This window comes from Rothia sp. P7208 (genome assembly GCF_048512915.1).
In the GTDB taxonomy this organism is placed as follows: Bacteria; Actinomycetota; Actinomycetes; order Actinomycetales; family Micrococcaceae; genus Rothia.
Genome location: NZ_JBLXXW010000005.1, coordinates 1 through 110611, shown reverse-complemented (window position 1 = coordinate 110611; position 110611 = coordinate 1). Strand labels below are relative to the sequence as shown.

Sequence of the window (110611 nt, the reverse complement as noted above, 5' to 3'; positions counted from 1 at the left end):
GCTCTGTTTCTCTCATCCTTGAGGAACAGTGCTAATTTTTAGAAGTCGTAGACGCTTACCTGTAGGGGCTCTGCGAGGTATTCTTCCCACTCACCAACAGCTGTGGTGAAGTGCTCTTTGCCCATGTGCTCTTTGAGTGCGTCATGAGATTCCCAGCGTTCGATGAAGGCGTATTCGCCTTCGGTGCCTTCTTCTGAGAGAGTTCCAAAGTCGTAGCTGATGAGTCCTTCATCGTTGGAGCGTGTTGCTTCTACGAGGGTGTGTGCAGATTTTTCGAATGCTTCGATAGATTCTGCTTTGATGGATACTTTGGCAAAAACACCAATCATGGTTTTGCTCCTAACATGAGAATGGTTGGGATGTGGCTCATATTATGTGGTGTATTTAGAGCCTAACAGCAGTTAGGACGCTGTGGGAAGCTCATAGATGGTAATTTGCATGGGAGATGCTAGAAGGCGCTGGCATTGTTGGTCAGCTTTTTTGAAATGCTCAGTATCCATATGAGTTTCGAGGTCTTCGATGGACTCCCATCGTTCGATGAATGCGTATTCTCGGTGTTCTGCCGGTTGTTCTTCGGTGGCTAGTGACCCAAAGTTATAGCTGACCATACCTTGTTCTTCTTGAGCTTTGTCAACAAGGTGCTGCGCTATTTTTTCAAACTCTTGGGCATGGGTGGTTTTAATGATTGCTTGTGCGTACACGCCGATCATGATGCTCCTTAAAGTATATGGGTGTTTGGTTCCTTGTGTGTGGGGTATCAACCTATCACCGCTTGAGGCTGATGACGAGGGGCGTATCAGCACGTGGGACATTCCATGATAGCTGTCTGCGGATATTCTGTCTTTTTGCTCTTGCAGAGAAAAAGTGTTGATTCGTTCACATAGAAAAGATATAAAAGATATATATGGGATAACTGTTTTAAAGAACGTAAGGGGGTAGAAATTGGTTATATGCTTTGTCGTATCTCGAGGACAAGCTACTGCTCTAAGTTCTCATAAGAGCGGTTCACGCGATGTTCTGTTCGCTGTTTTTTAGACCTCATGATACAAGCGCCTGTTTTGAATACACGCGCAACGCTGAGGAAACACCTGATAGCAATATTACGTAGCTAGGTGTGGATATATGTGCAAACGATAGTGCGATGACTCAACAACCATACGTAAAGCCTTAAGAATGAGGCACCTCTACTAGTCTTTACCCTAAATATTGAATAATTTTCTTGCACCTGCGTAGTGTTTTATCAGTAAAAATCTTAACGATTTATCAGCGCATCATAAGGAGCGGGTTAGCCGCTCGACAGATGGCATCACGCCACATATTTAATGATGGAACATTCCAACTTAAGGAGGTGGAGAAGATGAAAATATCACCAGCACATATTAAAAAAACTACGCTTACATGGGAAGCCCCAGACTATACATCCTCGTATCCAGAAGGGTTTATAGACTTAGGAGTAGCTGTTATCGCGCTCTTAATGGAATCAATTCAAGAAAAAGGACGATGTTATACAGGGCTGTCATGTTTGATATTTATTTCCCGTGAGAACGGTGATCGAGAAATACTTGAGATTGAGCCGGTGACGGACTCTTGTTCTCATTCACTTTTAGAGCCATGCGATGAGGCACATGTTCGCATGATTGGCAGAGCGATTCTTAAATGTTGGGAGTATATCCCAGCGCTCTATAAGAATAATTTGGTGACGGTTACTGCTCATGTGCGCTATTTGAAGCTTCTTTTTCAGCAGTTTCCAACGTTACGCACCATTATGCAGTATCGTCCTATCGACAAATTATTGAATCCTCAAGACTCATATTCTTTGGGGGAATTACATATCCGGTTAACGAGTGATTGTGACCGAAAAATTCTGGATGAGCATATTCAGCGTGCTGCCGAGATAGCTCGTCAGGAGAAAGAAGAAGACCAACGTGAACGTCCTGTAGAAGAATTACCCGTATATGAGGTTTTTACAGACTGTTCTTTCCGCGCTTCAAAGAACAAGCAGTATTCTCGCGGCGGTCGTATGGGTATCGGTGGTGTCAGCGAAGAAGGCTTCTACTTCCATTTGCATTATGATGCGACGAATATTATGACTGGTGAGCTTTCTGCCATGTTGGCAGCATTTAATATTTTTTATCACCCTGGGCGTCAGCTAGTGATTCATACTGATTCTTTGGGGGCTTTGACGTTTGTCTTGCGTCTTGCCCATAACCGTTGCTCTTTTGAAAAATGGGTAAATGAGGGTGTTCAAGATCATTTAGTTGTTGCTGAGATGATGAAACTCACTGAAGCGATTCGTGATTATCGTGTGATTGTTAAACATATTCCGGGACATTCTGGGCATGGTCTTCAAGAGTCCTCGGATTCTGTGTCGAAGATGCATCGTCATTTTCCGGGGCAGGTGGTTGCTAAGGGGTATGTTCACGCTTTCAACCAACGGTGTGAGTCGATTATTGTGGCGTTGACTGATTGTGAAAGGGCTGTGCGTTTGCAGTGTCCTTCGTGGGTTCAGATTCGTCCTTCTGCTATTCACGCGCGGAACCGTTTTTGGCGCTGAGGTTGGCAATAAAAAATTAATACTTTTGGAGGAATATATTTTTTGCCCATAAAAAACGCATTTGACAAGTAGAAATAATATTCGTAACAATTGCGTCATAAAAACTCGTCAATTTGACTGCTGAGGATATAGGCTTGTTCTCACAACGATAACGCACGCCTACACCTCAGGAGAAAACATGGCAGGGTTCACCACACGAGCAATACATGCCGTACATAACCTCGAAAAAAATGCCATAGTTCCTCCTATCTATCTAGCCTCCACCTTCACACAACCTAGCGACGGAACACCCGGAGAATACGAATACCAACGCGGTTCAAACCCCACCAGAACCGCCGTAGAAACCACATTGGCGCAACTTGAAAACGCACAATACAGCTACGTGTACTCCTCTGGAATGGGAGCAAGCTCCGCCGCACTAGGACTCGTACGCAACGGCGAAACACTTCTGATGGGAATGCCCAGCTACGGCGGAAACTACCGCTTTGCCACCATAGAACTTCCCAAACGCGGAGCACACGTCAAATTTATTGCAGACTTCACGACCCTCTCCGATGAAGACTTTTCAGATAACGTCACCATGGTGTTCCTCGAAACGCCCACAAACCCCACCCTCAAAGTCAGCGACATTACACGTATCAGCCAGATTGCACACCGAAACGGGGCCATCGTCGTCGTCGACAACACCTTCTTAACCCCATACCTGCAACGACCCCTCGAACTCGGCGCCGACATCACCGTACAATCAGCCACAAAATACCTAGCTGGACATGCTGACCTCCTCGGCGGAGTCGCCTCAACAAATAACCCTGAGCTAGCTGAAGAACTTCACAAAGCACAACTCATTCTCGGTGGAATACTCCCACCTGCAGACTCCTACCGTCTACTCCAAAACGTTAAAACTCTCGGCCTACGCCTAGAGCGCCAACAAGAGAACGCACAACGCCTCATTCAAGCCATCAAGAAACACCCCGCAGTAGACTGTATCCTTTACCCCGGCTCTGCAAGCGCAGAAGAAACAAAAATTCAATCTCAACAAGCACAAGGCCAAGGCGCAGTATTCTCCTTCATCCTTGCAGAAGGACACGATATCCAAAAATTCATCGAAGCCCTCAACATCTTCAGCTTTGCTGTAAGCCTTGGCGGTATTGAATCTCTTGTATGTCTACCTGCAACAATGACTCAAGGCGCTTACACCCAAGAACACCTTGACATGTTTGGAGTGCACCCACGGCTTATCCGAGTAGCCGTAGGAATCGAAGATTACGAAGACCTGCTCGAAGACTTCACCACAGCACTCAACGCATCCTAAAAATTTCTATCCCATATAAAAATCAACAACACCGTGAGGAATAACCCATGAAAAACACCCTGAACAGACGCTCTGCCATCGCCCTGACCGGAGCCCTCAGCCTAGCCGGATTACTCTCCGCATGCTCATCCTCCCAACCGGCGCAAAAAACCAACCGTCTGGAACAGATTAAAGAACGAGGCACTATCCGCATCGGCATGGAAGGAACTTACCGCCCCTGGAATTACCACGATGAATCCGGAAACCTCGTCGGCATGGAAAAAGAAATCGGAGACCTCATCGCCCAAGACCTAGGTGTTAAAGCAGAATATGTTGAATCGCTCTGGGACTCGCTCATCGCAGGAGTAGACGCAGACCGCTACGACATCGTCATCAACAATGTTTCCCCAACAGAAGAACGACAGAAAAAATACGACTTTTCTACCACCTATGTTCGTTCAGAAGGCAAAGTAGCTGTTCTTGACTCTTCAGAATTGCGCAACATCTCTGACATCCCAGGGCATACCGCAGCCTCATCTGAAACCTCAAACTTCCGTACACTCCTAGAAACTGCCGGAGCGCGCATCGTCACCGTCACCGGCTTTGACGAGGCTATCGAACAAGTCCTCTCCGGACGTGTAGACTGCTGCGGTAATGATGCTGTCACCTTCCAAATCTACAAACAACAGCACCCCGAAGCACCTATTCGACTTCTTGACGGGCAACTCGGCGGAACCTCAGAAGCTGCAATTCTCATGCCTAAGGATCAACCAGAACTCAAAAAAGCTATCGACGACTCCTTAGAACGTCACCTCACCAACGGCGACATCAAAGCCATCTACGAAAAATACGTGGGTATAGACCTCACCCCTAAAAACTCATAAATTATGGACCACTTTTTAAACCTCTGGACAGAATCCTTACCTCAACTACTCATCGCAACCATTCAAGTCACCATCCCATTAGCAGTTGTTTCCTTCATCCTTGCACTGCTGATTGGGCTGGTGGCAACCGCCCTAAGAACACATCGTTTCTTCCTTCTCCAATGGATGTCACGAGGATATGTATGGTTCTTTCGAGGGACACCGCTGCTTGTTCAGCTATTCCTCATCTTTTATGGTCTACCTAAAATAGGAATCACTTTTGACCCGTGGACGGCAGCCATCGTTGCCTTAAGTCTAAATACTGGTGCCTATGTTGCAGAAACATTTAGAGCAGCGGTGGCATCTATCCCACGTGGACAATTTGAAGCAGCACAAACGCTGAACTTCACACGTCAACAAACATTACGACATGTTGTTATTCCTCAAGCTACACGTATTGCTTTACCACCATTAGGTAATGACCTCATTGACTTAGTAAAAGGTACTTCACTTGTTTCAACCATCTCTTTGATTGACCTTTTCCAAGCAGGAAAACAAGTAGCGGCACGAACCTTTGAACCATTAGCAATGTATGTTGAGGTTGCACTGATATATCTCATAATCTTTACCGCTCTTTCTGCGGTGCAAAGAGTCCTCGAAAAACGTAGTAGCCGGTACATTAGGAGTTCCCATGCTTAGTGTCAAAAACATCTCAAAAAGTTTCGGGGAACAGACCATCCTCAAAAACCTCTCTTTCGATGTGCATGATGGTGAAACTACCGTAATTCTTGGCCCCTCTGGATCTGGTAAATCAACATTGCTACGCTGCTTAAATCTTCTTGAAACACCAGAAGAAGGAACGCTAACAATCGGTTCTGATACGGTCAGCCTGAGCAAAAATCTTGAGACGGAAGACATTCGCCGAATTCGGTCACACTCTGCGATGGTCTTTCAACAATTCAACCTTTTTGCTCATTACACCGCACTCAAAAATGTGGCTTTAGCTCCCGTGCTCAACGGCACCCTGAGCGCTGAAAAAGCTGAAGCTCTTGCTAGTGAACTACTCGACAAAGTAGGAATGAAACATCGCGCGGACGCGTACCCAGACCACCTTTCAGGAGGTCAGCAGCAACGTGTCGCCATTGCTCGTGCCTTAGCCGTAAATCCGGATTATCTACTTTTTGACGAACCAACAAGTGCACTAGATCCCGAACTAGAAGCCGAAGTGATTAGAGTCCTGATTGCTTTGGCGAGAGAGAACCGCTCTTTAGTTGTGGTCACCCATAATATGGCGTTCGCTCAGAAAGTTGCGGACCGTATTATTTTCTTAGACCAAGGAGAAATAGTGTACGAGGGAGCCCCATCTGGGTTCTTCAACTCAAGTTCGGAGCGTATTCAAAAGTTCTTGAATATCTATGACACTACGGACTATCACATCTAGATGATGTTCCTGTGTGAGGTTATAACGTAACTTTTAACGATAAAAACTCAATAAAACGCAATATCAGCAATGTGCCGTCACGATGGTGCATTGCTGATGTGCATCAGCCAAGATAGGGGTACGTCTTGTGACGGGTTGACCCGTCAGTACTACATCATTTGAGGAGATACCGTGGCTGAACATACCTTTGGTTTTCGCACTCGTGCCCTCCACGCCGGAGCTACCCCTGACGCGATCCACGGGGCGCGCGCCGTCCCGATTTATCAGACAAGCTCTTTTGTTTTTGACGACGCACAAGATGCCGCCAACCTTTTTTCTCTCCAAAAATACGGCAACATCTATTCACGTCTTGGAAACCCTACTGTCGCTGCTTTAGAAGAACGTATCGCTTCTCTTGAAGGTGGTCTTGGAGCTGTCGCCACAGCTTCCGGAATGGCCGCCGAGTTCATTACCTTTGCGGCTCTTTGCCAAAGTGGAGACCATATTGTTGCCTCTTCTCAACTATATGGTGGGACGATTACCCAGCTTGATGTCTCTTTGCGAAGATTCGGTATTGATACGACTTTTGTGTCAGGAACTGACCCCCAAGATTTTGAGAATGCAATTCGCCCTGAAACGAAGGCTCTCTACACCGAAGTTGTTGCTAATCCTTCTGGAGAAATAGCCGACCTTGAAGGTCTTGCCGCTATTGCACACTCTCACAACATTCCTTTGGTGGTGGATGCGACGCTCTCAACGCCGTATCTAATTCGTCCACTAGAACATGGTGCAGATATTGTGATTCATTCGATGACGAAATTCCTTGGTGGTCACGGGACAACTCTGGGCGGTATTGTGGTGGAATCTGGCCGCTTCAACTGGGCTAATGGAAAATTTCCTACAATGACAGAACCAATTCCCTCTTATAACAACATCTCATGGTGGGGCAACTTTGGGGAATATGGATTCTTAACGAAGCTGCGTTCTGAACAGTTACGTGACTTTGGCCCGTCTTTAAGTCCTCAAGCAGCATTTAACTTGCTTCAAGGCGTTGAAACTTTAGCTCAGCGGATGGACGCCCATCTGGAGAACACTCAAGGCCTTGTTCAATGGCTTGATGAAGATGCCCGTATTCGCTATATCAATTATGCTGGTCTTGCTCATCATCCTCATTATGAGAGGGCGCAGAAACTTCTGCCTTTAGGGGTTGGGTCTGTGTTTTCCTTTGGTGTTGTTGCAGGCGCTGAAGATTCTGCTCGTGAAGTTGGTGCGCGCTTTATTGAGAATCTTCAGTTAGCTTCACATTTAGCGAATATTGGCGATGCAAAAACGCTTGTATTGCATCCTGCATCAACAACTCATCAGCAGCTCAGCGCGGAGCAACTTGACGCTGCTGGGGTAGGGGAGGATTTGATTCGTATTTCTGTGGGGTTAGAAGACCTTGATGACATTGTATGGGACTTAGATCAGGCGCTGAGTGCCGCAACGGGTAAAGACCATTATGGGGCAAAGATTCTGCGAACCCAAGAATCATTATCACAGGGTAATTCTGCTCAGGAGGTGCGTTAATGTCTACGAAGCGTACGTGGGAAGCACCATCTGCTGTGCAACGTTTAGGGATTCTTCGTCGTAGTCACAGTGTCGCTATTGTCGGTATGAGCGATAAAGTTTCACGCTCATCATATTTTGTGGCAACGTATTTGAATTCTTCTGCCGATTACCAGCTCTTTTTTGTGAACCCCCTGTTAGCGCAGAAAGGGAAACAGGTGTTAGGGCAGAAAGTGTATGCTACTTTGGCGGATTTGCCTGAAGCTCCTGATATTGTTGATATTTTTCGCCGCCATGAGGATCTTCCTGATGTGGTGCGTGAAGCGATTGCGGTCGGCGCTCAAACCGTGTGGATGCAATTAGGTTTGTGGAATGAAGAAGCCGCCGAGATTGCCCAGCAGGCTGGATTGCATGTCGTGATGGACCGGTGTATCAAAATTGAGCATGCCCGTTTTCATGGGGGTTTGCATCTTGCCGGTTTTAATACTGGTGTGGTCAGTTCACGCCGTCAAATAACAGCATAGTTTTCTTGAGATACATAAAAGACTCATGTTCCTTCTTGCGTTGAGGAGCATGAGTCTTTTATGCTTGTTGTTTCTTACGCGGTGGAAGGTGCTGACATGACCTTCCCCAAAGTATGTCAGCACCTTCCTGCGTAGATGTGAACTACCGATTCTCTTCCCCAAGAAAACCTCTGAGAATAATTCTTATAATGATTCTCATACGTGGTATGTCCACAGATGATTACCGCAAGAAGCGGCCGCAAATATTTAAATATTTGACGTTAGAGATTATACGGTAATTGTTCTCTAGAGTATCTCGACACGATGACGAATATCATTATTAATTGAACTTTAAATCAATGACGTCGCAGGTCAGCTCAAAAATAAAGATTTTTAAAATAGTGAAACTTTTTTGCAGAGTGTTGTCTAAAGTATCTACGATGTATTATCGTGGTTTCAGTTTTGACAGCTTTCATGATCAACTCTAAAACTGAAAATTTTTCTTTGAAAACTATTGGTAAAATAAAAAAGTTTTGAGAATCAAATAAGCAACTCTGTGTTTTCCTCAAAAGAATCCTTGCCATAATCAGGGAAGAACCTGAACTAGAAAAACATCACGAGATAAAACTCATCAAGAACATTATCTGAGAGAATAATCTTTCCAGATACCGTATCTGGTAAAAACTAACTGACCACATTACCCTTATACCCAAGGGCCCTATAACCTCATATTTTAGAAAGTCTCCATGTCGATACCACAACATTCTCATGGCTTATCCCGTCGAACCGCACTCCGCTGGGTAGCCGGAGCCACCACAACACTCGGACTCAGCGCCGCCACAACAACAGCCTACGCAGAAGAACAGAACCACACCGCAGAAGAACAACCACAACCAACACTCGTTGAACAGTTCCTCTCACAAGAACAATTCGTCATAGCACACCGTGGGGCAGGAGACGTCAACCCTGAACACAGCGCCTACGCCTATCAACAAGCCATCCTCAAAGGCGCTCAAGCTGTAGAAATATCAGTGCGTACCACCGCCGACGGAGAACTCGTCTGTATGCACGACAACGCACTACGCCGCACCACCACCGAAAAAACAGGGTATGTCAGCACAAGTACCCTCGCCGAAGTTAAACGCCCTCTCATTGATATGAGAGACTTCCTCGGACCTAACACACCCCTCGTACACATCACCACCCTCGAAGAAGCCCTCGGCGTCATCCTCGCAACCGAAGCCGGCGGCCCCTACCAATCCGTAGGCGGCTCCGCTGTTCTCTTCATTGAAGCTAAAGACTCTGCCGGTCAACCCAAGCTGCTAGAACTCCTAACTGCCCGCGGTATGCAAGACCAAGTCGTCATTAAAATGTTCCGCAACGGTAAAGGCGAATTCGACGGCAACAACGGCTTCATTCGGTACGCAAAAGAAGCAGGCTTCACCACCTGGTGCTACTTCGACGCACACGATTCCTTCGAAGACATTGCGCAATTAGCATCATCAGATAACGTCGACATGCTGGGAGTGCCCTTCTTCGAAACCGTCATTGGACGTACTGAAAGCTCCATGAGCGACGAAAAAATATCACAAATTATCAATCTCGGAAAACCCGTTATCGTTTGGGAAACCCACCGTCGTTGGGTACAAGAACATTTTGCATCCCTAGGTGTTCGCGGATTCATGTCGCCAGACCCCTTCTGGCTCAGCGGAAGAACAACAAGCCCCAACCTTGCCCTAGAACAAGGCAGACGGCTACACGGCATGCTACCGGCTGGACAACAAGACGTTGTGAACCTACCCCGCTGGGAAAACGGTGAACTCGTCCATCAACAAGCCTATGACGACTCTATCCTTCTAGGCCCATTAGCTCACCGCACATCCACCGCTGATAGTTACGTCATCAACTTCACAATGCAGTGGAAAGACGCCCTCCCTCAAACAACATGGCAATACGGTTATCTTGCCTTCGGGCGAGAAGACGATTCAGCCTTTGGTATCGCCGCAAAATTCGATACCACAAACTCTCGTGGCGGCGGATACATCGTAGCTATTCGCCCCGGTGCATCCGTCATCGATGAAAACGGTGCATACGTTTCAGGAGATGTCGTTCAGCTGCTACGTGTTGACGCTGGATCAGCGCACCTAACACCACTAGTAACCTTGCGCCCTCGTACACCTTTTGTCGCAGGTGAGGATATTCGTGGCAAAATTATCGTCCGACCATCAAACATCATTATTGATGTTGCGGGGGCGCGTTCTACGCTCATCGCCGATACGACATATCGCGGAGCATACGTTCATTTTGGACGTTATCAAGATGCCGCACACGGCGGAGCTCTCGCTTTGAGTAACGTCGTCACCTACAAAATTTAGGTATATCGACGGTTAAAACCTCTTACCACCCACAACGCCTCAACCCTATGCAGAACCCCGCAGACTAGCTGCGGGGTTCTGCAATATATCACCGTTAAAAACAGGTATGTCATTACTTGTGTGATGTTCTTTTGACCTGGCTCATCGGAATAACTTCTAAATTCTCGGTAAGAGGATTCCCCGGCGTCCAGCCTTCACCAGCAATCGTATGAGTCTCAGGTTTTTTACGTCTGAAACGTGGTCGAGGAACAGAAAGCTTAACAGGCTCCGGCAACTGCCAACGCCTCGTGCGCGCAAGAAGCCCAAAAACTAGACACGAAATAATTGATATGCCCATCCCAATATTAGGAGAAGAAAAAAGTGTCGTACATAGAGCAGTCTCTGCTGCGCCAACAACCGCTACTGTCGCATAGAGAGAATTACCTCCCAAGATAGCTGGAACACGGTTGACCATCATATCTCGCAATACGCCACCGCCCACCGCGGTCACCACACCAAGGGCAATAGCCGGAAGCCAATGAAGCCCAATACCTAAAGATTTAATAGTTCCTGTAGCGGCCCAACAACCCATACCCAGAAAATCCACAACAACTAAAACACGGTTAGCCCAACGACTCCCCAAATCAATACAGTACGCTAACAATGCTGAGATGAGAGCACCCGCCCAATACGCAGAATCAGTCAATGCAACGGGTAAACCAGTGTTAAGAAGAACATCACGGATGAGCCCTCCACCCATACCAGAGAGCACCGCTAAGAGAATAAAACCTACAACATCAAAGCGGAATGCGCGAGCAACTGCGCCACCGAGCAAACCATTAGCAACAACTGCTGCTACATCGACCACTCTAAAGAGCACGCTTGGATCCCATACCTGCATACGCATGCCTCTTTCTGACGTTTCATATCGATAGAATGACTTCAATAAATACCGATACATGCTACAGCATGTACAGACCATCAGTACAGGTAGCATTGTCCGAAAGGGCGGCTTACCACACACGGTAAGCCGCCCTTTCACGAACATCGTTTTTAAAGCGGATAGTAAGGATATTCTTCTATGAGAGCATCTCTCATAGAGGTTCTTAGGATGAAAGACTCCAACCACGCAAATAATCATGTGATGTTAGTGAATTAGTACACTCACATCTCGATACTGTTGAAACAACCATGATTTTTGCCTGCCCTTATGAGCAAGACAAAACCTGAGCGATATCCCGCAACGCCTCATCATTTTGCAAAGACGACGTATCTCCTAGAGGTTTCCCCTCATACAACTGAGACAACAAACGACGAGTAATCTTCCCCGAACGAGTCTTAGGAATCTCAGCAACCGCCACCACATCTTTAGGCTTTGCAATAGGGCCAATCTCAGAACGAATATGCAACTCCAACACCTCACGTAGCTCAGAAGAAGACAACGCCTTACCCTCATCACTAAGTGTCACAAAAGCTACTGCTTGATGCCCCGTCAACTCATCCTCAACAGGACAAACACCAGCCTCAACCACAGCCTCATGACGCACTAAAGCTGACTCAATTTCAATTGTCGAAAGACGATGCCCCGAAATATTAATAACATCATCAATCCTGCCCAGAATATAAATATCCCCGTCCTCATCTTGCTTTGCGCCATCTCCAGCCAAAAACCAGCCACGCTCCCCATAATGTCTCCAATAAGAATCAAGATAACGCTGAGGATTTTTCCACACAGTACGAGCCATCGACGGGCCCACTTTATCAACCACAATGAACCCTTGAGCCCCCGTCTGAACCGGCTCACCATGCTCATCAACAACACGCACAGAAACCCCCGGAATAGCACGAGTAGCACAACCTGGTTTGACAGCTATACCTGGAGTACCCTGCTCAAAAGTCCCCTCAGGCGCAAACTGAGGATCATGCGGACGAGGAGAACAGATCGTTGAACCCGTCTCAGACTGCCACCACGTATCAATAAAGGAAGCACGACCAGAACCAATATGCTCACGTAACCAATACCAAGCTTGTGGATTAATCGACTCACCCACAGAACCCAAAAGACGAACCGACGAAAAATCATATTTTCCCGACTCTGGGCCATGCGGGAAAGCCCCCATCAACGAACGAATCAACGTTGGCGCCGTGTAATAGTTTGTGACACCATAGCGTTCAATCACTTCAAAATGCCGTTCAAAAGTAGGAGTATCAGGTGTACCTTCAAAAATTACTTGACTCACGCCATTGACCAACGGCCCATATATCTCATAAGTATGAGCTGTCACCCACGCCAAATCGGCTGTACACCAATGAACAGTATCCGCAACTTTTTGCCAATCATTACGAGTAGCTAACTCATCAGGACGAAGCACACCATCAGCATCAACAACATCAGGCAACAAATCATAAAGTAACGCATGAGAATACGCCGTCTGCGTCAAATACCCGCCCATAGTATGAACAAGACCCTTAGGTTGGCCCGTTGTCCCCGACGTATAAATAATAAATAACGGATCTTCAGCATCATGCAATGGGTAATCATGCGTATCTGGAACACCCTCAATCAAATCGTGATACCAAACATCTCGCCCCAAACACCACGGAACACTCTGTCTTTCCTGCTCGGTAGCTGAGGTACGGTTCACCACCACCACATGCTCAATATTATTCTCAGACGAACACGCCTCATCCGCTATCGACTTGACCGGAACAACCTTACCCCGACGATTCTGACCATCAGTTGTAATTAATACCTTGGCACCAGTATCCTCTACCCGAAACTTCAAAGCCTCCGCCGAAAAACCACCAAAAACAAGAGAATGAATCGCCCCAATACGCGCACAGGCAAGAGCAAAAATAATAGTTTCAGGAATCACCGGCAAATAAACAACAACACGATCACCCTTAACCACACCCAAACGCTCTAAACCATGTGCCGCCTGAGCCACACGGCGTTGCAACTGAGCATAAGTGATAGCTTCACGATCACCAGGTTCACCCTCAAAGAAAAGCGCAACCTTGTCGCCAAAACCTTGCTCTACATGCCTATCCACACAGTTATAGGCAACGTTGAGCTGACCACCCTCAAACCACTTAATCGTTGGAACAGAAAATTCTTGAACACCATCTTCACGAACGTCTACTAAACGAGGAGGAATAAACTCATGCGTTTTATCCTCATCCCATAGCTTCCCCCAACTAAGACGTTCTCGCGCCTGCCTTGCCCAAAAATCAATACGTTCTTGATCCGAAACATCTGCCGGATTCTGCACCTGATTTCGAGGGTCTGAATAAGAAAAAGACGAACAATACGACATCGATACTCCCATCGTTTCTGGCGTTAGCACCACCGCATAAGCGAGGTTGCTGCGACGTCTTAGAGCCAGGTCTCTCAGTCGCTCTGGATGGTTTAGACGAGTTCTACCGTAATACCTTCCGTACACATTCATCTAGACGTTACTTTCCATTGCCAGCAGATGAACACATGACGTTGCATAGAGTCATATTCCTTAGCGAACGTCACCCACCGCAATAAACACTGAAGCTCTTGGGTACCAAGAAGAACTTTTTATAAGCTAAACCCAGCGATCACGAGTTCCAACGTCAAGCTCTGGCTCGTTGGACGGCAACCCTCTTTCCGTAGCGGGGTGCCCCAGATGAAGATCCGGCTCAAAATAATCACAACGGCAAATACGGCGCCTATGCGTCGGGCATATCAACACCGAAAAATATGGTTTTCGACATGCCACGCCTCATAGAGGAGGGCTCTCTCCTCTAAGAACGCAAAGGAAAAAACTTATGGCAACTCATACCGCCACGACAGAACAACCCACTACGACACCGTCTTCTTCTAAAAAACGTATCGTTGTCAATGCGTTTGATATGACAACAACAAGCCACCAAAGCTTCGGCTTATGGCGTCACCCGCGCTCGCGAGCCGATGAATATAACACCATTAAATATTGGACAGATTTAGCTCAAGTGTGCGAAAAAGGGCTTTTTGACGCGGTCTTTATCGCTGATGTGGTGGGCGTATACGACGTATATAAGGATTCTGTTGCACCCGTACTTCGTGATGGTGCACAGGTACCGGTAGGTGACCCGTTCTTACAGATTTCGGCGATGGCAGCAGTCACGGAACATCTTGGTTTTGGAGTGACAGCTGCCGTGACGTATAACCAGCCTTATACTTTGGCTCGTTCTTATGCGACGTTAGATCATTTAACGGGTGGTCGTGTTGGTTTTAACGTGGTGACTTCTTATCTTCAATCTGCGGCAGAGAATCAGGGGCTTGCCGGTCAGATTGAGCATGATGAACGATACGAAATTGCCGACGAGTTTCTCGACGTCTGTTATAAGTTGTGGGAAGGCTCTTGGGAAGACGGAGCGGTGCTACGTGACCGTCAGCGCGGGATTTTCGCAGATCCTGAGAAAATTCATCCTATCTTGCATCAAGGCAAGTATTTTCAAGTTCCTGGAATTTCTTTGACGGAACCATCTACTCAACGTACTCCCGTTATTTTTCAGGCTGGTGCGTCTTCTCGCGGTCAGGCTTTTTCGGGGAAACATGCCGAAGCAATTTTTATTTCTGCGTTACGTCCAGATTTGACCAGACACGTGACCTCTCGTATCCGCGATGAGGCTGAACGTGCCGGTCGGCGTCGTGATGATGTGAAGATTCTTGCCATGCTTTCGGTGGTAGTCGACGAGACAGACGAGAAAGCACAGCAGAAGTATCAGGATTATTTAAAATATGTGGATGTAGAGTCTTCTCAAGGAATTATTGGTGGTTGGTCTGGTGTTGATCTTTCAGCATTTGATGAGGACGAGATTCTTGAGTATGTCAAGACGGAATCCATTCAATCCTTTTTGACACCTTTTACCTTGCAGTCTCAGACGACGAAGTGGACTCGTGCTGATATTGCTCGTCATTGCGCTATCGGTGGTATGGGTGATGTAATTGTTGGCTCTGCTCAGACTGTTGCCGATGAGTTGGAGCGCTGGATTGACGAGGGAGATTTAGATGGTATCAACCTTGCCTACCATGTATCTCCTGGCTCTTTTGAAGATTTTGTGGAGTTTGTTGTTCCTGAGCTTCAAAAGCGTGGCCGGTATCGCACAGAGTATGAGGGGAATACATTGCGTGAGAATCTTTTTGGTGTGGGGCATACACGTGTGAATGAGCGTCATCCTGCGGCAGCATATCGTGGCGCTTTTGCTGGTGGTCCTAATGCTGCTGACACTCCTGCCCGTCAGTTTTTGAGCTTGGCTCAGAATCAGGCAGAGCGTTTATAAGAGTTTTTCTTCTGGTAATGATTCGCAATGTTAGGGTTCTCTTTGGTGTAGGGGGTATATCAGAGAGAACCCTAATCTTTTAAAGGAGCGATGACCAGAGCCTACAGATATTTTCTACGACCTTGATACGGTTGGGGCGGGCAACCCATTCGTCGTATCGGAGGGTTTTGCATTGAGAGATGTATTCTTCAGAGATGCTTTCTAACTCTTTAACCATTCCTGTATCGACGATGAAGGTGGATACTTCGAGGTTGAGCGCAAATGAGCGCGGATCCATGTTTGATGATCCAATGAAGGTGAGATGGTCATCTACAAACATGTATTTTGAGTGCAATACGGTTGGCCCGGGATATTGTTTGATGTTGACTCCGGCGTGGAGAAGTTTCTCGTAGTAGGAGCGTTGAGCCATATTGGGTAGGAACTGGTCTCCTTTTTCGCAGACGATGAGGGTGACATCAATTTTTGATAGTGCTGCATTGGTGAGTGCTTGTAAGAGTGTTTCTTCTGGGACGAAGTAGGGGGAGCAGACGACGATGCGTCGTTCTGCATTGTAAATGAGGTAGTTGATGAGGCGTAGGTTGTTTTCCGTTTCGAATCCGGGGCCCGATGGAACAATTTGTGCCAACATTCCGCTGTGTACACGGGGAATAGCTGTTTCGATTTCGTTCAGTGGTAGTTCTCGTGTTTCGGAGTACCAGTCTGAGATGAAGACGGCGTTAAGTTCTTCAACAACGGGGCCGGTGCATGAGAACGTAAGGTCTTGCCAGACGAGTCCTTTTTTGAGGTTGGCAGGTAGATTGTAGGAACGGTCGATAGCGTTTTGTGAGCCGGAGAATGCGATGCGTCCGTCGACAATGACGATTTTGCGGTGGTTACGTAGGTCTGGTCGTTGCCATTTACCTTGGAATGGTTTCAGGGGCAACATGAGTTGCCAATTGATTCCGGAGTCGTCAAGGAGTTTGCAGAGTTTTTTCCAATTGGGGTATTTTCGAGAGCCCCAATGGTCGATCATGATTTTGACCAGTACTCCGCGTTGGTGTGCTGCAAGAAGCGCATCCCATAGCGGTTTGGTGGTGTTGTCGTAGGCGGCAATATAAAACTCGAAGTGTACGTATCGTTCTGCCCGATTGATTTCTTCTGTCATCTGTCGGATAGCTTGGTGGTTATCTTTGATGAGTGTGAAAGTGTTGCCACCGACGAGGGGGAGCGCTCCGAGCTTGTAGTTGAGGTTCGCTGCTACTCGTGCTGGTTCAGGGAGTTCTCCATGTGCTCCGAGGACGGAACGGGATTCTTCATCAGCATTTTTGGATGCGAGTATCTCTTTCATCATGTCGTTGATGGTGCGTTGTCGGATTCTTCGGTGTCGTGGTAGTCGGGAAGATCCAAAGAGCAAGAAGGCAACAAACCCGATATATGGGACGAGGAATATTGCCATGAGCCAGCCGAGAGCAACCACGGGTTTGCGGTTATAGGGTAGCCAACAGATTGCGATAATACGTAAGGTGATATCGAGGATGAAGAGTGTTAACGCTAACCACGTAGGTAGATGGGCTAGTCCAAAGATGTTAAGAGGGTCCACGAGAGTTATTCTATAGAAAGTTTTTCAGGTTAGAAGAGTGTATTTTCTTATATTTCTTCGGGGTATGTGTGTTGGTTGGGTGGATGTATTTGTCGTAACTTGGGTGTTGATATTTTTATTCTGTGTGCTCTAAGACATAATCTAAGAAGAGTGCCTTACGGCATGTTTAATTTTCTCGTGATATGGAAGATTTGATATGAAAATCCTTGCTCCTACCATTATTCCTTTGGACGCTCAGAAGCTTGGTCTTCAGGCAGAAGATACGCTAGTTTCTTATGACCCTACTGAGCTTTTACCTGCAGAGCACTATGATGCCGATGTCATGATTAGCTGGGGTAATACTAATGAACAGTTGCAAGATGCAGCGAAGAATTTATCTCAGGTGAAGTTGGTTCAGGCTCTTCTTGCTGGACCTGATCAGGCTCGTGCGGCTGGTTTCCGTGATGAAGCGGTTATCTGTTCTGGTATTGGCTTGCATTCTTTGACCGTTGCTGAGCATGCGCTGGCTTTGACATTAAATTTTGTGCGTTTCTTGCCGTTGCTTTCTGAGGAGCAAGATAATTCTCGTTGGGCGGGGGAGTTAGGTGGTCCTCAGGAGCTTCATCCTGCGGATAAGGTCACGACCCTTTTGGGTGCTCGTGTATTGATTTGGGGTTTTGGTTCTATTGGGCAAAGTACAGCCCGCTTATTTCAGGCCTTTGGTGCTCAGGTGCAGGGTGTGGCGCGTTCTGCTGGTGAGCGAGCTGGTTTTCCGGTAATTGCTGTTGATGATATTGAACAGTATTTGCCTCAGACCGATATTTTGGTGATGATTCTTCCGGCTGCTGCTGAGACGGAGAATGCGTTGAACGAACAGCGTTTGGAGTTGTTGCCTTCTCGCGCATTTGTGGTGAATGTTGGTCGCGGTGTCACTGTTGATGAGGATGCGTTGATTGCGGCGTTGGAGAGCGGTTCTATTGCTGGTGCTGCGGTTGATGTGGTGAAGCAAGAGCCTTTGCCTTCGGATTCTCCTCTATGGGGTACGAAGAATTTGGTGATTACTCCTCATTCGGCTGGTGGACGTCCTGTGAATCCTGAGGAGCTGATTGCGCATAATCTTTGTGCTGTGCGTGCTGAGGTTAGTGGCGAAACTGCTGATTATCGTAATAAGATGTAAGGCTTGCTGTATGAAGCCGGCGGGGTGTTTTCTCGCCGGCTTCTGTGTTTTAAGTGTCCACTATGTGTACACCACGCCTGTTTGTATGTTAATTCCATATTATTTTTTGGGCTTGGAGAGGGTGTTAAACGGCACTTAAAAAGAACATAAATCTTTTACGAAGAAAATAACTAATTATTGATGTAACCCATATAAAACCTAGTCAAATGATATTTATTGATTTGATTATTTGGGATTAAAGAGGGTTGCTTGTGTTTGGTAATAAAAATTTTACCTTTATTTAGCTTTTTCTCATCATATGAATAAAGATTCGTTTTAGGGTATCTTCATGTACAACTGGTTAAGTTTTGTTTACAATGAAACTTACATGTGTTTCCAGTCACTTAGGTTGCCTGTCGTTCATCTACGATGAGCTCTGGTAGTCGCACACAACATCTCATATTGAAAAAGGAGAAGGAATGCGCATTTCACGTAGATCCTCCATCATCGGCTTCGCAGCCGTATCCGCTCTTGCACTATCCTCTTGTGCAAGCACCGGAAACAATGCAAGCTCATCTTCTGGGGATAAGGGTTCAAAATCTGTCTCAATGGCAATCGTGAACACCTTCAGCTCCCTCAATAGCAATTCTGCTGACGGTAACGTCGACACCAACGGCATGATTACTAACATGACCACCTCCGGTTTCTACTCCATCAACAATAAGCTTGAGGTTGTACATAACGACTGGTTCGGAACCTACGAGGAATCCGATAAAGGCGACGGCATGGAAGTTAAGTACACCGTTAAAGACGACATGAAGTGGTCTGACGGCAATGAAATCGGTGAAGGTGACCTCCTCTTGGCATGGGCTGTTCTTTCCGGACACTTCGACGACGCCGAAAAAGACCTCACCTACTTCTCCTATGCTGGCGACACCGCTGGTCTAGGCAACGCTGGCGTTCCCGTTCTCTCTGACAACGGAAAGACCATTACCTTCACCTACCCACAGAAGTTTGCTGACTGGGAGGTTGCATACGACCTAATCGCTACCCCCGCTCACGTCGTAGCTAAGCTCGCAGGCATGGACGAAGATAAGCTCGTAGAGGTTATCAAGAACGCTAAGCCCGGCGAAGAAAACGCAGACCTACGTAAAATCGCAGACGCATGGAACACCGGCTTCAACACCACCACCATGCCAAGCGAAGACCTCATCGTATGCAACGGCCCATACAAGCTTGACGCTGTTGTCGAAAACCAGTCTGTTACTCTCGTTGCTAACGATAAGTATCAAGGCCCTAACAAGCCTAAGATTTCTGAAATTACCCTTAAAATTCTTCCTGATGCGGCAGCTCAGATTCAGGCATTGAAGAACGGCGACGTAGACGTCATTAATCCTCAGGCATCTATCGATACTGTTTCTCAGGCTAAGGCTTTGGACAACGCAGAAACTCACGTTGCACCAGACCTTTCCTACGATCACCTCGATTTGAACTTCCACTCTGAGGTCTTCAAAGATGAGAACGTTCGTAAAGCATTCTTGCTCACCATTCCTCGTCAGGATGTTGTCGACAAGCTCATCAAACCGATGCAGCCAGATGCAGTCGTTCTCAACTCTGAACTATTCGTTGTATCACAGGGTAAGGTCTATGAAGATGCTGTGAAGCAGAACAACTCCAGCGATTACCCCATTACTGACCCTGAAGCAAATATTGCTAAGGCTAAAGAACTTCTCAATGGTGCAACACCTACCGTGAAGATTCTTTACAACAACAAGAACAGCAACCGTGAAAATACCTTCCAGATGATTAAAGAAGCAGCTGGTAAGGCAGGCTTCAAGGTTGAATCTCTCGGCTCTGAGCAGTGGGCTAGCGAACTTTCCAAGGGTAAAGAAGGCTACTACGATGCTTCTATCTTCGGTTGGGTTTCCCCTGGCGTCGGACACGAATCCCTCGGACAGATTTTCGCAACCGACGGCGGATCTAACTTCACCGGTTACTCCAATGCAACCGTTGACGAAGATGCTAAGAAGGTTATGAGCACTGTTGATAAGGGCGAAATTGAAAAGGTTACTATCCAAGCTGATGGTGAGCTCTTCAAGGACGGTTACGGCCTACCTCTCTTCCAGAGCCCAAGCCTCGTTGCTTACAACAAGTCCATCACCGGTATTGAGCCTAAGCCAGGTCAGTACCCTGCTACCTGGAACGCAGCTGATTGGGACATCAAGTAACAACGGCTCATCTTATCTAGGTGCAGCGTTCTTTGTATAGCGCTTAGCACTGAGTGCTATACGCCAACGGCGGCGTGGATGCTCATCTTCTTGGGCATCCACGCCGTACGTTTATTTATTTTTTTAAAACTCTCCCCACATTGACTCACCCCTTCAGGAAATCATCATGTTGACCTATACCGTGAGGAGACTAATAACAGCGGTCTTTATCCTACTTGCCGCTTCCTTCCTAGTCTTTACACTCACTGCTCTGTCTGGCGATCCTCTGGCAGAGCTACGTACCAGCAATAGCCCTAATAAAGACCTTCTTATCGCTCAGCGCACTGAAGCGCTGAACTTAGATAAACCAATCCCCGTTCGTTACGTCCTATGGATTACTGGCGTCTCCAAGTGCCTGATCGGACAATGCGACTTTGGAACAAACCTCTCAGGTACGCCTGTTACACAGTTACTCTCAAACGCTATCTACCAAACACTGATTTTGGTTCTTGCTGCCACCGTTCTAGCAATTCTCATCGGTATTAGCCTAGGTATCGTTTCAGCATTACGTCAGTACTCAGGGCTTGACTACACCATCACTTTTGCAAGCTTCCTGTTCTTCTCCTTGCCATCTTTCTGGATTGCAGTATTGCTCAAAGAAATCCTCGCGATTGGCTTCAACGACTTCCTCGCCAATCCGCAAGTATCTTTGATGAGTAACCTGCTCATCTCTCTCGTTGCCGGACTCTTCTGGTACTCAGCTTCCTACGGAAAACCCAAAACACGAATCAGCCTCGGTCTTTTCGGCGCCGTACTGACTTTTGGCATTATTTTCTTCGTCTCCGTAACCGACTGGTTCTTACACCCCGGACTAGGCATTCCATTCCTAGCAGTACTTGGACTACTCTGCGCATACGTTATGACAATTCTTGTCTCCGGCATTAGAAACCGCCGTGCCCTCTATAGCGGTATTGCAGCAGTAGCACTAGGACTTATCGTTTACTTCCCGCTTCAGACACTTCTCAACCAAGCAACATTCTTGATGGTCTTCATCATCGCCGTGTGCTTTACCTTGCTCGGTGTCGGATTCGGCTTTGTCGCTGGCGGATACGACCGCGGACAAAATATGCGAGTCGGCGGACTAACCGCCTTCCTCATGGCACTGTTAATCTTCACAGACCGCTTCATGCAAGCATGGCCGGACTACATCAGTAACTCCCGTATCCGTGGACGCCCCATTCCCACCGCAAATGCGTCAACCGCAAACCTTACCGGTGACTTCTGGATTCTTAACCTTGACACCATGACGCACATCTTGCTTCCGACCGTTGCACTAACGCTCATCTCGTTAGCAAGCTACTCTCGCTACTCTCGTGCATCCATGCTCGAAATCATGAACCAAGACTACATTCGCACAGCACGTGCTAAAGGTGTCTCCGAACGTGGCGTTGTCATGAAGCACGCTTTCCGGAATGCGCTCATTCCTCTAGCAACCATCGTTGCCTTGGACTTCGGCTCTATCATCGGTGGCGCAGCAATTACCGAACGTATCTTCGCGTTCAAAGGTATGGGAACACTATTCCTTGACGGTCTTGCTCAAGTCGACCCTAACCCCGTCATGGGCGTATTCATCGTGACCGCAATTATGGCGCTTGTCTTCAACCTCATTGCAGACCTCGTCTACTCAATCCTCGACCCGCGAGTAAGGGTGAAAGCATGACAACTAAAAACGTTGATTTTAATGCTGGTAAAGAACCGACAACCGAAACTGCAGCACTACGCGAAGTTGAGGCAAGCATCGACATCACCCAGCGCGAAACCTTGGGAAAAACTCAGGGACAAATTGTTCGTAAACGCTTCTTCGGTAACACCGGCGCTGTCGTTTCACTCATCATCATTATCGGCATCTTGCTCCTTTCTTGGTCTTCACTTGGAATCGGGCCAATCCCCGGATGGTGGAATACCGGATACACCGACATGCACCCTATCGTCAATGGTGCAGCTCCTAGCTCCGAACATTGGTTCGGTCAGGACGCCACCGGTCGCGACCTTTTCGCAATGACGATGCGCGGCATCCAAAACACCTTCCTTGTTGTGATGATTATTAGCATCCTTGCTGGTGTTATCGGTGTAGTGCTTGGCGGACTCGCCGGCTACTATCGTGGTTGGGTTGAAGCCATTATCATGCGCTTTACCGACGTCATCATTATCATTCCGCTTCTGCTCATCAGCGCAGTGCTCGGTAAAATTGCAGGAACCCACTTCAATGGACGAACCGCAATCATCGCTTTAGGTGTGGTTGTCGGCTTCTTCTTCTGGAGTTCTCTTGCCCGTCTTGTCCGTGCAGAGTTTCTGTCCTTGCGAGAACGTGAGTTCGTGGATGCTGCACGTCTAGCAGGTGCTTCTGATACTCGTATTATCTTCAAACACATCCTGCCTAACACTGTCGGCGTTATTACCGTAAACATCTCCTTGCTGATGTCCTCAGCAATTCTGACCGAAACCGCTTTGAGCTTCTTGGGCTTCGGCGTTAAAGCACCTGACTGGTCCCTAGGTAGCCTTATCTCCGAGAACCAAACTGCTTTTGCAACCCGCCCATGGCTCTTCTGGTTCCCCGGCTTGTTTATTCTCGCAATTTCTTTGTGCATCAACTTCATTGGCGACGGCCTACGCGATGCCTTTGACCCGCGTCAAAAGAAATTCAATCCACGCAAAGCTAAAGAGCGTGTAGCGCACTCAGCTGAAAACGGTTTGGGTATCGCTGGAGAATCCTTGCAAATGCAATCAGGCGGATTCCAAGGTTCTGGTCCTCTCTCAGACGACGAGACCCGTGAACACGACCAAGAAGTTATCCGTAAAGAAACACGAGATAACTAGACGCCTCGTGGTTAGCTCAGATAAAAACACCTGAGCTAACCACCAACGGCGTGAGAATTGATAATTACAGAGTGAACAGCTGAATAAGCGTGAGACCCCCAAGAACACACATGATGATGATTCCGCGGGTATCACGAACGCTAGAAGCTACAGGTTCTACCTGTTCGAGCGCACCATCTTCGACAAGCTCTTGCCAATACCCACGAATCATACGTGCAGTAGCGCCAGAGAGAGTCGAAGGTAAGTCACTAGGACGAATCGCCCCGTCTTGTTGGGGAGTAATGGCGGGCAATCCTTGTGACTCCGAACGATGAGCTTTGAAAGAATGAGCCATTCCAGAACCACTTACGGCAAAGGAAGAGTAACTTTTTTCAGCGGTGACGAGAGTCAACGCATAGCGTGTAGAAACATCGATAAGGCAAGAGTAGTTAACGCGGTGAGTCACAAAGGGATTAACTACCACAACATCTTCCACATCGATAACCACTTTGGGGTAGTACATCACATACCAGGTAGCATAGACAGCAAAGAACAGAGGCAGGATAGAACGAACTAAAAGGTCTGTTCGTCCAGTCATTGTCCAAGCAGCTAAGATGCTCAACGCACCAAAAATAGCAATAGCTAGATAAACGTACGACATCTTAGAACGAATAACTACCGGTGGTTGGTGCAAATATTGTGAAGCCATACAGGCTATCTTCTCATTCTTATTCAGCTTTCGTTCTGATCTTTTTGATCTGCCGCTTTAGAACACCATAAATTTTTTTTACAGTTGGGATAGTACCAATGACTACACAGCCAGCTACAACACGTCAAGGCAGTGAGCCTGTCCTCGTCGTCCGAGACCTCTCCGTAGACTTCGGTGTCGATAAACAATGGGTTCCTGCTGCCATGAACCTCAACTATGAGGTTCACCCCGGAGAAGTCCTCGCCATCGTTGGTGAATCCGGCTCCGGTAAATCTGTTTCCTCAATGGGCATGATTGGGCTGCTCCCAAAAAATGCCAAAGTCACCGGTTCCGTTAAACTCAATGGTCGTGAACTCATTGGGCTGAGCAACGGTGAACTACTAAGCGTTCGCGGTAACGACATCGCCGTCATCTTCCAAGAACCGATGACAGCGATGAACCCCGTCATGACCGTCGGCGACCAAATCGTCGAAACTCTACGTCTTCACAAGGACATCTCTCCTGCTGAAGCAAAAGCTGAAGCACTCAAAATGCTTGAAATGGTAGAAATGCCAGACCCCGTCAAAGCATTTAACTCCTATCCTCACCAGATGTCTGGTGGTCAGCGTCAACGTGCCATGATTGCGCAATCGCTCTCGACCGACCCTAAACTTCTGATTGCAGATGAGCCGACAACTGCTCTTGACGTAACAGTCCAAGCAGAAATTCTTCAGCTCATGCGCAACCTGCAGAAAAAACTTCACTCAGCAATTATCTTGATTACTCACGATATGGGTGTTGTTGCAGACCTCGCTGACCGTGTTGCTGTGATGCGTCGTGGTGTCATCGTTGAGTCAGGCGAAATCCATGAGGTGTTCAATAACCCTCAACATGAATACACTCAGGCACTTTTAGATGCTGTGCTACACCTTGGCGGTAACGAAATCGACGTCAATGAAGCTATCGACGACGCCGCCGAACAGATTCGCCCAGCAACAGAGGTACTCGAAAAAGTCGCTCCTCAACCTACCGGTGAAGTCATCCTCAGCCTTGAGAACGTCTCTTTGGAATACCCAAAGCAAGGACGCGTTGGACCGTTCCGTGCGGTTTCTAACGCAAATCTTACCGTTCATGCTGGAGAAGTCGTCGGTCTTGTTGGTGAATCAGGCTCCGGCAAATCTACGATTGGTCGTGCAACCGTCGGATTCTTGGACGTTGCAGAAGGAAAACTTACCGTCAACGGTGAAGATATCACCAAACCAACCCGTGCTCAGCTTGCTAAGGTCCGTCGCGAAGTTGGTATGGTCTTCCAAGACCCTTCATCTTCTTTGAACCCACGTTTGCCCATTGGCGAATCCATCGGTGAACCCATGCAACTGGCAGGTGTTGCTAAAGGCGCTGAATTACAAAAACGTATTGAAGCGCTCCTCGACCGTGTTGAGTTGCCTCGTTCATACCGTAACCGTTACCCACACGAACTTTCTGGAGGTCAGAAACAGCGTGTTGGTATCGCGCGTGCACTCTCCTTAAAACCCAAACTGCTCATTGCAGATGAGCCGACTTCTGCTCTTGACGTTTCAGTTCAGGCACGCGTACTGGAGCTCTTCCAAGAACTTCAAGCAGAAATGGGCTTCGCCTGCCTATTCGTCACTCACGACCTTGCTGTCATTGACGCTCTTGCAGACCGTATTTGCGTTATGCGTCGTGGCGAAATCGTAGAGCAAGGTTCTCGTGAGCAGATTCTTCGTCACCCACGTGAAGCATACACTCAGCGTCTGCTGGCTGCTGTTCCTCTACCAGACCCTGACGCTCAAGCTCAACGTCGAGAGCTTCGTCAGCGTCTCTTAGAAGAAACTGGCGATACTATCTAACATTGCAGTGACACAAACGGGGGTGTGTATCTTTGATACGGTGCGCACCCCCGATTGCGTATTCTTTGAGCCATTACACACAATAGAGACTTAGGATAGTGTCTATGGTTGTGCGTAGTACAGAAAAAATCCTTATCGTTATCGGCTCCGGGTCACGTCATTCTGCTTCAGCGATGCTCGCAGAAAAAATACGTCAAGGCCTCACCACAGAACGCGAGCATCATGCTCGCTCACGAGAGTTTCATGAACTATACCTAGGCCAATATGCCATGGACATGGCAGACTTCATCTCAGATGGATTCCCCTCAGATGACCTAGCAGAAGCGCTTGAAAGAGTCCGCTCAGCCTCGGCTATTATCGCTATTACACCAGTCTTTAACGCCAGCTATTCCGGTCTTTTCAAAATGTTCTGGGATATGACCGAACTCGGTGACATTGCTCGAACCCCAACCATCGTTGCTGCGGTGGGAGGAAGCTGGAAACACTCACTCATGGTTGAGTACAGCCTCATACCGCTATTCAGATACCTTCAAGCTGACCTTGTACCTACCGGAATATACACAACGAACACTTCGCTTAACCCCTCAGCGGAAGACTCTCACCGCACAAATAGCCGTATTGAACGAGCCACCGCAGAACTCTCTGAAAAACTACGGTCATTGAACTCAACCTCCACCTCATAGAACACAAATAGCACTAAGTTTTAGCTATAGAATCATAGTCACTGCCTTCGCCACACTCTGTGCAGAGGCCACCAACAACGACCTATCTCAAGGAGATGAACAAACCTTATGACCATCAATAAAATCGACAGGATTACTGTTCTTGCCACCGGAGGAACCATTGACAAGGTGTATTCCCTCCAAGGCGAACTAGAGATCGGGGACCCTTCCGTCCCACAACTATTAGCGCCGGTACTGACCGACATCGAATTCACTCTTGAATCCGTACTCCGTCTTGACTCACTCGACATGGAAGACTCACATCGTGCAGTACTTGTGAACGCCCTTGAAAAAGTCAAGGACGACCATATCATCATTACTCATGGCACCGACACCATGCCAGAGACCGCACGATACATCCACCAATATGCGCAAAGAGAGAACAAAGTCATTGTCCTATGCGGTGCCATGCAACCAGCTTCTATGCGCAGCTCTGATGCAGGCTTTAACTTCGGTATGGCAGTGGGCGCAATGAATCTACTGAGCCCCGGAGTCTACATCTGCATGAGTGGAAAAGTCTTCTCCGCAGAAGAAGTACGCAAAGACCGCTCACGCGGAATCTTTGTTTCTGAATAGTAGACGTTAGGTATCTAAAAACTCATCAGTGCACACTGATACCAGCTGAGATAGTATGAGATAGACACAACAAATCTCTGTGAAGGGTAAGACAACGATGACAGACAATAACGGTTACACCCCTCGCACTGAGGGGAACTACCAAACACATCAATACACACCACAAACCTCCCAACCCTATGCTGGGCAACAACCCATCCCATACTCTCAATACATGGGGTATACCGGTGGGCAAGAACGAACAAAACCCGTAACTCCACAAACCATCAAAATTGCGGCATCCGCTATTTACGTTCTGGTGGGGTTCTATCTCATCTCCAATATCTACACTCTCTTCTTCACCTCAGCAGATACCGAAATTGGTGATGAAACGCTAGAGTTTGCTGCCAAACTTGTCGGAGTCGTCTTTAGCCTCGCAATTCTAGGTTTCTATATTCTTCTTGCTATTCTCATCGCTAAAGGCACTAGTTGGGCACGAATCGTCATGACGGTGATCTCTGGTCTTAGCATTTTTACGTCTCTGGTTGGACTATTCTTCTTAAGCATATTGCAACCGTTCCTATCAGAATTTCCCGACACAACAAGCGCCGGACCTTTCGACACCGTCATTCAGGTCTTAGTATTTATTACTTCTATCGTCATTATCGTTGCATTATGGATGCCTAAATCTCATGCTTTCTTTACAGAAACAGCCATCTATAAACGGCAGCAAATGTTTGCTAGATAGCTTCTACGATAGGACAGACATGGGTCAGACATGTCTGTCCTCTCTTTTGTCTTATAGGGTAACCTAAAGAGTAGCTAAAAATGTGGGCTCCCCAACTTATGCCTACAGACAGCGCAACACACATGAACATACTCCTTATCACGCACCACTATGAGCCAGAACTTGGCGCACCTCAGCGTCGCTGGTCTGCCCTTATCCAACGCTGGATGCAAGACGGTCACAGCGTCACTGTGTGTTGCCCACCTCCGCATTATCCCGATAAAACAAGTACTCAAAACCTACGCAAAAACAGTAGCCAGATATTTCGCCGTACCAGCGGAAGACACGGTGAAACCCTGATTCGCATGCCGTATCTTCTACACGGATACCACTCAATACCACGAACCCTAGACCAAATGATTACCGCCGCAGGAACGGTAGGTTATTGTGCCGTGCAACGAGTACAACACGTACTGCGTAGGTGGCGAAACTCAGAAAACAGTAGAGAGCACTCCTTTGACGTTGTTATTTCGACCGTTCCTGGTATCCCGAGTCTTTTTGCTGGGGTTGTCGTGTCCAAACTATGGGGTATTGAACATATTGCAGAGATGCGTGATGCTTGGCCAGACATCATTACCGGAGACATTACATCTCAGACCAGAAAACTTCCATGGTACCGTCACTTCATTAAACGCAGTATTCACGCCACCATCACATACTGCCAACGTCAAGCAGGGGCTGTTGTCGTCACTACTGAACATTTTAGTGACGTGCTTAAAGAACGTGGAATACACCCAGTATTTGTTGTTCCGAACGGGGCAGAACCTCAAGAATTTGAGCAGGCTCAACCTCTCCAACTAACAGAACGGCACCGTCATGAACTCCGTCTTCAATACCTTGGTACCGTGGGACGTAGTCAAGGTCTGAGAGTCGTCCTTGACGCTCTCAAAATACTCGAACACAAAAGACCAGGGCAACGTTTTATCTTACGTATCATCGGAGAAGGCGCTGAAATCCCAGTCCTCAAACAACTTGCCCAAAAAGAAAACCTTGAGGTTCATTTTCTCCCCCCTGTACCTAGAAAAGACCTAGGGGAAGCATACGCATGGGCAGACGTGCACCTCGTATCACTTCGCAAAACAAAACCGTTTGCATGGACAGTGCCCTCAAAAATCTTTGAGCTACTAGCAACTCGACGACGAATTATCGCCCTTGTTGACGGTAGTGCCGCAAAACTCCTCGAACAAAGCGGTGTTGCCACCGTGATACCACCACAAAACTCCTCAGCTTTAGCAGACGCTCTCGCCGACCTCAACGCATATCCAGAAGACCTTATCGTCGGCGAATCTGGAGTAAAACTCCTCAAAGAACGGTACAGCTACAACACCATGGCAGAGCTCTACCAAAAAGCTTTAGACTTTTGCCAACAACACCGTACCGGCTAAAACACCACCATGAACCAGAACTCGCACAAGAAAATGACCTTACCACCCCTACGAGACGTCGCGCGTAATAGCGTTATCACATGCCAAGTTATCGGTAGACACCTCAACGACGACCCCCTACTACTAGGGATTAACATTGCTCGTTTAGCGCCAGCACAACTTTCTGAACGCATCGGCAAACTCTTAACACAACTACCCGGAGCCGGAACACATGCCCTAGGAGCATACCTCCTCGGAAAAGATTTTCCTGCCGAAGCACAAGAATTGCTCACCACACACGTCACCTCACGATGGCAAAAAACTCAGCAAAGAATTGCCGCAGAAACTGCCATACATTACGGACTCATCCACTGGAAAGACCCAAAAATACCAGCAAAAACCCGTGCCCGCAGCGCATGGGATAACGGTGCAATCGATGAGGCTATTGACCTTGCGCACACTGCAGGAGCACACTCTTACGTTCACCGCCTAGAATCAGAAAAAAACCTGCTAGACCCCAACTATCAGCTTCCACTAAATGGCAGCACACAACACGTGCCACAACGAACAATACCCTCAGCCAACGGGCAAAAAATTAACGCACTACACCTCATCACCAACTCCCTGCCAGCAACACAATCTGGGTACACTCTACGCACTCAACGCCTACTCAACGCCCTCATCCATGCTGGAGTGACTATTCATGCGCTCACCCGCACCGGATACCCCGTCATGGTTGGAACATGGAACGCAACACCAACAGTGCATGTAGAGGAAGTGACCTACCAGCGTACGTTGCCCCTCAAACTGGCAAAAACCCACGCCCAGCGACTAACCCAATGGGCAAACTATGCCCGTCAGATTGTTCAACAAGAAAAAATTAACCTCATTCACACCACCACAAACTACCCCAACGCTATCGTTGCCAAAGCCCTCTCCCAAGAACTAAACATTCCGTGGGTCTATGAGGTACGAGGAATGATGGAACAAACGTGGGTCTCCCAAAAGAAAACCCCACAACAGCAAAAAGATGCCGAGCAGAGTCAACGTTTCACAAGCATCCAAGCACGAGAAACACAACTCATGCATGAAGCCCACCATATCGTGACACTCAGCAACGTGATGAAAAACCTCATCGTCGAACGCGGTATTCCCGCTGAAAAAATTACCGTTATCCCTAACGCCGTCCGAGAAGAACTCTTTGAACAAAATCTCAGTTCAACACAAGCACGCAACCTCTTAGGTCTTCCCTCCGAAGGCTTCTGGGTCGGTTCGGTAAGCTCCCTCGTCGACTATGAAGGCTTCGACGTTCTTCTTCGAGCAGTAGCTATTGCACGATCTCAAGGAGAAGATATCCGAGTGCTTCTTGCTGGAAGCGGAGCAGCGCAGCCTTCTCTGCGTTCTCTCGTCCAAGAACTCAATCTTCAAGAACACACCACGTTTCTCGGTAAAATAACACCCGATAAAGCGATGATTGCGCATCAAGGGTTAGACCTCTTCGTTGTTCCTCGAAAAAACACAAGAGTATGCCGTTCTGTCACACCACTCAAACCCATTGAGGCGATGGCGCTCAAACGCCCAGTACTATGTAGCGATATTCCACCGTTAGCAGAGCTTATCAACAACACAGTAACAGCGCAGACAGGTAAACTATTTTTAGTAGAAAATTGCCAATCTTTGGCAGAAGCCATTATTGACCTCAAGAATAATCCGCCCCTAAGAGCAGAATTAGCACGTCAAGGCAGAGAATTCGCACGGACACGAACATGGAAGAGTAACGCTGAACGAATGACAGAGGTATACCACAAAATAGTAGGGGGTTCTCAACATGAGTAAACAAAAACCCCAATACACGCCGAGTTCACCGTTAAATCCATCCGTAGAAGAATACCGACGTTATATCGAGTCTGGAAAACTCTACCGAGTAGGTGTCCGTAAAAGTCCCATCGTCTACCTACGACAAACCTGGGAACGCCGCGCCTACATGTGGAAAGACTCCCGCGCTAAAGTCCGAATGCAGAACCGCCAACACCGTCTCGGCTCTTGGTGGCTAGTGATTAAACCCGTCTTTGACGTCATCTTCTTCTGGGTTCTTTTTGGTCTTATCCTCAACACCTCACGCGGTATGCACAACTACAACGCATACATCATCATTGGGGTACTGATGTTCCAATACTTCTCACGAGCACTCGTGACTAGCTCCACCGTTATGTCACAAAACCGCTCAATGATGAGGGCATTCTCTTTCCCTAGACTGACTGTGCCTATCTCCTTAGCGCTTCGTGAAGCGCTCTCAAGCATACCCGTTATCATCGTCATGATTATCGGTATCGTGCTCATCCCACCACACGTCATCCCCTCATGGACATGGTTACTCTTTATCCCCGCATTCTTACTCAACGTTCTCTTCAACCTTGGTTTGGGGCTCATCATTGCTCGTATCGCTTACGTCATCCCCGATATATCTCAAGTAATTAACGTCCTGACACGTTTCTTATTGTATGGTTCAGCAGTAATCTTCCCCATCGAACGGTTCATTCACCACCCCGTCATAACCCACATTATCCAATCAAACCCCATCTATATTTTCTTAGACTTATACCGCCATATCCTCATGGATCATTCTCTCGGAACCCTATATCACTGGGGATCTCTTGGCGCATGGAGCATCGGATTACTGCTCATCGGTTTCTTCACATTCTGGCATGCAGAGGAGGTGTACGGTCGTGAACTCAACAACTGATTTAAGTGAACTCGTCTTCGGCACAAAAACACCGAACGTACTTGTAAACAACGTTTCTCTAGACTACGTTGTCTCATCAGGTAGAAGCCGTATCACTCAATCTGCCCCTAAAAAGATTGTGCACGCACTGCAACCACTTTCCTTCGTCGCCCATGAAGGAGAGTTCATCGGTATCGTAGGGCGTAACGGTTCTGGAAAAAGCTCCCTCCTACGCCTCATCGCCGGACTAGAAACACCCACCAGCGGCGAAGTATACGCATCTTCTCCGCCCTCCCTCATCGGTGTTCACGGTGTGCTCAACAACGACCTCTCTGGCGAAGAAAATATTGAGCTAGGCTGTCTTGCGATGGGGCTTACCCCCGCCGAACTACCTGATGCAAAAACCCAAATCATGGAATTAGCAGGTATCGGAGAAGCTATTAACCGTCCGATGCGAACCTACTCTTCAGGTATGGCAGCCCGTCTCCGCTTCGCCATCATGTTAGCGAATCGTCCGCGCATCACTCTCATCGACGAGGCCCTCTCAACCGGTGACGCATCTTTTGCAGATCGTTCAGCTCAAGCGATGAAAGAACTCCTAGACCAAGCCGGAACAGTATTTCTTGTAAGTCACGCCGCTCAAACCATCGAAAATATGTGTACTCGCGCAATTTGGCTCGATTTTGGCGAACTCGTCATGGACGGTGACGCCCGAGAAGTAGCCAGAAAGTATCGTTGGTTCGCCCACAACATCGCCCAAGGCGACGAACGTAAAGCAGCCCGACTACTATACGATGCAAAAGAACTAGGACGAGAAGGATACGTCAAGAACTCAGAATAAGAAGAACATTCTTGAGTGACTAAGAGAAGAAAACCATGAAAAAAGTATCTGGCAAATATACCGTGATGGTCGTCTACGGTACCCGCCCCGAAGCAATCAAAGTTGCTCCGGTCATTCACCAGCTCAAAACCTCAGAACGTTTTAATGTTCTCGTAGTTTCTACTGGGCAACATCGCCAAATGCTAGAACAAGTTAACACTGTCCTAGGGCTTGAACCAGACTATAGCTTAGACATCATGCAAGAGAACCAAGGTCTTAACGACACCGCTGTCAAAATCCTGGACCAGATGGGTCAACTCTGCGAAGAAGAACAACCCAACGCCGTACTTGTACAAGGAGACACCGGCACCGCCTTATACTCTGCTTTAGCTGCATTCAACCACCAGATACCAGTCATCCACCTAGAAGCTGGCCTTCGCTCAGGAAATATCACATCACCTTTTCCTGAAGAAGGAAACCGTAAACTTATCAGCCAAATATCTAGCTTGCACTTAGCACCAACTGAGGGCTCTAAAAATAACCTTCTTGCCGAAAACTTTAAACCTAACGATATTCTTGTAACAGGTAACTCGGTTATAGATGCTTTGCTTTCTCAAAAGGAACCGTCAATTGAAGGTTTCTCCCACGAGGTGCAACACCTTCTCAAAGACACCTCACCCATTATTCTCATTACTGCTCACCGTCGAGAAAACCTTGGCGAACCGATGGAACGAATCGGGCAAGCCATCGCCTACTTAGCTCAAAAATATCCCGAGCATCGTTTTGTTTTCCCCGCACATATGAACCCTAAAATTCGGGGGAGCCTGCTACCGATATTTGCCGGTATCAAGAATATTATCGTCTTAGACGCTTTACCGTACCAAGAGTTTACGGCTTTACTGCGCGCCTCAACACTCGTACTCACAGACTCCGGCGGTCTACAAGAAGAAGCTCCTAGCATCGGTATTCCTGTACTCGTCCTTCGTGAGAATACGGAACGTCCTGAAGCCATTACCGCTGGCACCGTAAAACTTGTAGGTACACGCACCGACAACATTATTTCTGAAACAATACGACTACTTGACGATAACGACGCCTACCAAAAGATGTCAGTAGCAGTAAACCCCTATGGTGACGGTTACGCAAGTGAACGTATCATTCACGCTTTAGAGAAATTTTTTGGGCTACGTACAGATTGCGAAGAATTCACCATCAACTGAGCCTCACAGCTAGCAGCTATCTCCAAAAGCCTTTAGTGTCAATAACTTCTTTGCCAGCAAGAGCACACGCAGGTACTGAAGAAAAAGCCTGATGATCCACTAATAAAAGCACAATATTTGCGTCTTCTAAAGCATCCTCTAAAGAAGCCAAATGTACTTGAGGATAGTCTCTTAACACAGATGGAAGCTCCGAAATATGCGGTTCCACCACGGCTAAGGAAATACCAGGAAGCTCGTGCGCTAGCTGCTGAGCAATCTTTAACGCAGCAGACTCGCGTAAGTCATCAATGTCAGCTTTAAAAGATAAGCCCAACACTGCAATACGAGCAGAATCTACATTTGCTACAGCTTTGTGTACCTGTTCTATCACCCATTGCGGTTTTCTATCATTAACCTCACGGGCAGTACGAATCAGCGGTGAATTTTTGGGGTCAGAAGAGACAATGAACCATGGGTCTACCGCAATACAATGACCACCGACACCAGGTCCAGGCTGCAAAATATTAACGCGAGGGTGATGGTTTGCTAATTCAATAAGCTTCCACACATCAACACCTAAGGTCTCTGCAATCAGTGATAGCTCATTAGCAAAAGCAATATTGACATCACGGAAAGAGTTCTCGGTGAGCTTAGCTAATTCCGCAGTAACATCGTCAGTCTCTAAAAGCTCTCCCGTACAAAAAGTCCGATACAGTTCACAGGCTTTCTCAACAGCACGCGGAGACTGTCCTCCGATAATACGGTCGTTCGTCACCAGCTCTTCTAAAGCACGCCCCGGCAAAATTCTTTCAGGACAGTGAGCAAAATATATAACAGGCAACCCCTGAGGATTAGGAGCCCCATCTGCGCACAAATCTGGGCGTAACGACAGAATATATTGCGCCAACTTCTGAGTTGTTTGAGGTGGGGACGTAGACTCTAAAATGATGAGTTCTCCACCGCGCAATAACGGGGCAATTTTTTCACTAGCACTAAAAATATACGAAAGATCGCCTTCCTTCGTCTCAGTACAAGGCGTTGGTACCGCAAGCACAAAAGTATCGCTATGACGAGGCTCCGTACTGGCACGGAAACAACCAGAATCTAGTGCTTGGCGAAGTTGTTCCTTCAACCCTGGTTCAACGATGGTGAGCTCTCCACGATTAATAGCATCAACTGCTCGTGTATTAATATCGAAACCATGTACGTCTAACCCATGGTTTGCCATAATCACCGCGGTAGGCAGACCAATATAGCCTAAGCCAACGAAGGTGACTGAACGGTTAGACATGAGAGCTCCTTATTGTCTGTTTATGAACAGAGAAGAGGGTACCATTGGGTGAGGATAATGTGGTGTTCTCTCTGAACTACCTAATTTTCTTAAAATACTATCGAAATGACAGATGAACCAAGTGCTAGAAAACGTATATAGCGCTACTTTAAATATATAGCCTTATACGGTTACCGTAATGAGGATGCAAAATGCTAGATCTGGAGGATGAGTCAGCGTTGGGAGAACAGAAGCTTCAGGCAATTCTGGGGGAAACTTTAGAACGTCTTGAGAGTTCTTGGGAAGTAGAGAAGATGGGTGGCGGACAACGTCCTACTCCGTATTCTTTGCATACGGCAATTGACCAAGCAAATTCTATTGATATTACTCCTGATGAGGTAATGATTCGCCAGTGTTTGCGTCTTATTGGGGGGCGTCGTTGGGGATATGCACGTGTTGAGCGCGATAAATTGCGCCTTTATCTTGAATCTCATGATGCAGATACAACAATTGTAGATGTATTGCAGGTTCTTAGTGACGTTGTCGAAGGACAGGCGGATCGTGCTGCGCTTGCTCTGAATAAGCTTTTGCCTGACGATAACCAAGGTACTGATATTCCTGATTTATATTTGCTGTATTCTATGGTGAATTTAGTAAGTGATAAGGTGAAGAAGTGGGAACCTCAAATGCAGGAGTACAGTAGCGGTTCTTGGTACCGTTCGCATATTGCTAGACTTTTAGCTTCTGTTCACTTTGAAAAGCACGATAAAAATAACATCCTGACGGAGATAGGACAGGTTGCAGATAATATTATTCGCGAGCCTGGAGTGAAACGTTTTGTGGCTATCTGGTTGCGTTCTTTGCAAGGGCATTGCTTGGTTCATAGTGGTGAATATGAGTGGGCTACTCGAGTACTGGAGTATGCTCTTGATCGAGCCGAAAAAATTATGCCTTGGAATGAACCATTAGCGCAGCATATTAGAGAGAACTTAAACACAGCCCGCTTAGGCAAAGAACATATATCTTATCGATAAATCTTGTGTTCTTGTCTCGAAAAAATGTTAACAGAAAGATGAATGAGTTGAACTCGGCGCCCTCGCCCTATTCCGTCCTTGAAGATTCTCGAATCCTGTCAGAGCGTCCGCTCTTCTCCGTTATTGTTGCGGTTTATGCTGTAGAAAAATATATTACAAGTACTCTCAAAAGCTTCGCACGACAAGATATCGATGAGTCTAAGGTTGAATACATCATTGTTGATGATGGTTCCCCTGATAACGCTGCACAAGCTGCAGTGAAGTTTGCTCATAAGCACCGTAATGTACTGGTTGTGCAGAAACCTAATGGTGGTGTTGGGCAGACCCGACAGCTTGGATTGCATCTTGCACGTGGTGAATGGGTTACTGCAGTCGATCCTGATGACCTGCTCAAATCAAACTATTTTTCTGAGGCACAGCGTTTTCTTGACGCTGATACAGATAAGAAAATTGCAATTCTAAGTTCTCGTGTACTTATTACCGATGGAACGACCGGGCGTTTTAAAGATTCTCACCCCTTAGGGGCAAAATTTAGACGAGGTAATCGTGTTGTTTCTATGCTTGAAGAGCCTAGTGCAATTCAGATGGGTGCAACAGTGTTTATGCAGGTTGATGTTCTTCGTAAACACAAGTTAACCTTTGACTCTAGGATTTGTCCTACTTTTGAAGATGGAAATCTTGTATGTCGTTATCTCGCTCATTTTGAGAATCCACTGGTTGGGCTACTCTCAACTTCACATTATTATTACCGTAAACGTTCAGACTCTTCTTCTCTTGTTCAATCTAGTTGGCTAAAACCCGAACGTTATACGGTTGTTCCGCGCTTGGGATATTTACCAGCTTTACGTTATGCTCAAGAACGTTTGGGATATACCCCTGACTGGTTAGCTAACATCATTCTTTATGATCTGATGTGGTATTTCAAAGAAGATGAAAAAATGGGTAGTGTGGTCGCCGCGATTAGTAGCGAACTCAAAAAAGAATTTATGGAACAAGCCCATGAGATTTTCACCTATATCAGTGTTGAGCAAGTCCTTCGTATGCCGCTTAATAAGCCTTCTTGGCGTTTACGTGAATCTATTATTCGTGGTTTTAACTTGGATAAGGCTCCGGCTCGTATTTTCAAATGGAGTACTCGTGAAGATGGAACTCGTAATTTCTCCATGCTGGTGGCACCTGGTAAGCATGATATCGTCATTTATTCTGGTGGTGAACCTATAGAAGTTATTCCGGAGGGTGTTACTAACCGCCTCTATTTTGATGAGGTTCTTGCTGTAGAATACACTTTGAATCTTCCTGATGTGCCAACAGCCTTTTTCGTTGATGGTATTCCCTGTGGACCTGCGAAGAGCCTTCCTGCACGAGAGAAAAAAGGTTCTCAAGAATACGCCGATAATATCACTACTATTATCCGTGCAGGACAACATGTAGATGGAAAACTTGCTAAGATTCTTGAACGTTTACGAGTAATAGCAGGTATTCAAAACCGTTCTGTTCTGGCAATAGCGGGGATCAAAGGGTGGGAATATCTGCAACGTCTATGGAGCCGTAACGATATTTCTTCTGACGAGAGTATACGTCAGCAGGTTAGCACGTTTACTAGTAGTGGTAAGAGCCAAAAATATGAACAAGCATGGCTTATTCTTGACCACGCTGACCGTGCAGACGATAACGGCGAACATCTGTATCGTTATATTCTTCAGCACCGAAGCGATATCAACGCTTATTTCTTGTTAGAACGAGACTCAAAAGACTGGGAACGTTTAGAGGCAGAGGGCTTTAAGCTTCTTGAATATGGCTCTATTGAAGCGATGGCTGCGGCTCAGAATGCGGAGGTTGTGGCTTCGTCTGATGCTGTTGAAGAATGTATTTACCCTGCTCCTCGTCGTATTTTTGGAAATCCTGACTATAAATTTGTCTTCTTGCAGCATGGCATCACTAAGGATGATATTTCACGCTGGCTTAACGGTAAGAAGATTGATCTTGTTGTTGCAGCTACAGAAGCAGAATACCGGGCTTTTACATGGATTGAATCACCGTATGAATACAAATCTTCTCAGGTATGTTTAGCTGGTTTTCCTCGCTACGATAATCTTTACCACTTGGTATGTTCTCGTACTATTAAGAATGAGTCGGTTAAGAATATTCTGATTATGCCTACTTGGCGCCAAGATCTTAAAACTGAGCTTTCAGAATGTACTAGTACTGCTGAAGAAGTGGCTGTTATTCAAGATTCTTCATTTTATAAGAATTGGTGGGCAGTACTTAATAACGCTACGATTCAACAAGGTATTGCTGACGGGAAAATACGGGTTCAGATGATGACTCACCCGAGTTTTGGGAATATTCTTGAACATCTTCCGCAGCCTCATGGAATAGAATTCTTGTCTCCTTCAAAAGTTGCTTTCCAACCGCTGATGAATGAGGCCGACCTCTTTTTAACAGATTATTCTTCTTTGGCTTTTGACTGTGCGTTCATGGGTACGCCTGTTGCCTACTTCCAATTTGATCGTGACCGTGTTCTTTCTGGCGCTCATACCTATCGAAAAGGGTATTTTGATTATTTTGAGCAAGGTCTTGGCCCCGTACTATTGGAAGAAGAAGATGCCGCACAATGGGTTATGCAATCGGTTGAAGGCGGTTGTGTTATGGACGATGAATACGCTCAGCGTCGTTTACAAACATTTAAGTACCTTGACGGTAACAATTCTGAGCGAGTTGTCCAAGCTATCGAAAAATTAGTTTCTGGGACAGTGTTCAATAATGTAGCTGACGAACAGATACGAGCGGAGATTAAGCTATGAAACTCACCTCAGGCGAGCACCTTTTTCAAGGGCAAAAACATTCTCTAAAGTATATGTTTCGTCAAGGATCTTCAGACCGAAAGCATCTCCTTGTAATTTTTTCTGGGTTCCGAGCTAAAGGAACATTGGATTTTTCGGGTGCTGCTCTATCCTCGATACGTCATAACGTTTTATGGATTTATGATGAATTTGGTGAAGACCATCAGAATTCTTATTACCTGATGGAACATGGTACTTTTTCTATTCGTGATACGGTAGACGAATTTCTTAACTCTGTTAGGGAAGAACTTGACCTGTCGTGGGAAAACATTGCTTATACAGGGTTCTCTAAAGGTGGTACTGCTGCCCTTTACTTTGGGTTACGTCATCAAGTGGGTGCTGTAATATCTACTGTTCCGCAATTTTTCATTGGCCGCTACGTTCGTAAAAACTGGCCTGCGGTATTCGAGTATATGAAAAAGCCTTCTGCGAAGCCTCAAACGGCTCAAAAGACTATAGATGCGGTGATGTCAGACCTTCTGAAAAAAGCGGTAGAGGTAAAGACTCATCTATATGTCATGACGTCTCCTAATGACTACCAGTATGAAGAAGAAATCAAACCGTATTTAAGTAGCTTAGAACGGTTTGAGAATTTTAATCTTCTTGTCTCGGAATCTCCTCTGATTACACAGCATAATGAAGTTACTGCCTATAACGTTCCAGTTCTTCTGGCCTTATTCCAGCTAGTTGCTGATGGAATATTCCCAACGATTGGTAACTGCCATACTCGTACCTCTGCCTCTGCAACTTTGGCTGCTCGCCAACGCCAACGCCGAGAGGGCGTTGCTATTGCAGAAAAGGTGACCACGACTGCGGATAAACGCCTTGAGCTATCACTTGTGACGTTGATTCGTGGTGTAGCTCAACCTGACTATACGTCGATGAATAGAAAACTTATTGTTCGTTCATCCACAGGTGATTTCACTATGCCTTTGGGAAAACGACTTGACCCTTCTATCTCACGAAGATATGTTCAGGATACGTTTGTTGATTATAGTGCGGCGAGTTCATCAACTGTCCAAGGTGCAGGTATCTCGCTCTCCGCATTTCCTTTAGGTAGGAGCACCCTTCACGTCTCAATGATGGGAAAGAGCGCCTCTTCACCGGTTGAAGCACCTGTAACAACGCGTAACCCATTTTTCTCTCATGTGGTGGATGGGGACCAACTCTTGTTATGGTCCTCTGACAGTACACAAACAACTGTGTCAAAGATTTATATCAGCAAGATGGTGCATGATCAGTACAGTTTTCTGAAAATGGATCATTGTTCTATTTCTGCTCAGAAGAAACTCCACTTACGTGGTTGGTTTGCACCTCTTGGAACCACAATTTCACAGTGGGGGGATGCACATTATTATGCGCATTTGGAGGGAGCTAATGGTCATTATTCTTTCCCTCTAGGCATTCTTGATAAGGGCGCTCTTTGCGAAGATTTGGGAATTCCTCAGTCTATGAGTAAAGCTTATCTCTGCGATATCCGGGCTGAAGGTATAGACCTTTCTGGCTTAGTAGCTGGTGACTATCAAGTTTCCGTGGTGTGTGTCAATAAAGATGTTTCCGTACGTAGTACTGTTATCGCTTCTGTGGTTGTCGACGTTGATGCGTCTAAAGATAAACCTAAAGTTGTAGTACTGGGCTCTTGTATTGTGCGTGACGTTTTCAACTCAGTATTTATTCAAGATTGGAGAAATAGGAATTCTCTTCTTGGTGCTGCTCATCAAAGTGCTTTGACGAGTCTAGCGAGTGAGCCTTATCAAGGTAAAGAGTTAACTCTTGCGGACTTAGACGAACACTCTAAAAAATGTGTAGTAGAGGATCTCTCAAAAAAGGTCATTCGTGATCTTGGTAAAGAGGCACCTGAATATGTCATTATGGATCTTTTCTCTGACGCACGTTTTGGCGTAAAAGATCTTGGTGGAACATATATTACTGATAATGATTGGAAAATTAACACGAGCCAAGAAGGGCGGGAGACGTTTGGCAACTATCCTTCCATAAAGATTCTCAAACAAGAAGAAGAGTATCTTGCCCTATTTAAAGAATCGCTAAAAACTTTATGGAAGAAATATAATCCTGGCGGACAAGGTTCTGTTGTTTTCGTACTTGTGAAAGTTCGAGCAACGGATAAAATGCGAAATAAATTTGGTGAAGTCAAACATTTATCTTCTATTGCAACGGATTTGAATAACGCTTTTGAGAAATTAGAGAAAGTATTTTTTGAAACAATTCCCAACGCTGAAGTTATTGATATGACAGAGCATACAGCTTGGGCAAATCTTGATCACCGGTGGTCTAGCTATGTTGTGCATTATGAGCAACACTTCTGTGATGCTCTTGACTATAAGTTACGTGAGCTTATGAGATCTGTTCGACGAGTACGGGTTCTTAATCATTAAGATATCAGCGTTAGTATCATGAAAATAGGGGGGATTATGAAATGACAAAACCTTTTACCTTAAAACTTCAAAAGATGGAGTCTAAAGAGAATAGGTTGCAGTGTCTTATTGCTGTTCACAATTCGCCTAACGAAGAGATTCCACGCGAATTATCTCTTGTATTACGTGCCTTAGATGGAGACTTCAACCAGCATGTTCCATTAGTATTTGATGAAGCTGAACAGGGTTACACCACTGTCCAAAAAGCAGGTTTTTGTGTACCTGATATGTCTAACCGCTATCGGATGAGTGTTATATGGGGGGAACAAGAACATAGCGTCTGCGCTGAGGCTGGTACTATTCTTCGTCTTCGCCAAGGAAAAACTCTTGTTCAGGTTACGGCTCCTTCTCCACCCAATGACCGCTCAGAAAATCTTATTCCTGTTTTGATACAGTCATACCTTGTAGCTGATTTACAGAGTTCTCCGCACTCTATCTTTTCTGTAGATATATTTGCTGTTGAAGAACAGCGTCTATATATCCGAGGACGTTTTGCTCCCCTGGGAACAATCATTAAACATTGGGGACAGGCATCCTACTTGCTGGTTCTTGAAAACGATCAACGCACTATTTGCTTCGGTTTGGGCCTTGACCACCGTCCGGATGAAAATCTCTTACCACTATCCTTATGTAAATCATATTTTTCAGATATTCATCGAAAAGGTATTGATTTAAGCGGTATACCAGAAGGTTTCTATACTGCATCAATTGTTATCATCAACCAAGATGTTGCTCTTTCCTCCGGTATTTTCGGGTCTCTTTGCGTCTCAACAATCTCCGATAATAGGCCTCCTAAAGTATCTATCCTTGGTTCGTGCATCATTCGTGATATCTTCAACTCTCGTTTTGTGCCAGATTGGAAGAGCCGTTCTGAAGTTAGTTCGGAGTCTTTTCAACAGAGTATCGTGAGTATTACTAGCACACCGTATTCGGGGGAGAAACTCGATTTATCGGATCTTGATGGTCTAGCAATCCGGTATACTCGTGCAGATTTAGAAAAGACATATCTTCAAGATTTACAAAATACTAACCCCGATTGGGTACTTATCGATCTTTTTTCTGACGCACGTTTTGGTGTTATTGAGACAGCTCCTGGGGAATATATTACTGATAACACTTGGAAAATAGGGCAGAGTGCTTCGTACCAAAAGCTCGACCAAAAGAGTGTTATTAGTATGAAGAACAATCCTGACAAGTACATAGAACTTTTTAGAGAATCGTTAACAACGCTCAAAAAGATACTTTCGAGCAAAAAGAACCCAGTTAATTTTGCTTATGTAAAAGTCGATGCAGCTTCGTACACTCGTGATAGGTTGGGGCAAGTCGAAGAAAAAATTTCTATTGCAGATGGGCTGAACGAGACCTTTGCAAAACTTGAGAAAGTTTTACTTGAGGTAATTCCTGATATAGAAGTACTAGATTTACGTGGATATACCAAGTGGGGTAATAAAGACCATCCTTGGTCGAGCTATGTTGTTCATTATGAACAAGATTTTTATGATGCTTTAGATGCCAAATTGCGTAAAATTTTTGAATTACCTCGTCAGGTGAAGATTATCAGTGGAGAGGTATCATCTACTTAAGGCGATTTTCTAGAGACTCTAGAAGCTTTCTACAATGGTTCTTCTCGTGCACCTGATGTGTATGAGGAGAGCGTTGATGAGTTTTTATGAGACCTTCCAAAAGATTTGGTATCTGGTATAGGTTCTCAACAAAGGTGAACCCTTCTTTTTGATGTGTTTTGATAAATCCAAGAGGATCAGGCAGAGACTTTTGTCTCACAATAATTCCGTGGACTCCAATGATGTGTCCTTCATCGAGGATAGAAGAACTATCGCTAATAACGACTTGAGCACGTGCTAGATATTGGGGTAACTCTTGACCAAAAATTATGGGGAATGGAAGAGACTCTTCAATCTTTTCCAGTAATGGTTCCATATTTGGATGAACGAAAAATACTGGTTTAAGTTGGCTCGTCGGGTGAAAGAGTTCTTGTGGTACCCACTCATATCCCCAACGAAGTAACCATTGATAGAAGCTTCTAGCATCGTGAGTATTTCGCACATGGGGAATCCACGTAGGAGCTATTAAGAGAATATTTCGATGTGATACTACGGAAGTAAGAGAACGTAGCTTATCGTGTCGAGGCATTCCTACTTCGAGAATTTCTGGGGCAGAAAGGCGATATGACGAACCTGGGCAAATAATTGCTTCAGTCTCTGCTGGATGGCTTGTTACGAGGAGATCAATTCTTCGGGAGTTGAACCAGCGCCACATCTGTTTTTGCGTAATCCCATGTTGTAAAAACACCAAGGGAGCTTCTAGAGGTAGCGAAGGTAGATGTGGAATCAACGAGGAGTCACTGATATCACTAGATAATAAACATTCTGCGTGTTCTATAGCATCTTTAAAAGCGAGGTTGTCTTCGCTTTTAACGAGAGAGAATCCTTCAGCCTGAAGTCTTTCCCAATCAGGACTATGGGTGCTGAGAATAAAAAGGTGTCGTATATCTGGGCGGTGCTGACGAGCATAACGGTAGAAGTCCTCAGCATTATCTCCTGCACGATGGTGTCGATCCATATAAACCCATGTTGTAGGCGTTGTGGAAGAAGTTTGAGTAGCATCTCCTAGGCTCAACGGGTTCTTTTTCTCTCGAGTAGAAGAAACCTTGGCCTTTTTACGGCTATGGCGTAGATGCCATAGCTTTCGACGTAGACGGGCAAAAACTGTCTTAATGCTGAGCCCGTTATTTGTATTTATCTGTGTCCCTTGAGGATGAGAGATATTTAAGAGGTGAGGGACAGGTAACTTTGGGAATCCATGATAAGGGCTAACAGGTATATAACGATGGTTAATGTGAGCCGTCGTTACTGGTACGTCAAACCATACAACTCGTTCCTTGACGAATTCTACATCGTAGAGAGTATGGCTCACCCACGTTTCAGAGAAAGGGAAAATACGTTTTTTATGGGCGGTATAAAACTCTTCGTAGAGGTCTTCATCCTGGAAGAAGTAGGTGTATTTATACCCTTTTTGATACCGTCGCGAAGTATAGGAAATAAGATATTGGTTGAGCACCGGCATACTATGATGACGTTGAGTTGCACAGGAGAGAATCATCATCCGTCGGTCGAGACTCAACGGTGTTAAGGCATAATTTTCTATCACTTGTGGGCTAAGAGAACCTGCCACAGTCTTTATGAGAGAGGCGCATTTTTGACGAATCTCAGGTGCTAGATAGAGGGATGGATGAAAGATCTGTCGGTCTGCGTTGATATACCAACTTAATTCATAGATAAGAATATTTTGTAACCAAACTGGTATGTTTGGTGCTGATAAACGAATCCATTGGAGATACAAACGTTCAAAAGGTTCGACATATTTTTGCGGTTGCCGCCAGGCATCAGCTGAGGCGGAAGAACTTATTCCTACGTGGTACAAGTAATGAGCCTCAGCAACGAAGCCGATAGGTCCTTGTGTTGCTAAAAGAAAACGAACCATAAAATCGGCGTCTTCAGACCACTGGGCCCCTTCTAAAAAATAAGTTTTAGAGGTACGGAGTGCAGAGGTAGAAAAGATAGCGGCAGCAACGGATAAGCCCACCATATGAGGTTCTTGTTCAATATCAACGATTCGTGAACCATGCTCAAAACGAAAACGTAAAGGATGGTTGTCAAAGATTTCATGGTCTTGTACACGGAAAGGTCGGGTATGAATCATCCGAGGTGTATAAGAAAGGTTTTCTAGAAAGGTGCTAATAGCTTCAAAATAGTGTGTATCGTATTGATCATCAGCGTCGAGGAATGCTGTCCACGGGGACTGAACAGCTGCTAACCCTAGATTCCGTGCAACGCTAACCCCACGTTCTGCTGGGGTATTACCGTCGCCCGTATATAAGACGCGAATACGGTTGTCTACGGATGCTATTTCTTCTGCTACGCGAGCAGTTTCTAGGCCTGCATCAATTACGATAAAGACATTTTTAACGAAGGACGATTCTAAAACAGAAAAAACTGCTCTGCGCAGAGTTCGATGAGCTTCTGCCGCAGGGATGATAACATCACAAGAAAATTGTTGTTTATTCACCGAGTAGCACCTTACGCCAAAGATGATGGGAATGTACGCAATCAAAACGTGTAGCGTAAGATGATGCTAAATCGCTGTGCTCTTGCCAGTGGTCTGACAAAACAATATGAGAAATGTACGCAACGATATCTTCAGGAGTATCGAAGACCCAACGATTTCCAAAAATTTCAGTGACTCCTGTCCTCTTTAAAAAGAGCGGAATCGCGCCAGATGCCATACCTTCTGCAGCAGCTAGATGAAAAGTTTCTCGTTCGCTCAGGGAGAGAACCCACCCGATCTTTGTAAACCATGATTCAATATTTGCCCCTGAAGATTCAAAAATAACTCGTTCTCGGAGAAGAGGATCTTCCCCGACACGTTTGAATAGTTGACGATACGCGTCTGCTTCATAGGGCGTATTCTGCCAAACCCAATTTTTCTTCCACGGGTATTCGCCACGCAGATGCAGAATAAAACGCGGGTCGTTTTCTAACAGTTGGTGAAGAATCTCTACCGCAAGATGAGGTCGTTTGAGAATAGGCACATAACCGAGTAACCCTAGATGGAACTTCGCGTCAGAAGTTTTCTCTCGCCGGAAAGAATGATAGTTAATACTATTAGCGATAACATCAACTTTTGAAGGATCCCATCCTAAATCTTGGATGATGGACTCACGATAGAACTCGGATACGGTAAGGACTTTCTCCACCTGGGAAATATCGAGTTCGCCAATCCACTCAGACCGGCTTTCAAAACCATGTAGGCGTACTAAAAGACGTTGTGTAGGGAGCTTATGTTGTGAATACCATACAGCGTTGCGCCCAGCCCATTCACAGACAATCGTATCTGCCCAACGCATATTCTCTTGGTCGATGTGACTATGTGGAGGATTCTTTTCGCTGAGCTTCCAATGCTGTTGTCGTACTTCAACCCCCGGAATACGTTTAAGCATGAAAATTGTATCTGAGATGAAACGAAAATCATGGCTACTGACAAGAATCCGATGAATGCTTTGCGATGTGCGAGTTTCTCTAATCAACGAGCGAATAGAATGAACATCATTCGCTAGCCGAACTCTTCCTGATAGACCAGGAACCATATATTCCACTAAAGAACGAGATATCTCATCAGCAACAATGAGAGCATCAGAGGCTGCCGCAACCTGTTCTAATTTTTGAATCGCATTATTATAGACGGAATCAGCCGTTCCCGGAATATCTGGTATTGCCGAAATAAGAGGGATATTGAGGTGAGCTTCTTGTGTTACTTGAAAACAAAGCGTATATCCCACACAAACTATTGCCTGTGGAGAGAACTGAAGTACTTGTCTATGTACTGAAGGGATAGTAGAAGAATAATCTTCGACGTAAGAGACTCTATAGGTTAATTTCTTCTGCTCTAACTGACGTGTAATACTTTCTGACATGGAACGGACAGCATTTTTTGCTGAACTTTTTCCAACAACAATAAGGACATCCATACTATCGCCTTTCTTGCTGTAAATATTCGCACAGATGCGATAACACCGGAGAAAGAGTCGGGCTATAGGGGTCTACAGAGGCAGGAGATTTTAAAGAGTTAGGGACTGCTCTCCTTAAACGAGAAAGAGAACTGGCCAAAGTGAACGAACGTGGCGGACGGATATCTAACATCCCATTATCTATCAAAATAACCGTGACGAAATGAGCGCGTGCAAGGTTACTTAGAAGAGAAATCTCATCAAAAAGGTGTTCTCCCCCAGGGGAGAGCGCATGAGCCCATGCACCAGACTCAAAGGCTTTTGTCTCAATAACTAAAAATTCTGGTTTAATTTCTTCCACAACGTGATAACCCCATCCCGGAGCAATAGGAATCAGCATCTCTTGATGAGCAGAATATTCCTTAAACTCATCAGAGACTATTCCCGCTGCTGGAGCCTGATGCCACCATTGCGGCGCTAAAGAAAAATTTTTACCAAAAAGCATTTCGGATAGCGCTTGAGAATCCTCTTGCACAGTTTGCTCGGTATGCCGGTGGACTAATCGTCCCAAAGCTACATAGGGAATTCCTTGTTCCTCAGGAAGATCATCATGTTCAGAATCTACCGAGAAACCAAAGAAACGCGACAGATTAAAACGTGCCTTATTAGATCCCATACCTTCCTTCTAACGGTGTATTTGGTAAGAATCCGTGGAGATGCAGCTGACGGACAATTTCTTGGTAAACGTCCAACGTATAATGAAACGGCGCAAGGCCCCATTGATGTAAAGGTTCTGCCCGCACTGGAAAATCACTTAAATCTATTATCGAGAACCCTAAAGATTCTAGAAAATCATAGTATCGATCATATAGAACATTAGCTTTATCTGCGTCAAGCCCCATACCAGAGGGAATCTTCTGCCCGCCATCAGTGTAGCTTGCCCAAGGTACCCGAAGAACTACTATTGACGAGAAAAGATGGCTACCGACAAGACGGTTTTTGAAAACTTGAGCAGACCAACTCCACAACGAAAAGTGTTCGTCAGAACCAAATCTAATAAATTTTGCGTCTTGAACAGCATCTTCTAACGGCGTTCCCATCATATCGATACTTCTCGTCACTACCTCTTCTTCAGGAAAACGATACACACCAAAACGCTCATCAAATAAATCCCATAAAATAGTATCGATACCGAGTCTTCTTGCCTGATCGATGCGCCACCATGCTGTTCCTAACCAATCTTCATGAGACATCATGTCTTGGAAAGGTGATTTAAGACGAAAATTTTGTGGTCTATGAGAAATAGCAGAGCGGCTCATCGATATAAGAGACTGCCGTGCGATATAACGGACGATAGTATAGGAATCTGGGGAAAGAAGCTCAAACATATCTCTTGATACACATGAGCCGTAGATTAACACCCGCCATGGTTGATTTCTCAGTGTTCTAAACCCCTTCTTGATATCTGTCCGATAATAGCTACATTAGTAGCAGATTGTTATAAAGTGTAGAACCGTCACTAAGAGAAAACCAATGTCGTCCTCTTCCCACCTTATTGAAGTGATTAATTACGTTAGACGAGCTGCCTGGCATTTACGCACTGGCGGGCGCAAACAGCTTCGAGCTTTCACCACCAGACAACACGTTGTTAAAGGTGCTGACGCTCGACCCCATATTACTCGCTCCTCCCCGCTGAAAACACTCTTTTCAGGGAAGAATCAACACCTAAGACTCGACTTTCCAGAGTTTTCCAGTCCTATAGAACGCACTCCCACATTCAACGAATATCGTGTAGCCGTCATCCTCGATGATTTTTCAGCTGCAGCATGGGGCTATGAATTTAACACCGTTGCGCTAGAGCCCAGCACATGGGAAGAACAACTTAACACGGGAATAGATTTACTTTTTGTCGAATCGGCATGGGCAGGTAATAACGGCGCTTGGCAATACCAACTGACCGGAAAAAATGCTCCCTCAAGAGCGTTAAAAGACATCATCAACTATTGCAAGGCGCATCATATTCCCACCATCTTTTGGAATAAAGAAGACCCCCCACACTTTGAAGATTTTCTTCCTACCGCACGATTATTTGATTATGTATTCACCTCAGATGAACGGAAAATTCCTGAGTATCAAGAAAGGCTAGGTCACCAGAATATTTCTGCCTTAGCTTTTGCTGCTCAAAAAGCTATCCATAACCCTGCCCGACCGCCACACGGGTTCCACGAACGGGATATTGCCTTCGCTGGAATGTATTTTGCTCATAAATATCCAGAACGTCGTGAACAAATGGACATGCTCCTTGGCGCCGCATATGCGGTTAGCCCTACAATGGATCACGGGCTAGAAATTTTTTCACGATTCCTCAACGACGACCCAAACTACCAGTTTCCTGAACCTTTTAGCCAAAAAATAGTTGGATCACTCTCGTACGCAAAAATGTTAACCGCGTATAAGGCGTATAAAGTCTTTCTAAACGTCAACTCTGTTACTGACTCACCGAGCATGTGCGCCCGACGAGTTTTTGAAATTACAGCTTCTGGAACGCCCGTACTAACGACTCATTCAGAGGCTATACCGCGCTTCTTTACCGATGAAGAAGTACCTATCGCGACTACCCAAAAACAAGCAGAATATATGCTCAAAGCACTGGTAAACTCTCCAGAGCTCAATGACCGTACGGTGCACCTTGCACAACGAAAAATCTGGTCTGCACACACCTACACCCACCGTGCTATGCAAGTATTGCAAGCTGCTGGGAAAACACCTCAACAACACCCACACCAACTACCTGAAACAACCGTTATTGTTTCAACGAACAGACCCGGACATATCGACCACGTATTTAAAACTGTTGCTAGCTTTTCATCAGTTCCAGTACAACTTAACCTACTCACTCACGGGTTTGACGTACCAACACCACAGCTTCAAGCTAAAGCACGCGACTACGGAATAGAACTGCAAATACTACGAGCAGACTCAACGCTCTCTCTGGGAGAATGTTTAAACCAACTAGTGCGCAGCGCAGATGGAAAAATTATCACAAAAGTCGATGATGACGACCTCTACGGTGAACACTATCTTCAAGATATGCTTTTTGCTCTTGCTTATTCTGGTGCAGACATCGTCGGTAAACAGGCACACTATATGCATCTTCAGGCGCATAACGCGACGTTGCTACGCAACCCAGAACGCGAGCATAAATACACGAACTTCGTGATGGGGCCAACCATTACAGGCGCTCGCGAAGTATTTCTTGAACACCCATTTCCTGCCGGAAATCGAGGTGAAGATACGGGCTTCTTATCGTATGTGCATCAAGATGGGGGAGTGATTTACTCTTCGGATAGGTTTAACTTCTTGCAAATGCGCAGTGGCGATTCCAGCTCTCATGCGTGGAATGTTGAAGACCGCGAGTTATTGGCACAATCTCCGCTACGTTTTTATGGGAAAGGATTAGAACACCTGATGTTCTAATGTTTTAGCACAGAGCCCGACATGGGATGAGGGGTGCTCACATCAGAAGACGTGAGCACCCCTCATCCTATATTTTTTAGGTAGCTAGTATCTAGCCTTGAGCTACCTCGCCAAAATACTGTGGCATGGTATTTTCCCAACGTTCACGTAGCTTATTGAGGGGAACAACAACCTGCTGAAAATCAAGATTTTCAGAAGCCGCATCAACGACGCCGATACGTGCAAAAGGATAATTTCGTGCCGTGCACATATCTTTGAAACGTACTTCTTCGGAGCGCGGAACAGACACGATAACACGTCCGGTAGATTCCGAGAACAGCATCGTAAACAAATCGACACCGTCTCGTTCAGCAACTTCACTAAGACCAATACGAGCGCCAACATTAAAACGTAGGCAGGCTTCAGCTACAGCAGCAGCAATACCACCGGCAGAGACATCGTGGGCAGCGTCAATCATGCCGTCACGAGACATGTTCACCAGCATGTCACCTAAAAGTTTTTCTTGAGCTAGATTAACTTGAGGAGGCATGCCACCAAGGTGTCCGCAATACCGTGCCCACTCAGAACCATCTAATTCATCACGGGTGGTGCCAAGAAGGTAGATTGCTTGCCCATCATGTTCTTGTTGCCACCCAGAAGGCACACGACGGGTTACATCGTCCATGACGCCCATCATGGCAACGACGGGGGTTGGTTTGATAGCTTGCCCAGAAGTCTGGTTGTAGAGGGAGACGTTTCCTCCGGTCACGGGGACGCCTAGTTCTTGACAACCATCGGCCAGTCCGCGGACTGATTCTACGAACTGCCACATAATATCAGGGTCTTCTGGGGATCCGAAGTTGAGGCAATCTGAAACGGCGACAGGGCGAGCGCCTACAGTGCATACGTTACGATATGCTTCTGCTAGAGCGATTTGTGCGCCGGTATAAGGGTCAAGATAGCTAAATCGTGGAGAAGAATCTGTTGCTAGGGCAACACCTGCACCGGTCTGCTCATCAACACGAATGACACCAGAATCATCAGGTTGCGATAACGCTGTATTACCCTGAACATACCGGTCGTATTGGTTTGTAATCCAACTCTTTGAACACATATTAGGGCTTGCCATGAAGTCAATAATGGCTTCGGCAAGGTTCTCTTGGGTGGGGCGTTGAGCGTCCTCCGTAGAGCCTGTAAAGTGTTGGGACTGTACTTCGTCTTGCCAATCAGGGCGGGCATAGGGGCGTTCGTAGGTAGGCCCATCATGGGCAACAGTTTTAGGGTCTACATCGACAATGATTTCGCCGTCCCATTCAATGATGAGGCGACCAGTATCGGTTACCTCACCTAGAATTGAGTACTCAACGTCCCATTTGTGCATAATCTGCTCAAAACGTTCTAGATTTTCTGGGGTGACGACGGCCATCATGCGTTCTTGAGATTCTGACATGAGAATCTCTCCTGGGGTGAGGGTCGGATCACGTAATAGAACTTTTGTGAGGTCTACGTGCATGCCGCCTTCACCATTGGATGCGAGTTCGCTTGTTGCACAAGAAATACCGGCTGCGCCAAGGTCTTGAATACCTTCAACGACAGAGCCTTTGAAAAGTTCTAGGCAACATTCGATGAGTACTTTCTCGGCGAAAGGGTCTCCTACCTGAACTGCTGGTCGTTTTGAGGGTTTAGTGTCGTCAAAAGATTCTGAGGCGAGTACCGATGCCCCACCAATACCGTCTCCACCGGTGCGTGCGCCGAAGAGAATCACTTGATTGCCTACACCAGAAGCGTTAGCGAGGCGGATATCTTCATGGCGCATAATGCCAACAGCAAGAGCGTTGACTAGGGGGTTTGCTTGGTAACAGGAGTCGAATTCTACTTCTCCACCGATATTAGGTAGCCCCAAAGAGTTACCGTATCCGCCGATACCTGAGACAACACCTGGTAGAACTCGTTGAGTGTCGGGGTGGTCAATAGCGCCGAAACGTAGTGGATCCATGACAGCTACAGGTCGGGCACCCATTGAAATAATGTCACGGACGATACCGCCAATACCGGTTGCTGCGCCTTGATATGGTTCGACGTAGGAAGGATGGTTATGCGACTCAATTTTGAAGGTGACTGCCCAACCATTGCCGATGTTTGTCACACCGGCGTTTTCTCCCATACCAACCATAAGGTCTTGGGTCATTTCTTCGGTGACTTTTTGTCCGAATTGTTTAAGGTGAATCTTTGAGGATTTGTAGGAACAGTGTTCAGACCACATAACAGAATACATGGCTAATTCTGCTGCGGTGGGGCGTCGTCCAAGGAGTGCGACGATGTCGTTGAACTCGTTTTCTTTGAGACCAAGTTCAGCCCACGGCAGTTGTGTATTGGGGGTTGCCGCAGCATTTTCTACGGTGTCTAGGTTGAATTGCTTATCGCTCATGAGTAGGTAGATCCTTGTGGTAAACCATCGAAGAAGACTTCTCCGCGATGGGTAAGAAACTGAACTAAGGGTGTGTAACGAGTGTGCTCAAAACGGAGGAGAAGACCCCTAGCCCGTCAGCGCCACCACGTAGGGTGCGGCTTCCATCACCGGAAGAGGAGGGCCCAAAACCTGGTTCTACAGCGTGTTCGGGGTGTGGCATGAGTCCAACGACGTTACCTCGTTCGTTGCAGATACCAGCGATGTTGTTACGTGAACCGTTGGGGTTTACGTCAACATAGCGGAAGACGATACGTCCTTGGTTTTCTAGTTCTTCAAGAGTTTTAGGGTCTGCAACGTATTGACCATCTTGGTTTTTGAGTGGGACCACTATTTCTTGACCGGCCTCATAATGCCGTGTCCATGGGGTGGTGTTATTTTCGATTCGTAGTGTTTGGTCTCGGCAGATAAACTTTCGATGATCATTTTTAATCATGGACCCTGGTAATAGGTGTGATTCGGTGAGAATCTGGAAGCCGTTGCAGATACCTAGTACGGGTAGTGCCTGTGTGGATTGTGCGGCGTCGATAACTTTTTCCATGACGGCGGCTTTCGCTGCGATGGCGCCAGCGCGCAGGTAGTCTCCATATGAAAAACCGCCGGGAACGATGACTGCGTCAACCTGATGTAGGTTGGCTTCATCGTGCCACAGCGGTACGGGTGTTCCACCGGCGAGTGTTACTGCTCGCATAGCGTCTCTGTCGTCAAGTGTTCCAGGGAATGTGATAACGCCTACGCGAACGTCTTTGAGTTGTTCTTCTGGTGCAGGTGTTGTGAAATCTCCGATGAGGGGTGTTTCGTGTGCGCTAAGAGACTCAACCATGTTTGTTTAGTCCTCCACTACCGAAACGTTGACAACATCTTCGATGACGGGGTTTGAAAGTAGCTCCTGAGCAGCTTGTTGAGCCTGTTGGAGGAGTTCTTCAGTAACTTCGCCGGAGACGGATAGTTCAAAGCGTTTCCCTTGTCGGACATCTGTGAATTGGGTGAGTCCGATACGGGGTAGTTCGTTGGCGATGGCTTTACCTTGAGGGTCAAGGATTTCTGGTTTGAGCATAACATCGACGACAATACGGGCCATTGGGGTGAGCACTCCTTGAGTGTACGTAAATAAATATGTGAGCCGAGTATCATTTTAGCCTATTGATAGGACAATTGACCCTTACCGTGTTAGAAATGCTAAAGCACCCATACCCAAACAGTATTTTTCCTAGTGAAACAGAAAAATCTGGGGTATGAGTGCTTTCGTAATATAAAAATATATTTTAGCGGTGAATTTGCTCGGTGAAATAGTCCAGCATGACTGGTCCTTCGAGCTGCCAGCCCTGATCTGTTCTAATCAGCGAGAAATTATAGTTTTCTTCAGGGTTAGACATGTCGACAAAACGGGCGTTAACATCGTTTGCTTTGCTGGTGATGTTGCTGAGCGTGACTTTGTTATCGCCGTTGAAGTCTACTTCGGTGTTATCTGCAGCTTGGAAGTCGTAGTAGCGGTAGTTGCTGTCGTTGACGCCGTTGCTTACGTCGGCAAGAAGCATAAATAGTGCAAGCTGGTCAGCAGTATTCATTCCGGTGGTGTCTACACGAGATGCGTAGGGGGCAGTGTTCTTAACATCCTCAAGGATGGGGATAAGTTTCTCTTCCGGAGTGTGTTCTAGTAGCTCACGGTAAGGTGTTTTGGCGTTAGCGCGAGACTTGATGTCATTAGATAACGCTGTGGAGACTTTGTCGGAAAGATTTTTCTTAGCTGCTGCAGAGCCGGCAAGACCTTGTGAATACATGTCTTCGATGATGGCGTTAATCGCTTGGAAACCGGCAGCTTCTGCATCTTTTTTAGCCTGTTCGTAAGCTAGTTCTTCAGGGGTTGGCCCTTCAGGTGTTTCTTCTTGAGCAGGTTCTGTTGTCTCAGGCTCGGCTGGTTTTTCTTCAACTACGGTAGGGGTTGGTGTTGGCTTTTCACTAGGTGTGGGGGTCGCCGAAGGTGTTGCTGATGGTGTTGGGGTTGCCGTAGCTGATGGGGTCGCGCTGGGCGTGCTGCTAGGAGTTGAGCTAGAGGACGCAGGGGAAGCCGTGCTATTTTGAGCGCCACAAGCGCTTAGTGCAAGAAGTCCTGTGAGAGCTGCACAGGTAATAAGTTTTTTAGACATAGTTCTCAATCGGTAGAAGTGGTACATGAAGTTAACAGTAGAAATGTGACTACGAAAAGACGCGTTGCACTTCTTAATATTCAGTCTTTCTACATCATACTGGCGCTTGAGGACTCTTGGGACTGTCGTAGCTGTGATTTCCCTGTCGTTTGGATAAGTTCTGAGAAATATATATCGGTGATAACTTTAGCGCGCAGAGCATGTCGAGGAAGAGCTCTCTACATGCATGGATAGACGGTATCGGTCTGCACGGTATGTAGATACAGTATGTTCTATCGGAAACTTTATGCCATCAATGAGCGTATATGAATACCGGTGAAAGATGAGTACCGGTTCTCGGGGTGATATTTCTAAAAGGTGAGCTAAATCTTCTGACGGTTTGCCTGCTTCGACTGTTTGTTGCGCTCCAACTACTGGGGTTCCAGAACTCGAGAAGAGCTCATAGAGAGAAGACGTAAGGTCGCTGTGAACAAATGGTTGGGCAATATCTTCTGGAATCCAACTTTGATCAACAGAGACAGGAAGCCCATTTCCTAAGCGAAGACGTTTAAGGTGGAGCAAGCGTTGTGTTTGCGGGAAGAATTTTTGAAGATTCTCTGGTGGTTCTTCCCAATAGGCGTCAATGACTTTGGTGCCAGGTGTCATCCCTGCGTTGCGTATGTCCTCGTGGAAAGATGCGAGGTGTAGATGTGATTGAACGCGTCCGTGCGAGACAAAAGTGCCTTTACCGTGAACTCTTACTAATAGCCCAGCGTGGACAAGTTCAGAGATAGCACGTCGAATAGTAATTCGAGAGACCCCAAATTTTTGCTCGAGAAAACGCTCTCCGGGGAGGCAATCTCCAGAACGATAGTTGGAGTGTATAAGCTCTTCTAACTGCGCACGGACGCGTTCATGTTTCAACATAAGAGTATTCTCGAAGAATAGTTCTAGGAAGACAACTGTAAAACGACGGTTTCTGTAGAGAGCGTAGAGTTTTCCACTGGAACCAGCGTGCATTGTGTAGGTTTAAGCGCGACAACTGGGCACATCAAAGATTTTGCTTCTTTGAGGGCGCTGGCATCAACCTTCATAAGTTTTTGCCCGCGTGTAACGCTGTCTTTTTCTTGAACAAAGTGTTCAAAGCCTTCACCTGCAAACTCTACGGTGTCAATACCGACGTGAACGAGTAATGCTTCCCCCGTGGAAGCTGCGATGACAAATGCGTGAGGCATGAGTTTGAGAATCGTTCCGTCAAACGGGGCCTTAACCTTGAAGGTTTCGTCGTCTTCAATTGTCGGTTCGATGGCGATGCCTTCGCCAACAATTTTTTGGGAAAATACCTCATCTGGTACGTCTGAGAGGCTTTTGAGTTCGCCAGCGCATGGCGCATAGACGTCGAGGAGCTGTGTCATGGTAAGTCTCCTTCTTCTGGAGGTTTATGTATATGGGGTTTAGAGAAGGTCTTGAATGTCTTCTGCCAAGGTGTCGGCTACTGGTCCTACAACAACCTGAACTGCTGATCCAAGGACGACGACTCCGTGAACTCCCATTGCTTTGAGGGCGTCTTGGTTTACGGCTTCGGCGTCGTCAACTTCTACGCGAAGGCGGGTGATGCAACCTTCAATTTCTTCGACGTTATCTGCTCCGCCGAGTGCTTCTAGAATTTTCTCTGCATCAAACATGATGTTTTCCTAACTGAGGTTGGAGTGGTTATGGGTGATCTAAGAACTTTATCCTCGATATTCTCTTGGCAGGTTCTTCATCATGAACTATAGTATCTTATATCACTGGTTATAAACAGTACCAGAGGTCATACACACATCAATAACTCCCTACCCCCTATCAAGGAGGACCCATGTCGACCCCGGCGACAACGGAACGAAAAAGTCTGAAAGACGGAAAATCCATGAAAGTCTTACAGCGTTTTGGGCGTTCTCTGATGCTTCCCATCGCAGCGCTTCCAGCAGCTGCCCTTCTTCTACGCCTCGGACAAAAAGACCTTCTCGGCGCACTTCCTGGTATGCAAGATGTAGCAAGCGTTATCGGCGCTGCAGGTGGAGCACTCTTCGAAAATTTGCCTCTCCTCTTTGCTATTGGCATTAGCTTCGGGTTTGCGAAAAAAGGTGACGGATCTACCGCGCTAGCAGCAGCTGTCGGATACGTCGTCCTTAACAACGTCTTCACCGCAATGTCTCCTATCATGCTTGGGGCAGCAGCTGAAGGCGCCGAACAAGAAAAAATTAACTACGGTGTTCTTGGCGGTATCGTTATTGGTATCACCGCAGCGCTACTCTGGCAAAAATTCCACCGCACCAAACTCCCCGACTGGCTCGGATTCTTTGGCGGACGTCGACTTGTCCCAATCCTCACCTCTTTCGCCGCCATCGTCCTTGGCGTGCTTATGAGCCTCCTATACCCTGCTTTCGACGCAGTTCTCAAGAGCATCGGTGAAGCCGTTTACGCAAACGCGATTATCGGCTCTGGTATTTACGGATTCCTCAACCGTATGCTCATCCCCGTTGGTCTCCACCACATCCTTAACTCCATCGTCTGGTTCCTCATTGGCGATTACAACGGTGTACAAGGCGACCTTAACCGATTCTTCGCTGGTGACCCCACTGCTGGCGTCTTCATGACAGGATTCTTCCCCATCATGATGTTCGCACTACCAGCAGCAGCACTAGCCATCTGGCAAGAAGCAAAACCATCACAGAAGAAACTCATCGGAGGCGTTATGCTCTCCACCGGTATCACCGCACTACTCACCGGTATTACCGAACCTCTTGAATTCTCCTTCATGTTCGTTGCTTGGCCACTCTACGTTATCCACGCAGTCTTTACCGGAACGGCCATGATGCTGACCAACGCATTAGGTATCCACGCCGGATTCGGATTCTCTGCAGGAGCCATCGACTACCTCCTCAACTTCGGTATTTCGCAAAACTCCATCTGGATTATCCCTATCGGTTTGTGCTACGCCGTTATCTACTACTTCACCTTCCGTTTCGTTATCCGTAAATGGAATCTACGAACCCCCGGTCGTGAAGAAGAAGCAGACGTAAACACTCCTAACGCATAAACGTCAAAACAACTAACGCTCCAAAAAAAAGGGGTGTGCCCAGAACAAAAGTTCTGGGCACACCCCCTTTAACAATCTCCACAACGGTTCATTCCAAGAACCAACAGAGAGACTAATGGCTCAAAGCGTTTTTAAACCACCCCGTGATAGAAATTGGGTGAGTAATCGCTGTACCTACCACCACCGCATGAGCACCTGCATCAAGCGCTTCACGCGCCTGCGCCGGAGTATGAATACGACCCTCAGCAATTAGCGGGACGTCAAAACCTGCTTCTGCAATCGAACGCAATAGCTCAAGATCAGGGCCATCAGTTTTTGCACGCGCATCGGTATAACCAGCAAGAGTAGTACCAATAAAATCAGCACCAGCCTCAACAGCTGCCTGAGCTGCTTCAAAGCTATCGCAATCAGCCATAACTAAGGCATGAGAACGCTCATGAACACCACGAATAGTCTCTGCTAAAGATAACCCATCAGGACGCTCACGAGTTGTTCCATCGAGAGCAACAATATGAGCCCCAGCGTGAGCCACACTCAACGCATGGTTAAGCGTCGGTGTAATAAAAATACCTTCATGTCCGTCTTTCCACAGACCAATCACCGGAACTTCAACAGAATTACGAGTGAACTGAATATCAGCGATACCCTGAACACGTACAGCTGCAGCCCCTCCAAGAACAGCAGAAGCGGCAACTTGAGCTGTCGTTTGAGGCTGACGCATGGGCTCACCAGGATATGCCTGACAAGAAACAACGAGCTGACCTTTAAGAGACTCAACCAGTTCAGAAGCAGTAAACATAAAAACTCCTTATCGAAAAATACGGCGATAACTACGCTAATGAAGAACGATGAATAAGTGAAGCTGCGCCAATGAGAGGAGCATCAGAACCAAGCTCTGCCAAAACGATAGGAGTACTCTTTGCCTGACCTAAAGCAGCTTGAGCATAAGAATCAAGAAGAGCTGTCCACCAGCGGTCGCCCAAATTAACAACACCGCCAGAGACAACAATTAGATGAGGATCAAAAATAGTAGCAAGGTCACCCAAGGCAATTCCAGCAGCCTGACCAGCAAAAACAATGGCTTCTTGAGCTAGTTTATCGCCATTTTGAGCGCGTACAGAAACTTCTTTCGTATCTGGCGCTGGTGCGCCACCTAGCGCAAGATATTTACGGAGAACCGCAGGACCAGCTGCGACAGCTTCAACATGCCCACGACCACCACACGGGCAATCTAACCCAACGGCTAGAGGAGAAGAAAAATGTCCGGTATGACCAGCAAGAGAATGAGCACCGCGCATGAGCTTGCCGTCTTCAATATAGCTTCCACCTACACCAGTACCGAACGCCATCATGAGCGATGAGGGTGCTTGAGCTGCAGCACCAAGCCATGCTTCACCTAAGGCATGGGCATGAACATCATTGACGGCGCAAGTCGGTAAAGAGGTCATTGACTCAACGATGGACGCAAACTGAACGCCCGTCCAGTCTTTAATGACATTGGCAGCGGTAACAACAGTACCGTTCTCATCAATAACACCAGCTGAGCCGATACCGACACCGGCAACATCCCAACCATGAGAACGAGCATAAGAAATGTGTTCCAACACAGCCTCAGCGGTGTGCTTAGCAAGAGGCACACCGCCAAGCTGAGCAAGGGTAGGAATCTCCGCACGATGCAAAACAGCACCGTGCTGATCGACAATTCCGAGGGCGGTTTTTGTGCCACCTAAATCAACCGAAATTGCGACGACGGTGCTGTTTTCCACGATGATTCCTTTACCTTGCAATGTGTGTTGGATTATATTCTGTATCTACAAGCTAGAGCCTAAAGCAAACCAGCTTCACCGAGAATGCCACGGATACGTTCAGCTTCAGTATCGTTGAGAGACTCCATCGGGGTGCTCATACGACGTGAAGAGATAACGCCCATTAACTCTAGAGCAGTTTTGAACGCTCCAAGACCAGCTGCACCACCAGAAACGCTAGGGGTTGTGACATTGACGATGGTGAAGAGCTGAGCTAGACGGTCCTGCTCAGCTTTAGCTTGTGCCCAGTCACCTGCTCGAGCTGCTTCGTAGAGGCGAACATATCCAGCCGGATCAACGTTGCCCAAACCAGGTACCATACCTGCAGCACCAGAGAGCATCGCACCGTCACAGACCACTTCGTGTCCAGTGAAGAGGCTGAAATCTTCAAGATCTGCGGTTTCTAGAGCTAGTAGGCGGAAGGAAATGTCATCGTTAGAAGAATCCTTCACACCAGTAATCACGCCTTCGCGAGCAAGCTTTGCAAGCAGACCAACAGGTAGCTTCTGCTTAGTACGTACAGGAACATCGTAGGCGAAAACAGGAACGTCTACTGCTGCTGCAATCGCACGGAAATGACGCTCTTCTTCATGAAGATCATCAATAGCGTAATACTGGCTTGTGACAACGATAGCGTCGCCACCGATAGCCAAAAGACGCTGAGCTTCGTCGATAACGCGAGCAGTGGTCTGCTCATTGGTACCAATGATGAGGGGGACTCGTCCATCGATAGCTTCAACGCAAGTACGTAAGACAAGTTCACGCTCAGCGTTCGTCATATAAGGAACTTCAGAAGAAGAACCGAGAGCGAAGATACCGCTGACACCACCGGAGATAAGGTGCTCAACAAGACGTGAGATGGAATCGGTGTCGATGTCACCTTCTGCAGTGCGAGCGGTGAGCAAAGGAGGAATGACTCCTGAAAAGGTCATGATAAATAATCCTTAGAAAAATTATTGACTAAATAACGTGTTCTTTTTAGACGTGAAGCAAGGTCGGTGCCGCACCCAAAAGAGTGCGTGTGTAGTCCTGCGAAGGACGGTCAAAGACTTGTTCCGCGCTACCTTCTTCTACGATGCGTCCCTTATTCATAACGCAGATACGGTCAGAGACGTATCGAACGGTCTGAATATCGTGGGAGATGAAAACCATTCCCAGATAAAGTTCACGCTTGAGGTCGCTCAAAAGGTTAAGTACCTGCGCGCGAACAGAAACGTCCAACGCACTGGTAGGTTCATCTGCCACAATCACTTTGGGTTCAAGAGCTAACGCACGAGCGATAGCTACACGCTGGCGCTGACCACCAGAAATTTGAGAGGGCAAAGCTTCAGAAGCTGACACCGGTAGACCGACTAAATGTAGAAGTTCACGTACTCGACGGTCTCGTCCACTTTTATCACCGATGCCGTGCACATCCAGCGGATCTCGGAGAATATCTTGGATTGTCATACGAGGGTTCAACGCGGTAGCTGGATCTTGGAAGACAATCGAGATATCCGAACCGAAATCATGTCGTAGTGCAGCGTTTCGTTTGAGAGCACTCTTCCCCTTGAAGAGAACATCTCCGTCTGTTGGTTTTTGAAGACCCACGATAACTGACGCCAAAGTGGACTTACCGCATCCAGACTCGCCGACGAGACCGATTGTTTCGCCGCGGCGAACTTTCAGAGAAACACCATCGACAGCTTTGACGATATTTGGTTTGAAGATACCACCAGTACGGGAACGGTGGTGAACTTTGACATCTTTGAGCTCGATGATGGTCTCACCTAGACGGGCTACTGCCTTACGCCCAACAGTGTTGAGCAGTTCTGGGTGAGCGTCAGCGTTGTTGCTGTTTTCGTTGCTCATGACTGTGCTCCTTGTTGTGCTTGTGCGTCTTCTGGTAGGTGAGAAGCCCAGAAGTGGTCGTCTTCTCCAGGGACTGGAACGAAGACAAGCTTCTGATGAGGATCTGCATCTTCACGTAATGAACGAGGTGCAAAACGGTCACCAACAGCGAAGTCGCCGGGGGAGGGGACTGTACCAGGAATCTGGTAGAGACGTTCAGAACCGGATTCGATAGAGAGGACCGATCCTAGAAGTCCACGAGTGTACTCGTGCATAGGGTTCTTCAGAAGCTGTACGGTTGCACCAGCTTCCACAATTTGACCTGCATAGAGGACAGAGATACGGTGCGCTACCTGTGCAACAAGTGCGAGGTCGTGGCTCACGAAAATCATCGCGAATCCTAACTGTTCACGGAGCTCATTGAGCAAATCAATGACCTCAGCTTGAACAGTAACGTCCAGAGCAGTCGTTGGCTCATCTGCAATAACGAGTTTGGGTGAACGAGATAGTGCCATGGCGATAAGTACACGCTGACGCTGACCACCAGAAAGCTCGTGTGGGTACGAGTTAAGGGTGCGGATAGGGTCAAGCTTCACTAAGCGTAGAAGCTCCTCAGGGGACTTACGTCCACCACGGCTAGTGAGTTGTTCCATCTGGTCTTTAACCAACATGGAGGGGTTCAACGAGCTAAGAGCGTCTTGATACACCATGGAGATGATAGAACCGCGTAGTTTTTCAAAGACAGATTCAGGTGCTCCAACAAGTTCTTGTCCTTCAAAGACAGCAGAACCAGTAATCTTTGCTTTCTTATCGAGCAGACCGATAATTGCCAAAGAGGTAATGGACTTACCAGAACCAGATTCCCCAACAAGTCCCATGGTCTGTCCTTCGTACACGGTGAAGGACACTTTATCAACGACTGGGGTGTCGCCGAAACGTTCTGGGAAGTAGATGCTGAGGTCTTTGACTTCAAGGATTGCAGGAGCGTTCTTATCTACGACGAAACGGTCGGTACGACGGTTTTCTGCCTCACGAAGTTTGACAAGAACGTTATCTAGTTCATGTTGTGCTTGAAGGTCGCGGTGCTTGCGGATTTCTGCAAGTTTTGCTTCTGCAAGTTTCTCTTCAGCAGTGATGCCGTTAGCGCCAGCTACTGGGTCGGTATCTTCGATAACGACTTTGCGGCGTAGCTTGGGGTTGACCATTGCGTCTGTCATGCCTTCGGAAAGGACGTTCAACGCAAGAACGGTTAAGAGGATGACGATACCTGCAAAGGTTGTAGCCCACCAACCACCAGAGAGGATGAGCGCACGACCGTCAGAGATGACGTTACCCCATGAAGGGTTAGGTGGACGCACACCTGCGGAGAGGAAGGACAAGGATGCTTCGAGGATGATAGCGTCTGCAACCATGACCGTTGCGAATACGAGAACTGGTGCGATGGTGTTGCGGACGATATGTTTTGTCAGAATGTAGGGGCGAGCTGCACCCATCACGCGTTCTGCGCGGACGTAGTCTTCGTCCCAAGCAGCGAGTACCTGTGCGCGGACCACACGAGCTAGCTGTGGAGTGTATACCACTGCGATAGCAATGATGATGGTGGGGATGGAGTTCCCTAGTGATGCCAAGAGCACTGCGGCAAGTGCGATACCGGGGAATGCCATGAAGATGTCCATGATGCGCATAATGGTTTCAGAAGCCCATTTGCCACTGGTTGCTGCGATAGCTCCGAGGATGCCACCGGCAACAAGTGCGACGGCAACGGAACCAAGACCAACCATCAAAGAAGATTGTCCACCGTACATCAGGCGTGAGAAGATGTCGCGGCCTTGACGGTCTGTGCCAAACCAGTATTCAGAACTTGGTGGGTCAATTGGCATTCCCGTTGAGGCTAGCGGATTATGTGGGGCAAGCCAGGGAGCCGCGAAGGAGATGAAGATGATAAATACTAAGAACCCCAGGGCGATTTTAGAACCAAGTGGCAATGCTTTGAAGCGAACGCCAGGGGCGGAGAGTCGTTCGGCGAGTCCTCTGCGCACAGTTACACCGTCCTAATTCGTGGGTTGATGAGTAGGTAAAGGAGGTCAACCACAATGTTGACGAGGACGAAGGTCACCGCGATGGTGAGTACTACGCCTTGTACGAGGTTGACGTCGTTACCTGTGATACCGGTAAAGATGAGGTTGCCCATGCCGTTGAGGGAGAAAATCATTTCGATCACGACAGCACCACCGAGGAGGTAGCCAATACGCAAACCAAGAACGGTTACGGGAGTGATGAGGGCGTTTTTGAGAACGTTCTTTGTGACGACTTCGCGGTAAGGAACACCGTTGCCGATAGCGGTACGAACGTAGTCTTTATCGAGTTCTTCAACCATGGAGGTGCGTACGGTACGGATTAAGGATGCGCATACGGGTACTGCGAGAGCTACTGCTGGCAGTGTCATATAGGATAGCCATGTTCCAAATCCTCCGCCTTCTGGTGGGGTGCCTCCGGATGGGAAAATTCCTAGGTCAAGTGCGAAGTATTGGATGAGCAAGATACCGAGCCAGAAGGAAGGCGTTGCGATAGATGCCATGGAGAGTACGCGGATGATCTGGTCTGGCCAGCGGTCGCGGTAGAGTGCGGCGATGACGCCGAGCACGAGGGAGACGACTGCTGCGATGAGAACGCCGAAGAATGTGAGCTGAATGGTGACAGGAAATGCTGCTGTGATTTGGTCGATGACGGGCTGAGCCGGTGCGGTGGTCATGCCGAGGTCAAAGTGGAGCAGACGCCAGAGGAAGGCGAAGTATTGCACGATGAGAGGCTTATCTAAGCCGTGTTCAACACGATATGCTTCTTTTGCTTCTTGTGAAGCGCCTTCACCGAGGGCGATAGTTGCTGGGTCACCGGGGGTGAATTGCAAGATAACGAAGACGAGGATTGTCACACCCAAGAGCATGATGGGTAGTGCAAGTAGTCTTCTTCCAAGTAGTCGAAGAAAATTAGCCAAGAGAAACTCCCGCATAGAGAATGCGTGTGAAAAAGGTTCGACGGTAGCTCCGGTGGTACGGAAATGAAGCAATCCGTACCAATGTCCGGAAGCCACCGCCGATTATGATGTGAAGGAAAAAGGGAAAAACCTTCACAAACCGCTGTGTGGAATAGCGGAGATTACTTAGTCGTTCCTACACCAAGCATTGAGATGCCGGTTGTTGGAAGCGGCTTGAAATCAACGAGTGTTTCCGAATCCCACGCAGTAGGTAGTTTGCGGTGGAATAGTGGGTACAACGGAACGTTGTCAGAGAGCAAATCGATTGCTTTCTTCCACTCTGTTTTTGGATCTGATGAGGTAGTTGCAGCGTTCATGTATTCCTGAAGCTGCTTGTACTGTTCAGTTCCGGACCAGCGGAAACGGTTGGTGGGCCAAGTGTCGCCACGGTACCACCAGGAGAGGAGCAAGTCTACGTCGTTACCGAAGACGGAGGGGTCGCCGGGTGCGATGAGGACATCGAAGTTTCCGGTGTCTACGTAGTCGGAGTACAACGAGGACGATGGTGTAGGTTCGATAGTGACCTTGATGCCAGCTTCCTTGAGCGATTCTTGGATGAGCTGAACACAGGAAACAACCCAGTCGTGGTCGGTCGAACGCACGGTGAGGGTGAGGTCTTCAACACCAGCGTCTTTGAGGAGCTTCTTTGCCTTGTCCGCGTCGTGGGTGTAGACGGTGGAAGCTTCAACGTAGTCTGGGTGGCTCTTCTGCAAGAAGGAAGTTGCAGGCTCTGCGTTGCCGAGCAATGCAGTCTTGATGACCTTGTCCATGTCGAGTGCGTAGAACAATGCCTGACGTACTTCAACCTTATTGAAAGGCTCTTTCTCGCAGTTGAACATCATGAAGAGCAAGCCGAATGACTGCACGGATTCGACGCTAAGGCCGGAAGTGTTCTCCAAGACTGAGATATTGTCGTAAGGTACGGACTCTACAGCCTGAACACGCTTGGACTGGATAGCGGTAACACGTGCTGCTGCGTCTGAGAGGATGGACCAGTTCATAGCCTTTGCGAGTGCTGGGCGAGGACCGTTGTACTCGTCGAAGCGTGCAAATTCGATGTGGTCGCCCTTGGTTGCGGAAACAAACTTGTAAGGACCGGAACCGATGGGGTGTGCACCGAAAGCTTCAAAGTCTTTCTCTGCGCTTTCAGGCATGATTTGCATCAAGGAGATGCGGTCAGCGAAGAGCGAGAATGGCTGGTTGAACTTGAATTCTACGGTGGAATCATCAACAGCGTTGACGGAGTCAATGAAGTAGAGGAACTGTGCAAAGAGAGAGCTCTTGTCGGTGAATTTGCCGTAGGTGTAAACAACGTCGGATGCCTTGACAGGGTCGCCGTTGTGGAATTTTGCACCTTCACGCAAGGTGACACGGTAGGTGGTGTCATCAATCTTTTCAGGGTCTGCAGTTGCTAGAGCGTTGTAACGCTTACGGCTTGCAGGGTCTAGACCATAAAGACCTTCAAAGATGTGTAGGTTCGCTGCGAGGGGGCCAGCACCGGATGCCTGTGATGGGGCGAAGGTGGTGGAGATATCGTATGCGATACCAGCGGTAATGGTGCCATCTTTGTTGATTTCGCCAGCTTTTGCTCCATCTGCTTTAGTGGCAGAAGAGCCTTTAGAGCCTGAGCCACATGCTGAGATAGATGCAGCGAAAGCGGTAGCGGCTGAAACGGAACCTGCTAGCTTGAAGAAGCTACGGCGAGTCGAGCTGTGCTCGGTGATGTCTTTAAGGTGAGGCATAGTCGCACTCCTTTGTGGACGGTTGTTTATGTGAGAGGAACATCCTAACGTAGGATGTCCTACCTGTACTATAGAATAGTAGCCATCTCCCAGATGTGCAACATCAATAGAGGTGTTACTTTCTATAAAAAATACTAGTTTCGTCTCAAAAGAGATTCTGGATTTGAGAAGAGGAGCCGTGGTAAAAAAAACAAAACCGCACGTGAGAGCGGTTAAAAAAATTTATGAAGTTAATAGTGTCCCCCATGCATCGCGCGCAAAAAACCGTCAATATCAACTTCAAAATGAGATTATCGAAATTATCTTGCGTGAAAAACTCGTGCCGGGAGACCCTCTTCCTACCGAACAACAACTCATCGAAGAACTTGACGTAGGGCGCAACTCCCTCCGAGAGGCGCTCAAAGTCTTAGAAGGATTAGGGATTATTGAAGTCCGTCACGGGTTTGGGACGTTCGTTGGAGGGCGTGTTCTAGAAGCCATGACTCGAGGGCTAACATTCCGCGGATTAACCTCCTTGCATCGTGGCGGTAAAGAAGCACGAGAACTTACGGATGTCCGTCAAGCCCTAGAGACAGGGCTAATCGCTCTTGCAATACCGCTAATGAGTGATGAACAAATAGCAAAAATTGAGTATGCCGTAACTCAAATGGAACAGGCCGTTAAAGAAGGTAAAGATTGGTCATACTGGGACAGAGAATTTCACGCATCGCTTTATGAGCCGTTGAAGAACGATTTACTTTCAGAACTTTTGGAAGTGTTCTGGATTGTCTATAACGTGATCTCCGTGGAGCTAGACGCTATTGTTCCTGCTAGTCAAAAGCAAGGTGAGTCTTTAGTTGCCGCTCACCGAGACATTCTTAACGCCGTGAAAAAAGGTGATGCTATTGCTGGAACAGAGCTTATGGCTGCTCACTTTGCAGGTATTCGAGGGCGTCTAACAGCGTGGCAAAGAGCCACTCGAGAAGATGCCTAAATAAACTTTTTGCACGTGAGCTCCAGATATTGAGCTTTTGGTGTTAGGGTGGTGTTTATCTTAGATGTGCGCTGTAGCACATATTTTGAACATCTATGTAGATGGAGCTTTTCAACGATGAAAAAACACACTAAGAGCATCTTCGCACTCTCACTCATTGCAGCAACCGCAAGCACCGGAACCATTCCTGCTTACGCGACACCACAACCTGTCCTATCAGCAACCTCTGGACCGGGCACCTACCAAGAACAAAACCTCGGTGAAAAACTCATCGGAGACTCAGCAACCTACCGCATTCCAGCACTAGCTGACCTCGGAAACAACATCATTCTTGCTGCATGGGACGGGCGTCCCTACAACGCAGCAGACGCACCAAACCCCAACTCTATTGTGATGCGCCGTTCAATAGATGGTGGAAAAACATGGAGCGATACCAGCTATATTGCCAGAGGACATCTTGGCAATGATGGAACCCAAAAATACGGTTACTCAGATCCGTCCTTTGTTGTCGACCATGAAGCAGGAAAAGTTTTTGCGTTCTTCGTTAAATCACATAACCAAGGATTCTGGGGTAGCGTCTACGGAAACGATACAAGCGATCCAGACGTCATGGGTGCAGTTGTCACTGAATCTACTGACGGAGGACTCACCTGGAGTGAACCTCGAGACATTACACCCATCGTCAAACAAGGCGCCGATAAAAATAACCCCCAACCAGGAGACGCCCGAGCTATCTTCGCCGCTAGCGGTGAAGGTATCCAACTACGCTACGGAGCCTACAAAGGTAGGCTCATCCAACAATTCACAGGAACCGTCAAACAAGTAGCTGGCGGAGAAAAAACCCAAGCGTACTCCGTCTATTCTGACGACCACGGAAAGACATGGAAACGTGGCGAATACGTCGGTATCGAAATGGACGAAAACAAAGTCGTCGAACTCTCTGACGGTAGAGTCATGCTCAACTCCCGTGATTTCGTCTTCTCCGGATACCGAAAAGTAGCCATCTCTGAAGACGGCGGGCACAGCTACTCCGAGGTCACCCTCGATAAACACCTCCCCGACCCCAAAAATAACGCCTCAATCTTTAGGATGTTCCCTGAAGCGCCACAAGGCAGCAAAGAGGCACAAAAACTCATCTTCACCAACTCCAATAACAACAACGGAAACTCCCGCGAAAACCTCACCGCACGAGTCTCCTGCGATGACGGGCAAACATGGCCAGGTATCCGACAATTTAAAGACGGCTTCGGAGCATACTCCACTGGAACTGCACTATCAAGCGGTGGATTTGGCGTACTCTACGAAGCAAGCTATCAAAACGACATGCGTTTTGGTGTTTTCGATGAAGACTGGCTCAACGTCGTCTGCGCACCGTTGAATACAGAAGACATCACCGTCGACGAAAATAGCGTCACCACTATTCCTGTGACAATCACCAACCAAGAAGAACACCCCGTAAGCGGTAGCGTTACCGTCCATGACAACCGCGGATTCACAGCAACAGACGTAAACGTTCCTACCCTTGACGCTGGGGCTAGTACCGTCGTCAATATTCCGCTCACTGCAACCGCTCAAGCACGCAGCGGTTCACTCGATGTCGTCTTTACTGAGGCGCAAGGAAAACAATCACGTTATACCTTCTCTGCACAAGTAAACCGCACCAGTGAAACACCTTTCCACGTGACCTTGAGCGAAGGGCAAACGACTGAACGTGACCTCTCAACGAACCCATATCACGTAGGAGACGTCGTACCTTATACCTTTCGTGTTACGAACACCAGCGGAGAAACCGTTGACGCTGTACCCACCGGAGGAAACCTCGATAGAGGATTCCTCCCACCCAATGCACCAAACTGCCGGTGGCGTAACCTCGGTGCTGACGCAACCTATCTTTGCAAAACAGCGGGGCACACTGTCACCCAAGAAGATATTGACCGCGGATACTTTATCCCTGAGATAACTTTTAACGCTGTTTCAATAGCAGACCGCTCTAAAACAGGCGAAATCACCTATCGGGGTGAGCCGGTTTACCTCCGAGCTATCAACCTAGAACCGGCTCTAAACATCTCTGGAGATATTGCTGGTGACACCAAAGACAGCTATGAAGTCGGCGATGTTATCAACTACCGCTTCACTGTGCATAACGCCTCAGAAGGCACTGTTCACTCAGTCCCCATTGCCGGAAACTTTGAGAACGGATTCCTCCCACCCAATGCACCAAACTGCCGGTGGCTCAACCTGAAAGCGGGCGCAACCTACCAGTGCCATACTGCATCTCACCGCATCACCGAGGAAGACCTAGAACGAGGCTACTTCCAACCAGAAGCCACTTTTGAAGTCACCTCCACAGAAACACAAAAAACCGCTCAGGTTGAATTTAGGGGAGAGAAAGTCACGGTTCATAAAACAACAACTGAAGAACCTGCCACCCCAGAACCGAGCAACGAACCAGAAGTGAGCACACCATACTTTCACGATGTGCGCCCTGGAGACTTGTTCTACACCGAAATCAACTGGATGGGAGAAAGCGGTATCTCTCGTGGTTGGCCTGATAAAACCTATCGGCCGTTAACGCAACTTGACCGTGCCGCGGTAGCTGCATTCTTCTACCGTATGGCAGGTTCACCAGAATATACGGCGCCGGCGGTCTCACCGTTCAAAGACGTACCGACCGACCATGTTTTCTATAAAGAAATCTCATGGTTAGCAGAACAAGGCATCACTACCGGATGGGAAGACGGAACATTCCGTCCCCATGCGCCGGCACAGCGTGACGCTATTGCAGTGTTCTTCTACCGTTTTGCTGGCTCTCCTGGATATACGGCGCCAGTGCCATCGACGTTCAAAGACGTTGATTCTTCGGTAATTTTTGCCCGTGAGATTGCGTGGTTCGCTGAACAAGGCATCACTAGAGGCTGGGATGACGGTACTTACCGCCCCTACCAGCCAACACAGCGCGATGCTATGGCAGCGTTTATCTACCGTTATATGAAGGATAAACACCAAGACTAACTACGAGTCTTAGTGTGCCTTGGGCTCATCAATGATGGGTCAAGAACTCATGTGAGGTGGGTTTGAATAGTACACCATACTGTTCAAACCCACCTCAACGCTATTAAAAAGAGCCCCTTCTGAACCTTTGAAAGATACTGGACTCAACGGTGCTAAATGCTGTGAACCTCAACTGATGAGGATGATAGTTCAGGAGAATACACCGAAGAGACACACTCTAAAAGACGGGTACGTAATTGCTGAGCACGGGCTGCAAAACCACGTTGATAACGCACATATTCTGCTTTACCGGAAGGAGTCTCCACCTCAACAGGGGTATAACCCCAATCGTGGAGATCATAAGGTGCTGCCCGCATATCAAGCTCACGTACTTCCCACGCCAGCTCAAAACAATCCAGAAGAAGCTGAGAATCAACCAAAGGAAGAAGCTTATACGCCCACTTATAAACATCCATGTTCGCATGCAAACATGCTGGCTGTTCAAGAACAGGCTGTTGCTGACGGGTTGGTTGTAACTCATTCTTTGGGGCGGCCTGTGGCATGAAGAACCGGAAAGCATCAAAATGTGAGCAACGGATACGATGAGAATCTAACACCTCATTAGTGCCTTCAGCACCTAACCGTAAAGGTAAATAATCATGGCGGATATTATTCTCTATGGAACGATACGCCATCGCCCATTCGTGCATCCCAAAACACCCGAAAAAGCCATTTTTCTGGGAAGTATTCGAAAGGATTTCATAGGTATAACTTACGGCTTCAGAACGTCGTTGCAAAAATTGTGCAACATCAACCGTAACAGCACAATCGCTAGAAAAAATACGTTCTTTATGTGCTGCACTAAGCGGTAATCGAGCAATATCTTCAGCGCTTAGACGCATATAAAATTTCTGCTGAGCATACTCAGGTGCATCAAGCAAAATAACACCAACACCGGGATGCCAACGCTTAAACTGTGCAGGCTTGAGGGTGTAGTAAGTGAAAAGGAAATCCTCAACCGGGTGTTTTTCTCCGCGATGGCGTCTTGCTAAATATGGGTCCGCAAAAACAGCGGCACGTTCGTGATGTTCACGCGCGTACTTCTGCCACTGCTCAGGCTCATAAACGACCCATGAAAATGCCTCAACGGAAAAACTCATAGGAAGTATTTTACCGTTGAGGCATCACAGAATCTGCGTGAGTCTTTAGCGACCTGTACCACCGTAAACAGTCGCTTCGCCTTCAGCGTCAAGATTAAAAGCCGTATGCACGGCGCGTACCGCTTCGTCGAGCTTATCTAAATCGGTGATAACAGAAATACGAATCTCTGAGGTTGAAATCATCTGAACGTTGATTCCGGCTTGACTTAAGGCTTCAAAAAAGGTGAAAGAAACACCCGAATGTGCTTTCATACCAGCACCCACGAGAGAGAGCTTACCAATCTCTTCGGTGTAGCGTAGCTCCGTAAAACCGACCTCTTCTTGTGCTTGCTCCAGACGTTTCACAGCTTTTGCTCCCTGATCTTGAGGAAGAGTAAAAGTAATGTCGGTAACGTCAGGGCGGTCTGTAGAAACGTTCTGAACAATCATGTCCAGATTCACGTTAACTTCGTTGAGCAAACCAAAGACTTTCGCAGCAGAACCCGGAGTGTCAACAACCCCAATAAGAGTAACTTTTGCTTGGCTGCGGTCATGTGCAACACCAGAGATAAGAGGCTGTTCCAAGGGAATCTCCTTTAGACGATTAGGGGTTAGTTCTTTAGAATTCTCGGGAATAACAAGTGTCCCCTCCAACTCAGAAAAGGATGAACGAACATGTAATTTCAAGTTAAAACGGCGCGCATACTCTACACAGCGCAGATGCAAAATTTTTGAACCGTTCGCTGCCATCTCAAGCATCTCTTCGCTAGTAATGGTCTCCAACTTATGGGCGGTCGGAACAACACGCGGATCAGCTGAGAAAACACCATCCACATCAGAATAAATCTCACAGACATCAGCATTTAAAGCGGCAGCTAATGCGACTGCGGTAGTGTCTGACCCGCCACGCCCTAACGTTGTAATATCACCGGTCTGACGGTTCATTCCCTGAAAACCGGCAACGATAGCAATATCGCCCTCTGCTAATGCGGCATGAATACGTTGCGGAGTAACCTCTACAAGACGAGCAGCGCCGTGTACCCCATCCGTAATCATCCCAGCTTGAGAACCGGTAAAAGATTTCGCCTTGACGCCTAGACTATTAATAGCCATAGATAACGCTGCCATAGAGATACGTTCCCCAGCGGTCAGAAGCATATCCAGTTCTCGTGAAGGAGAAGAATCGGAAGTAATCTCTGCGGCAAGATCTAATAGTTCGTCGGTGGTATCTCCCATCGCGGAGACGACCACTACCACATCATTCCCTGCTTTTCGGGTATCCACAATACGTTTGGCTACGCGTTTGATACCGTCTGCATCTGCGACCGATGAACCACCAAATTTTTGAACAATCAGGCTCATAAACTTACTCCACTAGATTTTCTTCTGAAATAACCGTCAGAGGGCTGACGATTCTGCATCCATACTAGAGTAGTTCAGTGTTCAAGTGGTAAACGCGTCTCAAACGTAGACATTGCTACACAGATTACTTCATATTAACCCATGTTGTGTAACCTGAAACACTATATTAATTGTGTTTTTCGTACCCCATGATGTATCCTCACTTTAGGCGAACCCTAACGCCTAACGGCATCGTTGAACCCTAGCTTAAACAATGCACCGTAAAGGGGAAAGACTCCTCCTGGGATACACCACAACACCCCAGCACCTCTACTTCCTCAGTAAAAGACGGTGCACAACGTGGTACACATCGAGTTCACATCATCAGATAACACTAATAAGTAGGCTAGGGATACACACGTAAGGGTTATCCATGACAGCTCAACGCAACTTCAAATCTCAAGTCCGCGCTCGCATGCAACAAACAGGGGTAAACTACACCACCGCTCGCATGGAATTACTCAAAGAGTACGAAGAACGGTATCAGAACGCACGTAGAGAAGCCTATCAAGAACACCAAACTATCGTTTCTCGATTCTTTAAAGACGGCGCGATGACCGTTATGCCATCAAAACGTCGAACACGAGCACATATTCTGCTGTACCTAGTTAACTATTTTCAGGTTGGCCGTACCTACACCGAACAAGAAGTAAACTACATCCTTCATGAGTTATGGCCAGATTTTGCGTACTTGCGCAGAGAACTCGTCGACTATGGGTATTTAGAACGCAACACTCGCGCTGAATATTGGTTAACATCCTTTGGCCCCGAACGATGGGGAACTGTTCTACACGATGAAGCTCCAGCGTGGGAATTCTACTGGCTACCAGAGTATTTAAATGGGCAAGAAAAACAGGTAGATTTCTTCAACACGATATAAACTCCTCAGGCAATACGCAGCGCCACTCACTGCCAAGGGTTTACATAGGTTCGCCCCGGGATAGGCGGAATCTGAGGGGTCGGGGTACGTAACGGAGTCTTCTTTAACTCCTCTAAGCGTTCTTGATAGCTCTGCTGCTGAGATGAAGAATCATCTTGTTCTTCTGGGCGAGAGCTACCCTTAGAATCCGTTGTTTCGGGGCTGAGTTTTTCTAAAAGTGGTTCATTGAGAGTGCTCTGCTGCGGTGCATCTTCATGTTCTTCAGATAAATCTTCGAACATTGAACCATTCCATCTTGGACGAGGTTGCGGGGTCGGTGCGTTCTGAACTTGTCGTTCTTGATCTTCAGTAACAGCTTGAGTAAATGCTTCCGCATGGTTTTCTGTCTGGTGGCGGTTACCTTCAGCGATAATACGGCGACCTTCTAACGCACGTCCAAGAGTAATTTCATCTGCGTATTCAAGGTCTCCGCCTACAGGCAATCCAGAAGCTAAGCGAGAGACTCGCACACCTAAAGGAACAAGTAACCGAGAAAGATACGTTGCTGTAGCTTCACCCTCAAGGTTGGGATCCATCGCCAAAATAATTTCTTCGATACGTTCGTCAGCAAGACGTGCAATGAGCTCACGAATACGAAGCTGCTCAGGCGTAAGCCCCGCTAAAGGGTTAATGGCCCCACCTAAGACATGGTAACGTCCATGAAAAGAACGAGTACGTTCAATAGAAATCACGTCTTTTGACTCTTCAACAACGCATAGCGTCGTTGGGGTACGACGTTCATCGCGACAGATAGCGCATTGGTCTGTTTCGGAGATATTTCCGCATATTTGGCAGAAACTAACGGTATTTTTGACGGTGTTGATTGCGTTAGTGAGTTTTTGCATTTCTGAAGAATCAGCATTCAGAATATGAAAGGCGATACGCTGGGCAGACTTTGGCCCCACACCTGGCAATCTGCCAAGCTCATCGATGAGGTTCTGCACCGCAGCATCGTACATAGAGATAGCTCCTTATATATGGGTAGAACACGAATAGAAAAGTACGTGTTTAGTGTTTGATGTTGTCGATGACAACTCCACCAAGAATTTTTTCAACGGCCCGTTGCCCAATGAGCATGATTTTCTCTAACGGTTCATCTTCATCCGAGGGGACAAAATCTTCTTCTACGAGATTCTTATCCGAATTCTCTTCAGCTTTTTCGTGTACGGAGCGGTTTCCTTCGGCTACTTCTTTAGCGTATTTTTCGCGGAAGCTTGGTGCTGTATCTTCGTGTTTTTCGCCGTCGTTTTCTACGTTTTGAGTTTCGTCTTCAGCTTCTTCTGGTTGTTCTGGTGCAACCGAGATATCTGGGCGTTTCCAGTGCTGTGAGGTGGGATGATTTTCTCGTGAGGAATTGTGCAGAGATGGTGCTTGTCCATCAATCACACGTAAGTGTGGGTGTTCTTCTGCAGGTTCTTCTGCATCGTATTCGTCTGCCTCATCAGTTAGTTCGTGCTCGTTCTCGGCACTGTCGTTGTGCGTTATCTCTGCTAGTTCTGGTTCTTCATCTGGGTCTGGTACGGGGCTAAGAACTGTTGTTTTCGGGTGTTCTGGCGTTGAAGATTCTGTTGTTTGTTCTTCGTCGGGGTGCGACGGTACAGGAGCTACTTCCCAGTCGGTAACGGGCGCATTCCAATTTTCGGGGCTAAATTCTGGGGCTTTTCCTGTATGAGGTTGTAGGTGTTCGTTCCACTGTTGCTGTGCTTGTGCTGGTTGTTCAGTGGTAGGTTCTTGTGGCTGTTCCGTTGTAACGGTGTGGGAGGGCTGGGGTGATGGCGCGTTTTGTGGTGCAGTTTTGAGGACTTTTGCATGAATTTCGCAACGGGCACCGAAGACTTTAAAGAGGGCATTTTTGAGGAGGGGGAGAAACTCTTTAACGCCTCGTAATGTTTGGATATCAGCTTCGATGTAGAGTGCGTTGTTGGTGAAATCGCAGGGGTTACAGTGGCTAAATCTTTCTTGCACTTGGCTTTCGGGTATGGCTTCGAGAACTTCTTTCCATCGTGTGGTGATGGCGTTGAGAAGTGCTGCTCCTGTGAGTGGCGCGTAGGGGGTGTTTGCTGTGTGGGAAGATGAGGTATCCTCGGCAGCGGGCTGAGCGGGCTGAGCGGGCTGAGCGGGCTGAGCGGGCTGAGCGGGCTGAGCGGGCTGAGCGGGCTGAGCGGGCTGAGCGGGCTGAGCGGGCTGAGCGGGCTGAGCGGGCTGAGCCGAAGCCAACGGCGGAGCAGATAACGGCGGACGACTCATCGATTGAGCGCCCTGCTCACTCGCAGATAACGAATGCTCTGCGCGAGCTGTAGAACGACTAGCATCGTCCTCGTTCTCTTCAACAAGAGAACGCACACGACGCTCAAGGCGATCTAAACGTGCGCCGACAGCGCCAATAGACTTCTCAGAAGCCGGCAAAAGAATACGAGCACATAACAACTCCAAATGAAGCTGAGGTGATGTCGCACCACTCATCTCGTTGAGCGCATGGCTAGTAACATCGGCTGCCCGTGAAAGCTCTGCAGCACCAAAAGCCGAGGCCTGCTGGCGTAGACGTTCAACCTGATCTGCGCTCATATTCTGAAGTATGCTTTCAACAGACCCGTGAACCGCCTGAATGATAATCAAATCACGTAAACGCTCTAGCAAATCTTCAACAAAACGACGAGGGTCTTGTCCCGTTTGAATAACACGGTCTACTGAACGGAATACTTCGGAAGCATCTGCCTGAGCAAAAGCGAAAATAACGTCGTCTAAAAGTCCGCTATGGGTAAAGCCTAATAAAGATGTAGCGACATCATAGGAAATATGCTGTTGCTGAGAACCAGCCATCAACTGGTCAAGGATAGATAGACTATCGCGAACAGACCCACCACCGGCACGAACCACCAGTGGGATAACGCCGTCTTCAACCTGCACGTTTTCTTCTTGGCACAGTTGCAATAGGTAGGAAGAAAGAGTGCTTGGGGGAACAAGCCTAAAAGGGTAGTGATGGGTGCGAGAACGAATCGTTCCGAGAACTTTATTCGGTTCGGTCGTCGCAAAAATAAATTTAATGTGCTCTGGTGGTTCTTCAACAATTTTAAGAAGAGCGTTAAACCCTTCGCGAGTGACCATGTGGGCTTCGTCAATGATGAAGATTTTATAGCGGTCACGAACCGGTGCAAAAGTTGCTCGTTCGCGTAAATCTCGAGCATGGTCGACGCCACCATGTGAGGCGGCGTCCATTTCAATGACGTCTAGGGATCCTCCGCCGTGGCGAGAAAGCTCTTTGCACGAATCGCAGACTCCACAAGGCGTGGGTGTTGGGCCTTCTGCACAGTTGAGGCAGCGCGCGAGGATACGAGCAGACGTTGTTTTGCCGCAACCGCGTGGGCCCGAGAACAGGTAGGCATGATTGACACGGTTATTGGTTAGTGCTGTAATGAGTGGTTCGGTGACGTGTTCCTGACCGATAACCTCGTTAAAGGATTCTGGGCGGTAACGGCGATAAAGTGCAGTGCTCACAGCTCAACCCTATACGTTCGTGCAATAAAAAAGAATCTTGCACCCTAGTCTAATGAATAGGTCAGCGTTAAGGGTAATTTATCCACGCAGAGCAGAAGATGCTTTGTAAAGCTTGGGCATAAAAAAGGACCCCTTACGCACCCGTCAGAGCCCAGATACCCTTGCTGTCTTCCGACCCTGGGGGAGTTCTCCAAGATAACGCCACGTAAGAGGCTGATATAAAGCTTACCTCATAAAGTCATTGAAAGAAAGCTGACAAGGTGGTGAAGCGAAAAACAGTCAGTGGTGTAGCTAACGAAAAAGTTAGGGGCTAGGAATTGCGAACGTTTAAAAAGTGCGGTAGGCTTTTATCTGTTCGCTTACGTGAAGCTTGAGAAAGCTACGTAGCGTTTGGAGGATTCGCCTAGCGGCCTATGGCGCACGCCTGGAACGCGTGTTGGGTTAACGCCCTCGGGGGTTCAAATCCCCCATCCTCCGCCATAAAGCAATGGACTCATTACTATAAACGGTAATGAGTCCATTGCTTTAATATTTAGTTGCCGAGGAGTGTTTGCTCTCTAATCTATTGAGTTGCTCATAGAGGCTTAATCTCAGGTGGCCGATAGTTCTAAGTAAAGCTCTAATTCTTGGGTAGCATGTCTTTTTGTGTCTCATTTTGCGGACGAAAGCGAGTGCTTTGCGTAACATTTTTTGGTAGTTTCCAGAATTGTTCAAATTGCTGACGTCAAAGTTATCTGAGAATTTCCAACCATTTGTCTGATTTTTTGGCAAAAGTGTCGGATAGGCGAAATGTTGCCTGTGGGCCGTTTAGCCGACTTCTGTCCATCTCTATGTCGGCTTTTAAATTTTCCTATTCAAGAGATTTTTTGATGTTTCGACATCCTATTTTTATATATTTCAACTAGTAAATAGGATGTATTTTGTTGTGAAACTTCACTCAAAGAAACACTTAAAATAGCAATAAAGTATTGAAAATAAACTTTATATATTTTCTTATCGATGATAAGTTCACGGAAAACAAAACTCCCGAAAATAAAAGTGTCGTTTTTCTCAAAGCTAAGAATTGGCGAGAGTTTCCTATAGATAACTGAAAAAGTATGAAGTTTTTGTCATTGCACTGAATTCTTATGTCGTTTATATTCTTGAACGGTTGCTTGGAGTTGTCTATGATTTTACCTGAGCTTCATTTTTGATGAATCCTCACGATGGAAACCACACAATATATATAAGAAAAAGGTAATTATGAGTGTCACTCGCCGTAATTTAGTTAAGTCCGCAGCGTGGGCTGCTCCAGTAGTTGTGGCTACTGCTGCTGTCCCCGCTTATGCAGCATCATTTGATGAACCACACACCAACCCAGACCTTCGCTGGAACGGTAGTTCCCGTGTGACTCACTTTGTTGAAGACGGTTATCACGCACATGTCTTCCCAAATCCTGGTGGACCTTTTGGTGTACAGTACCGAAATGTTCTTCCACAGGACACTGTAAGTGACCTTAGTGTTACTTACTGGTTGCCCTTCGATAACTTCACTTTTAGCTCAACACGTGATTCCAGCCCTTTCTGGACTACTCTCTCGCGTGATGAAACGCTAGAACCTCGTGTTGCAACTCAAAACGGTGCACCTCAGACTGTTTATCCGTATACCACTCACTGGGTTGGCGGAAGTAATATCTCTGAAGCTGGACAGAACCGTGGCGGTGGAACTTACTGGTTCCCACGCTATGACTTCTTCTCTAATGAAGGTGACCCAAGTATCTGGAGATCTTATCTTTACCAAATCCGTATGCGTATTAACGGTGGGCCTTTGGAAGACAAGAACGGTCTCGCCCGCACTCAGGTATTTGACCGTTAATATCTAGAGAAATGTAAATATCTACTTTTAAATAGTAGCGTTGTGTCCACAAAAGAAAACTTTTGTGGACACAACGCATTTAAGCAATAAAATAATATTTTATAAAAAATATGCGTGGGGTTTGATAAAACTTATCAAACCCCACGCATATAAATAAGAGGTGTACGGCTAAGAAACAGCTACTAAATAAGGGCTCTTTCCGTCCAAACGTACAGGATTTCCAACCTCATCAAAACGAGCGCCTAGACCCATTTGAATAAAACGAATCGTTGAATCAATATGACGTTGACGTGCCTTAGCGTCAGGTGTCTCGTCAGTGCGTTCTGCACTAGAAGAGAGAGAACCATGAATAAGACGAGCCATTTCGCGAATGTCGTTCTCTAGAATGTAACCTTGGTCGATAGCTTCTTGAAGTATTTTCCCCAGAACAATCTGTAACGCGGATACGTGCTTACCTAGTTTTGCGAAAGACTCGGGGGAGAGTACTGAGCGCATTGCTGGCCCCGGTGGCATGTGGTGTAGGGAAAGACGCTCAATTTCTAGGCGGATATATACGGCAAGTTTGTCAATCGGGTTGGTAATACCCTCAAGGCCCTCGTTAAGATCGGAGAGGAACTTGTCCGTTTCGTCCATTGCGTATGCTACAAGTAGCTCGCCCATATCTGCAAAATAGTTATAGACTGCGGTGCGTCCAATACCAGCGTTTTTTGCGACGTCGGTCATGGTGAGTCCGGGTAGTCCACGCATGTAGAGGAGTCGACCAAAAGAGTCGAGAATGGCACGTTTGGTGTTCTCGCGTTGTGCCGCGTTTGAGGCTGCAGAAATTCTAGGCATAACGCTACTGTATACTAACTTTGCTCAGATAGTGACAAAAACCGGAAAACTGTCAGCGTAATCTCAGAATGCAGAGTAGCCTGAATCACAAAAACACGGGTTTAGTGTAAAAAACGAGCGAATATCGCTACCACGCGGTACATTGACGCTATGACAAAACGACCCTACGCGTTAACCATCGCCGGTAACGAGGCAACCGGCGGAGCAGGCGCACAAGCAGACCTCAAAACATTCCAAGCCCTCGGCGTTTATGGTTCCCTCGCACTTACCTGCATTGTCTCATTCGACCCTAAGAACGACTGGGCACATCGCTTCGTTCCCGTGGACGCTCAGACTGTGCACGACCAATTAGAAGTAGTGCACGCAACCTACAATCTTGACGCCGTGAAAATTGGAATGCTCGGCACCGTACCCACCATCGAAACAGTGGCACGCTTCCTTGAAGAACACACCCCTAAAAACCTCGTACTAGACCCCGTACTTATCTGTAAGGGACAAGAACCCGGTGCCGCATTAGATATTGACAACGCTCTTAAAGAAAAAATTCTACCGCTGGCAACTTTCGTCACCCCGAACCACTTTGAATCAATGAGCCTGTCTGGTATGGATTCCATCACCACCGTTAAAGAGCTAGAGCAAGCAGCGCGCATCATCCACGAAAAGTCTGGCGCAACAGTTCTGGCAAAAGGTTCTATCCGACTCGAAGGTGATAATGCAGTGGACGTCTACTATGACGGAAACACCCTCGAAGTATTAGAAACACCCAAAATTGATGATGGTGCAGTTGTCGCTGGTGCAGGTTGTACCCTTGCCACTGCCATTACCGGCTACTTGGCGCAAGGAAAAACGCCCCTTGAAGCAGCACAACAGGCGAAAAAGTTTGTGAGTGCCGGTATCGCAGAACGCGTCCGTTCTAACGCGCCCTTTGATGCGCTCTACCAAATCAACCAATAGCACCATCCCTACACAAGCTACGCTGTAACACTCTTGGAGTGTTTATGACAACGCGCAATATGAGGGTACATCGTAGCTTCTGCGGTGACGAATACTATGTATGACCATAAAATTCGTCACCGCAGAAGTTTATCTTCTACCCTGAAGGCACTATACTTCTTCTAGAGAAAATGCCTGGGTGGCAGACGGGCAGCATATCTCAATGACACTCCCTACCTATTTAAGTTCAAGGAGCGACTTTATGCCCGCCACCGCCTCACAACAACACTATGCCCAGCCTTCTCGTACCTACTACGACCTATTACTGTGTGCCTCGGCTATTATTCTTATCCTCTCTAACATTGCTGCCACGAAAGGTGTTGCTTTCGGCAGTATCCTCACTGACGGCGGTTTCTTCCTCTTTCCCTTGGCTTACATTATTGGGGATGTTCTCTCCGAAATTTATGGTTTTGCGCGCACTCGCAGAGTCATTATTATCTCGTTTCTAGCGGCAGCTTTTGCAAGCCTTAGTTTCTGGATACTCATTAAACTTCCGAGTGCAGACTACTACGAGAACCAACAAGCCTTAGAAGCTGTGCTGGGTCCGGTGCCGTTGATTGTTGCTGGCTCTCTTGCTGGATACCTTATTGGGCAGCTACTGAACTCATGGGTTATGGTTGCCATGAAAAAACGTTTTGACGGTAAGTTCCTTGTTGGACGGCTTGTTGGATCTACCTTAGTAGGCGAACTTGCGGACACTATTATTTTCTGCACGGTTGCTGCACCGATTCTTGGAATTAGTACTTTTGATAATTACCTCAATTATGTTCTTGTCGGCTATTTCTATAAATGTCTTGTCGAACTTGTGCTGATGCCCGTCACTGTTCCGGTGATTTCGTGGTTTAAGAAGAATGAGCCAACTTATCGGAGCGTATCTGAGACGGCTTCTTCGTAGATTCGTGATGCTGTATAGAGAAGATAAGATGTGGCGCATCTAAAAGACCATAATCTGAACAAAACTCCGAAAGAGTGAGCCAAGAGCTGTAGCATATGTATCATCCAGTATGCATGTATATGCATTACCATCCACACCCATAAGGTATACCCCATGGCTTCTCAACAAGAACCCACTCCAGACGGCGGACTCGAACGCTCACTGAGCCACGGTCAAATGACCATGATTGCCCTCGGACTAGCCGTCGGCACCGGACTATTCCTCGGCTCTGGCGGAGCCATTGCCATTGCCGGCCCAGCCGTCATTATCTCCTACATGATTGGCTCACTCATTGCCGCAATCATCGGCGCTTGTGCCGGCGAAATGGCCGTACGCTATCCCGTTCGTGGTGGCTTTGGCACGCTCGCCGGAAAATTCCTCGGACCCTATGCCGGATACACTACGCGATGGGCATATTGGGCGACGACTGTACCTCTCACCGGCGCCGAACTTGTAGCCGTCGGACAATACATGACCTACTGGTACCCCACCGTACCCCTCTGGATATGGGTTGCCCTCTCAGGGGCAATCATTGTGGGGCTGAACCTCACGAGCGTTAAATCTTTTGGAACACTTGAATTCTTCCTTTCTTCCATCAAAGTTATTGCCGTAATCGTTTTCATCATCTTTGGCTTATTGCTGGTCTTTGTTGGTCTTCCATCAAGTCCCGCAGTTGGTATCCAAAACCTCACCAACGACGGCGGATTCATGCCAAATGGATTGTCCTCAATCTGGCTCGCTTTGGCTATCGTGATGTTCTCCTTCGGCGGTATCGAACTCATCTCTATCTCTGCTGCAGAGGCGAAAGACCCTGTGCGTTCGGTTCGAGCTTCAGCCAAAGCGATGATGTGGCGTCTTGCAACGTTCTATGTACTAGCACTTTTCGTTGTCGTTTCTATCATTCCTTGGCGTGAAGCCTCATCCCTTCACGGAGAGATTGAGACCTCTCCTTTTGTACTCGTCTTCTCTCAACTGAACATCCCCTATATTGCGGGTATCACTAACTTTGTTGTTCTGATTGCTGCTCTTTCTGGAGCTAATGCCGCCCTTTACGCCGCAACACGGCAGCTTCACGCCTTGGGACACGATCGTATGGCGCCCGCAATTTTTGCGCGAACCACCTCGCAGGGTATTCCGGCACTTGCTTTAGGCGTTTCGATGCTTGGCTCTGTTGTTGCTATTGTGATGGCTATTTCTGGTGTTGGCGGTATTTTCTCGTTGATGATGGCTTTGGTCATTCTCTGCGTCCTTGTTACGTGGACGATGATTCTTCTGAGCTACATCAGCTTTAAACGCGTTGAGGGTAACAGTTCTCCATTCCGTGTATGGGGCGGTTCTGCAACTGCTTCACTAGGTCTAATTGGTGTTTTCGCAACCTTCTTAGCGCTTTTCTTCATTGGTAATATGACCACTTCTGCGATGGTTGGTGTTGGCTTCTTCGCCCTCATCACTGTGGTCTATTTTGCAGGTGTTCGCTCTCGTCAACACGTTGATGACACTGCTTTTGAAGAGGCTCGTTCACATGTTGAGCATTATCAAAACTAGTGGATAACACACTAGACGGTTCGCACCATATTGCACGGTTGATATGAACTATCGCGCATCATATGGTGCGAACCGTAACGTTTTTCTTCTCTTTTTGTTTATCTTCTTCATCTTTTTGAGGGTTCTGTCTATCTTTTGGTAGTTTTGAAAACTCTACGGAGGACGAGGAACTCTCGCATCATAAAGGATATATATTGTGGCAACTTCGGTGACTAGATCTACATTCGAAGATTCTCGAAACCTTAAGCGTTCTTTGACCCATGGTCAGATGACGATGATTGTGTTGGGCTCAGCATTAGGTACAGGGCTTTTCCTTGGCTCTGGTAGCGCTATTGCGTTAGCTGGTCCAGCAGTTATTCTCTCGTATGCTTGTGGCTCTTTGCTTGCTGCCATTATTGGCGGAGCAACGGGGGAGATGGCAGTTCATTCTCCGGTGCGCGGCGGTTTTGGGTCTATCGCTGGTAAGTATCTTGGGCCTTTCGCCGGATTTTTGACGCGTTGGGCTTATTGGACGTGCACCATGGTCATTACCGGTATTGAGCTCGTTGCGGTGGCCTCTTATCTGAAGTTCTGGTGGCCACAGCTTCCGTTATGGGTCGGTATTGTGGCCTTTGGTGCCCTAATTATCTTGTTGAACATTCGTTCTGTGCATTATTTTGGCGTGATGGAGTTTGCTTTATCGTCGGTGAAAGTGATTGCGCTGAGTGCCTTTATTCTGGTGGGTTTGTGCTTGGTGTTCTTCGGTTTGCCGGGGCATGCTGCTACGGGTATTGCGCATTTGAGTGATGACGGTGGTTTTATGCCGGGTGGTATTAAGTCTGTGTGGCTTTCGTTGGCGATTGTGATGTTTTCTTTTGGCGGTATTGAGATGATTTCTATTTCTGCTGCTGAAGCGAAAAATCCGGCTCGTTCGGTGCGTTCTTCTGCCAAAGCGATGATGTGGCGTCTTGCAACGTTTTATATTCTTTCGTTGTTTGTGGTTGTTTCGGTGATTCCTTGGCGTCAGGCTGCAACGTTTAATGGGGAAGTTGAGGGTTCACCTTTTGTGTTGGTGTTCTCTGAGCTGGGTATTCCTGCGATTGCGACAATCACTAACCTTGTGGTGTTGGTGGCTTCGCTTTCTGCGGCGAATGCAAATCTTTATGCGGGTACTCGTTTGATGCATTCTTTGGCTGCTGATTCTATGGCTCCTCGGATGATGTCTCGTACGAATCGTCAAGGTATTCCTGTTCGGGCGATGTGGCTTTCTACGCTGGGTGTTGTTTTAGCTATTCTTTTGGCAGTGTTTAAACCTGGTGATGCTTTTGGCACGATGATTACGCTGGTTATGGTGAGTGCTTTGACGGTGTGGGTTCTGATTCTTTTGGCGTATCTTGCGTTTAAACGTGTTGAAGGTAATTCGTCTGCGTTTCGTCTTTGGGGCGGTCGTGCGACGGGTGCTCTGGGAATTGTAGGACTTTGTGCCGTATGGTCTGCGCTTTTTGCTACTCAGGGGACGATTGCTCCTGCTACGGTTGGGGTTGCGTATTTTGTGGTTTTGACGATGGTGTATTTTGCGGTGGTACGTAAGGTTCATGTTGTGGACGAGAGCGCTTTTGAGGAGGCTCGGCGTGCTAGTGGGTCTTCTTCAGAGGCTTGATGTTTTATTAAAACTTTTTCTGCACAACTCTTGTATATGAGAATCGTTATCGTTTAGACTGTAGATATTAGAACGCATGATCTTCTCATGCATTCAATGTCTGTGTGTTGCTCAAGGCCCCCGCCTCAAGGGGGCCTTGGCGTTTAATATCTCGTGTCGAACAACATGCTCCTTCTGAAGTTTACATGAGAACGATTCTCATTTATGCTTAGGTGTATGTCCATCACAGCTATCTCATCACTAAGCCATTGGGCACGAGACAACGCCCTCAATACCGCCCTCAAAGCGCTTAAAAACAACGCAGAGACCACGCCTACCATCCTCAGCTTCGACATCCTCGACCCCGAAGAAAACGCGCACCCCGAAAAAATCACCATACGAGTCACCCGAAACCACCACGAGACCACCAAAACCACCGACATCATCCTCAAAAGTAACTGCTCATCCTGCGCAACTACACTCCTCCTCTCCGACTGCCTACAACTATCAGATAACACAGAAGACATTCTCATCCTCCTACCACCAGGAGTATCCCTCAACACCGTCATCAACGTCGCAGAAAAACTAGAACACCACATACACAGCGCCATCCTCGCCCTCGACATCAGCACCATCGAAGACGAACTCTGGGACAACAAACCCCTCGAACAACGAGGCCTCAACGGTGGCTGCGAAGACGAACGAACCCCCGGAGAATTCATCATCACCGAAATCGCCTGGGCAGACACCGCCATCACTTCAGAAATACCCTTCACCCACAGCACCGACACCGAAAAACACCGCGCCCAAGAACTCCTCGCACACCTCGGAACACACCTAAAAATCATCTCCTGCACAGAAACAACACAACCCATCTGCGGATGCCACCAACGAGAAGACAGCATTCAACGAACACAAGCCGGACACCTAGGAATCAACACCCAAGAACTCACCCCCATTACCAACAAAACCCCACAACACACACCTATCAACACCGCCATACGCACCGGAAAAAACTTCACCACCGTCGTCTTCACAACCTCCGGAATCCTCCACCACGACAGATTCGCCTCCGCACTACCACACCTAGCAGAAGGCAACTGCCGACTTCGCGGAACACTCTGCATCAACAGCTACGGTTCAGAACGTATCGCCATCGAAGGCATCGGGCCCTTCGTCTGGCTCGAACAACAAGGGCAATGGGAACAACAAGAACCACACAACACCATCGCCATCACCGGAGACGACCTCAACCCCACCGAACTCCAAGAACTTCTCAACCAGTGCATTATCACTGGAGAAGAAATAGCAGAAAACCTCCTCAACAGCACCAGCTAAGAGGAACCAACACCCACCCAGAAAAGGAAAAACATGAAAGTTCGTAAATCACTACGCTCACTCAAAAACCTACCCGGAGCACAAGTCGTCCGCAGACGCGGAAAAACCTACGTCATCAACAAGAAAAACCCACGATACAAAGCCCGCCAAGGCTAAAACCCCACCAAAAAAGCCCCTGCTGTACCACCCTTCCAAAAGAACACCAACGAACCACGAGGACACAGCAGGGGCTTACCGCTTAAAAATAGGTGCAAACTACGAAGAAAGAACCTCCTCCAACTTCGTCAAAGAACCCTTCCAGGTAGCAGCCACATCATCATGAACCTGCTCCGGCAACGGACCTACCTCAACCTTCACCGTAATACCTTCACCAACACCAGAAGACGTAATCACCGTACCCGGAACAAAACCAATACGAATACCCATCAAATGATCCGTCGGCTCACCCATCGGCCCAGCAATAGACTCCACCAGCTCCAAACCCTCAAGAGAAATCGACTCAAAACGAAGATACACCGGAGCAAAAACATTCAGCTCAGACTCATGCTTCATCGCCAACTGAACACGCCCACCACGCTGAGGCTCAAAAGTCACCGTATCCGGCTGAACTGACCAACCACGCGGCGGATACCACTGCAAAAAGAGATCACGCGAAGTAAACGCAGCCAACAACTCATCAGAACTGACCGCAAAATCATGAGAAACGCTCACAACCTCATTCTCAGAAACATGATCTAACGGAAAACCCGACACAAAACCTCCAAAAATCAAAAAAGAATAAACCCTACTCAGGGCGACGATCAGAATAATAATTACCGAGAAACTCATCACGATACGCAAAATAATCACCCTGATTAATTGCTTCACGAGCATCATCAACCATCTTCACAATAAAACGCTCATTATGGATAGACGCCAACGTCGCAGACAAACGCTCTTCAGCCTTAAACAAGTGATGAAGATACGCACGAGTGTAATGACCGCAGGTATAACAATCACAACCCTCAAAAATCGGACGAAAATCAGTCTTAAAACGAGCATTCGTCAAATTCATACGCCCATCAGGGGTATATACCGCAGAATTACGGGCAACACGAGTCGGCGAAACACAGTCAAAAGTATCAACACCATTCTCAATGCCGGTAAAAATATCGTCCGGCTCAGAAATGCCCAAAAGATGACGAGGCTTATTCTCCGGCAACTCCTCAGTACACCAGCGAACAATCGTCCCCAAATTCTCTTTTTCTAAAGCACCACCAATACCAAAACCATCAAACGGCATCGCACCCAAATCACGACAAGCCTGCCGACGTAAATCCTCATACTGGGCGCCCTGAATAACACCAAACAAAGCCTGATACGGCTTATCAGAACGCTCAACCGTCAAACGCTCATGCTCAGCAATACAACGCAAAGCCCACAAACGAGTACGCTCTAACGCCTCCTCCTGATAACGACGAGAATTATAAAGCGTCGTCAACTCATCAAAAGCAAACATAATATCAGCACCAATTTTATGCTGAACCTGCATCGACACCTCAGGCGTAAACCGGTGCATACTGCCATTAATATGAGACTTAAAATTAACGCCATCATCATCAACATGCGCCATACGCTCACGCCCACGAGCAACATCATCATCACCCAACGGGCGCCCATCAATACCGCGAGCCTGCTCAACGGTGCCCATATCAATCACCTTTTTGAACCCAGAACCTAGGCTCATCACCTGAAAACCACCAGAATCGGTAAACGTCGGACCCGACCAATTCATAAAACGGCCAAGACCACCGGCAGCATCAAGAACATCAGGCCCCGGCTGCAAATACAAGTGATACGCATTCGCCAAAAGAGCCTGCGAACCAAGCTCCTTCATCGCCTCAGGCAAAACAGCCTTAACCGTTGCCTTCGTCCCCACCGGAGTAAAAGCAGGAGTTTGAATATCACCATGAGGAGTATGAATCACACCAGTTCTACCACGAAACTCACCACCATTAGCAGTAGTACGTTCAGCAGAAATCTGCTCACGCTCGGCAAGACGATCACCCAGCTCAAAAGAAAATGTTGGATTAGAAAAATCAGTATTCAGCACGGACACTAGTCTACTCGGTCGCCAGCTACAGACTCCATGACATCCGCACCTGCACACGCTAAGCCGTGCTAACTCACACTCCCCACATCAGACACCAGCACATAACCCTGCTAGGCTTGTTCAAATATTCTGTCACCACCAACCGGCAAAAGAGAGCATGCACACCACACCCCACCCCGCACTAAGCCCCACACAACGTGGAGCAACACTCACCGTCCTCAAACACCCCAAACTCTTACTCATCGAAATACTCGCCGGCCTTGTCACCGCGTTAGCGCTCATCCCCGAAGCACTCGCATTCTCCGTCGTAGCCGGAGTAGACCCGCAAGTTGGGCTCTTCGCCTGCTTCACCATGGCAACAACTATCGCCATAACTGGTGGACGTAGCGCCATGATATCCGGCGCAGCAGGATCTACCGCCCTCGTTATCGCACCACTTATGGCAACCCACGGATTACCCCACCTCATTGCAGCAGTGCTCCTTGCCGGAGTTCTACAAATACTTCTAGCAGTTTTCGGCGTCGCTAAACTCATGCGTTTTATTCCGCGCCAAGTCATGGTCGGCTTCGTCAACGCGCTCGCTATCCTGATTTTTTCTTCTCAACTGCCACAGCTCATCGACGTGCCTTTTGCCGTCTATCCGCTAGTTGTTGTTGGACTCATCATTGTGTTTGGTCTCCCTAAAATCACCACAACTATTCCAGCGCCTCTCATCGCTATTATTCTTCTCACCGCCGTGACAATATACGCGGGTATTAAAGTGCCTACTGTCGGTGAATATGGCGATCTTCCACATTCATTGCCGGTGTTGAGCGTTATCGACGTACCGCTCACTGTAGAAACTCTTAAAACCATTTTCCCCTTTGCGCTTGCTATGGCATTTGTGGGTCTGGTCGAATCCCTCATGACCGCAAAACTGGTCGATGATATTACCGACACACACTCCAATAAAACCCGTGAATCATGGGGACAGGGCGTAGCGAATATCGTTACTGCAGCCTTTGGCGGTATGGGAGGATGCGCCATGATTGGGCAAACCATGATTAACGTTAAAACAGGTAACGCTCGTTCACGTGTTTCTACTTTCTGTGCAGGAATTTTTGTTTTGGTGCTCTCTGTTGTTCTTGGAGATATCGTTGCGAGAATTCCTATGGCTGCGCTTGTTGCCGTCATGATTCTTGTTGCTATTAGTACATTTAACTGGCATTCCGTACGCTGGAGCACCCTTAAAGCTATGCCACGAGCAGAGACCGCCGTCATGCTGATGACGGTGCTTGTTACTGTCGGTACACATAATCTTGCTCTTGGTGTTGGTGTCGGTATTCTTGTTGCGATGGTTCTTTTTGCGAGACGTGTTGCCCATGTGGTCACGGTGGAGCGTGCTGTGCAGGGCGAAGATACTGTAACGTACAGTGTCAATGGCCCGTTGTTCTTCGCCTCATCAAACGACTTGTACTACCAGTTCTCGTATAGTGATGATCCCAAGAATATTGTGATTGATTTGAGTAATTCTCATGTGTGGGATGCTTCTACTGTTTCAGCATTAGATTCCATTATTTTTAAGTATGAGACTCTTGGGAAAACAGCAACAGTTTTTGGTCTCAATGAGATGAGCCACGGAATGAATAACCGTCTTAGCGGAAAACTTGGCTAAAGAGCTACGTAACACCAACTAAAAATGCATCGCAGGACCTATTCCTGCGTGTTGTCGTTGAAAGCGTCGCAGTAGAATCTAACTCAACTCTACATTTTTGATGATGCATGCAATACTGCATATCACTGTTTGCCACGGGGCTATAGTCGGTACTGACCGATTATAGCCCCGTTTTATTGTTTAAAATTCTTCTAGTGGTGTTCGCAAACATGTACATAATCCAGAGTATTCCGCACAACACAAGTGATGATCTGAAGAACTCGTAAAATAGTAGTGGTGCACCAACTGATGCAAGATAGTCACCTGAATCTGTTCCTTGGGCCATACATACTAGCGACCATGCTACTGCAAGAGGTATCTTAAACAGCTGTCGGGTTGAGCGTAGGAGCCATATGATTGAAGGAACAGCCCAGACCCAATGGTGTAACCACGATACTGGTGAGAGCAGGCATGACGCGACTCCAATGATAGAAGCTACAGCTAGATAATCACCTAATTGTAATAGACGCGATGCTGCTATGAACGATATTGATATTACAAAAAGTGAAAGTAAGGCAACTAGTGCACTGTCGTGATTACCAGTCCATCTAGAGATAACACCTTGTATTGAGCTATTCCCCGACGTTGAAAAGTTTTGGCCTAAGTCTACTACTGAAGAGAGGTTAAAGATTTTAGAGGTAAAATATTCCACCGTATTGTGGGGAGTAAAAAGAAAACCTATAATGACTGTTATCAAAAATGAAATAGAAGAATAAATAAAATATTTCCATCTCTTTGAAAATAAGAAAAATGCGATAAATAGCGCGGGGGTCAGTTTAATTCCTGCAGCTATTCCTATTAATATACCTCGGGGGAGCACCTTTATGTTCTTGCGAAGCAAGTCATAAAGACATAAAAAGCATAGTATTATATTTATTTGCCCAAACATAAAGTGCTGAGCTATGATATTAAATGACGAAAACATTAGTGAAAATAAAAATATTTTTATTCCGCTAATATCATTAATAGATATCTTGACTATATAAAACAGTAAAATTGCGTTTAAAAAAGTCCAAGTAAATACACCTAAAGGCTCTGGGAAATATCCTAAGGGATAGAGTATTATGGCAGAGAAAGGTGTGTATACAAAAGGAAGCCCCTGTTCTACATATGTTCCAATAGCGTCATTGTCGTAGATACTTAAACCGTGTTGCAGGAGACTGCTTACATTTTTATAGACGCCGTAATCTACTGGGCTATACCCAATTTGAAAATGTATAAGAGATATTCTGATAGAGGCTATCAATATCCCGTAAGATACTGCGAGTAAAAATGTTTTATGTTTTATATTTCCCATTTATATTTTTGCTTATTGGTTACTGCAAAAGGTGTGATTTGTGATATATTCTTTACTCATGATAACTCCTTGGGTGGGTTTTGGAAGCAATAAAGATGATACAAGTCACTTTAGCATATTATTTTAATTTCTTCTAGATGGAAATTTAAGAATTTTTATAATAACTCTTAGTGTGAGGCGTTCAAAATAACTTTCATCTTGAGGTGGCTCGCAGAATTTGATGCAAAAGGTATCCGTTCTGAGCTGCTTGCGCGGAAGGGTAAGAATACGTCATATGGCGATATGAGCGACCTTTGAGTTTAAAGTTTGAATAAAATTAGTATGAAATATATTCAGTCAAGATACCTAGTAAGTTCCATATTTGGTGGGTCCAAACAGGGGTTACTTATAAGAGGGGGTTCTTCTCTTCGGAGTTCGTTCAGGCTTCAGTAGAAGAAGATGAGAAGAGTTAAATCTTAGCTGCCTCATATTCTTCTGGATGCTCCTACTGGAAGAATTGTGAGACACCTCGAAAGAAACACTCAGCGCGTGACTTCTCAACAAAAGTCACGCGCTGACACTAACAATGCGATGAAAAAATCAACTACTATTTCTGGGTCTTCTTGCCCTTAGTAGAGTGTGAATCTTTCCAGATGTGCCATGCTAGGCTAGCCAAAAAAGTCACCATACCAAAACAATAGGTAACCCAGAACTCTTTTGAAATCCCTGCCCATCCGCTGGTAAAGAGTTCTCCTCCGCTGAGCACTAACGCAATAGGTAATGGCATGAATAATAAAACTGCTACAGTGACAAGAAAAGCAACGAACTTATCCATGTATTTATCCCCTTTACTTTAGGCGTCCTCACAACATGCTTTAGAAGCCCATCAAGAAAGACCTTATGAGCAGTATCTCTGCCCATAAAATTGCACCTTTTGAAGCGCAAATCATTAATTTTTTATACTACAGTCTTATACAAAACAAAACAACGGACCATACAAGAAGTTCTCCTATTTCATCTTGTCAAAATACCCCACATCACACTCTCACCCCACCTTCCTTGAAGATAGAACAAAGCTCAAAGAACGTGATTTACAGAATATCCACACAATGACGTTCACTAAGATGAACTCTACACATAGGCTAATTAGCCGTTTTCAGATAAAACCGGAAGTTTTCTTATCTCGCCTGAAATTATAACCCACAACGGCGATACGCACAGCAACAACAAAAATACGAGAAACACCGTACCAGCCTGCAAATACGCTAAAAGAAAAGATGCGAGAACAGCACCCAACGGATCAGCTCCCCACGTTAACAACCGCTGAGACATCGAGAATCTTCCCAACACATCATGCGGAACCAAAAGATGCTTAAGCGTCTCCGAAATCGAAATATTGATCATCATAGAGCTAGACCATAAGGCAAGCGAAACTCCCACGATAACAATCGAAAAAACATTATTAAAATACTGAGAAATATAGATTCCAACCCCAGAGACAACCGGAAGCAGAAAAGTCACGATGAGGACATAATATGGTTTTAAGGTATCTATCTTTCGACCAGAAAAATGAGCAAGAATAATTCCAAGGACCCCACCAAGAGAACTCGCAACACCTAAGCTAAGTACCGAAAAATCTGTGTTCCGAAGCAGATAAATAATATAGACTGCCTGAATTCCTGAGGTTATAAAGTTAAAGTAAACGATACTCTTGGTCAGTGGAAACTGGATGTTGTCCCTCACTAAGAAAGTTAACCCTGCCCAATACCCTGTATGGGTATCTTCCGAAACCTTTTGTTTGGTATCAGCGACACCCGTGTAACTTCTCGCGGCAGATACCGGTCCAATCAACGACAACGCATACAGGACACCAAAAATTATGAAGAGATTTGAACTGTTCATCATGCCAAACGCAACTCCAGCGGTAGCACCAACGACTATATCTGCCACCGAATGAAGGCTGGCAAACCATCGATTTGCCCGAGGAATATACTTTTTATCAATCACCGCAGGAATCAAGGACGAGAACAAGCTGTCGTAGAAAACCGTAATCCCCGAAATAAGAAACGCGAAGAAGAAAAGAAAGACAATCTTGAACTCACCGATAGCCAGCAAGTAGCTAACTGAGAAGCACAATAGCGACCGTATAAGAGAGCATAAAGAAAGAAGCATAATCTTCTTGTGAGAATCACCCAGACGCTGCAACAAAAGAAGAAAAGAAAGCGTGCCAACCCCTACCGCAACATTAATGGCAGAGACCTGAGAATTCTCAAGATTAAGTGAAGATATGGCTATGACAGGGAGTATAAATAATATGAACTGTGTCGAGGTGAAGCTGAGCAGCTCTCCAGACCAGAGAGAACGAAAAATATTAGGCATATTTGATTTCTGTGATTCAAGACGTGTTTTAGATATAGATTATCTGGTTGTACGGGTTCCTCATCATTCCTGTACAACTTAATCGCAGAACAATTTAAGCGAGATACCGTTTTGTCTCTATTTTCCCTTTTTATGCTGAGAACATCATGGACTACATTTTAAAGCACCACTACTCAAAATGAGTGTAAAACTTATTGTTCTAACACCCGTGCAGCAGCCTCAAGAATCATCCACCCCTGAAGCTGAGACGACAGCTCCACCGGAGCACCAGGCACTAACGTTTGCGAAGAATGTTGAAGAATATCCGGAGAGAAAAGAACGACCGGCTCCCCACGAATCTCACGAACATCAATTCCCGCCTCATTAACCGGCAACGTTGGATCAAATTCTCTTCTGCCTTCCCACAAAACTTCTGCTGTATGAACCACTAAATCACCAGCAAGAGAACGAGAAGACTCTTTAACGTTGACAGAGAGCGCAACCTGAGCCAAATATCGGACAAGAATACCGGTAAACAGGCCACCATCACCATCTTTGCCTGTGCGAAGAATCCTCAAACGTTCCGTATCAGAAATATCAAAATCCTCTGTAAAATGTTCGACTATTCCCTCAAGCAAAGCGGAAATATGGTCTTGAACTTTATCCGGTAAAGGCATACCCACACCGTGAATTTCAAGAAGAGCCGACAAAATAGGGCCCTGATTATACGAAAAGAGAGAATCTTCTAGTTGAGACTGCTCGGAAAGAATCTTAATACCATCAAGATATGCACGACGCTGTTCATCCCACAAATTCTCTTGAAGCCAATCAACAAGAGCACGCGCCTGATCGTGCTGATGTGCCCGTGCAAAAGCTAGAGCTGCAGGAGCAGTAGCCGGAGTATTTTTAAAATCATGGTCAGTAGACCAAAACATTCCACCACCAAGATGGTCCGTAGCACCTCGACGTAACGCCTTAAAAAGTTGCACCCCTGCATCTTGTGCTGGCATATACCCGCGACCATACAACAGCTCAGATAACGCATTCATACGCCCCACAGCGAGAGCAAGCCACGCCATATCGTCGTAGAAAGTATTCGTGTAGAGACCAAAATTTCTAGCCCGAATACCGCGTAAAATCTGTTGAGAACGTTCAAACCATCTCGTCGCCTGTGAAGAATCCATATGTCGATGAGCGCGGAATGACGCATCAAGAGCACAATCCAAGAAATGCGCCTGCCACCAAAAATGCCAATGCGTCAAACGTTCTTTAACTGAACGGCAATCAGGCACCTGAGGAGCCCCCAAAAGAGTACCAGGAATGGATAATGCACGCTGAGCAAAAAAGTGTAATACCGAAGAACCAGCAGTTTCAGCCCGCATGCTCATAGTTTGAGCATACTCAGCTTTTAGCTGGCGACTTTCGGCCTCTGAAATCTCATAACGATGCGACTTGCGACTAGGTGCCTGCTCCATATATCTCCTTCAGTGAGAGAAACCCAATAACCGAGTACGAAGAAAAGTCTAAACCTTTACCGTTCCCTCAGTACTGACCCTAACTATTGGGCTAAAGCCAAAGTTCGTGAACTCGTGACGACAAGATCTTCTCCCGTTAGCGGGTGTCTAAGAGAAATCCTCTTGGCAAGTAACTGTAGCGGTAAATTCTGTTCATCAGGAAACTCATGACACACCGTAGGGTAGAGAGTGTCACCAAGAATAGGGGCACCTAAAAGGAGCATATGGGCACGTAACTGGTGAGTTTTACCACTATGAGGTTTCAGGCGATATACCCCATAAAGATTACGCGAGTTAGGGGCTACAAGACGAGGATTATGCTCCAGTCTCAGCTGATGAAGCTGCTCCGTCGAATAGTGAATACTTCGAACTAACTCAACCTCAGAGAGCGCATTAGGCTCAAGTCCTAGACTCAGACACTGCTGTTCAGAATGCTGAATAACTTGAACCTGCTGACGATTTTTAACGATGTGACTACGTACCACCTGCCATGGGGAAGCCGAACCCTCCAACTGAGGAATCAGCGGGGCAACTGCCTCATACTCTTTGACAATGCGGCGGCTCTGAAACAACGTCTGAAAAGGGCCACGGCTCTGGGGAACCTTTGAAAAAACCAAAACACCCGCCGTCGCTCTATCTAAACGATGCACCGGCGAAAGTAACGGATTCTGATGCTGAACCCGCAATTTGGTTAACGCTGTTTGCGCAACAAACATGCCGCGAGGAGTGGTGGGTAAAAAGTGTGGTTTATCTACTACAAGAATCCACTCATCCTCATAAAGAACAGGAATATCATCAGGTAATTGAGGTTCTTGAGACAGTTCACGGTAATACCAAATTGTTAAACCGCCTTCAAAAGGCGCATCGACAGGTAAGGGCACTCCGTCCCCAGCGACAACCTCTCTACGGTGAAAGAGCCGGTTAACAACCTCTGGCGTATCAGGATAAAAACGGGCAATAAGATACTGCGCAATGGTGGGGGTAGGGGTATCTACCCGTGCACGTAAATCTTCGGGAAACTCGAGGGGGAGTCTGAGCGAGATAGGGTCAATGCCCAGACGCTGAGGCAGTGGTTTAGTAAGAAGACGTCTACGACTTCGACCAGCCATGAACACCACACTTTGACATATGAGACACACAAAGAAACAAAAAGATAACACCAACGATAACGTAAAGAACCCCAACAACCCCTTTTATGAGAGGAGAAGAAAAGTTTATGCTTAGTAGCAATTAGTTCGTTAGTTCAAGAGGATCATCATGACACTAGAGCCCCTCGATACAGAAACTCTTCATAAAATCTTTGTGCAACCGCGCACCGCATACCGGTTCACTCATCAAGAGGTTACTGAAGAACAGCTACGTACAATATATGACCTCACTAAAATGGGTCCGACAGCCTTTAACTCCCAGCCTTTGCGCCTGACCTTTTTGAGAAGCACCACTGCCCGAGAACGCCTGCTACCTCATGTAGCGCCGTCAAACCAGCCGCAGATTCAGCAAGCGCCTGTGAGCGCTATCCTCAGTTTTGATACCTGTTGGGTTGACAAATTTGAGCAATTTAACCCGTCGATGGCGCATGCTGCGCAAAAGTTCTCACGAGAAGAATCACGCCTTCATTCTGCTGAACAATCAGCAACACTTTCTGCAGGATATCTCATCACTGCTATTCGTGCGCTCGGATTATCTGCTGGGCCAATGACCGGCGCAAGCTTCTCTGCTATCAACCAAGAGTTCTTCCCAGACGGAAAGCAACGTGCCTTTATGATCGTGAACATCGGGTATAGTACGCCAACCCCGTACAAACGAAATCCACGTTTTAGTTTTGAGGAAGTTGCAGAGATTCTTTAACTTTCATCTAGCTGGCAGGAATAGGTGCCAGCTAGATGAATCTTATGAGGAGCTGGCGCCTATCTGCCCAATGCTAAGCTGCGCGACAGAATCATTGGAGCATGCTTCTGCTGGAAATTTCAACACTAACGAGTTTGAAGTTCCAGGGATGTGCACACGATAGCCGGCAGCTGTTGTTGGTTGGCACATTTGTTCGCTATAAAGACCGGCTCGGGTTTCTCTAAGAATTGCTGTTGCAGACTCCTGAGAACGTAAGACCTTACCTGAACTTGTCCATTCTCCAGCTGGTACCGCGCTTGCCCCAATCTGGTGCCCATTTGCATCTACATAGTTCACGCCTGGGTAACCGCTAAGAGAGCACGGAGTTGTGCCGGTGTTGCTGAACGTCAAACTAATATAACGAGAACCGGCAGCACCAGCACCGGGGTTTGCTTGAGCGTCGATACGGATATGCCCATAATCGCAGGTAGGGGTACTTGCTGTAACTGGCGCTGTTGAAGCTGGTGCCGGAACAGCAGGCTCAGGGCGTGCACTCTGGGACGTTGCGTTAGATTCACCGCGGGTAGGTTGAGCAGCTATAGGAGGTTCTGGAGGAACTGTAATAACCGTTCCACGTGGAACAGGAGGCTCACTGTACTCTGTAACCGGTGGCTGTTGAGTTGGGGTGAGAGGGCTTTCTGGCTCTCGTGCAGGTGCTGATGATTGAGTATTCTGTACGTTTTCTTCAGATTTTGCGTCAGATTCACTCGATGATGGAGCAGAAGAAGGGTTTACTGTCGCAGATTCTGCTGTGGGGTTCGGACCAGCTGCTTTTGGTGTAGCCGTTGGAGCGGAAGCAGAAGAAGTAGAGGCGGGGGAGGAAGTCTCTGCTGAAGGGGTAGGCGCAGAAGAATGATGTTGCGGGCTTTGTGAGCACGCATTGAGTGTGAATAGCCCGATTGCTAAGTAAGGAAGAAATCTTGTGGTGGGGGAACTGAAGATTTTCATATCACATCCCAGGTTTAAGTGTTATCGTTGCGCCGTCCATGCCTTCTGCGTATTCGGCTTGGCAGCATAGTCGAGAGTATTCATTTGCGACGTCATCTACCATGTCAAGAAGGTCTTCTTCTGCTTCGGTGCGTTCACCAGATGCTTCAAAGTGTTCTGGGTCGATGAAGGCGTGGCAGGTTGCGCATGAGGCGTTTCCGCCACAGGTTGCTAGCACGGGGAATTGATTGGCAAGAAGTGCGTCAAGTAGTGTTTGGTCTTCTTCCCACTCTGCTGAGCGGGTTTCTCCGTTTTCGTCGGTGACGTTGATGTTGATGCTCATATGCGGTGTACTCCTTGGATGACGTTGGTATGTTTTGGTCTTGTGCTGATGGAACGCTCTTAGATTAACTATTATTCCTATTTATTCTGTGTTGTGCGTAGTAGGTGTGAGAAAGTACTCCATAAATATGGTGTGTAGAGCGTTCTTCTATGTTGTTATGAAGCTGATGATAAAAATAAAACCCGATTCCTAAGAACCGGGTTTATTTTCCGTGGTGCGCCCGAAGGGATTCGAACCCCCAACCTTCTGATCCGTAGTCAGATGCTCTATCCGTTGAGCTACAGGCGCATGTTTCTCGGCTTGGTTCTGAACCCTTGCCGTTGCAACAGGTAATACTTTACAGAGTCTTCTGGTGAAAAGACAAATTAAAAACGAGTGACGCTTATCTCATTGTAGGTAAGTCGGGTGTTGGCGTGGGGTAATGGTCACTTTTTTCTAAAAAACACAGCTTCTGACGAGCGAAAACTATTTTGGTACGGATAAATCCAACATGATTGGAGAAAAACGTGTAATTACACAAGCGCCACAAAACCCAGACGATACTCTTGGTCTATCACGATGAGGTGAGCAACCTTTGGTTGTTTGGCTCCTAAACCTTGCGCGGTACAGTACCGTCTGCACAAAGATTTAGGAGCTTTTGGCGTTTATCGCACAAAAACCAACACAACCAAGGGGCGTTGTTTCAGCACATCGAGGTACTGAAACCATCAACACACTAAAAGGGGAAGCTCCTAATGAGCAACAAACATCAAAACACCGATGAAAACGCTCTCAACACAGCCGTACTAGAACAGCTAGAGAACGCACCAACCACCTACACCGATATCATCGACTGGGTTCGAGATATTGCACAGATGACACAACCTAAAAATATCCACTGGGTTGACGGAAGCGAAGAAGAATACAACCGCTTAGCGTCAGAACTTGTCGAAGCCGGAACTTTCATTCGACTCTCTGACCACGAATTCCCTAACTCTTACGCCGCTTTCTCTGACCCTGACGACGTCGCCCGCGTCGAAGAACGAACCTTCATCTGCTCAGAAACCGAACAAGGAGCAGGAGCCACCAACAACTGGCGCGACCCCGCACAAATGCGCGAACTCATGAGCAAACTATACGCCGGCTCCATGCGCGGACGTACCATGTACGTTATTCCTTTTGTCATGGGTTCACTCGATGCAACCGAACCAAAATACGGTATTGAAATCACCGATTCTGCCTACGTCGTATGCTCCATGCGCATTATGGCCACTATCGGTACAGCCGTCCTCGATAAACTCTCTGCAACACAAGGGTTCTTCGTCAAAGCACTTCACAGCGTCGGCGCACCCTTAGAGGACGGCCAAACAGACGTGCCGTGGCCATGCAACCCAGAAAAGTACATCGTCCAGTTCCCCGAAACTCGAGAGATCTGGTCCTTTGGCTCTGGCTACGGCGGAAACGCCCTCCTCGGCAAAAAATGCTATGCACTACGCATAGCGTCCGCTATGGGGCGAGACGAAGGATGGATGGCAGAACATATGCTCATCCTCAAAGTCACCAACCCCGAACAGAAAACCCACTATCTGGCTGCAGCCTTCCCATCAGCTTGCGGAAAAACAAACTTTGCAATGATGGAGCCAACCATCGAAGGTTGGAAAGCTGAAATGATTGGCGACGACATCTCATGGATTACCTTCAACGAAGACGGTAAGCCCCACGTCGTCAACCCCGAGGCGGGAATGTTTGGTGTTGCTCCTGGTACTGGTTGGAGCACCAACCCTAATGCAATGCGAGCTATCGCTAAAGGCAACACTATCTTTACCAACGTTGCTCTCACTGACGACAACTCTGTCTGGTGGGAAGGAAAAACTGAAGATGTGCCAGAACACCTCACGGACTGGCGTGGTGAGTCATGGACTCCTGATTGTGGGCGTCCGGCAGCTCACCCGAACTCTCGTTTCTGCACCCCTATTGAACAGGTTGATATGTTGGCACCTGAATTTAGCGAACCTGACGGTGTTCCGTTGAGCGCTATTATTTTTGGTGGACGACGTAAAACAACGGTGCCACTTGTTTCTCAAGCGCGCACATGGGAAGAAGGTGTCTTCCGCGGAGCAACGCTATCGTCCGAGACCACTGCTGCGGCAAAAGGTGCAGTAGGTGTGGTGCGTCGTGACCCTATGGCGATGTTGCCTTTTATCGGTTACAACGTCAACGACTACTTCGCTCATTGGCTTGCTCTAGGAGAAAAGCACGGCGAAGAGAACATGCCCAAAATCTACTATGTGAACTGGTTCCGTCGCACACCTGATGGAGCTTTCGCGTGGCCTGGTTTTGGTGAGAACTCTCGCGTTGTTAAATGGATTTTTGACCGTCTTGAAGGAAAAGCTCACGGCGAAGAGACTGCTTTAGGTATTGTGCCGGGTGTAGAAGATATCGACACCGATGGTCTGGATATTACAGAAGACCAAATGCGTGCGGCGTTGGCTGTTAATCCCGAAGAATGCCGTGAAGAACTCGAAAGTATCGATCAGTGGCTTGAAAGCTTAGGGGAAGGTCTTCCTGATGCGATTAAAGCTCAGCGTCGTGCTTTTGCTGAGCGCATTGGAAAGTAATATCAGCAATATATGAGCGTCATATCAGAAATGGCAGTGATGTGTTCATACACATTACTGCCGTTTTTGATGTTTTAAGGGGCGCAGTGCAATATAATTACCTAATTGACACTAATTACTATTAGTATCTTTATTTGGGGAAAGTATTCTAGGAATCTCATAAGAGATTCTTGATACTTTACATAAAGTATTGTCGCCGCATTATTTCTTTCGGAGGGTAAGCAACGGTGGAGAACCTGCTCAGCGTTAGAGGATTAACTAAGAAGCATGATCACCTTCTCGCATTGAAGGGCGCCGATTTTGACGTCGCCAGAGGTGAGGTTCTAGGCTTACTCGGTGAGAACGGCGCTGGAAAATCAACGTTAATATCTATTCTTGGTGGCTGGGACGTTGCCAGCTCTGGCACTATGACACTCGCCGGAGAGCCTTATAACCCTAAAACCCCAGATGAAGCGCTTGCTTGTGGTGTTGGGTCTATCCGCCAGAAATTCAAAGTTGATCCTAAACTAACTGTTGCTCAAGCTATTTTCCGTGCGACATTCCACGCTGATAAATCTGAAGAAGAACAGAACGAGCGTGCCCAAAAACTTCTTGATGACGCTGGTCTGTCTATTGACCCCACCACAAAGATGGGTGAACTGGTTCGCGCTGAACAAGCTCTCATTGAGGTTGTTCGTATGGAAGCAGAAGAAACTCAGCTGGTGCTCATGGATGAGGTAGCAGCAACCTTTAACGACTACGAAATCTATCAGTTCCACGAGATTACTCGTCGTCTCGTAGCAGAGGGACGTTCCGTCATTTACATTACGCACCGTCTTGACGAGATTCGTTCATTGGCTGATCGCGCCGTCATTTTAGATAATGGAATTATCTCTCACGAGATTTCCCCTAATATGATGAGCTCTCAAGAGATTGCCTTTAAGATGTTCCATCGTGAAATTCCTATGGGGCAGCGCCCCGAAGAATTCTCTGGTGAGCATGAGAAACTTCAGGTCGAAGGACTATGTGGCGCAGACGGTTTCTTGAAAGATGTGACATTCTCCGTTAATAAGGGAGAGGTTCTTGGTCTGACAGGTCTTCGTCGTTCTGGTATTAACGAGGTAGCAGCCGCTCTCGTCGGTGTTGATCAAAAAGCTACTTTTAAGACGCTAAAAATCAACGGTGAAGATGTTACTTTGGGAAACCCCGAAGCCTCTGTTTCGTATGGTATTGGTTATCTTTCCGACGATGACGATGAGCTAGGCATCGCTAATGAGCGTTCTATCGCAAAGACGCTCATGGAATCTGCTGGTATTGAAAGCAATGCAGAGGGTTTCTTACACGAGGTTTCTGCTCTTCGTGAGGTTGCTGACCAAATCCAGAAGCTTCATATCAAGACCACTAACATTCAAAGTGAAGTCGGTAAACTTTCTGGCGGTGATCAACAGAAGGTTGCGCTCGCTCGGTGGATGACTACTGACTGTGAGATTCTGATTCTTAACCACCCCACTCGTGGCATTGATGTGAGCGCTAAATCTGAAATTTACAAGATGCTTAAGGAACTCACAGAAAAAGGCACCTCGATTATTCTGATTGGTTCGGATATGTCTGAATTGATTGAGCTGTGCAACCGTATCGCTGTGATGCACGACGGCAAGTTGGTGTCTATTCAGAGTAATGAAGAAGCTACTGAAGATACGTTGATGGAAGCTGCTATTGGCGACGACGAGCTTTAAATAATATTTGGGGTCTACCTTTCAAAGGTAGACCCCAAATCTTATTTAAAGAATAAGGGTGAATCGTTTCGTGTGACGAGACGATACACCCTTATTTCGTACCTCTAGAAACGAAGAAGTTTAGAGGGAAATGCGTGAAGCAATGCTGTTGAGCTTGTGGCGTGCAAGTGCCAAGTTAGCGGTGTTGCGGTCAAGTACGAGGTAAACGAAAAGACCTGAAGTCTCAGAAGCGTTGAGTACGTTCACGAGGTGGTACTGGCTAGAGAGGGTAATCATAATGTCTTCAATGTTTCCGCCAAGGCCAAGGTCGGTCATGGTCTTGAGCTTTGCGCGAACTACGTTAGAGTTACCTGCTGCAGCAACGGTCAAATCAAAACCGGGAGCACCGCCAGAAGCGAGAGCCATACCAGAAGAAATATCAACAAGTGCTGCACCGGAAGCGCCCTCGATGGAGAGGAGTTCCTGAATTGAGGATTCTAGAGAGGACATTGAAATCCCTTTCTTAGTTTCGAGTGAAAAAAGTCTATTGCGTTGTTGCCGAAGATCCTTGATGTATCGGGCATACCCGCCACACGAGGTTCGTGCAAGTAGATTCACTGAGGAATCTTAAAATGCAAATGCTTTATACATATTACCCCTTGCACAACAAATTAGGGGACACGGTGGGAGTGTCGTTAGCTGAGATAGGAAAACTTTTGACATAAAAAAGGACATTTTTTGGGTTTTATCAGGGTAATAAACACTTCTGTGCCTGAGTGTCAGGGAGTTTTATTCGGGTTTTTCTCTTCTAACAGATACAGTTTTATTGTTGTCTTTTGTGCAAAGTCTATGGGAGGTGAGCGTGTGCGACTTACAGCGTTTTCAGATGTTTCTTTGCGCATCATGATGCTACTTTCTGGCGCTGAGGGGCATCAGCTCTCTACTCAGGCTATTGCTGAAGGGGTAGGAACTCCTTATCACCATGTGACAAAATCAGTTGCTTTCTTAGCTCATCAGGGTTGGGTGCTTTCAAGTCGAGGGCGCGCAGGGGGTGTGAAACTCTCTGAAGAAGGTCGGAAAGTGACGATTGGGCAGTTGTTGCGGCATACTGAGCGCGATAGCCCGATTGTTGAATGTGAAGGTGCAAAAAGTTCTTGTCCGCTTAATACTGAGTGTGATGTGCGTGTTCATTTGGCGCGTGCTCGTCAGGCGTTTTATGAGGTGTTGGACCCTGTTGTTATCTCTTCGTTGCCGACACAAAAGCAATTGCAACCAGTTTTTATTCAACTAGGATTATCGCCTTCTGGTAAGGGGTAATAGCCTTTTTGTTGCGCTATGGCAGGTTGTCTCTTGATTGAGATGACCTGCTTTTTGTTTCCCAATACGTAATTCTTGCATGAAATATGCTAATTTAATAACGGGTTTATACACAACCTGTCACTAAGGAGACATCACATGCTTTCAGAAAAGTCACGCCCCATCATCGAGGCAACACTGGCAGTCGTCGCAGAACGAATGCCACATATCACCCCAGAGTTCTACCGCCGAATGTTTGCCGCACGACCAGACCTCATGGACGGAATGTTCTCACGTTCCTCCCAACTCGAAGGAACCCAACCCCAAGCACTCGCCGGTTCCGTCGTCATCTTCGCAGACTACATCTTCAAAAACCCCGACAAATACCCCGACGAAGTCCTCTCGCGTGTTGCCCACAAACACGCATCCCTCGGACTCCAAGCCGTCGAATACACCACCGTCTACAAATACCTCTTTGAAGCCATCGCCGCAGACCTCGGAGACGCCTGCACCCCAGAAGTAGCCGAAGCCTGGAGCGAAGTATACTGGCTCATGGGCAACGCCCTCATCAACATCGAAAAAGGCCTCTACGCTTCCCAAGCAAATGATGTTATGCACGCCCCCTTCCGCCTCATCAAACGCGTAGAAACCGGCGATAACGTCGTCGACATGACCTTTGAAGCAGCTAACGACGTCCCCCTCACCCCAGCAAAAGCAGGACAATACGTCAGCCTCATCGCAAAAGCTGAAGACGGCCTCAACCAAGCCCGACAATACACCCTGCTACCAGCCGGAGAAAACCAGCGCCGTATTGCAAGTAAACTTGACCCCAACGGTGAAATGACAAAAATTCACCACGCACTCAAAGTTGGAGACATCATCCAGCTCTCCAACCCCTACGGTGACATCACCCTCGGCGGCTTTGGCGACGACGGAAACAGCCCCCTCTATCTCTTCTCCGCAGGTATCGGCATCACCCCTATGATCGCTTTCCTCGACGAAATGGTACGCGAAAACTCCACCCGTGAAGTCGTCCTCGTACATAGCGACCGCACCCCCGAAAGCTGGCCACTACGTGAAGAAGCAGAAAAACTCGTCTCTTCACTGCAGAACGGAAAAATTGTGCGATTCTTTGAAGACTCCCACGACGGAGAACATCAAGGGCGACTAGATATCACCCAACTCGATATCGACCCCAACGCCATGGCATACCTATGCGGGCCTCTTCCCTTCATGAAGAACGCAAGAAGCCAACTCATTGACGCAGGTATCCCCGGTATTCGTATCCAATACGAAATTTTTGGTCCTGACCAGTGGATGCTTCGCGACACCGCCCGCGCAGCACAACACTAATTCTCTTCCCCTCAATAAAAGAAGCTGCCCTGACGTCCTAAAACGTCAGGGCAGCTTCTTCACTTTAACGTGAACAGAAAAACGACTTAGCCGGCACGTACAATGCTAAGAATCTGATCACGAACACGTTCCATCGTCTGCTGATCCGGAGCTTCCAAATTCAAGCGTAAGAACGGCTCCGTATTAGACGGGCGAAGATTAGCCCACCATCCCTCAGAGCGGTGCTCAAAAGTGGTACCGTCCATGGTCGATACCTCCACAGTGTCGCCCAACGCTTCAACCACACGAGCAATGGTGGCGTCTTTATCAGCAACTTCAGAGTTAATCTCGCCAGAAGCCACATATGGAGAATACTCAGCAGCAATCTGAGAAAGAGAATTCTCTGAAGAACCAAGAACAGCCAAAACATGCATTGCCGCAAGCATGCCAGTATCAGCATTGAAAAAGTCCTTGAAATAATAGTGAGCAGAATGCTCACCACCAAAGACACCATTTTCTTCAGCCATAACAGCCTTAATGAAAGAATGACCCACACGAGTCTTTACGGCGCGAGCGCCCTTCTTCTCCACAAGTTCAGGTACAGCCTTAGACGTAATGAGGTTATAGATAATAACGGGCTCTTCAACGCCTTCAGCTTGCGCACGAGCAATTTCTCGTTCGGCAACAATAGCGGTAATGGCGGAAGGAGAAACCGGTTCACCCTTTTCATCGACGACGAAGCAACGGTCTGCGTCACCGTCAAAAGCTAGACCAATATCAGCACCATGCTCTACAACAGCTTTTTGTAAATCAACGAGGTTTGCTGGTTCTAGCGGGTTAGCTGGGTGATTCGGAAAAGTTCCATCAAGCTCAAAATAGAGTGGAACAATTTCGAGAGGTAGACCAGGAAGAATAGAGTCGCCAAGAACTGCTGGGGTGGTCATTCCACCCATACCGTTACCGGCATCGACAACAACTTTAAGAGGGCGAATATTCGACAGGTCAACGAGATTACGCAGATATTCCGAGTAGTCTTTGAGGACGTCTTTTTCGCTGACAGAGCCAACATTCTCTACCGAAGGAATAGACCCTTCATTGAGGTAGTCTTGGGCACGGTCACGAACATCAAAAAGTCCGGTTTCAGAAGAAATAGGTACGGCACCAGCTTTAGACATCTTCATGCCGTTATATTCCGCTGGATTATGGCTTGCAGTGAAGGTCACGCCAGCAGCATTTTCTACACCACACGCAAAGTACAGCTCATCAGTAGAAATAAGGCCAATCTTGATGACGTTTGCCCCACGAGCAGTAGCACCTTCAGCGAACGCTTCGGTGAAGCTCTCGCCAGATGGGCGCATGTCGCTACCGACGAGGACGTTCTGACCAGAAAGTTCTAGAACATCAACGAATGCAGCTGCCGTAGCACGGACAGTTTCTTCAGTAATAGTTTCCCCAACGATGCCGCGAACATCGTACGCTTTAAAGGATGCGGTTAGATCAATTGTATTCACGGGGTTATTCTAACTGTTTCTCACAGTAATACCGGACTATTTTCCTAGGGTATGGCTATAAACACTGAAAAATACTTCTGGCTGATGAAACAATCCCGAGAGTATAGATAAGGATATGATGGACGCTATGGGTGAACTAATACGTTTAGAAAACACAATACAAAATTATGCTTGGGGTTCTTTGACAGCCTTAGCAAAAATGCGAGGAGAAGAAACTCCCTCAACACAACCAGAAGCAGAACTTTGGGTTGGTGCACATGATGCTGCCCCTTCATACGCGTTAATTGGTGAAGACCGCATAGCTCTCAATCAGCTCATCGAACAGAACCCTCAACACTTCTTACCTTCGAATTATGAGGGCACAACTTTTCCATTTCTTTTCAAGATTCTTGCTATCGACGCCCCACTTTCTATTCAAGTCCACCCAACGCCTGAACAAGCGCTCGCCGGCTATCACGCCGAAAATGAGCAAAATATTCCTGTAGATGCTCCACACCGAAACTATAAAGATGAGCATTCCAAACCGGAGACCGTTATTGCTCTATCTGATATGACGATTCTGACCGGTGTACGTCCTGTTGAAGAGCTACAACATATTGCGCAGGTATTTGACCTTCAGTGGCTTCTACCTCTACTAACAGCACCTAACGATAAAGAACTTCTTGCCGCTATTTTGCGTATGGATACAGCTGACGCGAAGCGTCACCTAGAGGTGACGCTATCTCATACTGCTCAATGGCTAGAACAGAACCCTACTGTTGTAGAGGGTGTCCTTTACGATGTTGCACAGTTGATGCAACTTCTTCAGCAGAAGCACCCTGCCGATATTGGGGCGCTGGTTGCGATGGTGATGAACCTTTTGCACCTGCACCCTGGCGATTCTGCGTATACTCCAGACGGGCAAGTTCATGCGTACGTATCAGGTACAGCGATTGAACTGATGAACCCCTCCGATAACGTCATGAGAGCAGGGCTCACCCCCAAACATATTGATGTTGAAGAGCTCATCCGTATTCTTGCGGTACAACAGGATGCGCCGGTGGTTCAGCGTGCTCAACCTGATGATGACGCTCTTGGGGTGTTTAGCATGTGGGATCCACGATTGAGCGTAACACGCGTTAAACTTTCTCAAGGTCAGAGCGTTTCTTATACCTTTAAAGGTGCTGCTGCAGTGATTGGCACAAGCGGAGAACTGACGATAAGCACCCCTAATGTTCAGCTCACTCTCGGTGCTACAGAATCACTGTTACATGCTGGCAGCGATACCCCCACCACTATGAGCGGTGTTGGCGAAGCCTACATCGCCGCGTACATATAGACTCAGCTACTGAGCCAAAAGAAAGACCCCCCATGAATATCATTTTGACTGTTACCGGACACGACCATCAAGGAATTGTGGCAGCTGTTGCCACAGAATTGGCAAAGAATCAGGTAAATATTCTCAATATTTCGCAGACTCTCATGGACGATTATTTCACCATGATTTTGCACGGACGTTTCGATGACGAGACTCAAAGTATCCAAGAACTACAAGAGGCTATGCGCAGTGTAGAAGAGGAACAGCGTCTGAAAATTCGTATTCAATCTGAAGCTATTTTCGACGCAATGCACACCCTCTAGGAGTCTGTGATGGTTTTTGATCGTAACGCTAATATCCTCGAAACTCTGCAAATGATTGAGGAGGATAAGCTTGATATTCGTACGGTAACGATGGGTATTTCTCTGCTGGACTGTGCTGACGCACAGGCCGAGGTTGCCTGCCAAAAGATTTACCAAAAAATTACTCAACGCGCACAAAACCTTGTTGAAGTTGTTGAGGGCATTGAAGCCGAACTGGGTATTCCCATCATCAATAAACGTATTTCTGTTACCCCTATTTCTTTAGTTGCCGGTGCTAGCGAGGCAACAGAGTATGTGGAGTACGCGAAAGCTTTAGACGCTGCAGCGAAAGCCACTGGGGTAGATTTTATCGGTGGTTTCAGCGCCCTTGTCGATAAAGGTATGACTCCTGCAGATAGCCGTTTGCTTGAGAGTATCCCCCGGGCGCTTAACGAAACGGACGTTGTGTGCGCGTCGGTTAATATTGGGTCTTCTCGAGCCGGCATTAATATGAGCGCTGTCGCTAAGATGGGTGAAGTTATTCGTCAAACGGCAGAAGGCTCAGCTCATAAACATGGTTTTGCGTGCTCTAAACTTGTGGTTTTTGCGAATGCCGTATCTGATAATCCTTTTATGGCGGGTGCATTCCACGGTGTACAAGAAGCTGACACCGTTATTTCTGTAGGAGTTTCTGGACCCGGCGTGGTTAAACGTGCTCTTGAACGAGTCCGAGGCGAATCTTTTGATGCATGCGCAGAAGCAGTGAAGAAAGCAGCCTTTAAAATTACTCGTGTTGGGCAGCTCGTCGGAAACCTCGCCGCAGAACGTCTAGGCGTTCAGTTCGGCATCGTTGATTTATCTCTTGCCCCTACCGCCGAGGTGGGAGATTCTGTGGCACATATCCTTGAGGAGATGGGCCTAGAGAGTGTTGGTACACACGGCACAATTGCTGCTTTAGCGTTAGTCAATGATGCTGTGAAAAAAGGTGGCATGATGGCGTGCTCTCATGTTGGTGGGTTATCTGGATCTTTCATCCCAGTATCAGAAGATATTGGCATGATTGAAGCAGCTGCCGCACAGAAAATTACTCTTGATAAGCTCGAAGCAATGACAGCCATTTGTTCTGTCGGGTTAGACATGGTCGCTATTCCCGGTGATACGTCAGCATCTACGATTGCTGCCATGATTGCTGATGAAGCTGCAATAGGCGTCATGAATCATAAGACAACTGCGGTGCGTATTATTCCTGCTATTGGTCTTAAGGTCGGGCAGATGGTGGAGTTTGGTGGGCTTCTAGGGCGGGCTCCTGTGATGCCTATTCACGCTGAATCTTCTGAACTATTTGCGGCTCGCGGTGGAAGAATTCCTTCTCCTGTTCACGGTTTTAGGAACTAATATGTGTTGAGCGGTTTGCTCATTTTCCCCATATTTAAAGCGGTGGCGTTCTCTCATCTTTTGATCAAGAAAATCTGCCCAT

At 47.2% G+C, this 110611-nt stretch carries 88 protein-coding genes, 2 tRNA genes, 1 other RNA gene and 2 riboswitches; of the genes, 48 read left to right on the top strand and 43 right to left on the bottom strand.

Going from position 1 to position 110611, the window contains the following annotated elements; genetic code table 11:
- Nucleotides 1-38: 38 nt before the first annotated feature.
- On the bottom strand, nucleotides 39-329 hold the full coding sequence (locus ACN084_RS06380) for a putative quinol monooxygenase (protein WP_419102293.1): 291 nt from the start codon (nucleotides 327-329) through the stop codon (nucleotides 39-41).
- A 72-nt stretch (nucleotides 330-401) separates the two neighbouring features.
- Nucleotides 402-710, bottom strand: a complete 309-nt coding sequence (locus ACN084_RS06375; protein WP_419102294.1) for a putative quinol monooxygenase — start codon at nucleotides 708-710, stop codon at nucleotides 402-404.
- Nucleotides 711-1357: 647 nt separating this feature from the next.
- On the opposite strand from ACN084_RS06375, the gene ACN084_RS06370 reads away from it, so the two are divergent.
- From ACN084_RS06370 to ACN084_RS06335, 8 genes are all read left to right on the top strand, one after another.
- Nucleotides 1358-2554, top strand: a complete 1197-nt coding sequence (locus ACN084_RS06370; protein ID WP_419102295.1) for an RNase H family protein — start codon at nucleotides 1358-1360, stop codon at nucleotides 2552-2554.
- Between the two features lie 178 nt (nucleotides 2555-2732).
- The gene (locus ACN084_RS06365) at nucleotides 2733-3866 is read left to right on the top strand and encodes a trans-sulfuration enzyme family protein (protein ID WP_419106269.1); all 1134 of its coding nucleotides are present in this window, start codon (nucleotides 2733-2735) and stop codon (nucleotides 3864-3866) included.
- Between the two features lie 47 nt (nucleotides 3867-3913).
- Nucleotides 3914-4729, top strand: coding sequence for a transporter substrate-binding domain-containing protein (locus ACN084_RS06360; protein ID WP_419106268.1), 816 nt, complete (start codon nucleotides 3914-3916; stop codon nucleotides 4727-4729).
- A gap of 3 nt (nucleotides 4730-4732) precedes the next feature.
- A complete protein-coding gene (locus tag ACN084_RS06355; protein ID WP_419102298.1) occupies nucleotides 4733-5407 on the top strand; it encodes an amino acid ABC transporter permease in 675 nt (224 codons plus the stop codon).
- Nucleotides 5400-6149 (top strand): amino acid ABC transporter ATP-binding protein, encoded by a 750-nt coding sequence (locus ACN084_RS06350; protein WP_419102299.1) that lies wholly within the window; start codon nucleotides 5400-5402, stop codon nucleotides 6147-6149. The genes ACN084_RS06355 and ACN084_RS06350 overlap by 8 nt, the downstream gene beginning before the upstream one ends.
- 171 nt (nucleotides 6150-6320) lie before the next feature.
- Nucleotides 6321-7697 carry an O-acetylhomoserine aminocarboxypropyltransferase/cysteine synthase family protein gene (locus ACN084_RS06345; protein ID WP_419102300.1) on the top strand — a complete coding sequence of 459 codons (1377 nt, stop codon included), beginning with the start codon at nucleotides 6321-6323 and terminating at the stop codon, nucleotides 7695-7697.
- Complete coding sequence (locus ACN084_RS06340; protein WP_419106267.1) at nucleotides 7697-8200, top strand: CoA-binding protein; 504 nt, start codon at nucleotides 7697-7699, stop codon at nucleotides 8198-8200. Before ACN084_RS06345 ends, ACN084_RS06340 begins: the two co-directional genes overlap by 1 nt.
- Nucleotides 8201-8925: 725 nt before the next feature.
- Nucleotides 8926-10554, top strand: coding sequence for a glycerophosphodiester phosphodiesterase (locus tag ACN084_RS06335; RefSeq protein WP_419106266.1), 1629 nt, complete (start codon nucleotides 8926-8928; stop codon nucleotides 10552-10554).
- Between the two features lie 112 nt (nucleotides 10555-10666).
- On the opposite strand, the gene ACN084_RS06330 is transcribed toward ACN084_RS06335, so the two are convergent.
- A complete protein-coding gene (locus ACN084_RS06330) occupies nucleotides 10667-11440 on the bottom strand; it encodes a trimeric intracellular cation channel family protein (RefSeq protein ID WP_419106265.1) in 774 nt (257 codons plus the stop codon).
- Nucleotides 11441-11741: 301 nt separating this feature from the next.
- The gene (locus ACN084_RS06325; protein ID WP_419106264.1) at nucleotides 11742-13850 is read right to left on the bottom strand and encodes an AMP-binding protein; all 2109 of its coding nucleotides are present in this window, start codon (nucleotides 13848-13850) and stop codon (nucleotides 11742-11744) included.
- A 5-nt stretch (nucleotides 13851-13855) separates the two neighbouring features.
- Nucleotides 13856-13944: riboswitch (SAM riboswitch) on the bottom strand.
- Between the two features lie 175 nt (nucleotides 13945-14119).
- A riboswitch (SAM riboswitch) is annotated at nucleotides 14120-14232 on the top strand.
- A gap of 99 nt (nucleotides 14233-14331) precedes the next feature.
- Between ACN084_RS06325 and ACN084_RS06320 the strand changes: the two genes are divergently transcribed.
- The gene (locus ACN084_RS06320; protein WP_419106263.1) at nucleotides 14332-15828 is read left to right on the top strand and encodes an LLM class flavin-dependent oxidoreductase; all 1497 of its coding nucleotides are present in this window, start codon (nucleotides 14332-14334) and stop codon (nucleotides 15826-15828) included.
- A gap of 79 nt (nucleotides 15829-15907) precedes the next feature.
- Here ACN084_RS06320 and cls read toward each other — a convergent pair whose 3' ends face one another.
- Nucleotides 15908-17407: a cardiolipin synthase gene (cls, locus tag ACN084_RS06315; RefSeq protein WP_419102306.1), complete on the bottom strand. Its 1500-nt coding sequence runs from the start codon at nucleotides 17405-17407 to the stop codon at nucleotides 15908-15910.
- 196 nt (nucleotides 17408-17603) lie between these two features.
- Between cls and ACN084_RS06310 the strand changes: the two genes are divergently transcribed.
- From ACN084_RS06310 to ACN084_RS06295, 4 genes are all read left to right on the top strand, one after another.
- Complete coding sequence (locus tag ACN084_RS06310; RefSeq protein ID WP_419106262.1) at nucleotides 17604-18563, top strand: phosphoglycerate dehydrogenase; 960 nt, start codon at nucleotides 17604-17606, stop codon at nucleotides 18561-18563.
- Nucleotides 18564-19021: 458 nt separating this feature from the next.
- Nucleotides 19022-20770: an ABC transporter family substrate-binding protein gene (locus ACN084_RS06305; protein WP_419102308.1), complete on the top strand. Its 1749-nt coding sequence runs from the start codon at nucleotides 19022-19024 to the stop codon at nucleotides 20768-20770.
- A 166-nt stretch (nucleotides 20771-20936) separates the two neighbouring features.
- Nucleotides 20937-22469 carry an ABC transporter permease gene (locus ACN084_RS06300; RefSeq protein WP_419102309.1) on the top strand — a complete coding sequence of 511 codons (1533 nt, stop codon included), beginning with the start codon at nucleotides 20937-20939 and terminating at the stop codon, nucleotides 22467-22469.
- Nucleotides 22466-23626, top strand: coding sequence for an ABC transporter permease (locus ACN084_RS06295; protein ID WP_419102310.1), 1161 nt, complete (start codon nucleotides 22466-22468; stop codon nucleotides 23624-23626). The genes ACN084_RS06300 and ACN084_RS06295 overlap by 4 nt, the downstream gene beginning before the upstream one ends.
- 64 nt (nucleotides 23627-23690) lie before the next feature.
- Here the strand turns inward: ACN084_RS06295 and ACN084_RS06290 are convergent, their stop codons facing one another.
- Nucleotides 23691-24314, bottom strand: coding sequence for a hypothetical protein (locus ACN084_RS06290; RefSeq protein ID WP_419103859.1), 624 nt, complete (start codon nucleotides 24312-24314; stop codon nucleotides 23691-23693).
- 98 nt (nucleotides 24315-24412) lie between these two features.
- Between ACN084_RS06290 and ACN084_RS06285 the strand changes: the two genes are divergently transcribed.
- From ACN084_RS06285 to wecB, 9 genes are all read left to right on the top strand, one after another.
- Complete coding sequence (locus tag ACN084_RS06285) at nucleotides 24413-26164, top strand: ABC transporter ATP-binding protein (protein ID WP_419102312.1); 1752 nt, start codon at nucleotides 24413-24415, stop codon at nucleotides 26162-26164.
- A 110-nt stretch (nucleotides 26165-26274) separates the two neighbouring features.
- The gene (locus tag ACN084_RS06280; RefSeq protein ID WP_419106261.1) at nucleotides 26275-26847 is read left to right on the top strand and encodes an NAD(P)H-dependent oxidoreductase; all 573 of its coding nucleotides are present in this window, start codon (nucleotides 26275-26277) and stop codon (nucleotides 26845-26847) included.
- Nucleotides 26848-26955: 108 nt separating this feature from the next.
- Complete coding sequence (locus tag ACN084_RS06275; protein WP_419106260.1) at nucleotides 26956-27462, top strand: asparaginase domain-containing protein; 507 nt, start codon at nucleotides 26956-26958, stop codon at nucleotides 27460-27462.
- 97 nt (nucleotides 27463-27559) lie between these two features.
- Nucleotides 27560-28189, top strand: coding sequence for a hypothetical protein (locus tag ACN084_RS06270; protein ID WP_419102315.1), 630 nt, complete (start codon nucleotides 27560-27562; stop codon nucleotides 28187-28189).
- Between the two features lie 122 nt (nucleotides 28190-28311).
- Entirely contained in the window at nucleotides 28312-29613 is a 1302-nt protein-coding gene (locus tag ACN084_RS06265; protein ID WP_419106259.1) for a glycosyltransferase family 4 protein, read from the top strand.
- Between the two features lie 9 nt (nucleotides 29614-29622).
- Nucleotides 29623-31428, top strand: a complete 1806-nt coding sequence (locus ACN084_RS06260; protein ID WP_419106258.1) for a glycosyltransferase family 4 protein — start codon at nucleotides 29623-29625, stop codon at nucleotides 31426-31428.
- Nucleotides 31421-32335, top strand: coding sequence for an ABC transporter permease (locus tag ACN084_RS06255; RefSeq protein ID WP_419102318.1), 915 nt, complete (start codon nucleotides 31421-31423; stop codon nucleotides 32333-32335). The genes ACN084_RS06260 and ACN084_RS06255 overlap by 8 nt, the downstream gene beginning before the upstream one ends.
- Nucleotides 32319-33155 (top strand): ABC transporter ATP-binding protein, encoded by an 837-nt coding sequence (locus tag ACN084_RS06250; protein WP_419102319.1) that lies wholly within the window; start codon nucleotides 32319-32321, stop codon nucleotides 33153-33155. The genes ACN084_RS06255 and ACN084_RS06250 overlap by 17 nt, the downstream gene beginning before the upstream one ends.
- 35 nt (nucleotides 33156-33190) lie before the next feature.
- Complete coding sequence (gene wecB, locus ACN084_RS06245) at nucleotides 33191-34354, top strand: non-hydrolyzing UDP-N-acetylglucosamine 2-epimerase (RefSeq protein WP_419106257.1); 1164 nt, start codon at nucleotides 33191-33193, stop codon at nucleotides 34352-34354.
- Between the two features lie 16 nt (nucleotides 34355-34370).
- On the opposite strand, the gene wecC is transcribed toward wecB, so the two are convergent.
- Nucleotides 34371-35624 (bottom strand): UDP-N-acetyl-D-mannosamine dehydrogenase, encoded by a 1254-nt coding sequence (gene wecC / locus ACN084_RS06240; protein WP_419106256.1) that lies wholly within the window; start codon nucleotides 35622-35624, stop codon nucleotides 34371-34373.
- Between the two features lie 191 nt (nucleotides 35625-35815).
- On the opposite strand from wecC, the gene ACN084_RS06235 reads away from it, so the two are divergent.
- From ACN084_RS06235 to ACN084_RS06220, 4 genes are read left to right on the top strand one after another with little or no spacing between them, the layout of a single operon-like run.
- A complete protein-coding gene (locus ACN084_RS06235; RefSeq protein WP_419106255.1) occupies nucleotides 35816-36637 on the top strand; it encodes a hypothetical protein in 822 nt (273 codons plus the stop codon).
- 38 nt (nucleotides 36638-36675) lie between these two features.
- Nucleotides 36676-39441, top strand: coding sequence for a CDP-glycerol glycerophosphotransferase family protein (locus tag ACN084_RS06230; RefSeq protein WP_419106254.1), 2766 nt, complete (start codon nucleotides 36676-36678; stop codon nucleotides 39439-39441).
- Nucleotides 39438-41876 carry a DUF6270 domain-containing protein gene (locus ACN084_RS06225; protein WP_419106253.1) on the top strand — a complete coding sequence of 813 codons (2439 nt, stop codon included), beginning with the start codon at nucleotides 39438-39440 and terminating at the stop codon, nucleotides 41874-41876. The genes ACN084_RS06230 and ACN084_RS06225 overlap by 4 nt, the downstream gene beginning before the upstream one ends.
- Before the next feature lie 41 nt (nucleotides 41877-41917).
- Nucleotides 41918-43498, top strand: a complete 1581-nt coding sequence (locus tag ACN084_RS06220; protein WP_419106252.1) for a DUF6270 domain-containing protein — start codon at nucleotides 41918-41920, stop codon at nucleotides 43496-43498.
- Here the strand turns inward: ACN084_RS06220 and ACN084_RS06215 are convergent.
- The 4 genes from ACN084_RS06215 to ACN084_RS06200 are packed head-to-tail and all read right to left on the bottom strand — an operon-like array spanning nucleotide 43491 to nucleotide 48860.
- Nucleotides 43491-46001: a bifunctional glycosyltransferase/CDP-glycerol:glycerophosphate glycerophosphotransferase gene (locus ACN084_RS06215; RefSeq protein WP_419106251.1), complete on the bottom strand. Its 2511-nt coding sequence runs from the start codon at nucleotides 45999-46001 to the stop codon at nucleotides 43491-43493. The two genes, ACN084_RS06220 and ACN084_RS06215, sit on opposite strands and share 8 nt — an antisense overlap.
- On the bottom strand, nucleotides 45994-47460 hold the full coding sequence (locus ACN084_RS06210; RefSeq protein WP_419106250.1) for a hypothetical protein: 1467 nt from the start codon (nucleotides 47458-47460) through the stop codon (nucleotides 45994-45996). The genes ACN084_RS06215 and ACN084_RS06210 overlap by 8 nt, the downstream gene beginning before the upstream one ends.
- A gap of 1 nt (nucleotide 47461) precedes the next feature.
- The gene (locus ACN084_RS06205) at nucleotides 47462-48115 is read right to left on the bottom strand and encodes a hypothetical protein (RefSeq protein ID WP_419106249.1); all 654 of its coding nucleotides are present in this window, start codon (nucleotides 48113-48115) and stop codon (nucleotides 47462-47464) included.
- Nucleotides 48105-48860: a DUF6270 domain-containing protein gene (locus tag ACN084_RS06200; protein ID WP_419106248.1), complete on the bottom strand. Its 756-nt coding sequence runs from the start codon at nucleotides 48858-48860 to the stop codon at nucleotides 48105-48107. Before ACN084_RS06200 ends, ACN084_RS06205 begins: the two co-directional genes overlap by 11 nt.
- 112 nt (nucleotides 48861-48972) lie before the next feature.
- On the opposite strand from ACN084_RS06200, the gene ACN084_RS06195 reads away from it, so the two are divergent.
- Nucleotides 48973-50916, top strand: coding sequence for a glycosyltransferase family protein (locus tag ACN084_RS06195; protein WP_419106247.1), 1944 nt, complete (start codon nucleotides 48973-48975; stop codon nucleotides 50914-50916).
- A gap of 91 nt (nucleotides 50917-51007) precedes the next feature.
- Here ACN084_RS06195 and purL read toward each other — a convergent pair whose 3' ends face one another.
- The 7 genes from purL to ACN084_RS06160 all read right to left on the bottom strand — a co-directional run bounded on the left by purL (nucleotide 51008) and on the right by ACN084_RS06160 (nucleotide 57173).
- Nucleotides 51008-53323 (bottom strand): phosphoribosylformylglycinamidine synthase subunit PurL, encoded by a 2316-nt coding sequence (gene purL, locus ACN084_RS06190; RefSeq protein ID WP_419106246.1) that lies wholly within the window; start codon nucleotides 53321-53323, stop codon nucleotides 51008-51010.
- Nucleotides 53324-53387: 64 nt separating this feature from the next.
- The gene (gene purQ, locus ACN084_RS06185) at nucleotides 53388-54185 is read right to left on the bottom strand and encodes a phosphoribosylformylglycinamidine synthase subunit PurQ (RefSeq protein WP_419102330.1); all 798 of its coding nucleotides are present in this window, start codon (nucleotides 54183-54185) and stop codon (nucleotides 53388-53390) included.
- 6 nt (nucleotides 54186-54191) lie between these two features.
- A complete protein-coding gene (purS, locus tag ACN084_RS06180) occupies nucleotides 54192-54443 on the bottom strand; it encodes a phosphoribosylformylglycinamidine synthase subunit PurS (protein WP_419102331.1) in 252 nt (83 codons plus the stop codon).
- 184 nt (nucleotides 54444-54627) lie between these two features.
- Nucleotides 54628-55509 carry a hypothetical protein gene (locus ACN084_RS06175; protein ID WP_419102332.1) on the bottom strand — a complete coding sequence of 294 codons (882 nt, stop codon included), beginning with the start codon at nucleotides 55507-55509 and terminating at the stop codon, nucleotides 54628-54630.
- Nucleotides 55510-55695: 186 nt separating this feature from the next.
- Nucleotides 55696-56415 (bottom strand): GntR family transcriptional regulator, encoded by a 720-nt coding sequence (locus tag ACN084_RS06170; RefSeq protein ID WP_419106245.1) that lies wholly within the window; start codon nucleotides 56413-56415, stop codon nucleotides 55696-55698.
- 23 nt (nucleotides 56416-56438) lie between these two features.
- Nucleotides 56439-56903: a PTS sugar transporter subunit IIA gene (locus ACN084_RS06165; protein ID WP_419106244.1), complete on the bottom strand. Its 465-nt coding sequence runs from the start codon at nucleotides 56901-56903 to the stop codon at nucleotides 56439-56441.
- A gap of 39 nt (nucleotides 56904-56942) precedes the next feature.
- Nucleotides 56943-57173 carry a glucose PTS transporter subunit EIIB gene (locus ACN084_RS06160; protein WP_419102335.1) on the bottom strand — a complete coding sequence of 77 codons (231 nt, stop codon included), beginning with the start codon at nucleotides 57171-57173 and terminating at the stop codon, nucleotides 56943-56945.
- A 173-nt stretch (nucleotides 57174-57346) separates the two neighbouring features.
- Here ACN084_RS06160 and ACN084_RS06155 point away from each other — a divergent pair, with 173 nt between their 5' ends.
- The gene (locus tag ACN084_RS06155) at nucleotides 57347-58570 is read left to right on the top strand and encodes a PTS transporter subunit EIIC (RefSeq protein WP_419102336.1); all 1224 of its coding nucleotides are present in this window, start codon (nucleotides 57347-57349) and stop codon (nucleotides 58568-58570) included.
- 112 nt (nucleotides 58571-58682) lie between these two features.
- Here ACN084_RS06155 and ACN084_RS06150 read toward each other — a convergent pair whose 3' ends face one another.
- The 7 genes from ACN084_RS06150 to ACN084_RS06120 all read right to left on the bottom strand — a co-directional run bounded on the left by ACN084_RS06150 (nucleotide 58683) and on the right by ACN084_RS06120 (nucleotide 66981).
- Complete coding sequence (locus ACN084_RS06150; RefSeq protein ID WP_419106243.1) at nucleotides 58683-59369, bottom strand: N-acetylmannosamine-6-phosphate 2-epimerase; 687 nt, start codon at nucleotides 59367-59369, stop codon at nucleotides 58683-58685.
- 31 nt (nucleotides 59370-59400) lie between these two features.
- Nucleotides 59401-60336 carry an ROK family protein gene (locus ACN084_RS06145; protein WP_419106242.1) on the bottom strand — a complete coding sequence of 312 codons (936 nt, stop codon included), beginning with the start codon at nucleotides 60334-60336 and terminating at the stop codon, nucleotides 59401-59403.
- Nucleotides 60337-60395: 59 nt separating this feature from the next.
- Nucleotides 60396-61307, bottom strand: a complete 912-nt coding sequence (locus ACN084_RS06140) for a dihydrodipicolinate synthase family protein (protein WP_419106241.1) — start codon at nucleotides 61305-61307, stop codon at nucleotides 60396-60398.
- Between the two features lie 46 nt (nucleotides 61308-61353).
- Nucleotides 61354-62226 (bottom strand): ABC transporter ATP-binding protein, encoded by an 873-nt coding sequence (locus ACN084_RS06135; protein ID WP_419102340.1) that lies wholly within the window; start codon nucleotides 62224-62226, stop codon nucleotides 61354-61356.
- On the bottom strand, nucleotides 62223-64244 hold the full coding sequence (locus ACN084_RS06130) for a dipeptide/oligopeptide/nickel ABC transporter permease/ATP-binding protein (protein WP_419106240.1): 2022 nt from the start codon (nucleotides 64242-64244) through the stop codon (nucleotides 62223-62225). Before ACN084_RS06130 ends, ACN084_RS06135 begins: the two co-directional genes overlap by 4 nt.
- A 2-nt stretch (nucleotides 64245-64246) precedes the next feature.
- Nucleotides 64247-65200 (bottom strand): ABC transporter permease, encoded by a 954-nt coding sequence (locus tag ACN084_RS06125; protein ID WP_419102342.1) that lies wholly within the window; start codon nucleotides 65198-65200, stop codon nucleotides 64247-64249.
- Between the two features lie 161 nt (nucleotides 65201-65361).
- Nucleotides 65362-66981, bottom strand: a complete 1620-nt coding sequence (locus ACN084_RS06120; RefSeq protein ID WP_419102343.1) for an ABC transporter substrate-binding protein — start codon at nucleotides 66979-66981, stop codon at nucleotides 65362-65364.
- A 178-nt stretch (nucleotides 66982-67159) separates the two neighbouring features.
- Here ACN084_RS06120 and ACN084_RS06115 point away from each other — a divergent pair, with 178 nt between their 5' ends.
- Both ACN084_RS06115 and ACN084_RS06110 read left to right on the top strand, forming a co-directional pair.
- On the top strand, nucleotides 67160-67954 hold the full coding sequence (locus ACN084_RS06115; protein ID WP_419102344.1) for a FadR/GntR family transcriptional regulator: 795 nt from the start codon (nucleotides 67160-67162) through the stop codon (nucleotides 67952-67954).
- 117 nt (nucleotides 67955-68071) lie between these two features.
- Nucleotides 68072-70966 (top strand): exo-alpha-sialidase, encoded by a 2895-nt coding sequence (locus ACN084_RS06110; RefSeq protein ID WP_419106239.1) that lies wholly within the window; start codon nucleotides 68072-68074, stop codon nucleotides 70964-70966.
- A gap of 152 nt (nucleotides 70967-71118) precedes the next feature.
- On the opposite strand, the gene ACN084_RS06105 is transcribed toward ACN084_RS06110, so the two are convergent.
- Together ACN084_RS06105 and ACN084_RS06100 are read right to left on the bottom strand one after the other, a co-directional pair.
- Nucleotides 71119-72105 (bottom strand): 3-methyladenine DNA glycosylase, encoded by a 987-nt coding sequence (locus ACN084_RS06105; protein ID WP_419106238.1) that lies wholly within the window; start codon nucleotides 72103-72105, stop codon nucleotides 71119-71121.
- A gap of 45 nt (nucleotides 72106-72150) precedes the next feature.
- Entirely contained in the window at nucleotides 72151-73446 is a 1296-nt protein-coding gene (locus ACN084_RS06100) for an aspartate kinase (protein ID WP_419106237.1), read from the bottom strand.
- 412 nt (nucleotides 73447-73858) lie between these two features.
- Between ACN084_RS06100 and ACN084_RS06095 the strand changes: the two genes are divergently transcribed.
- On the top strand, nucleotides 73859-74365 hold the full coding sequence (locus tag ACN084_RS06095; RefSeq protein WP_419106236.1) for a DUF2087 domain-containing protein: 507 nt from the start codon (nucleotides 73859-73861) through the stop codon (nucleotides 74363-74365).
- A 26-nt stretch (nucleotides 74366-74391) separates the two neighbouring features.
- On the opposite strand, the gene recR is transcribed toward ACN084_RS06095, so the two are convergent.
- From recR to ffs, 3 genes are all read right to left on the bottom strand, one after another.
- A complete protein-coding gene (gene recR, locus ACN084_RS06090; RefSeq protein ID WP_419106235.1) occupies nucleotides 74392-75363 on the bottom strand; it encodes a recombination mediator RecR in 972 nt (323 codons plus the stop codon).
- A gap of 49 nt (nucleotides 75364-75412) precedes the next feature.
- Nucleotides 75413-77899, bottom strand: a complete 2487-nt coding sequence (locus ACN084_RS06085) for a DNA polymerase III subunit gamma and tau (protein WP_419106234.1) — start codon at nucleotides 77897-77899, stop codon at nucleotides 75413-75415.
- A gap of 121 nt (nucleotides 77900-78020) precedes the next feature.
- Nucleotides 78021-78117: signal recognition particle sRNA small type (ffs, locus tag ACN084_RS06080), an RNA gene on the bottom strand.
- 174 nt (nucleotides 78118-78291) lie between these two features.
- On the opposite strand from ffs, the gene ACN084_RS06075 reads away from it, so the two are divergent.
- Nucleotides 78292-78379, top strand: a tRNA-Ser gene (locus tag ACN084_RS06075).
- A 762-nt stretch (nucleotides 78380-79141) separates the two neighbouring features.
- Nucleotides 79142-79753, top strand: coding sequence for a hypothetical protein (locus tag ACN084_RS06070; RefSeq protein ID WP_419106233.1), 612 nt, complete (start codon nucleotides 79142-79144; stop codon nucleotides 79751-79753).
- A 168-nt stretch (nucleotides 79754-79921) separates the two neighbouring features.
- On the opposite strand, the gene ACN084_RS06065 is transcribed toward ACN084_RS06070, so the two are convergent.
- Nucleotides 79922-80587 (bottom strand): TetR/AcrR family transcriptional regulator, encoded by a 666-nt coding sequence (locus ACN084_RS06065; RefSeq protein ID WP_419103822.1) that lies wholly within the window; start codon nucleotides 80585-80587, stop codon nucleotides 79922-79924.
- A 150-nt stretch (nucleotides 80588-80737) separates the two neighbouring features.
- Between ACN084_RS06065 and ACN084_RS06060 the strand changes: the two genes are divergently transcribed.
- From ACN084_RS06060 to ykgO, 6 genes are all read left to right on the top strand, one after another.
- Nucleotides 80738-81541: a hydroxymethylpyrimidine/phosphomethylpyrimidine kinase gene (locus tag ACN084_RS06060; RefSeq protein WP_419106232.1), complete on the top strand. Its 804-nt coding sequence runs from the start codon at nucleotides 80738-80740 to the stop codon at nucleotides 81539-81541.
- A 241-nt stretch (nucleotides 81542-81782) separates the two neighbouring features.
- Complete coding sequence (locus ACN084_RS06055; RefSeq protein WP_419103820.1) at nucleotides 81783-82475, top strand: queuosine precursor transporter; 693 nt, start codon at nucleotides 81783-81785, stop codon at nucleotides 82473-82475.
- 153 nt (nucleotides 82476-82628) lie between these two features.
- Nucleotides 82629-84059: an amino acid permease gene (locus ACN084_RS06050; RefSeq protein WP_419106231.1), complete on the top strand. Its 1431-nt coding sequence runs from the start codon at nucleotides 82629-82631 to the stop codon at nucleotides 84057-84059.
- A gap of 268 nt (nucleotides 84060-84327) precedes the next feature.
- Entirely contained in the window at nucleotides 84328-85698 is a 1371-nt protein-coding gene (locus ACN084_RS06045; RefSeq protein WP_419102399.1) for an amino acid permease, read from the top strand.
- Between the two features lie 216 nt (nucleotides 85699-85914).
- Nucleotides 85915-87015 (top strand): GTP-binding protein, encoded by a 1101-nt coding sequence (locus ACN084_RS06040; RefSeq protein WP_419106230.1) that lies wholly within the window; start codon nucleotides 85915-85917, stop codon nucleotides 87013-87015.
- 33 nt (nucleotides 87016-87048) lie between these two features.
- Nucleotides 87049-87171 carry a type B 50S ribosomal protein L36 gene (ykgO, locus tag ACN084_RS06035; protein ID WP_419102357.1) on the top strand — a complete coding sequence of 41 codons (123 nt, stop codon included), beginning with the start codon at nucleotides 87049-87051 and terminating at the stop codon, nucleotides 87169-87171.
- A gap of 99 nt (nucleotides 87172-87270) precedes the next feature.
- Here the strand turns inward: ykgO and ACN084_RS06030 are convergent, their stop codons facing one another.
- Nucleotides 87271-87726: a hypothetical protein gene (locus tag ACN084_RS06030; RefSeq protein ID WP_419106229.1), complete on the bottom strand. Its 456-nt coding sequence runs from the start codon at nucleotides 87724-87726 to the stop codon at nucleotides 87271-87273.
- Between the two features lie 73 nt (nucleotides 87727-87799).
- On the bottom strand, nucleotides 87800-89104 hold the full coding sequence (gene tgt / locus ACN084_RS06025) for a tRNA guanosine(34) transglycosylase Tgt (RefSeq protein ID WP_419106270.1): 1305 nt from the start codon (nucleotides 89102-89104) through the stop codon (nucleotides 87800-87802).
- A gap of 160 nt (nucleotides 89105-89264) precedes the next feature.
- On the opposite strand from tgt, the gene ACN084_RS06020 reads away from it, so the two are divergent.
- A complete protein-coding gene (locus tag ACN084_RS06020; RefSeq protein ID WP_419106228.1) occupies nucleotides 89265-90761 on the top strand; it encodes a SulP family inorganic anion transporter in 1497 nt (498 codons plus the stop codon).
- Nucleotides 90762-90921: 160 nt separating this feature from the next.
- Here the strand turns inward: ACN084_RS06020 and ACN084_RS06015 are convergent, their stop codons facing one another.
- From ACN084_RS06015 to ACN084_RS05995, 5 genes are all read right to left on the bottom strand, one after another.
- Entirely contained in the window at nucleotides 90922-92097 is a 1176-nt protein-coding gene (locus ACN084_RS06015) for a glycosyltransferase 87 family protein (protein WP_419106227.1), read from the bottom strand.
- 586 nt (nucleotides 92098-92683) lie between these two features.
- Nucleotides 92684-92911: a hypothetical protein gene (locus tag ACN084_RS06010; protein WP_419103814.1), complete on the bottom strand. Its 228-nt coding sequence runs from the start codon at nucleotides 92909-92911 to the stop codon at nucleotides 92684-92686.
- A gap of 311 nt (nucleotides 92912-93222) precedes the next feature.
- Entirely contained in the window at nucleotides 93223-94455 is a 1233-nt protein-coding gene (locus ACN084_RS06005; RefSeq protein ID WP_419106226.1) for an MFS transporter, read from the bottom strand.
- Nucleotides 94456-94646: 191 nt separating this feature from the next.
- A complete protein-coding gene (locus ACN084_RS06000; protein ID WP_419106225.1) occupies nucleotides 94647-95909 on the bottom strand; it encodes a glycoside hydrolase family 76 protein in 1263 nt (420 codons plus the stop codon).
- 83 nt (nucleotides 95910-95992) lie between these two features.
- A complete protein-coding gene (locus tag ACN084_RS05995) occupies nucleotides 95993-97057 on the bottom strand; it encodes a pseudouridine synthase (RefSeq protein ID WP_419106224.1) in 1065 nt (354 codons plus the stop codon).
- 148 nt (nucleotides 97058-97205) lie between these two features.
- On the opposite strand from ACN084_RS05995, the gene ACN084_RS05990 reads away from it, so the two are divergent.
- Nucleotides 97206-97796, top strand: a complete 591-nt coding sequence (locus ACN084_RS05990; RefSeq protein WP_419106223.1) for a malonic semialdehyde reductase — start codon at nucleotides 97206-97208, stop codon at nucleotides 97794-97796.
- A gap of 42 nt (nucleotides 97797-97838) precedes the next feature.
- Here ACN084_RS05990 and ACN084_RS05985 read toward each other — a convergent pair whose 3' ends face one another.
- From ACN084_RS05985 to ACN084_RS05975, 3 genes are all read right to left on the bottom strand, one after another.
- A complete protein-coding gene (locus ACN084_RS05985) occupies nucleotides 97839-98783 on the bottom strand; it encodes a DUF4232 domain-containing protein (RefSeq protein WP_419106222.1) in 945 nt (314 codons plus the stop codon).
- Between the two features lies 1 nt (nucleotide 98784).
- Nucleotides 98785-99105, bottom strand: coding sequence for a 2Fe-2S iron-sulfur cluster-binding protein (locus ACN084_RS05980; protein ID WP_419102365.1), 321 nt, complete (start codon nucleotides 99103-99105; stop codon nucleotides 98785-98787).
- A gap of 212 nt (nucleotides 99106-99317) precedes the next feature.
- Nucleotides 99318-99393: transfer RNA gene (locus tag ACN084_RS05975), tRNA-Arg, on the bottom strand.
- Between the two features lie 446 nt (nucleotides 99394-99839).
- On the opposite strand from ACN084_RS05975, the gene ACN084_RS05970 reads away from it, so the two are divergent.
- The gene (locus ACN084_RS05970) at nucleotides 99840-101702 is read left to right on the top strand and encodes a phosphoenolpyruvate carboxykinase (GTP) (protein WP_419106221.1); all 1863 of its coding nucleotides are present in this window, start codon (nucleotides 99840-99842) and stop codon (nucleotides 101700-101702) included.
- A 227-nt stretch (nucleotides 101703-101929) separates the two neighbouring features.
- Nucleotides 101930-103417 carry a sugar ABC transporter ATP-binding protein gene (locus ACN084_RS05965; protein ID WP_419106220.1) on the top strand — a complete coding sequence of 496 codons (1488 nt, stop codon included), beginning with the start codon at nucleotides 101930-101932 and terminating at the stop codon, nucleotides 103415-103417.
- A gap of 120 nt (nucleotides 103418-103537) precedes the next feature.
- Here the strand turns inward: ACN084_RS05965 and ACN084_RS05960 are convergent, their stop codons facing one another.
- Complete coding sequence (locus ACN084_RS05960; protein ID WP_419102368.1) at nucleotides 103538-103906, bottom strand: hypothetical protein; 369 nt, start codon at nucleotides 103904-103906, stop codon at nucleotides 103538-103540.
- Nucleotides 103907-104260: 354 nt separating this feature from the next.
- Between ACN084_RS05960 and ACN084_RS05955 the strand changes: the two genes are divergently transcribed.
- Nucleotides 104261-104713 carry an RrF2 family transcriptional regulator gene (locus tag ACN084_RS05955; RefSeq protein WP_419102369.1) on the top strand — a complete coding sequence of 151 codons (453 nt, stop codon included), beginning with the start codon at nucleotides 104261-104263 and terminating at the stop codon, nucleotides 104711-104713.
- A 138-nt stretch (nucleotides 104714-104851) separates the two neighbouring features.
- On the top strand, nucleotides 104852-106045 hold the full coding sequence (locus tag ACN084_RS05950; RefSeq protein WP_419106219.1) for a globin domain-containing protein: 1194 nt from the start codon (nucleotides 104852-104854) through the stop codon (nucleotides 106043-106045).
- A gap of 86 nt (nucleotides 106046-106131) precedes the next feature.
- On the opposite strand, the gene ACN084_RS05945 is transcribed toward ACN084_RS05950, so the two are convergent.
- Nucleotides 106132-107535 (bottom strand): phosphomannomutase/phosphoglucomutase, encoded by a 1404-nt coding sequence (locus tag ACN084_RS05945; RefSeq protein ID WP_419106218.1) that lies wholly within the window; start codon nucleotides 107533-107535, stop codon nucleotides 106132-106134.
- Nucleotides 107536-107650: 115 nt separating this feature from the next.
- Here ACN084_RS05945 and manA point away from each other — a divergent pair, with 115 nt between their 5' ends.
- Genes manA through ACN084_RS05930 form a run of 3 tightly spaced genes read left to right on the top strand, consistent with a single transcriptional unit; the run spans nucleotide 107651 to nucleotide 110529 of the window.
- Nucleotides 107651-108853: a mannose-6-phosphate isomerase, class I gene (manA, locus tag ACN084_RS05940; protein ID WP_419106217.1), complete on the top strand. Its 1203-nt coding sequence runs from the start codon at nucleotides 107651-107653 to the stop codon at nucleotides 108851-108853.
- A 32-nt stretch (nucleotides 108854-108885) separates the two neighbouring features.
- On the top strand, nucleotides 108886-109155 hold the full coding sequence (locus ACN084_RS05935; protein ID WP_419103802.1) for an ACT domain-containing protein: 270 nt from the start codon (nucleotides 108886-108888) through the stop codon (nucleotides 109153-109155).
- Nucleotides 109156-109164: 9 nt separating this feature from the next.
- Nucleotides 109165-110529: a PFL family protein gene (locus ACN084_RS05930; protein WP_419106216.1), complete on the top strand. Its 1365-nt coding sequence runs from the start codon at nucleotides 109165-109167 to the stop codon at nucleotides 110527-110529.
- Nucleotides 110530-110611: the final 82 nt, after the last annotated feature.

Excerpts from the sequence above, each read along its gene's own strand:
- ACN084_RS06380 (WP_419102293.1), bottom strand. The coding sequence starts at position 329 with ATGATTGGTGTTTTTGCCAAAGTATCCATCAAAGCAGAATCTATCGAA.
- ACN084_RS06375 (WP_419102294.1), bottom strand. The coding sequence starts at position 710 with ATGATCGGCGTGTACGCACAAGCAATCATTAAAACCACCCATGCCCAA.
- ACN084_RS06370 (WP_419102295.1), top strand. The coding sequence starts at position 1,358 with ATGAAAATATCACCAGCACATATTAAAAAAACTACGCTTACATGGGAA.
- ACN084_RS06365 (WP_419106269.1), top strand. The coding sequence starts at position 2,733 with ATGGCAGGGTTCACCACACGAGCAATACATGCCGTACATAACCTCGAA.
- ACN084_RS06360 (WP_419106268.1), top strand. The coding sequence starts at position 3,914 with ATGAAAAACACCCTGAACAGACGCTCTGCCATCGCCCTGACCGGAGCC.
- ACN084_RS06355 (WP_419102298.1), top strand. The coding sequence starts at position 4,733 with ATGGACCACTTTTTAAACCTCTGGACAGAATCCTTACCTCAACTACTC.
- ACN084_RS06350 (WP_419102299.1), top strand. The coding sequence starts at position 5,400 with ATGCTTAGTGTCAAAAACATCTCAAAAAGTTTCGGGGAACAGACCATC.
- ACN084_RS06340 (WP_419106267.1), top strand. The coding sequence starts at position 7,697 with ATGTCTACGAAGCGTACGTGGGAAGCACCATCTGCTGTGCAACGTTTA.
- ACN084_RS06335 (WP_419106266.1), top strand. The coding sequence starts at position 8,926 with ATGTCGATACCACAACATTCTCATGGCTTATCCCGTCGAACCGCACTC.
- ACN084_RS06330 (WP_419106265.1), bottom strand. The coding sequence starts at position 11,440 with ATGCGTATGCAGGTATGGGATCCAAGCGTGCTCTTTAGAGTGGTCGAT.
- ACN084_RS06325 (WP_419106264.1), bottom strand. The coding sequence starts at position 13,850 with ATGTCGTATTGTTCGTCTTTTTCTTATTCAGACCCTCGAAATCAGGTG.
- ACN084_RS06320 (WP_419106263.1), top strand. The coding sequence starts at position 14,332 with ATGGCAACTCATACCGCCACGACAGAACAACCCACTACGACACCGTCT.
- ACN084_RS06310 (WP_419106262.1), top strand. The coding sequence starts at position 17,604 with ATGAAAATCCTTGCTCCTACCATTATTCCTTTGGACGCTCAGAAGCTT.
- ACN084_RS06305 (WP_419102308.1), top strand. The coding sequence starts at position 19,022 with ATGCGCATTTCACGTAGATCCTCCATCATCGGCTTCGCAGCCGTATCC.
- ACN084_RS06300 (WP_419102309.1), top strand. The coding sequence starts at position 20,937 with ATGTTGACCTATACCGTGAGGAGACTAATAACAGCGGTCTTTATCCTA.
- ACN084_RS06295 (WP_419102310.1), top strand. The coding sequence starts at position 22,466 with ATGACAACTAAAAACGTTGATTTTAATGCTGGTAAAGAACCGACAACC.
- ACN084_RS06290 (WP_419103859.1), bottom strand. The coding sequence starts at position 24,314 with ATGGCTTCACAATATTTGCACCAACCACCGGTAGTTATTCGTTCTAAG.
- ACN084_RS06285 (WP_419102312.1), top strand. The coding sequence starts at position 24,413 with ATGACTACACAGCCAGCTACAACACGTCAAGGCAGTGAGCCTGTCCTC.
- ACN084_RS06275 (WP_419106260.1), top strand. The coding sequence starts at position 26,956 with ATGACCATCAATAAAATCGACAGGATTACTGTTCTTGCCACCGGAGGA.
- ACN084_RS06270 (WP_419102315.1), top strand. The coding sequence starts at position 27,560 with ATGACAGACAATAACGGTTACACCCCTCGCACTGAGGGGAACTACCAA.
- ACN084_RS06265 (WP_419106259.1), top strand. The coding sequence starts at position 28,312 with ATGAACATACTCCTTATCACGCACCACTATGAGCCAGAACTTGGCGCA.
- ACN084_RS06260 (WP_419106258.1), top strand. The coding sequence starts at position 29,623 with ATGAACCAGAACTCGCACAAGAAAATGACCTTACCACCCCTACGAGAC.
- ACN084_RS06255 (WP_419102318.1), top strand. The coding sequence starts at position 31,421 with ATGAGTAAACAAAAACCCCAATACACGCCGAGTTCACCGTTAAATCCA.
- wecB (WP_419106257.1), top strand. The coding sequence starts at position 33,191 with ATGAAAAAAGTATCTGGCAAATATACCGTGATGGTCGTCTACGGTACC.
- wecC (WP_419106256.1), bottom strand. The coding sequence starts at position 35,624 with ATGTCTAACCGTTCAGTCACCTTCGTTGGCTTAGGCTATATTGGTCTG.
- ACN084_RS06235 (WP_419106255.1), top strand. The coding sequence starts at position 35,816 with ATGCTAGATCTGGAGGATGAGTCAGCGTTGGGAGAACAGAAGCTTCAG.
- ACN084_RS06230 (WP_419106254.1), top strand. The coding sequence starts at position 36,676 with ATGAATGAGTTGAACTCGGCGCCCTCGCCCTATTCCGTCCTTGAAGAT.
- ACN084_RS06225 (WP_419106253.1), top strand. The coding sequence starts at position 39,438 with ATGAAACTCACCTCAGGCGAGCACCTTTTTCAAGGGCAAAAACATTCT.
- ACN084_RS06220 (WP_419106252.1), top strand. The coding sequence starts at position 41,918 with ATGACAAAACCTTTTACCTTAAAACTTCAAAAGATGGAGTCTAAAGAG.
- ACN084_RS06210 (WP_419106250.1), bottom strand. The coding sequence starts at position 47,460 with ATGGATGTCCTTATTGTTGTTGGAAAAAGTTCAGCAAAAAATGCTGTC.
- ACN084_RS06205 (WP_419106249.1), bottom strand. The coding sequence starts at position 48,115 with ATGGGATCTAATAAGGCACGTTTTAATCTGTCGCGTTTCTTTGGTTTC.
- ACN084_RS06195 (WP_419106247.1), top strand. The coding sequence starts at position 48,973 with ATGTCGTCCTCTTCCCACCTTATTGAAGTGATTAATTACGTTAGACGA.
- purL (WP_419106246.1), bottom strand. The coding sequence starts at position 53,323 with ATGAGCGATAAGCAATTCAACCTAGACACCGTAGAAAATGCTGCGGCA.
- purQ (WP_419102330.1), bottom strand. The coding sequence starts at position 54,185 with ATGGTTGAGTCTCTTAGCGCACACGAAACACCCCTCATCGGAGATTTC.
- purS (WP_419102331.1), bottom strand. The coding sequence starts at position 54,443 with ATGGCCCGTATTGTCGTCGATGTTATGCTCAAACCAGAAATCCTTGAC.
- ACN084_RS06175 (WP_419102332.1), bottom strand. The coding sequence starts at position 55,509 with ATGTCTAAAAAACTTATTACCTGTGCAGCTCTCACAGGACTTCTTGCA.
- ACN084_RS06170 (WP_419106245.1), bottom strand. The coding sequence starts at position 56,415 with ATGTTGAAACATGAACGCGTCCGTGCGCAGTTAGAAGAGCTTATACAC.
- ACN084_RS06165 (WP_419106244.1), bottom strand. The coding sequence starts at position 56,903 with ATGACACAGCTCCTCGACGTCTATGCGCCATGCGCTGGCGAACTCAAA.
- ACN084_RS06160 (WP_419102335.1), bottom strand. The coding sequence starts at position 57,173 with ATGTTTGATGCAGAGAAAATTCTAGAAGCACTCGGCGGAGCAGATAAC.
- ACN084_RS06155 (WP_419102336.1), top strand. The coding sequence starts at position 57,347 with ATGTCGACCCCGGCGACAACGGAACGAAAAAGTCTGAAAGACGGAAAA.
- ACN084_RS06150 (WP_419106243.1), bottom strand. The coding sequence starts at position 59,369 with ATGTTTACTGCTTCTGAACTGGTTGAGTCTCTTAAAGGTCAGCTCGTT.
- ACN084_RS06140 (WP_419106241.1), bottom strand. The coding sequence starts at position 61,307 with ATGACCTTTTCAGGAGTCATTCCTCCTTTGCTCACCGCTCGCACTGCA.
- ACN084_RS06135 (WP_419102340.1), bottom strand. The coding sequence starts at position 62,226 with ATGAGCAACGAAAACAGCAACAACGCTGACGCTCACCCAGAACTGCTC.
- ACN084_RS06120 (WP_419102343.1), bottom strand. The coding sequence starts at position 66,981 with ATGCCTCACCTTAAAGACATCACCGAGCACAGCTCGACTCGCCGTAGC.
- ACN084_RS06110 (WP_419106239.1), top strand. The coding sequence starts at position 68,072 with ATGAAAAAACACACTAAGAGCATCTTCGCACTCTCACTCATTGCAGCA.
- ACN084_RS06105 (WP_419106238.1), bottom strand. The coding sequence starts at position 72,105 with ATGAGTTTTTCCGTTGAGGCATTTTCATGGGTCGTTTATGAGCCTGAG.
- ACN084_RS06100 (WP_419106237.1), bottom strand. The coding sequence starts at position 73,446 with ATGAGCCTGATTGTTCAAAAATTTGGTGGTTCATCGGTCGCAGATGCA.
- ACN084_RS06095 (WP_419106236.1), top strand. The coding sequence starts at position 73,859 with ATGACAGCTCAACGCAACTTCAAATCTCAAGTCCGCGCTCGCATGCAA.
- recR (WP_419106235.1), bottom strand. The coding sequence starts at position 75,363 with ATGTACGATGCTGCGGTGCAGAACCTCATCGATGAGCTTGGCAGATTG.
- ACN084_RS06070 (WP_419106233.1), top strand. The coding sequence starts at position 79,142 with ATGAGTGTCACTCGCCGTAATTTAGTTAAGTCCGCAGCGTGGGCTGCT.
- ACN084_RS06065 (WP_419103822.1), bottom strand. The coding sequence starts at position 80,587 with ATGCCTAGAATTTCTGCAGCCTCAAACGCGGCACAACGCGAGAACACC.
- ACN084_RS06060 (WP_419106232.1), top strand. The coding sequence starts at position 80,738 with ATGACAAAACGACCCTACGCGTTAACCATCGCCGGTAACGAGGCAACC.
- ACN084_RS06055 (WP_419103820.1), top strand. The coding sequence starts at position 81,783 with ATGCCCGCCACCGCCTCACAACAACACTATGCCCAGCCTTCTCGTACC.
- ACN084_RS06050 (WP_419106231.1), top strand. The coding sequence starts at position 82,629 with ATGGCTTCTCAACAAGAACCCACTCCAGACGGCGGACTCGAACGCTCA.
- ACN084_RS06045 (WP_419102399.1), top strand. The coding sequence starts at position 84,328 with ATGACGATGATTGTGTTGGGCTCAGCATTAGGTACAGGGCTTTTCCTT.
- ACN084_RS06040 (WP_419106230.1), top strand. The coding sequence starts at position 85,915 with ATGTCCATCACAGCTATCTCATCACTAAGCCATTGGGCACGAGACAAC.
- ykgO (WP_419102357.1), top strand. The coding sequence starts at position 87,049 with ATGAAAGTTCGTAAATCACTACGCTCACTCAAAAACCTACCCGGAGCA.
- ACN084_RS06020 (WP_419106228.1), top strand. The coding sequence starts at position 89,265 with ATGCACACCACACCCCACCCCGCACTAAGCCCCACACAACGTGGAGCA.
- ACN084_RS06015 (WP_419106227.1), bottom strand. The coding sequence starts at position 92,097 with ATGGGAAATATAAAACATAAAACATTTTTACTCGCAGTATCTTACGGG.
- ACN084_RS06010 (WP_419103814.1), bottom strand. The coding sequence starts at position 92,911 with ATGGATAAGTTCGTTGCTTTTCTTGTCACTGTAGCAGTTTTATTATTC.
- ACN084_RS06005 (WP_419106226.1), bottom strand. The coding sequence starts at position 94,455 with ATGCCTAATATTTTTCGTTCTCTCTGGTCTGGAGAGCTGCTCAGCTTC.
- ACN084_RS06000 (WP_419106225.1), bottom strand. The coding sequence starts at position 95,909 with ATGGAGCAGGCACCTAGTCGCAAGTCGCATCGTTATGAGATTTCAGAG.
- ACN084_RS05995 (WP_419106224.1), bottom strand. The coding sequence starts at position 97,057 with ATGGCTGGTCGAAGTCGTAGACGTCTTCTTACTAAACCACTGCCTCAG.
- ACN084_RS05990 (WP_419106223.1), top strand. The coding sequence starts at position 97,206 with ATGACACTAGAGCCCCTCGATACAGAAACTCTTCATAAAATCTTTGTG.
- ACN084_RS05985 (WP_419106222.1), bottom strand. The coding sequence starts at position 98,783 with ATGAAAATCTTCAGTTCCCCCACCACAAGATTTCTTCCTTACTTAGCA.
- ACN084_RS05980 (WP_419102365.1), bottom strand. The coding sequence starts at position 99,105 with ATGAGCATCAACATCAACGTCACCGACGAAAACGGAGAAACCCGCTCA.
- ACN084_RS05970 (WP_419106221.1), top strand. The coding sequence starts at position 99,840 with ATGAGCAACAAACATCAAAACACCGATGAAAACGCTCTCAACACAGCC.
- ACN084_RS05960 (WP_419102368.1), bottom strand. The coding sequence starts at position 103,906 with ATGTCCTCTCTAGAATCCTCAATTCAGGAACTCCTCTCCATCGAGGGC.
- ACN084_RS05950 (WP_419106219.1), top strand. The coding sequence starts at position 104,852 with ATGCTTTCAGAAAAGTCACGCCCCATCATCGAGGCAACACTGGCAGTC.
- manA (WP_419106217.1), top strand. The coding sequence starts at position 107,651 with ATGATGGACGCTATGGGTGAACTAATACGTTTAGAAAACACAATACAA.
- ACN084_RS05935 (WP_419103802.1), top strand. The coding sequence starts at position 108,886 with ATGAATATCATTTTGACTGTTACCGGACACGACCATCAAGGAATTGTG.
- ACN084_RS05930 (WP_419106216.1), top strand. The coding sequence starts at position 109,165 with ATGGTTTTTGATCGTAACGCTAATATCCTCGAAACTCTGCAAATGATT.